The organism is Acinetobacter haemolyticus (assembly GCF_003323815.1).
In the GTDB taxonomy this organism is placed as follows: domain Bacteria; phylum Pseudomonadota; class Gammaproteobacteria; order Pseudomonadales; family Moraxellaceae; genus Acinetobacter; species Acinetobacter haemolyticus.
In genome coordinates this window covers 1,268,771-1,384,113 of record NZ_CP030880.1, presented here as the reverse complement: position 1 = coordinate 1,384,113, position 115,343 = coordinate 1,268,771, and the positions used below count along the sequence as shown (strand labels likewise).

The following is a 115,343-nucleotide window of genomic DNA, read 5'->3' as shown; positions in this document are numbered from 1 at the left end:
TGGCCACATGAGCCACACGATCATCAACCATAAATTCACCTGGTACGAACTCTACAACTTGATTACCGTTATCGATTGCAATCTTAAATTTCTCTTTAACCGTAATAATTGGCATTTAAACTCTCCAAAAAAGAAAGCCTCTTAAAAGAGGCTTTCTGTCAAAAATTAAGCTTTCAATGCTAATACTTTCAGTGCATTACTGTCGGTTAACATACCGCCTGTACGCTTTGTGGTGTAAAAACCAACAAAAGGTTTATTAGTAAATGGATCACGAAGGATACGAGTTCCCATACGATCAACAATGGTATAACCACGTTTGAAATCACCAAACAAAATCGCATTAGCATCCACTTCTGCTTCTGGCATGTCATTGTTTTCTTCAATCTTATAACTTAACAAAGTTGAAGGTTGACCGGCTTGTAAACCTGGTTGCCACAGGTAATTGCCCTCATTATCTTTCAATTTACGGGCTTTAGATTGCGTTAAATTCGTCATCATAAAAACAGCATTTTGACGGAATCCAGCTTTGATTGAATAAATCAAATCAATTAAGTTATCACCATTAAAAGTACCTGGCGTGCCAGAACTCAACTGCTGAATCGTTCCAAATGGGCGATCTTTATCATTGGTATCAGAGAAAGGATTTGCCAATATACCTTTTGGTTTGTTGGTACCATTACCCATCAAGAAAGCCAAACCTTCTTTTTCCGCAAACTCTCTTGCAACTTCACCTTGAATCCATGCTTCAACGTTAAAGAACACATCATCTAAAGATGTCTGAGTTGCTTGAGGATTAGCATAAATCTCACCCATAGTTGCCATAATTTGAGCCAAAGTTGGCGTACCAGTTGCTGGACGTGCATCTGTTTCTCCAACCCAACCACTACCAGCTCCACCTAAATTAACTAACTTCTTATAATCAGGCGTGCTTACGGTAATTTGATTACATACTTTTCGCATTGGACTTTCATCATGTAAAAGCTCCAATAACGTACGGTCTAAATCTTCAGGAACTGCATAACCACCATCCGCATCAACACCCACCTGCACCGCTTTTTGTTGCAATTCGGCAAGACCATCGTCATTACCCTTACGTAAGAATTGTAAAAAGCCTGTTTTATGTGCTTCAACATCCCCACCGCTTGGTGTACCAGGTCGTTTTGCTTGCTTGATTTCTTTTTCAAGCTCGGCTTTTAAGCTATCTAACTCACCCAATTTTTCATTGAGTTTATCCGTCTTTTCTTCTAACTTAGCTTTTTCAGCTTTAATCGCTTCAAGCTCTTTGTCATTTGACTTTTTGAAATCTTCAAATGCACCTTTTAGATCAGCTGCTACTTCTTCAATATCTTTCTTTTCGATACCCATAATTATTTACCTACGAAAATGGATTTTAAGGACTTAAGTGATTGAAGCGCATCTTCTTGATCAACCTCTCGCTGCTCTAATGCGCTGTAGCCTTTGGACATGAATCCTTTAGCTTGTGAACGTGTAAAACCCAATGCCTCTCGCAGGGCTTTTTCCACTGTTGACGGCGGTGGAATCTCGCCTTTTTGAAGTGATGCTTTCACCTCGGTAATCTTTGCTTCAGTATTTGCGGGCATAGTCACAATAGACACTTCCCACAGATCAATTTCTTTAAGTAAAAATGCACCTTTTGCTGAGTCATATTCCCAATCTTTCAGCATGTAACCAATCGACATTCCTTTTACACTGCCTGCCCTCATATGAGCATGTGCACGCTTGGCCAATGGGTCATCATCAATGAGTAAACGACCACGAACAAAAAGCCCGTAATCATCCTCTTTCATTTCTGTGAATGGTCCAATTGGCTCTGCCATTTGGTGTTGCCATAGGACTGAAGGTAAATCCTTTCTTTCAGCCCAACGTTCGAGAGACTTTTGGAATGCACCTCGGACAACGATATCGCTGTAACTATCAATGACATCAAAAACAGATGCATATCCTTCAAACTCACCTGTTTCAGAAACAGATTTAATTTTTAGCGGAACATTTAAATATTTAACTTCCATCTTTACCCTCTTCTGGATCTGTCGTCATATTCATAGGCGTTAGATAAACATCACCACCATCACGAGGGTCCATATCCTCTAACTCTCGTACATCATTCGGACTGAGAAAGCCCCATTGGATACCTTTGCCATAAGATTCATAACGTGATTTCAAATCACCACGTAAAAGTGCTCCAGCATTAAACTTTGCATAATATTTTTTGCGCTCATCTGGCTTGATCAGACCAACTTTGATACGTGACTCAATCCGTGTCATGTAAGGAACAAGTGAATAGTTCACAAACGACATGCCCATATGCTCAATATTATTAAGCGTCATTTTTTCCATCATCGCGGCTAGATGAGGCGGTACACGATAAAGACCGCAAATTTCATTCTTTTGGAAATTACGGGTTTCAAGAAATTGAGAGTCTTCAAAATTTAATGCTGTAGGTTTCCATTTCAACCCTTTTTCAAGGATTAGCGGCCGATAAACATTTGCTAATCCAGTGTGATTTTCAGTGAACTCTGTCTTTAATCGATTAAATGCATCATCTGTTAGTGATTCTTCCGTTTCCAAAACACCAGAAGTAACAGCACCATTTTTAAAAAGATTAGACGCATGAGCTTCTAGGTCTAATCCTAAAGAAAAGCACTTTCTCGCATATGCAACAGGATTCAATCCATTCAAACCATCCAAAGTGAACAGTCGAACATGCCAAATTTCATCCTGAGTCAAAACACGTACACCATCTTTAAATGAAACGTGGTACTCAACTGTCCAATCATCTTTAAGCTTTGGCGTTACTGTTGAGGGATCTATTGGTAATAACTCAACAACCTGACCCAAGGCGTAGACCTTATAAGCGTAAAAATTACCTCGAAGGCATAAACACACCATTAACAGCTCCCAAAATTCTTGAGCTGTCATAAAATCGTTAGGTGCTACATACAAAAGATCATGTAATTTATGCTCTTCTGCAGGGATCTTCTTTTTTCCCTCTCTTCGATAAAGTCTGCATGGCAACATCCCCATACTTTCAGCCAAAACACGAACACATGTAAAAACTGTTGCCAATTGCATTGCTCTTAAAGGCGTGACAGGATCACCCCCTGTTATATACCCAGCCCCAAAAATCCTCATCAAATCATCAGGGCTAGAAATAATTTGGGGAGTAGCCTTGATACCAAGGTACTCCCCAATTTTTGACATTAGACTCATTACAATCTTCTAACCCCGTGTTTTTCTATATGTTGAGATAAATTGGTTTCTTGCTTTTGGCTTGTTAAAGCTAAAACACGACTGATACCCATCAACAGTGCGACGGCACCATCAATCTTTTTGGCACTTTTCTCTTTACGAGGAAAATCATTTTCATTGGCATCTGGTTTACTTATTACGTTACCAATCATCCAGGATAAAATCGGATTTCCATCATGATGAAAGCGGCCAGAAGAAATAGCAGCGACTAGTTCTTTCATCGCTGGTGAAAACGTTTTCACATTCTTTGGGATTTTTACTGCCTCATATCCAGCCTCAGTAATATCTTTTGCTACCTGAAAGCCACCCCACTCATCATATGGAACTTCAGTGAGAGGTACTTTATTTGCATCATTAATCAAATCACTGGCCACAAGTGCAAAATCATTTTCAGAACCGTCATGAACTTCAAGAATTCCCATGTTCATCCACTTCTGATAACGATCAACCACCTGTTTTTCCTCGCCATTCATCACAGTGTCTTCAGGTAGATAAAAACGAGGATCCACACAGTAATAATGTATCTTCCCCTGTTCAATTCTGTAGAACAGATTGATTCGGGCACAAATATCAATCTTGGATGCCAAGTCAATTGGCATTAAACATGGAACAGTTAAAAAATCCTCAAATTTTAAATTTTTATCTGTACACGCTTGCCATTTTTCCATATTGAAATAAGCAGTACGTGAAGACACCCAAACATTTAAATGTTTAGTCTTGAAAGCATTTTGTTTAGAGGCATTCTGTATTGCTCGGCGCTGCTGTGATTCTAGATAATCACCATAAACAGAAACGCCATAATTAGGATTAGCTTTAGCCAATACATTTGGATCAGTCCAATCATCTCCGTCATCAATGGTCCAGATCCAACCAAAAAGCTCATCATCGGGCACTGTGCCTAATAACATTTCCTGCACTCGACTGCGAAGATCGTAACAAGGACCTTCGATATCAAAACCTGCAGTTGTAATGGTAAATATCATAGGTTGACGGCGAGCACCCATACCTGTTTGCATCGTGTCATATAAAGCTGATGTCTGATGCTCATGAAATTCATCAACCACGGCACAGTGTGGTGACTGACCATCAGGAGGATCGCCAGTGATCGGCTCAAATACGGAACCCTCATCTGGTATTTCAAGGCTACCCGCATTAATTAAAATTCCTGCAGCTTCAATAAACTCAGGTGATCGTATGGCCATTAATCTAGCAGGTTTAAAAACCTCCCAAGCTTGCTTCTCTGTCGTCGCACCAGCATAAACTTCTGAACCGAACTCGCCATCATTCGCGAACATGTTGAGCGCAACACCAGCAGCAATCGCGGATTTACCATTCTTACGTGGGACTTCCCAATAACTCTCTCTAAAGCGTCGAAAGCCATCCTTTTTTCGTGTCCATCCAAAGGTGCAAGCTATCCCAAATTTTTGCCAAGGTTCAAGCGAGATTTTCATTCGCTTCATTGCCCACTCACCCTTGGTATGAGGTAGCAATTCGATAAAAGCGATCTTCTTTTCAGCTAATTTTGGCTCAAATTTATATGGAAATTCTTTCTTTTTAGCGTGAATTAAGTCATTTAAATGGCGCTGACAAGCTAATTTTACCCATTTACATGACGGGATTTTTCCAGAAACAACCTGCTTTGCCCATTTGTTTGCTATGTCAACGTTTGGGAAAGCTGTCATTTCTACCTCGTCACATATTCAAGACCTTTGCAAACGGGTTATCTTTTGGTTTGCCATTTCCACCAGTTAAACGGCTACGAGATGACGGATCTAAACCCAACAATGAACCAAAAGTAACCATCTGTTTTGATGCCTCATTCAACACAGTTAATGCTGGATTTTTGATAATGCTACCTTGATCAGTAGTGATAGTGACTCCAAACATAGCAACTTCATTTTGGGCTGAACGCCAGTTGTGGTAAGCAATACAGAAGGCTTCAACATTGTGCATATCAGTAATCCGAAGTAACTTATTTTTTAATAACTCAGGAATGACCGATCGCCACATCATAGCAGCATGTTCCATTGGAGAGATGTACTCAGGAACCTCAATATCTTTAACTTCAGAAAACTCTGGAGCATGAGTATTAAGTGGTCTTTTACCCTTGTTCCCTAATGCCTTTTTTGTCTCTTGAGGTTTTGGCTTTCTACCTCGTCCTGGAACAGTCGCAAGTCCACTCATTTGTCAATACCCTGAATTTTTAATTTCGCGCACGTAAAAATGTGACTTGGGGGGCGGTCATTTCAGACTAAATTTCTGAACTTTTTTGATCTCCCCTCCCATCACGGCGATGTTTTTGCTGTCTTCTCGCGCTGTTTTTTCTTTGTGGCACGACGAGCAAAGCGATTGGAGATTTACGATGTCATCTGTACCGCCATGCTCCTTGGCAACGATATGATCCACGTCTGTCGCTTCAACGATGTAACCATTGAGCGCACAACTCACACAAAGATAATCATCACGGCGCAATACCTGCTCACGTAGCAATCGCCATGCATGTCCATATCCGCGCTCTGTAGTTGATCCTGATCGTTGTGGGCGTTTGTTCCAGTTGCTTCGCTTGCTGGCGTGATCATCACAGTAGCCTTTCTGAGCTCTTGACTTAACAAGATTCGGGCATCCATATTCTCGGCATGGTCTTGACATCATTAGTCATCCAAAGATTGATGTTGATCCTCATCCTTTGACTCATCCGTAATCAAACATATAAGTTCTTGGATGTGATGGGATTGGTTAGTGTTGATCTGCACTAACTGCTTTATCGCTTTGATCAGTTCGTTTTGGTTTACGATCAGTTGGTTGTTTTGCTTTAGGATCTGGTTGTTTTGTTCCAACACTTGAGAGAGCTTCAATTGCTCGCTGGATAGAACTGATTGATTGTTTTGCTCGGTCATGTAGCCATTTCCTCCGTTGTTCACAACCCTGACAATTTACAAATTTCATAGATTGATCCTCGAATATGAAAAAGAAAAAGCCCCGCTATCACATCTGTGTTAGCAGGGCTTTGTGTGCCGTAATCCGTCCGGCAAGTAGTTCTTAAAGAGTTATTGCTGAGAAGCCCTTCTAAAGAGAGTCTTAGTCAAATCAGAAAAGCTTAAATGGTTCTTTCCCGATTCTTTTGCAATAGGCTTCTATTTGTACACGTAAAAATAAATTTTCGTTATTATTAAAGTTCAGAGATAGTTCATCAGCATCTCCTCCCCAGAACTCAACAACTTGATCAAGACGACTCTTTAAATGACATTCGATATGTGGAGTAAGATATTCAATAATTGCATATTCCATATTTTCGATCTTATTACCCATTAATTGATCTTTATTTTCGTTCTGGTATATAGAGAAACTAACAGTATCTAAAAACAAATAATCTGGAGTTTCCCCATTATAACTTTCATAACTTTTGATTGATTTTAATATCTTTTCTCTAATACTCATATTATTTTATTTTCCATAAATATCAAAAAACAGAAAAACCCATCACTTAATGAGCTTTAAATAAATTTAGTGAAGAATTAGCATAACTTCGCTCACTATAGCAGAAATATGCCATGCCCTTTGTACAAGGTCAAGTTTTCATTTTGTACTTATTGATAAATAATAGTTAAACAAATTTATTCTAATGATTGTTATTTATATAATAATTGGTTATCTTTCAACGTACTTAAACATTTAGAACTATTTCTTACATTTAAAAAACTTAGATGGTCTTTATATGGAACACCAAGATAAAACTCTAATATTAGATTCCCTACACATTCTAATTGCAAATAATGTTCTAGGATCAATTGCATATGTAAGTAGATTTAAAGGTTTTGTAGCAGAACTTGATTTTTTACCTTGGATGCGCTCAAGAAGACCGAATATTCCCGTTTTTACAGGTGGATACTTTGTTCCTAATCACTATGTTTCAAACTCTCTAATTTCACCTGTCTATTTTACTATTTGTAACTCTGCACCTAATGATTATATTGAAATCTATAGAAAAATCGCGCTAATTTCATGTCACAGAATGTTCTTCATTCAATGGGATAACTCTGTCCCAGTAAATCAATGGCCTTTAATTGATGTAATGAATACACAGTCTCCAATCCCTGTCCCAGCTATGAATTGCTATGAATATTCCAGCCAAAGTAATTCTTTTACTCAAATTGATATTAGCAACTTCTTTAACACTTTTACTGACAAGACACCCAATCGAAATGCACATAAAATTCCAGCGGAAGCATTTAATGCTGCAATAAACTCCCTACAATCATTTGAATATAGCGATATTCTAAACTTATATGTTCAACGTTTAATCTTCGATGGTTATATCGGCTTCTCAAAAGTGAAAGGTTCACCAAGCGATATTGATTCGATAATTTTCTCAACCCAAAATAATAATTTTGCTTTTATTGAAATTAAAGAGAAAGACTTAAGCAAAAAACCTCCACAAGGTTTCGGCATGGACCTAGGTCGTATAAATGATTTACTTAAATTAGAGCAAACTACAGGTTGGCCAGCTTATTATCTTGTAAGACAAGTGAATAATCAGCAGGAAAGGAGATTTGTTGGTTGGAGAATGATAAGTATGAAGAAGTTCAAGAATAATCTTGCTGATTCCATTATTCAGGGTGGGACTGGAATGGGTTTCACAAATGGGCAATATCCAACACAGATATGCCCTTTTGAGAATTTTACGCCCTTAGAATAGTTTCAATTGTTTTTCTGAGACTATTTTCTCTGCCTTATCCAAACAATTGACCATCTGACCAGCAACAGCTTCAATTACTTTCATACAAACAGAATTACCAAATTGCTTATAAATCTGACCATGTGAAACAGCATCTACAATATAATTTTCAGGAAAACCCTGAAGTCTTGCGCACTCACGAGGGGTTAACTTACGAGGATTCTTATTTAACTCTGCCTGAGAAATAAGGATTTCAGAACCATCTTTATAGTATCGAGCACTTAAAGTGTTGGTATAAGAGCTATCGCCAGTATAAAGAGTATAACCAAACCCATTCCCTTTGATTCCATGACCTTCTTTACGGCGTTGATGTCCTTCCCATAAGCGATCAGAAATTGTATAGACATCTTCGCTTTGTTTTAGTTTCTCAACATCTTCAAGAATGTCGCCTAATCTTGTCTGTGTTTTAGGTGGAACTGGCCAGCAAAAAAGCTCATCAAAATTACATTCTTCACCGAAGTAATTTTTGTCAAAACCTACAAGGAAAATGCGTTCACGATTCTGAGGCACGCCAAAATCAGCAGCACGAAGAACCTTTACATCTACCCAATAGTTAAGCTTTTCTGAAAGTGCTTTTTTAGTTTCATCGGAAAGTGAAACCTCTAAATCTAGTTCTTGATCAAATTCACCTTTCAAAATTTCAAGAATAGTTTTTAGTGTTCTACCCTTATCATGTCCTTGCAATTGTTTTACGTTCTCAAGCAAAAATGCTTTGGGACGCTTCTCTACAAGAATACGTTGGATCTCAAAGAACATGGTTCCTCGTGTATCTTGAAAACCTTGTCTTTTTCCTGCCTGTGAGAATGCCTGACATGGAAAGCCGCCCAACAAAATATCATGATCAGGAATATCAGCAGCTTTGATCTGAGTAATATCACCTGAAGGTAGTTCACCAAAATTTGCAGCATAGGTCTTTTGAGCAAATTTATCCCATTCAGAACTAAATACACATTTACCTTTAAGTTGCTGGAACGGTAGACGAATCCCACCAATACCCGCAAATAGGTCAATAAAAGTAAATTTATGCTTCTGTTCAGGTTGCTCTCTGAACGGCGCTTTGTCAGGCAATGCAATAATCTGTTCCCACTTTGCCTTGGTAGGAACATGTTCTCCACTTTCCCATCCTCTGACGGTTCTTTCGCCATTCTCTTTCATATCAAGAAGCAAAGCGAACTCTTTGAGGGATAACCCCATATTATTTCTTTTTTGTCTGATATAAGATGAATCAAAATCAACGTACTTCACAATAACTTATCCGCTTTTTGACCCGGTTCAATATAACATATGTCAAAAGTAAGTTCCATACAATAGAGGCAAATATGTCAGTTTTTGAACTTGCAAACCTTCATGATGTAGTTCTTGCATGTAGACAGGAATATCAAAACTTACCAAATAAAATTGATATAAAAATTACGAGTGAATTGAAATATTTACTGCAAGAAGAAATATCTAAAATACTTTCAAATGGGGTTTCAGTTGAATTCTCTGATTACTCTATTACTTATAAAAATAGAGACGATCTAATTGCGATTCTACCTTCAAGATGGTTATGGATATCATCTGTATTTCATAAGTATGCTTATGAGTACTTTAAATACTCTGATCTGGTACATGATGTAAGGGAAAAGTTAAATCTTCCAAAAGAATTTTTAAAAGAATTTCCAAAAAACTCTGAGCCAGCATCAAAAACACCAGAAGAACTTCATTTCGAACAAGAAATTTTCCAAGAACTACAATCAAGGGATAGCACCTCTCTTAATTCAAATTTTGAGCTAGTTAAAAAGTTTTTATACGAGAGATCGTGGTGGAATTTTGGTGGTAGTGGTAAGACTCTTGACCGACATGATGCATACGATAGTACTTTACTTGGTGCCTCTCAGGTTATCGCTGCAAGCTCTGATAAGTTAATTACTCTCATTACTGTGTTTTTAAGAAGCACACAGCTCCAAGATTTGTTTCAACAAATAGCGGGGTCATATATTTCCGATACAAGTGAATCTAGTCTGGCAAAGAAAGGTGAAAACATCATCTACTACGGTGCACCAGGTACAGGTAAGAGCCATGACATTGATAAACTTGCAAATGATAATAATTCAGTCCGAACAGTCTTTCATCCAGAAAGCCAATATAGCGATTTTGTAGGATGTCTCAGACCATCTATGGGAAATGGTGGAATTGAATATAGTTTCAAACATGGCCCTTTCATTCAAGCTTTGATTATGGCTCTTAAAGATCCAAGTCATCCTTATTATCTCATCATTGAAGAAATTAACCGTGCTCCTGCTGCAGCAGTTTTCGGGGAATTGTTTCAATTATTAGACAGAGATGAGACTGGTAAAAGCCAGTATTCCATTGATATCAACGACAAGGATTTACTTAAATTACTTAAAGATGAACTTCCAAATAGCTTCAATGAGAATAAGTTATATATTCCAGCGAATCTAAGCATATATGCAACGATGAACAGCAGTGATCAAGCTGTTATGCCATTAGACTCTGCATTTAAACGTCGTTGGAAATTTATATACAAACCTCTGAACTTCTCAAATTCGCCTGTAGGAAATTTTGATATTTATACAGAAGAAGGTAAAAAAAGTGTAAGTTGGCCAGTATTCGCAAAAGCTGTTAATACCATCCTATCTTTAGAGTCTATTCCTGAAGACAGACATTTAGGTCCTTGGTTCGTAAACAAAATTGAAATTGCCAATCCAGAAAATGCGAAAAATGCATTAACAGGTAAAATCATGATGTATCTCTGGGATGATGTTCTGCGTCATAGTGAACGCTCAGTTCTCTTCAATCCAGAAATTAAAACTTTTGGTGATTTAGTTAAAGAATTTAATGATAACAAAATTGTTTTTTCTAATGACTTTTTACTCAGTATAAAAGAAGAACCTAAAAAGACTACAGAGGAATCCAAAGACGGAACCTCAAACACTGACCTAACTGTGGAAGATACTACTGGTGAAAACTAGTGCCTCTAAAAACATATATTTTTTAGATAGGAGTCCAATACATTCATTGCCGACTCCTGTTGCAACATATATACAATCACAAGGGTTACTAAGTTCTATCAATGGACTAAGGACGTCATTTTGTGGGCTTATCACCTACCAAGGGAAGAATTATTTCTTCTTTCCACGTCAATCCAATCTTATCGATATTGAGCATGATCCCATACGTTATTGTTCTGTGTTGATGCTGGCTCTTTTAAAGTTTGCAAAATCGTCTCGAACTCAAATAAGAAATCCTGAAGATGGGGCTGATGAAACAGGTTTCGAAAAATTAGAAATGTACAAATATCTAATTCATGACTTCCAGCAACATGGGATCTTCAAGAATGAAGAGGTTCGTTTACGAAGAAATACAGGAAAAACTGATTGGAACAAAACCATAAACAAATCTGTTTCTTATCCTGATAGTAATGGTCATCCTGTTTATCTGGATGTATTTGGCAAACAGAGAACTTCAACAAATTCTGAAATTACTAAAATCCATGCGAGCATTCTGAAACAGGTCTATTCAAATTACGGTTTTATTTTTACAGGTAACCACAAGGTTCCATATTCACTGAAACAATATGGTGCGACCAACTTATCAATTGATACTCAGATTTCTGTTTTGAAAAATGAAATAAGAAATCACTTTGCTGATCGTCAAACTCTACTTTTGAAAACCCTAATCGAGTACTTGCGAGGACTTAAAGGAAATCATCAAAAGAATCAAATCATCGGCGTGACACGTTTTCACGTTGCTTGGGAACATATGCTTGCCAATTGCTTTGATAATGTCATAGATATTAATAGCAAATTACCTAAACCTGTATTTATTGATAATGTAGGTCAAGTACTGCCAGCAAAGAAATCAGGTATGCGCACTGATATCGTGATCAAGGATACTGCTCTTCAAACATTGACAGTACTGGATGCAAAGTATTACGAGGCGACAACTATTGATAATTCACCAGGCTGGTCAGATCTGGTGAAGCAGTTTTTTTATGAAAAAGCTCTAAGTCAAATGCCTGAGTTCTCCGACTATACATTAAAGAATGGTCTGATTTTCCCTGGAGATAAAAAGGTATTTGAAGAAATAAAAATGTGCGATCAATCAAATGATGCTTTTCTTGACTCACAGTTTGCACCTATTAAATGCGTATATATGAAACCTTTAATTGTGCTTGAAAAGTACATTGCTGGCCAAAAGCATCTATTGGAGATTTAAGAGTTACTCAATTCTTTTTTACTTCATCTCTATAAACCCATACCGACAATGCAACGCAGCCAAGCCACATTTAACATCCATACGTGCATCCATCTGACTGCGTTCATCTGTCACCATCTCAGCCCAAGAGTTGCCATAAAAGTATCGGTCGATAATTGCATCCATCCAATCATCCATAATCTCAGACTGACCAAACATATCTAATATCAAACGTTGTACGGCGCGAGCTTCATTGTCATTGATTTGGCAGCTTATACGACTGTTCTTGATTTTAGGTGGTTCAAAGTCCCCTGTTAGATAATCAACAATAATCTGTTGCTGTTCCTTTTTAGAGAGCTTCTTATACTTTCTCGCTTTGGCTGCACTGTCCATGGCCACAGCAATTGGATTAACAATGCGTCCACACGTACCCATTGCAGATAACATCCAAGCACCGAACTGGTAGAGCCAGCCTTCCAAATCAAATCGAGTCCAATCCACACTTTGCAAAATATGTTGGTTTACTACTGCAGCATTCATTCTCTATACCTCAAAACTTCGCAAATCGTTTAAATACCAACATGGCTGCATCTCGCGCATGTTCATTGGTTCGACCTTTCCAACCTGTCATTCGGATAAAGTCTGTCGCTTGCTTTTTGGTAGCATTGGCTGCAGGGTGAATCATCTTGTAGGTGTAGCCCTGCTCTTTGCACCAATCTTCCCAAATCTGCGCATCACGTTTTACAGATCCAACGCCTTGAGCTTTTTCTCGTCCGCCCGTAAACCATGTACGTTTTCTAGCGTCTTCGATATACAAGCAAACGTTTTGCGCTCCCCAAATACCAATGTACTTTTGCACTTTGGTCATGGCTTGTGTGATGGATAGGCTTTCCACCTGTTCAAGCTCTCCGCCGTTACCACGGTCTGCAGCTACGGCGAAACCTGTATTCACTCCAGTATCTATCCCGATCATGATCTTCATGCTTGCATCACCCCTAGCTCATTTTTGTTGTTCAAGAACATTTGATTCACCAAACCGATGTATCCACACCAACCAAACACGTCGCTCCAGTAAGACCATGTGCCGTTGTGGTTTTGCCAAAATGTTCCATCGTTTTCGATATGTGTTGTGCCCTCAGGAATCATGCTGCCTCCTTCAAGTTGCCGCTAAAGCCGACTTGCTTCAGGTAACCTTCCCATTTTTTGGCTTGGGTTGGGTTTTGTAGTTTTACGGCGATGCGTGCAGCCAGTTTTTCAAATGATTCGCCCGGTTCGCTGTACTTGCTCGAAAATTCAGGATGGTGTGCAAGTTTCTGAGCAAAACTCGCAATTTGTTTGTCGCTGAGCTGCTTTGGGTTTTCGGATGCAGTGGTTTTGCTGTATCCCGTTTTTTCAGTGTTTGAATATTTGCTTCGGTAGGCGTTGAGTAACCAATCGGCAAAGTGAAAATTCATCAGTGCATCGCAGAGGGATTTGTCTTGGTTGTAAATCTCGAATGCACGTTTTTCTCGTTCAGCCCATTTTGCGTTCAGGATGTTTTCCGCTTCGATGCTGTCATCCGCCAATGAAATTTCTTCACGAAGTTTTTTCAAGCAAAGCCAGTCTTTTTTATTTTTAGATTCTATTGGAAGATTCCTTGGGAGATTCTGTGTCCCAATTTCGGTACTGGTCTCGGTACCGTTTTCGGTACTGGTACTTGTTCCGTTTTCGGTACTAGTACCAATATTGGAACAAGTACCTAAATTGGTACTAGTACCGTTTTTACCACTAGTCCCCTTTTTGGTACTGGTTGTTTCATCTTCTCGACCGATCACACCGAGCAGTTGGTAAACTTTTACGCCGTTGCCAACAATGCTGCCTGTAAATTTAATCAATGCTTTTTGTTCTAGGTCGTCTAAAACTTTGATGATGGTTTTGCGGTTCATCTTGGTGTCTTTGACCATTCGCATAATGCTTGGGTAGCATTTGTGGTCTTCTCCTGCACGGTCTGCAAGTGAAAGTAATATGAGGCGTTGTGTGGAACTTTCTACTTCCGCTTTCCAAGCCCAAATCGTTGCATCTAAGCTCATGGGGTTACCTCTTTTTTATCGTCTACGCACTGGTGTATCTGCGTATCGAGTTCTGCCAATATTTCGTGTAGTCGGTGGATTACCCTAGACATGTCTAGTGCTTCCCCGCGTGTGATGCGTCCGTCTGCCATCATTTCTTTAAATAGCGTGTAGACGTTTCCGCCTTTCATCCCAAAGGTCAGGACGAGATCGGTTAATGCGGTGTCTCGGCTTTCAGGTATGTCAGGCAGGTTAATCGCCACTTTGCCGTGTTGGGCATTGAGGCTTTGCAGTATTCGGTAGTCGTTTGTGAGTGCCATCAGTTTTGAGGCTTCGAGTAGCGTCAAGTGATGGGTGTCTGTGTTTGGATTGACTTTGCTATTGAGCACGGCGGGACTTTTGATGCCCATACGTGGAGCAAGTGCCGATGCCCCGCCTTTGTAGTCATGCACAGTGTTGTAAGCAGCATCTAACATGTTCATATCGTGTTCCTTTGAACGTTTTCATTCGATGGGTGCTTTATTACTATTTTTAGTAGAACGGACGAATGCCCAATTGATATCAGGTCTTAAATGCTCTGCTTTAACTTGCTGATTGGTTAATTCTTCAATTGATAAGCAACGTTCTTCAGGAATTCTATCGAAATTCCATTTACTTAAAGCCCACGGCGTAATCCCTATACTGCGGGCTAATGCCGACTTACTCCCTGCTATTTTTATAGCTTTTTCTAAAGCAACCTTTGGTGATGACATCATGCGACCATTAACACTACTTAAAGTAGAAGATAATATACTACCTAAAATAGTATTGGTGCAACTTAAAATACGAGGTAATATTCTACCTGTGGTAGAAAATGGAAAGAAATCCAACGTGCAAACAGCTAAATATCATGATTTTGCATCTAGGCTAAAAAGTCTTATGGATAAAGACGACTCGCCTATAAAGACTGTAAATCAGTTGAAAGATGCAATCGAAGTCACATACGAAATGGCTCGTAGATATACGCTTGGAGTTGCAAAACCACGCGAAGAAAAAATGCAGATATTGGCTGAAAAATTTAATGTAGATATTAGCTACTTAGATCATGGAACAGGATTAGAAACTAACATTTCAAGCCCCTTTCCAGTTGCAGGTCGATTAGTACCCGTAATTTCATGGGTACAAGCTGGTACTTGGACTTCTACTGAGGCTGTACCAGCAGGCACACAGTTTGAGGAATGGCTACCACCGAATCCAAAATGCGGGAAACATGGCTATGGTTTAGAAGTTGTTGGAGAATCAATGCTTCCAGACTTTAGACCACATGACAAAATATATGTAAATCCTGACTTTCAAATAAGTGATTTAAAAACAGGTGATTTGGTTATCGTTGCATGCGATGGGGAGACAGAAGCAACGTTCAAGAAATTGATCGTAGAAAGCAACGGTATGTATTTGGAACCCTTAAACCCGAAATGGCTTGAAAAAATCATGGAGCTTCGTGAAGGATGCAAATTGGTTGGTAAAGTTGTTGGGTTGTATAGAGATGTTTAAATTAATATTTTTAAGAATGTAATATATCGGTCGACAATGAGTCCTATTTTTTTTAGAATATTAAATATAAAATCGGTTTTAGGTAAATAATTATGAATGAAAAACCAACTTTAGTTGATCTTTTCTGTGGTTGTGGGGGGTTCGGATTAGGAGCTGAGTTAGCAGGGTTTCACTCTCTAGCTGCCATTGATATTGACCGCACACTACAATCAGCTTATAAAAATAATTTTCCTAATACAAAAGTTATTAATAGTGATATATCTAAAATTACGAAAAAAGATTGGGAAAAAATCTTAGGGAAAACAGAAATTGATGGTGTTATTGGCGGTCCTCCGTGTCAAGGTTATAGCCGCATGGGTATAGGTGATGTAAACGATCCAAGACGACAACTATTAGAAGTATTCTTTCAACAAATTAATACACTAAAGCCCAAGTTTTTTATAATGGAAAATGTAGAAGGCTTAATGGATAAAAAAAATCGCCCACAGTTGGATAAAGCGATATCAATCATAGATAAGAGATATAAAGTATTAGAACCTATAATTATAGATGCATCAAAGTGTGGGGCACCAACAACTAGAAAACGCGTTATCGTTATTGGCTATGACCCAATTAGAATGTCAGAAATATCACCAGAACAATTCATATTCAATGATTCTATAGTTACAGTCAAAGATGCTATATCTGATATACCGTCACCGATTAATCAGTCAAAAGATGATCAAGATTATGGATTTGCTGAATATCGAGACAATGCAAATTTATCAGAATATGCAAAATTAATGCGTTCCTTTCCGCCAAAGAGTTTAGGTACCAATACTGCAAAGCTTGAACTAAATTTTAGGAGAGTATCTGGTTTATTTGATACCATACATACGGATAAAGTCCGTCAACGTTATCAAGATACTCCTCAAGGTAAAATAGATCCTGTAAGTAAGTCTAAGAAACTTGCATGGGATGGTTTATGCCCTACTCTGAGAGCTGGTACTGGTTCAGATAAAGGTGGACATCAAGCTGTAAGACCTTTACATCCAGAAGAAGGACGAGTCATTACTGTAAGAGAAGCAGCTAGATTACAAGGATTTCCAGACTGGTTTACTTTCCATCCTACGAAATGGCATAGTTTTAGAATGATTGGAAATAGTGTATCTCCAATCGTATCCAAAAAAATATTAAGTATAATTTACGAAGTACTTACTTCACATGAAAAATTAAAAGAGATTGCTTAGTTAAATAGGAAAAATGATGAGTCAAATGAACAATACTTTAAAAATTTCAATGGGAACGTCATCTGATTTTTTAGAGCAGATATTAACAAAAGATGTTTCAACATTAGAAGCTATATATGATTTGATTGATAATTCAATTGATGCTGCAAGAAACCAAATTTTATCAAATAAAAGTGCTTTAAAAGATAGTTATGGTTTACCACAAACCTATGAAGGTTTTTCGGTATCTTTAAATATTACAGATGATACTTTTTCAATTGAAGATAATTGTTTAGGTATGGATGAAAATACTTTAGCCACAAAAGCTTTTGTTATTGCATCAAGCTCTAGCCATGAATATGGTATCGGACAATATGGCATTGGTTTAAAACGCTCATTATTAAAAATTGGCACTCAATATAAATTTATTATTGATAATGGTACAGAGTCATACTTTGCAGAGTTTACCAATAATAATTTTGGTGGTTCTGGTGATGATTTAGTTGCAAGTATTAGCAAATCTAGCGGTAAACCACATACAGTATTTACTGTCTGCAAATTAAAAGACGAAATTATTAAAGACATCAAAAATTACAGATGGATTGATAATGCAATTCATGGATTAGAAGATAGATATTCAATTTACTTTTCAAAAGGCTTTAAAATTTCGCTTAATTATTTTGGAAAAACCTTAGAGTTAGACTCAAAATTACCTAAGCTTAGAATAGATAGTAAAATTCCGTCTATAATTGAAAAAAAAGATTTTGGAGATGTAAAAGTAATAATTGAGTCTGGAATTCATGAAAACTATTATTTTCGTTCAGAAACAAAACACTCATTGAGCGAAAATAAAAAACTAACTAATGACTTTGGTATCTACTTTATTTGTAATGATCGTGTGATCGTAAAAGCAAGTACCGATGCTAAACATGGCTGGAAAACAAAATGGCATTCTGAATATAATGGATTTGTGTGCCTTGTCAGATTTGTTGCTAAAAACCCAAGTGAACTTCCTTGGAATACTGCAAAAAGTGCTATGCGAGAAGACGCTCCACTTTTTTTAGATGTTATAGATAATATTCAACCAATTGCCGATAAATATCGTTCTGAAATAAAAGATAAATATATTAAGAAAAAAACTCCTAAATCAAAAAACGATCCAAACAATCCAAACAATCCAAACAATCCAAACAATCCAAACAATCCAAACGATCCAAACGATCCAAACGATCCAAACGATCCAAATGATCCAAATGATCCAAATGATCCAAATGATCCAAATGATCCAAATGATCCAAATGATCCAAATGATCCAAATGATCCAAATGATCCAAATGATCCAAATGATCCAAATGATCCAAATGATCCAAATGATCCAAATGATCCAAATGATCCAAATGATCCAAATGATCCAAATGATCCAAATGATCCAGAAAAAATAAAGAATGAACGTTTAAAAAAACCGAAGCATGCAAAGGCCATTCTGAAAGATCAAGATATGATCAGAATGATAAATCGGTTAAATATTCCTAAATTTAATAGTTTATATCAGTCTTTAACAGATATAGATCCTGATAAACATCCATTACTCACGGTTGTTGGAATATGGGCATTTTTAGATAGTTTAGCTAGAGTTGATGACAGCTATTCAGGCTCGGACTTTAGCGGTTATTACAATGGTAAACTTCAGAATTATCCTGTTGCAGATAGGGAGCAACTTAAATTAATTAAAAAATTATTTGAATGGTGTTTGCATGAAGGCAATTTTGATAAGCATGATAATGACTATGCAACTCTAAACGGATTAGAAGCTGCCTATAAATTTAATAAGCTTCAACCAGTTATTGCCCACATCATAGAAAACCATATATTACCAAAACAAAATACTGACAAAAACAATAAAAAGTAGATAATATTGACTATTTTTCTACTTTTGGTAGTATTGATCTCGTAATCAATAAAAAAGCCCCTTCACTTTGGACGGCGACGGGGCTTTGCAATTAAGCGAGATAAGTATGAAACAAAAGCCTATACACAGTCAAACGACACCTATTCTTTTGCAACATCCAACGGCGGCTGATCTTCATCCATCAGTTTGGAAAGTCATATACATCAACCTCAAAGAATTTAGCCTCTTTGCCCTACTCGCCTTTTTACTTTGGCTATTCATCCAATTTTGCTATGCAGTGGTTGGAGGTTAATCAAATGAGTAAATCTAAAAATCGTGGAAAAATATATCCAAATGATTCTTTGATTATGAGTCTAGCTGTTTGTGAACTTGGCACTGAAGAAAATCCAGAGCAATTTGCATTTCATTTGGCTGGCATGAAATCACCAATGATTATTTCCAAGAAAACTGGTAAACGTTTTATTTTGCCTTTAGAAGACCTTGTTGCTATGGCAATTGAGGCTGGAATTGAATCGGAGGCAACTCCAAATGGCGACTAATATCAAACGAATTAAACTCACTATTTTTGCTGAACAATATTGGACAGACGAAGAGTCACGACCATGCCGTGCAACACTCATTAGCCATATTCAACGTGGTTGGTTGAGTGGTAAGAAAATAGGTACGCACTGGTATATCGAGTGCACATCATGGGGTGTACCTCTCTACTACAACAGCGAGACACCTAAAATTGCATTGGAGTCTCCACCAATAACAGGCAATCCGATCGCAGATCGAATATTAGCTGAGATATGACATGACACCACGACCACGCGGAACAGGGAGCCTCGACCTCCCACCCCATGTCGAGATTGATAAAAAGTCAAATGGTACGATCTACTATCGTTATATGTTACCCAATGGACAACGTAAATCACTCGGCAAAGATCGTAATGAAGCTATCGTCGCGGCAATGGCTTTAAATGCGGCTTTGGACAGACATCCAGATATCGTCGCAAAAATACTAGAGACTAACCGTAAAATCACAACCAACATTCCAAGCTTTGAAGATGGGTTGAAAGAGTTCCTACAACTACGACTCTCTGAAAAAACTTATGCCAAATCGACATTGACCATTATCAATGCCAACTGCGATAAGTATATCGACACTTGGGGTTCGATCTTTTGCAATGAAATCACTTTAAATATGTTGGCCACTTTTCTAAAAGAACAAACACCGTTCCAAGCAGAAAAGCATCGTTCTTTGCTGATCGACATATTTAAATACTTTGTGGCAAATGGTTGGGCGAATGACAACATCGCTGAGAAAACCTTAAAACCAATTCGACCGAAGAAAACACGGCAAAGACTGAGTAATGAAACGCTTGCTCAAATACGCGCAGTTAGTCCTGATTGGTTGAAATATGCAATCGACTTGGCACTGCATTCCACTCAACGCCGTGGCGATCTAGTGGCATTGTTACGCACTGCAGTGAATGTGAAAGAAAATACATTTACCGTCCTGCAGCACAAGTCATTAAATTATGACAAGCCGATCTATATCGAAGTAGATATGCATCCTGAACTGGCGGAAGCTGTGGTGAAGTGCCTTGAAAATTCGTTTCGTTTGAACTGCCCTTACCTCATCGCAACTCGTCCTGATCGCATCACGGCGCATAACCGAGCTGTGAAGTTACATGCATTTGCTGTGACTGAAGATCACCTCACCAAGCAATTCCAAAAGTATCGGGATTTGTCGGGTGCATGTGACCATTTAGAGCCGAGACAAAGACCATCTTTTCATGATCTACGTGCGTTGGGTATTTTCAATATTACCGAGAAATATGGCAAAGCTTATGCTCAAGCATTAGCTGGTCATGCGACCGAAAAAATGACGGATCACTACCTACAAGGACATGAAGAACCAAAGCCACAACGCGTCAGTTTTAGATGATTTTTTAAATTCTAAATACGGCGATTTATTGTACTTATTCACATTAAAACCGAACGGAGTTCCCCGAAAATACCCCGAAAAGTCCCCTAAAATAAAAAAGCCCACTTTTTGAGTGGGCTTTAATGTACTGTTTTCACAGTGAATTTTGGTAGGTATATCCAGACTCGAACTGGAGACCTCTACGATGTCAACGTAGCGCTCTAACCAACTGAGCTATACACCTAGAATGAAAAGTATGATATGCATTTTTCAGACTGATCACAAGTTTTTTTGAGCCTGTTTGATTGCAATCGCACAGTCTTTAAGCAACTTCTTAAATTGCGCAAGATCTTTAGCATTGCCCTGCTCCAAAAATACGATTTTCTGATACAACACAACCACTTGTTCAAAAGCCTCATGATTTTCAAGATCAGCCGATAAACGTTGTATCCAAACCTGAAATGTCTCAGCGGGCATTTTCTGCATATGCTTGGGAACAGTTTTTTGAAATTTTAAAATCATTCGGTGGTATGGTGCTTGCTGTTGATTTCGTTGCCACAATGAGAAAAATATATAAAGAATTAATATTCCTGCTACGCCACAAATCAACATGACAACGTAACCATAAGTCGTATCTAATCCTATTTTAGATAACCAGTTTTTCTGTTTATCAACATCATAGCCGACAACTTTACTTTGCCATTGATAACCCAGATAATCGCTCCAAATACGGACATTCTTCAAAAATTTAAATTGTTGCATCTGCCAAGCTTTGGTCTGCTGATCTCCCCAGATCCGCTGATCCTGAGTTAAATAATCTTGCATACTGGTGTCGAAGCGTTCTGGTGCGATGATTGCCGTTGGGTCTACCCGTTGCCACCATCCATCCAGATACACCTCACTCCATGCATGTGCATCTAGCTGACGAACTTCCCAACTTTTTCCATCAAGAGCACGTTGTCCACCTTGGTAGCCTGTGACAACTCGCGCAGGAATACCCACATAACGCATCAACATGACGAAACTCGATGCATAATGCTCACAGAAACCTGTTCGACTAGAAAATAAGAATTGGTCGATGCGATTTCCGCTCAATGTACCGGGGGTTAAAGTATAAACAAAGCCATTTTGCCTATACCACGTCAATACTGCTCGAACGTATCGTTCAGGATGACGCTGACTCTGTTCAAACAATTCATTTGCTAATTCTTGCGCCTTTTTATCCAAATCCTCATTAAATCGAGTATTTAACTCAAATTGTTGGGCTGATAAAACACGGCGCTCTGCATTTGTGCGACCTAACCATTGCATTTGTATAGGTTGGTTACGTTTGATCAATTTAATTGGGCGAATACTATCATCGTGATAGAGCTGTAAATATCTTTCTTGCGGAATAGAATATTCCAAACCCATAATCCAGTTACTTTGCTCGTCTGCGGGTAAATATTGATATTCCACACGGCGTGAACTGTTAGGTATCCCTCTTATCTGTTGATTAACATAACTACTGGTCCAAGTTACACCATCATATTCATCCAGAACTAAAGCACGCCAATACAATTCTTGTCGTGTTGGAAACTGCTGCATATCTGCAACAATTCGAAAAGCCAACGCTGTAGACTGCGATAAACGTGCAATATCCCCAGGTGACATACGATCACTGATACCTGTTATCGCTTGGTCATTTTGAATCGGAATCGCCCAAAGTGGCGGAAGTCGAGGAAAGAAAATGAATAACAAAATAAAAAATGGTGTGGCAATGCCAATGAATTTAAAAATTTGTTTAGCATCTTGCTTTAACTGATTTGAACATAATCTATTTTGGTTAAACAAACCCGTTTGAATACGATATAACCCCATCAAACATATGACAAATGTTACGAGGACAATCAAAGCCATCCAAAATGCTTGGCTATGTAACAGCAAGCTTGCAGCTACAAATAAAGCAAAATTAAATACAATCAATAAATCACGTGTTGTTTTCGCTTCCAAACTTTTGGCAAATAAACACGTACTTAATAGAGCAACGCCGGGTTCCACCCCCAGCAAGCTTTTATAATGGAAATAAATTAGACCAAATGAGATGGCAATAAACTCAAGGAGGATAAGTTTAGATATCGGTGTTAAATCCTGCTTGTGATAACGCCACAACATTAATAGCCATACAATTCCCCAAAAACCGCTCAAGGTGACAGGAATAAAAGCCAGCTGTCCAATCAAGATACAAATCAATGCGGTCAAAACAGAAAAATAATTTTGCTTTGTCATCATGTCATTACGCCTGTGCCAACAAGCGTTTTGCTTGGATCAATTGCGTATTCCCCTGACCTCTATCCAAACGTATATGCGGCAAAATCACGGCATAATCATCACCATACTGCTCACACTGTTCGATCAACCCCATCATAAAGCTCAGCTTTTCTTCATGGTTCTGTGTTTGAATATGCTGATAATCAATTTCTAAATACTGTTGTGTTGCTTGTGCCTCAAACATTTTAATAAAAAATCCTTGCCCTCTAGCCACCTGTTTCCATGCAACATTTTGGTAAGAATCCCCATGCTGAAATGCTCTTAGCTCACGAAATTCATCTAAACGATCATGCGCAGCACTCGGCTGATTTTTATGTTCTTTTTGCCATTCATAAGCTTTGGGAGCAATCCAAACTTTTTCCATTAAATTTAAATATGTCCATGCACGCACCAATCCCAAAGGATAAGTCGAATAAATTTTAATTGCATCAAACTGATAAATGCCGCGCTGTTGTGGAAAAAATGCCAACTCAATACTCTGCTGAGTTTGATTTAAATAAAGAATCTGTTGCTGTTGTTGCCATTGGATTTGCAGATATCGATTCGTCTTTGCAGGTTGCTTAAAATTTAGTTTCAGTATTAAAACCTGACCGACTTGCCCCACCTCTGCCGTTATTAGCTCAACATGCAGACCATGTAATTGTTTAAAAGTGAGATAAAAACTAATGCATAAAATTGCACTCATTAAAAAACAAAGACCCAAAATCAGGTTATTTGCATAGTTAATGCCTGCAATAAAGGTAATCAGAATAAGAACGATATATAGAAGACCATGAGTATGAATAAATACCAAAACATCCTTTTGCAAGAAGGTTTTACTTTGTTCCACCTGAAATCGCTTTGATACCCACTGTTGTAGTCTGCGCTTTAATCTGTTCTGCATGTGTTCATTCTCGACTACAACACATTAACCGATTGCAAAATCCTTTCCACTTCTGCTTCTGACACCCCTAAACGATGCGTTACCACAGCAACAAATACAGCCTGCACATCGTCTGTACTCACAAAACTACGCCCCTCTACTAATGCATATGCTTGTGATGCAGCTTTCAAAGCCAGTACGCCACGCGTAGACAGTCCATGCGGTTGTTTTCTTGTTTCAGCAGCAAGATCTAAAATATATGTTAAAACAGCTTCACTAAGATAAACCTGCTGCGCAAGTTCACGTAACTGCAAAATATCGGTTTGATCAAAAACCGCATCTAATTGATGAATCAGCAATTGTCTTGAACTTTGCTGTAATAACAATTTTTCAGCCTGACGAGATGGATAGCCCAAAGATAAACGCATCAGGAAACGATCCAATTGCGATTCAGGCAAAGCATAAGTCCCACTTTGAAACAGTGGATTTTGAGTGGCCAAGACCCAAAAAGGTTGTGGCAATTCGTAATTGATACCATCAACCGTGACTGCGCCCTCTTCCATTGCTTCCAACAGCGCACTTTGCGTTTTGGGACTACAACGATTGATTTCATCACCCAACAATATCTGGGTAAAAACAGGTCCTTTTTTAAACTCAAAAACGTGTTCTTTTTGATTAAAAAGATTAATACCAATCACATCACTGGCTAACATGTCATTGGTAAATTGAATACGTTGAAAATGCAGACCTGCTAGCCGTGCTAAAGCACTCGCCAATGTAGTCTTCCCCAATCCCGGTAAATCTTCAAATAGCACATGACCACCTGCCAATAAGCAAGTCAGTGCCAATTTGGTTTGTTGTGGCTTATCAAGAATCAGTTGATTCACTTCAACTAAAAAACGTTCGATTTTAGTGCCATAGCCCTGAATATCTTGTTTTATTTTTTGATGTTGCTGCATATGATCTTGAGCTGAAACTTTTTCCAGACCCCACATTATTCTATCTCCCCAAAAATAAAACAGTGCATGATTCAACATACACTGTTTTATAATTTTTTCAAAGAAATCAAATAATTTCTAGCAAGGACATTTTTTCATGTTTCCCGAACTTGGGTAACGTGCATCGACACAATGACGATAAAACGTTTTTGCATCCATAGGGGTCAGATCTGGATGATGTGTTTTCATATGCTGCAAATACGTTTCATAGTCAGGCACACCCACCATCAAGCGAAAGCTTTGCTGCAAACGTTGCCACAACACTGCGATCCGAGACCAATTTCGTGGGGATAACAGTAATTGTTTTTGCGACATGATCGTAAATTTAATGATCTTTACGATGATCGAACCGCTTTTACGCGCAATCTTAAACTCCATCATGACCTCCTTTCAGACTATTTGCAGTCATTGGGGTTTCAGTAAATACAGCTGGCGCTTCTTTTGCTGTTGGCGTTGGGCTTGCCAAGGCTCTACGAACTGCACCAATTGATGCAATAATCATAACCACAGCAACAATCATAAAGAAGGCGCATAGTGCAGCATTGATTTGATTCGACAATACAATGGTTTGCATTTCAGCGATCGATTTTGCTGGTGCGAGAACTTCACCACGGGCGATCGCATCTGAAAAACGATTGGCTTGAGCAAGGAAACCAATTTTGGGATTATCGTGAAAAATCTTTTGCCAACCTGCAGTCATTGAGGTGATGACAAGGAAAATCGTTGGAATGATCGTCACCCAAACATATTTTTCCTTTTTCATCTTAAACAAAATCACCGTACCCAGAATCAATGCCATTGAAGCGAGGATTTGGTTACCGATACCAAACAATGGCCATAAGGAGTTAATCCCACCGAGAGGATCAACCACCCCTTGGTAAACGAAATACCCCCATCCTGCAACAGCGACAAAAGTACCGATCAGATTTCCAACAAATGAACTTGAGTTTTTCACTGCTGGTACAACGATACCCACTGTATCTTGAACCATAAAACGACAAGCACGAGTTCCAGCATCTACTGCTGTTAAGATGAATAGAGCTTCAAATAAAATCGCGAAGTGATACCAAAATGCCATCATCGAGCGATTATTGAAAATTTCTGAAATAATGTGCGCCATACCAATTGCAAATGTCGGTGCACCACCCGTACGAGATAAAACAGAATTTTCACCCACTTCTTGGGCCAAAACAGTCAACATTTCAGGCGTGACCACAAAGCCTAGATTGCGTACGGCCTCCGCAGCAGATTCGACACTTGTACCCAATACCGCAGCTGGTGCATTAATCGCAAAATAGATACCTGGATCTAAAACTGTGGCGCAAATCATTGCCATGATGCCGACAAAAGACTCCATCAACATACCACCATAACCAATCATGCGAATATTGACTTCGTTATCAACCAGTTTTGGGGTTGTTCCTGAAGAAACCAAAGCATGGAAACCAGAGATCGCACCACAAGCAATGGTAATAAATAAGAAAGGAAATAAACTTCCTGAAAAGACAGGTCCCGTACCATCAATAAAATGTGTTACCGCAGGCATCTTCAGTTCAGGCATTGCAAATAAGATACCAACGGCCAGACCCGCAATCACACCAATTTTAAGAAAGGTCGAGAGATAATCACGTGGCGCTAGTAACAACCAAACGGGCAACACAGAGGCAATAAAACCATAAATAATCAGTCCCCATGTGAGTTGCGTTCCAGTTAAGGTGAAAAACTCACCCCAATAAGGATGTTTTGCAACATCACCACCAAATACAATGGCAGCCATCATCAGGACAAAGCCGATAATTGAAACCTCTGCAATTTTCCCTGGGCGCAGATAACGCATATAAATGCCCATGAACAGAGCAATTGGAATAGTTGCTGCAATACTAAATACGCCCCATGGACTTTCAGCGAGGGCTTTGACTACAACTAAAGCCAGTACTGCAAGAATAATCACCATCACGCCTAGCGTACCCAGCATCACGATCACACCTGCAAAGGTACCCAATTCCTGTTTTGCCATTTCACCCAATGAGCGACCATCTCGACGTGTTGAGATAAACAAAACAAGGAAATCTTGTACCGCACCAGCAATCACAACACCAACCAAAAGCCATATCGTTCCTGGTAAGTAACCCATTTGAGCGGCTAAAATTGGACCGACTAAAGGACCAGCTCCAGCAATTGCAGCAAAATGGTGTCCAAACAACACATATTTATTGGTTGGGACATAATCCAAACCATCATTTAAGCGATGCGCTGGGGTCAATCGCTTGGGATTTAATTCAAAAACCTTGTTGGCAATAAATAAACTGTAGAACCGATAAGCAATGCTATACACACAGACTGCAGCGAGCACTAGCCAAACTGCATTGACATGTTCACCTCGACTCACTGCAAGTATCCCAAATGAGATCGCACCTACAATGGCAACCAAACTCCATAAGAGCTTAGAGGGAAGTGATGATTTTGTTTGTGTTGTTTCCATTCAGAACCTCTCAAATACATAACTTTTCGTTAGCTGTTACATGGCTTTCCATACCTATATTTTCTCTTCGGAAATATCTTCGTAAGTTTATCGTTTTTAAAAGTTGATTTATCTAATACTTTGGCATAAAAAAGGGATGATTTTTATCATCCCTTTCGATCATCGCATATTTAGAAACAATTATGCACGTTCTAAATAATCACCAGTACGAGTGTCTACGCGAACGCTTTCTTCTTGTTGTACGAATAATGGAACACGTACAACAGCACCTGTTTCAAGTTTCGCAGGCTTACCGCCACCACCTGAAGTATCACCACGTACACCCGGATCAGTTTCAACGATTTTAAGCACAACAAAGTTTGGTGGGCTAACCGTTAAAGGTACACCGTTGAACAACATAATTGTACATTTTTCATTTGAATCATCTTTTAACCATTTCGCAGCATCACCCATCGCTGTTTTATCAGCAGCGATTTGCTCGAAAGTGACAGGATCCATGAAGTTCCACATTTCACCATCGTTGTAAAGGTAATCCATTTCAACTTCTACAATATCAGCAGCTTCTAAAGAATCACCTGATTTAAAAGTTTTTTCTAATACTTTACCAGAGCGAAGGTTACGCAATTTTACGCGGTTAAATGCCTGACCCTTACCTGGTTTTACATATTCATTTTCCATGATTGAACATGGGTTTCCATCAAGCATAACCTTAAGGCCAGCTTTAAAATCATTTGTAGAATAATAGGCCATGAAAGGCGCACTCCAAACTTAAAAATCAAATCTTATGGGCTTGTTTAACGTTCATATTTGGTTGCGACAGAGGAGATTTTTTCGACGATACAAGGCATGGATGGTGAAATTTAGTTATTCTAAATGAACCATACATAACGCAGTAGCGACAAAAAGTCTCCCTGTCCCGTAGGGTTATGGCTAAAACTTCCTCATACTTCGTTATGAAACTTGGCAAGGGAATAGCCATTCCCTGCGTTTCACGCCTCGCATGATTAAATTTTAACCGATAACGCAATTCATATATGAACGTTAAACAAGCCCCAATGCTAGACTAAGCAAACAGCTGCGGCTAACACTATTTTAACGTATGGCATGATAAACTATTTACATCAAGAGCAAAACTGGCAATCACAACTCAGTGACCTAATTACTGATCCTTTAGAGCTGTTAAATCTGCTTAAGTTATCTACCGATCAACTATTATCAGGGGCAATCCTCGCCTCTGAACAGTTTAAATTGCGTGTCCCACGTGCATTCGTCGGAAAAATGAGCATTGGTGATCCACTTGATCCCCTATTACTGCAAGTTCTACCGCATCATCTTGAACTGGAAGAACATCCCGAGTTTGTAACCGACCCTTTAGGCGAAGAAGCAGCCAATCAAATGGCTGGTGTTTTGCATAAATACCAATCTCGGTTTTTACTAACATTAACAGGTGCATGTGCGATTCATTGTCGCTATTGTTTTCGTCGTCATTTCCCCTATCAAGAAAACTTACCGAAAAACGATGATTGGAAAAATATAAAGCACTATATTGAACAAAATCCTCTCATCAATGAGGTAATTTTAAGTGGTGGCGATCCACTGACGCTGAACAATCGAAAAATTTCATTATGGTTAGAACGCCTAGCATCTCTCCCTCAAATTAAGATATTGAGAATTCATTCACGTGTTCCCATTGTTATTCCAAACCGCGTCGATGAAGAGCTGATTTCTATATTAAAAAACAGTAGGCTACGCATTATAGTAGTGGTACACTCAAATCACGCAGCTGAGCTTGATGATTTCACCTGCTCTAAGTTATTACAGTTATCATTACATCACATTACCGTGCTAAATCAGGCGGTTTTGCTCAAAGGTGTGAATGATTCTGCAAAAACTTTGACTGAGTTGAGTAACCGTTTATTTGATGCACGAGTAATGCCTTATTACTTACATGTTTTGGATAAAGTAAAAGGTGCTCAACATTTTGATCTAAGGTCTTCAGAGATAGACCATATATACAGTGATGTATTAGCAAGTTTGCCAGGCTATTTAGTGCCTAAACTTGTGAGGGAAATTGCGGGCGAAAAAAATAAAACACCGCTTTTTGGGGTTCAAACGTTCTGAGATTGATAACACAATGATGAATAATGCTTTTTCGGATATTTTTCAAATTCCAACTGTCTTAAGACGGGACAAACTCAGCTTTTGTGATACCAATACCAAAAGTTTAAATGAGTGGATTTCTAATCTATCGATTATGCAATTGGGTGATACATCAAAAGCCCTATTTGCCGCATTATTAGAACTCAGTGAGTTAGAGTGCTCTGAAACTTTACGTTTTGACTTGGTTCAAGTATTACATCCAACAATTGAAAATGTTCTAGGCAGTTTAGAGAAAAACTTTTTCAATCAAGGTGTGATTAGTTCTGATCGAAATGAACACATAATTGAGCTTGCGATGTTGTTAAGATGCTACTTCGCAGCAGTTTATATCAATATTGTCCGTCGCAGTAATGACCAACTTGATCAGCAAAAATTTTCGATTTTTGCATTGAGTCAAAAGAAGAACTTACAAACTGCGCGTACACTTGCGACCTTCCAAGCATTACAACAGTTGACTCAATTATTGTATCAACAGCATATGCTCTATAGTGAACCTGTTGCAGGACAATGGTTAATCGCTCATCAACTTTACGATGCCGCCGTTACACACAAATACCATCATAGTAATTTGGAGCAAGTTTTAGGCACACCTAATCCCTTGAGTACAATATCTCAGGCTTATGCTCAATTGATTCTGATGGATATTTTCAACACCAATCAAATTCGCCAATCTGAAATACAAGCTTTATTCCAATGTAGCTTTGATTGGGCAAAAATGGTTCAAGTTCTCTCTAAAGAAACTGAGTTAACCAAATATGTGATTGATACCAGTAAAGATCACCCACCCATTTATAATAAGAAACAAAGTTCTGGCTTTTTGCCTAATGTTTTTATCAGCACACATTCTTTATTAGATCATGTTACCGCTACACTGCATAAAAACCCTGAATATGTCTCTAAAAACGAGAAAATTTATTTAACACCTGCTTTAAAATTTCATGTGCAAACTATTTTAGGAACCATTGCCGAACGTCGCCATGAACGTTATGAATACAATGCTCAGCTACACATTTGTTTTGGTTTGCTCACCGCACATTTTTATTTATCAAAAGCAAAAAACTTTGCTGAAACTTTATTCTTAGAGCATAGCTATAATTTACAAAATGAATCACGCTTTATGTCCTCTTGGGATAAGAAAAATACAACTGAAAATCAAGAGTCTGCGATTCAACGCTTAAACCGCGAAAGTAAAACCGTTCATCAAGCCGATATACTCGATATTAGTGTCAACGGTTATCGTATTAAATGGTCAGGTGAAGCCCCTAAAAATTTAAGAACAGGAGAATACATCTTAGTTAAAGAAACATCACATGGGCATTGGCGCGGTGGTGTGATTCGTTGGCTGAAACAATCGACCGAGAAAAGCTTGGAACTCGGTTTAGAGGTTTTAGCACAAGAGATTTTCCCTTGTGCTGTTCGTATTCAAGCAGATCGACATATTAGTAATTATCACCCAGCGCTTTTATTAAAAAATCAAAATTTGGATGAAACCAAAACGACTTTAATATTACCAGGTTCACAAATTTTTCGAGAACACCAAGCTGTTCATTTAAGATTGGGGAAAGAGGAAGTAAAAGTGTATCTATTAAACGCACAATTAATCACCCAAAGTTTTGTTCAATTTGACTTTGAACTACTGAATGACGAAGAACAACCGGTTCTTCGCAAATTTATGGCACAAAGAAATATGGACAAAATTGATCAAGATTTATGGGAAGCATTAAAGTGAGAAATTCTTTACTCTCTAAAAAACTAAAACGGACTGAAACACGCTTATTGATTATTGATGATAACCAATTACGTTATAATCAAATTTTAGCTTTATTTTCGGCTCAAGATCATCAAGTCCAAGCGACTTTATTAGATGATCTAAAAACATTTGAAAAGCAGTTAAATTTACCTTGGGATATTGTGATTTTTGGACGTGCTTACGATTTAAAAATTGAACAAACCCTCTCTCTTATTCAAGCTTCGACTCAACCGAGCCTCCCAGTTTTATTACTTGAACCCGAAGATTTCAAAGCAGATCAATATCAGTCCTATATTCATAAAGGAATTTATGACGTATTAAATCTAGAATCATCTGAAAAGTTTTATATCCATATTGTTCGAGCACTTTCTTACAGTCGCTTGGTTCAAGGTGAACATCGCTTACTCAGCGAACTAGAAGCAGCTCAAACACAAGCGCAATCACTTGTCGCTGAAAGCCATAAAGCTGTAGCCATGCTTCAAGAAGGCATACATATCAGTGTAAATGCTGAATATGCGAATCTTTTTGGTTTTGAAAGTGCAGATGATCTGGTTGGTCTACCCATTCTTGATGTATTACAACCAGAAGACCTAGCCCAGTTTAAATTACGATTTAAAAAGATTTCACAAGGTCAATTTGATCAAGCGCGTTTTGAACTTCGTACTCAAAATCCAACGATTCAAAACAATCCATTACAAGTTGAATTTTTACCTTCAGGCAATGAAGATGAAATACAACTCAATATTGAATGTGGAACTGCTATTCAACCTGCAATCGTTGCCAATACCGCATCGAATAGCACAGAGAAAAGTTCAAACTTATTTAATGCATTACAACAAATTAATCGCCAGATGCTGAATCATCCAGCCAATGACAATGCCTTGGTTTTGTTTAGCTTGAATAGCTTTCCAAATGAGGTGTTTCAAAAAGACTGGCGGGGCGCAAAAGCATATTTTTCTAGCATTCCTAACTTTATTAAAGAGCAGGTCAACGCCCCTGTCTATCAAATAGATACAGGTGTCTATGCGGGCTTATTTCAAGCTGAATCAAAAGCAGTTTTAAACTCATTATTGATCAGTCTGAACAACCTACAAAAACCCCAACTCCTCGCAACTGAACAATCTACATTTCCATTACATCTAAAATTAGGCTATTGCGAACTTAACAAGCAAATTCCTGATGAAGCTCATTTTGAGCAAATTATTTCTAAGGCATTCCTAAAATCACTGCCAGTCATCAATACGCCAAAAATTGATGCCAATATTGGTATAACCACGGAACACATTCCAAAGCAAGTTCAGTTGAGTTTATTACAAGATCTGAAACAAAAACTGGAAGCAGGTGATATCCATTTAAAATATCAGCAAACCTATGATAAACAGGATCAATATACGCATACTTATGAAGTTTCTAGCGGCTTTATACATAATAACCAATGGCAAGAAATCAGTGATCTTTCAGATTTAAAAGATGATCCTGAGTTATCAGTTCAATTGGATCGTTGGATCTTAGTCGAAGCGTGTAAACAACTGCATAACTTCATTACGCAATATCCAAAAGCAAAATTGATTATTAATCTAAATCATCACATTTTGCTGAATGATAAGAAGTTACCTGAACTGGTTGCAAAGCTACTTACGATCATTGGTAGCAAACAGGCTCATCCTATTATCTTACAATTCTCCGAACAAGCACTCCAACAAAATCTATCTCAAGCACAACCTCAAATCGCATTGTTACGTCAACATGGTGCTGAAGTTGCTATTCGTGGTTTTGGTAATTCTCTTTATAGCGACACGATCCTACAGCAAATCGATACGCAATATATTAGTTTTCATCCCAACCTTTCAAAGATGCTTTCTTCTGAGAAAGATATGGCCAACTTACAAGAGAAAGTTCTACATTTCATTGCACAGAAACCAATTGAAATATTCTTGACCGAATTGAACGATATGAATTTATTTGCCAATGCTTGGAATGTTGAAACACGCTTTCTGCAAGGAAATTACTTCCAGAAAAAACTCGATCGTCTAACAGATGTGCAAGATCAATAGAAAATCCTTCTCTACACAACTTGAAATGCTCCTCATCCTTTATTAAATGGGTGAGGAACTCAGTAGGCATAAAAAAACGGGCATAAAGCCCGTTTTTTGTTTTCTTGATATTAACGTTTGATAGAACGTGACATACCAGAAAAACGTTGTTTGAATTTGTCGATACGACCGCCAGTATCCACATTCTTTTGTTTACCAGTGTAGAATGGGTGGCAAGCAGAACATACATCTAGATAAAGTGTATCTTTACCTAAAGCAGATTTAGTTTCGATAACGTTACCACATGAACAAGTAGCAACTAAAGTTTCGTATTTTGGATGAATATCGGCGCGCATGCTCGATGCTCCTAATAGTAAGAAAGGCTTAAGCTGTTATCGCAATTGATCACTCTCAAAATATGAGGAAGGCAAAGTGTTCTAAACTTGCAGACCAACACGACAACAGACCATTTCTTTTGACCCACCGAGACCCTAAAAGTCAGAGCAAAGCCAACAAGTGGCGAGCATTATACGCCAATAAATCAAATTTAGCGAATTATTCTTGTGTTGATTTTGACCAACGATTTGCAATTACACCACATACCATTAACTGGATCTGATGAAAAATCATGATCGGTAAAACAATCATCCCCAATGGTTGCCCAATAAATAAAATCTGCGCCATCGGCACACCGCTCGCCAAGGTTTTCTTTGAACTACAAAAGAAAATCGTAACCTGATCAGCTCGATTAAATCCAAACCATTTCGGGACATAAAAAGCCAGTAGCATCACAATGGTCAATAACACTGAGCAAGCAATGATAAGGTAAAGTAAAGTTATACCACTGACCTGCTGCCACAATCCTGCAACGACAGCACTACTAAATGCGCCATAGACCACCATTAAGATCGACCCTTGATCAAATGCTTTAACTATACTCGGCACTTTGACCATATATGGATAAATATAAGGACGTAATATCTGCCCGAGAATAAATGGGACTAATAATAGCAAGGTAATTTGTATAATTGATTTGGTAGGGTCAAAACCATGTTGACTCTGCCCTAGAATAAAAAAACTAACCAAAATCGGGGTAATAAACATCCCGATAATATTAGAAAAAGATGCACTACACACCGCACCAGCAACATTACCTTTAGCCATTGAAGTAAAGGCGATCGAAGACTGTACTGTTGATGGCAAGAAGCACATAAACAAAAAGCCCCAATACAATTGTTGCCCCAATAATGGTTCTAAAACAGGTTTAGCCATCAAACCAAGTACAGGGAAAATTAAGAAGGTAAAGGCAAAGACCAAGGCATGCATTTTCCAATGTAGCATTCCCTCCATCACAGCTTCGCGTGATAATTTTGCACCATGTAAAAAGAAAAGTATTGCGATAGCGACTATGGTTAGGATATTGAAATAAGATGCTATTTGACCTGAAACGGGTAAAAATGTTGCAAGTACAACCATCGCCACCAAGAGAAGTGTAAAGCGATCCAATGCCAAAATTTTGAACATAACTTATTCCTATTCACCCATTAATTATGATAAAGCCCAATATGATATTGTTGACCATTTGATCGACACATCATACTGGGCTATATAAATAATACTAGCGCTTTTAAATGAGAAATCTTCAGCTTAAGATGAATTCAAATTAGTTATTACGAGCATTTTGATCCTGTTGAATGAGTTCAATTTTATAACCATCAGGGTCTTCAACAAAAGCGATAACCGTTACACCGCCCTTCATTGGTCCAGCTTCACGCACAACTTTACCACCACGCGCCTTGATCTCTTCACATGCTTTGTAAGCATCTTCAACACCAATCGCAATATGACCGTAGCCATTGCCTAAATCATAACTGCTGGTATCCCAGTTATGGGTTAACTCAAGTACGGTATTATTTTCTTCATCACCATAGCCAACAAAAGCAAGGGTAAAACGCCCCTCTTCATAATCACGTTGACGTAGCAATTTCATACCAAGTACCTCAGTGTAGAACTTTAAAGATTGTTCTAAATTACCTACTCGTAACATCGTATGTAACATGCGCATCGTTATTCACCTGTCTGCTGTTGTGTTGTTTGATTTTCATGATCACGTAATAATTTCGCGACCCAAACCACTAAAATTAAAATCGGAATACCAATTAAAGTCGTCATTAAAAAGAAATTCGGATAGCCCATATTGCTCACCATCGTACCCGAATAACCACCTAATAATTTGGGGGTTAAAGTCATTAATGAGCTAAAAATAGCATATTGAACCGCTGTAAAAGAGACACTGGTTAAACTCGATAAAAATGCAATGAATGCAGCACCAGCCAAACCTGCCGCAAGATTATCCACGATGATCGCGAAATATAGCCATAGCGAGCTGTATTGCTTGATCACTTTACCTGATAGCTCTGTATTACCTTGCTCATCTGGACTAATTGGGGCAATTGGCTGAATATCAACATCTAAAGTTGTCGCAACTGGAGTTGCTGACTCAACATAATACTGTCGCGTTGCGACGAAACTTTGTTCGCCAGAATTTTTCAAATTTGCGATTGCAGTGATCGTTTTGCTGGTTGACGATTGTAGTATTTGTCCACTAATCACACCACTAAATAGGCCATGCTGATCAACTTTAGCGATGAACTCTTGACCATCTAACTTCAATACAACAGGTCGTTCAACATCTAACTGATCGGCATCAATACCTGCCAACTGTCCTTTAATCACCAAACTCTGCTTTAATTCATTGATGTTAAGATGATCGTCATGACTAATCGGTAGCAATTGAATTTGAGGCTGTTGTGTTGCGATTAAATATGGCAATTCTAGTTGAATTTTAGACTCAACTTGGTTTTTGAATTGTGCAGCTACTTGCACCGAATCCGCCTGTACGAGTGCCTGTGTAGGCACATGGACTTTCCAATAACCGACTTCATCTGTTTCCGCTTGATAAGAATGTTGCCCAACCTGAATCTGAACCTGATCCAATGGCTTTCCAGATTTTACTAAACCAATAAAAATTAGATTTGTCGAACTTGCAAGTACCGCACCGATAAACATTAATTTCATAATGTTCATCCGTTGTGCAAGCAAGCCGCCTAAAAAGCCACCGAGTAAACTAAATAGTACGCCATATACTTTCACGGCTTCCGCTATTTGCTCTTTACTGAAATTCAGATCCTGATAGAACACATTGGAAATCACACCAGCAATAATATCGGATACGCGGAAGAAGCCGATCAACAGCAATAAAACTAATGCGAGTTTTACACCATAACGCTTAAAGAAATCTAGAATAGGCGCGACCCATGTTTCTTTTGCCATTTCTTGATTTACAACACCCATTTTAACAAGACTAAAGCCAATAAAAATAGCGGTTGCTGTCGCTGTCAAAAACCGCAGTGCTTCTAAACCAAAAAGTGCGGCAGTATCTTTAATCGCGGTTGCTTGAATCAATGCTTGTGTTAAATGACCAGAGTAAATATACGTCACTACAAAAGTTGTGACTGCTAGAAAAAATACCAATACCAAGCGGTAGTAATCAGTCTTCTTATAATCTTTATAGACACGATCAACTTTCGGTTCACGAACAACCAGTGTGGTAATAATCCCGACGACCATAACAGCCGCCATGGTCAAATAAGTATATTTCCATGCTTCGTATATATAATTACCTTTTGCTGTACCCAAATAGGCAGCTAAGAATAAAGCTCCAGCACCCGCGACAATCATCCCAATGCGATAACCTGCATTATAAGTTGACGCTAAAATGGTTTGCATTTCAGTTTCTGCTAGTTCAATACGATAAGCATCAATAACGATATCTTGGGTCGCAGCAGAAAAGCCCAATAAAACTGCACCAGCAGCCATTTGTACTAAATAACTTCGACCCAATGAAGGATCTGAAAATGCCATTATACAAATCGCACAGATAATCAAACACTGAGCAATTAATAACCATGCTCGACGACGCCCAAGCGCTCTGGTTAGAAATGGTACAGGTAGCTCATCGATCAACGGCGCCCATACAAATTTAAAAGAATAACCTAATGCCGCCCAACTAAAAAAAGTGACTGCTGTTTTATCGATTCCAGCCTCACCTAGCCATAAAGATAAGCTTGAAAAAATCAATAAAATTGGTATCCCTGCGGAGAAACCAAGAAATAACATAATCAGAGCGCGGCGGTCTAAAAATGCTTTAAATGCAGATGCCCACCCAGAGGCTTGTGTCGTCATTGCTTATTATTTTCCATGAACATGCGAGAATCTGCCTATTCAATCGTTTCTTGTCCTTGCTTGCAAGTTGCTTTATGCAACCATTGTTTTGTTTTGTCGATAAAAAACACAAGTTCGCTTGATCTTTGAGGTTAAACCCGTATAACGTTAATGACTTACATTTCGTTTTATTTGTTGGATAGCAACAGTGACCCAAAAACTTGATCAAATGACTGCAACAACTTTATCTTTAACACCAACAAACACGATTACAGCAAATATCACTGCAATTCCAAGTGCCTTTGAACAAGCAGATATACAAGCAACACTCACAAAAACAGCACTAAAAGCAAATCAGCTTACACATATTCCCGACTTGGCTAAAATCCCAAGCTCGACTAAACGGATCAAACCGCTCAATAATTTTTTAGGGCAAGATCGCGCTCGGGCGTCAGTAGAGGCAGGTATCTCCTTGCCTTATTCGGGCTATAACATATTCGCAGTAGGAACGGCTGGTCTAGGCAAACGCACGATGATTAAACGTCTATTGCAACAGCATGCCAAAACCATGCAAACACCTGATGATTGGGTATATGTCAATAATTTCAAAAATCCAAGACAACCGATCGCCTTGCGTTTTCCAGCAGGACAAGGTTCAAAATTTCAAAATGCATTACAACAGACATGGCAAATTATCTTAAAACAGCTAGAACGTCGATTTAGTGCAGAAAGCTATCACAATCGCATCGAACGCATACGTCAAGCCACAGGTGAAGTACAACAACAAGCTTTAGCAGAACTAACAAAAGAAGGTGAAGGGCTCGACTTAAAATTAGTTTCTAGAAATGATAAGCATGTCTTTATTCCGATGTTACTTAAAGATGATGAGTATCATGAATTAACCCAACAAGACCTCAGTACGCTGAGTAGTAAAGAAAGATCTGATATTTCTTCCAATATTCGTTATATGGAGAAAAAACTTGAACGCTTAGGTCTTCATCTTGGTGATTTAGAAGATGATGCACGCGACCAAGTCTCCAGTTTAAATCGCGATATTGCCTCTCAGGTCGTAATGCCTCGTATTGAATCTATTCTAAATAGAAATAAAGAGGTCAAAGGTCTCGAATTATATTTAAAGCATTATGCTGAAGACATCATCGAAAATGTTGAATTAATTTTAGAACAAGAAGAGGATGACTTTACCCCTGCTTTGTTTAATCGCGTACCAGCTCGCTATCAAGCCAATGTCATCATTGCAAACAAACCAAATAGCGGCGCACCTGTCATTTTTGAAGACTTTCCAACCCACTACAATCTACTTGGACATGTCGAACAACTCACGCACAACGGAACGATTACGACTGATTTCACCCTAATTCGTCCAGGTTCCTTACATCGTGCGAATGGTGGTTTTTTGATGCTCGAAGCAGAGCAACTACTTGAACAACCATATGCATGGCAAGGCTTAAAGCGCGCATTAAAGTCAGGCCATCTAAAACTATCATCTTTAGAACATATGCTAACGTTGACGGGTAGTATTTCGATTGAACCCGCATCAGTACCATTGGAAATCAAAGTAGTCTTATTAGCTGAACCTGAGATTTATTATGAAATTTTAGAGGTAGAACCAGAGCTAGGCAGCGTCTTTAAAATACGTGCTGATTTCACTGATACATTACAACGTAATGACAGCAATGAACAAGCATATATGCAACTGATTGCTGACTACGTACAAGCAGATAAACTGTTACCATTTGATCGTTCAGCACTTGCTGCATTGCTAACAGACTCAAGTCGTCAAGCCGAGGATCAAAGCTCCTTATCCTTACATGCCTCTACGTTGGGTGATTTAATTCGCGAAGCACATCATCATGCATTTAAAGCAGACGACAAAATTGTTACGCATGATCATGTTAATCAAGCATTACACCATCGCCAATATCGTTTAGGCTATTTACGCGAATTGTATTGGCAAGATTTATCTCGCGGTACACAACTGATCGAAACATCTGGACATCGTCTAGGACAAATCAATGCGCTTTCAGTGATTCATTATGCTGATGTAGAGTTTGGTTTACCTTCTCGTCTAACAGCGTCTGTCTACCAAGGTGGCGGCGATATTCTCGATATCGAGCGAAGTGTAGAACTTGGTGGTTCTTTACATGCCAAGGGTGTGTTATTGATGTCAAGCTTCCTTAAAGCACACTTTGGCCGAGAGCAAATCCTGCACTTCTCTGCTGCTTTAGCCTTTGAGCAAAGCTACGGACAGGTGGATGGTGACAGTGCCACCGTTGCTGAGTTATCTGCATTAATTTCTGCAATCTGCCAAATCCCAATCGACCAATCATGGGCAATTACAGGTTCAATGAATCAATTGGGTCAAGTCCAACCAATTGGAGGCGTCAATGCTAAAATTGAAGGCTTCTATGATGCTTGTAAACTTCAAGGATTAACAGGCAAGCAAGGTGTGATTATTCCACGCCAGAATATGCAACACCTCATGTTACGCCAAGATGTGATTGAAGCTGTAGAAGCTGGACAGTTCCATGTGCATGCGATTGATACAATTGATCAAGCATTAGAAATTCTGATGGCTCGACCAGTAGGAACACTCGATAAAAAAGGTCGATATAGTAAAAATTCCATCTATGCCGCAGTTATGGAGCAACTGGAATATTGGCAAGCAATTGAAGATGGCGAAGCTGTCGAAGATGATGAACCTAAGAAAAAGAAAAAGCGTAAAAAAACCAAGAAAGACCAAACCGAGTCTAAATCTGTGGATGAAACAGTTGAAGTAAAATCACTTAAGTCTCATGCTAAAGTAAAAGCTAGACGCAAATAAGTAAGAAAGCCATGTTTCCAAGGAAACATGGCTTTTAAAATTTAGAGCGACATCTCACTGATGACTAAGCAACTCCTTGTAAGGAACGTCCTCCTGGAAGTTGCGCAAAATATTGCTTCAGTGCATCAATGCAACGATGGACTTTGACTGGGTATTGTTCACGCTTTGAAGTTAATGCTTGTAATGTATACGTCGGTAACTGCCAATCAGGTAGAACTTCAACCAAAGAACCGCTCACTAATTCTTTTTGCACATCCATATACAGAATACGTGCGATCCCTAAGCCTTGCTGGCATAATGATTTAGCGACAAAAACATTATTTGTTCCTAAACGGGTTTGCATTTCCACATTCACATTTTCCCCACTCAAACCATGGCGAAAAGTGAAATGCTGAAAGTTCTGCATTAAAGTGACAGGCAGTAATTCATGGTGAATCAAATCTTCTGGTCGCGTAATCGGAGGCGATTGATTTAAATAGCTTGGGGAGGCAACCAAAATCTGATCTACACGTGCCAATGGAACGACCGTCAATTGTGGATCATCTACTTTAAGACTCATCCGAATCGCAATATCAATTCTTTCTGATATTAAATCAATATAGCGATGATCCGCTTCAAAATGAACCGCTAAACCTTTATGAGCGGACATCCAATGAGACAGCGCGGGAACCACATGCAATGCGCCCAATTCTGGTGTTGTCGCAATACGTAAATCCCCAACAAGATCATCACGCAGCTCATTAATTCTAATTTTTCCACGCTCTGCTGCTGCCAACATTTCCTGACAACTTAAAAAAAATGCTTGTCCTGCCTCTGTTAAGCTCAACTTTCTAGTGGAACGATGAAGTAAGGTAACATCCATTTCTTGCTCTAATGAGCGAATTTGCTGGCTCACTGCGCTTGTTGTTATTCCTAAGTCTCTAGCTGCCCCGCTAAATGAACTTTTTTCTACAACGCAAGCAAAAACCCCCATTGCACGCAATTGATCTAACATACACATCCCTCTCAATTTATTAATATGCTTATTGTTCTAATAAAAGCAAACACATTGAGTATACAGAGAAGTCTATTGATAGACTAGTGATTATTAACAATTTGTTGAAAGTTTGTTAGGGCCTTTTAAAAGGCCCTAACAATAAAATTAGTTTGGTACAACCGTTGTTGGATTGATTGGTTTACCATCTAAACGGACTTGAAACTCTAGCATGACACGTGAAGCTCCAGATGACCCCATTTCGGCAATTTTTTGCCCTGCAGTCACATTATCACCACTCTTGACCAGCATTTTACTGTTATGTGCATAGGCAGTGATGTAACCATCAACATGCTTCACCAAGACCAAATTACCGTATTCTTTTAAACCATCAGCAGCATAAACCACTTGTCCATTTGCAGCAGCAAACACAGGATCACCAACGTTGCCTCCATAGCGCGTACCTTTCACGTTACTCGCCAGATTAAATCCTTGAATCACTGGACCATTTGATGGTTTTACCCAACGCAGACCACTTGCCAATGTTGATGGTGGTGTTACTGGAACAACAGGGCGTTGTTGTGTTGGGGTAACAGGTCTAACTGGTGGTGGCGCAACTTGCTGTTGTGTCGGAATATTAATACTTTGACGCTGAATAGGTGCTGCCTGATTCATTGCTTGTGTTGATGTGGTGCGTTGAGCGGCTGAACCTTTTAAACGTAAGGATTGATTAACATAAATTCGATATGGCGGTGCGATATCATTTAGTGCTGCGATATCGAGATAGTTCATACCATAACGATTTGCAATCCCACTCAAAGTATCACCAGAACGAACTGTGTAATAGTTTGGAGCATTCACATGGCTCGCCCCACCACCACTTACTTGAGGTTTAGATGCACAACCGCTGACAATAGCCGCCGTAACAACAGCCATAGACAATACGATTGTTTTGACCATTTTTTTTGACTGAAAAATCGAGACGTGGTTTAAGTGCATCTTCGCCCTCATCGAAAAATCCTTAATCTATTTTCGCCTTAGAGTACCAAAAAAGTGAGAAAAAACGAGTATTCACGCACGATATTCACAAAGTTATAACATTCACATGACTAACCATTCACGTGATTATGCAAATTATCTAACACCTCATAGTTGGTTGCATCCATTTGAATCGGAGTAATACTGACATAGCCATTTGAAACAGCAAAAAAGTCAGATTGAATATGGCTGCTCGATGCAGGATGTCGCTCCAGTACAGCTTCTCCTGCCAAACCGATCCAAAATACTTGACGTCCACGAGGATCCACATGACTACTAATCGGCTTGGATTGTCCTCGGCGTCCTTGATAAGTTACTTTGGTGCCCTTAATTTGTTCAACATCAGGAATGTTGATATTAAAAATATGACGAGGCGGTAAAATCGGTAAGCCTTGGGCAATAAAATCATGTACCCATTGTGCAGCTCTAGCGTAATCTTGCGGCTGCTCATATGAGCGTACATTTGAACCAGCAAGTGAGACAGCAATTGCAGGATGCTTCATTAAACGGCCTTCAAATGCAGCCCCTACTGTTCCAGAATACAATACATCATCACCCAAATTTGCACCGCTATTGATACCACTCACGACGAGATCAAATTCGAAATCAAATAAACCATTCATGGACAAATAAACACAATCTGCTGGTGTCCCATTTACTGCCCATACGTCTTTGGAAATCTGAACAGGTCGCAAAGGACGGTCGAGTGTTAAGGCACTTGAATAACCACTTCGCTCACTTTCAGGTGCAACTACAACAACACGGCCTAATGGTTTTAATGCATGAGCCAACGCTTGAAGCCCTGGGGCAAAAACACCATCATCATTTGCAATCAAAATATTCACTACGTTCTCATCTCTTCAATTTTGGGCGATTGCTACTTCAAACCTATCGGTAGAATATGTCAATAGCCCTTTTACTACTCAGTTTTCATAATTGAATTATTCCTTCAATTATATATATTTACCACTTCATAGTATTAGAAATTTATGCAGCCATGAGACATTTATCTAAATTTATTCGTATTATTGGGGTTAGCTTCTCACTTTTTACAGCTCAAGCAATTTTTGCAGAAGCAATTTCGGTTCAAGAAGCGGATGCGCTGATTAAAGATGATATCGCGAACGCTCAAGTTTTAATCGAGATGTGCCCAAAAATGATTGGGAAAAATGCTAAATTTGATCAAAACATCAATCAGATCATTGCATCGTATTTAGAAGGATATTCAAATAAATCAGCATCATTGCAAAGCCTTCAAACGGATAATGATTTTAAAATATCATTAAAAGAAGCACGGGCGGCAGCGAAAGAAGTTGATCAAGCTGAACAGAAGTCTGTTTGTGAAGATGTACTTAATTTTGAAGGTTAATTAACCTTGAATGTGGTAGCTTAGTTTAGCAATCTAAAACTAAGCTACCAATTTATATAAATAGAAAATCATATTTAAAATGCTTGATCATTTTTGATTCAGAATATTGAATCCAAGCCTTATTTATTCATCTCTTCAATTACCAAGCATTAGGTTCTCGAACCATGTGAATAATATTGGCTGGACTGCTAATCCATCCTCCTTTAAATCCTTCTGGCAAAGGTTCAATTTCATCACAGCGCACAACGCCAGCATCATTAAGATATTTTGCAGCCTCTGAAAAATTATCAGTAAATAGTTCTAGCCAAAGCTCTGCCTGACTTATTTTAGCTACCGTATCGATCCATAATTTTACTGGACCAAACTCAAAACCAATCTCTGATCCTTTATCCGTAATTGGTTTAAGACCAAGCACATCACGATAAAAAGCAACTGTTGCTTCAAATTGATGTGGTGGAAGCTTCAGTGCAATATCAACACCACCACGAAATTTAGTTGTCATTATACTGCTCCTCATTAAGGTTTTTTTCTTGTTTTTACTAGGATTTGTCAATATCAAACGCCAAGATTGGATTTAAAATCACATTTCCTCCATTGTTCCTACAGCAAGTATACAATTTTATTTTTCGGCTATGCTAAGTTATGCAAACTATGTAAACCCTGATTTGAGTTTAGCTTGTTATGAAGAAAAATGTTTTTAAAACGCTAAGTTTGTCTTTGCTGATTGCTTCAAGTGCATTCGCATCAACTACTTTTGCAGCCAATGTAAAACAAGAGTCAGAAAATATTGATGTCACTTCAACGGTACAAAGTACAACGCAAGAAGAACTTGCAGCAATCTATGTACTTTCTGAAATTTGTCCAAAATTGATTGATGAAGATAAAAAATTTAGCCAAGGTTATGAACGCTTAGTTAAAGAATATTTACCTAAAGAATCTAAAGCTGTGGATGTATTAAATACACGAGCCAAAGCTAAAGATTTCCAAAAATTCCTCGTTGAAGCACGCAAAGATGCAAGTGCCGCAACTCAAGCGCAAAATCGTCAAATTTGCGAAGATGTTCAAAACTATAAATGAAATATTGATAACACCTTATCTGGAATCAGCGCTCCATAAGTCTTAGTTACAATACTGTATGAAAAAGCCGACTTCCCCCATAGAAGTCGGCTTTGCTTTGCCCTAAAATGCTAGGCTCATCTGCACCATATAAGATATTGGAACTACCTAGAATGACTCGAAAAAGCGCTCTTGCTGCATTATTACTTTTGCCAAGCTTTTCATATGCAGCGACTGTCCTATCTGCTCCACCAGAATTAAATAATAAATCCTATGTATTAATGGATTATGAAACTGGACAGATTCTCGCTGCAAAAAATGAAGATGAAAAACTTGCACCCGCATCTATGACAAAGATGATGACGAGCTTCATCATTGAACAAAAATTATTACAAGGCAAATTAACAGAAGACGAACATGTACGCATGAATGAATCAGCATGGTGCCGTGGCAGCAGCGCTGAATCTTGTATGTATGTTCCGTTGAATGGCACTGCGACTGTATTGGAAATGCTACGCGGCATTATCGTTCAATCTGGTAATGATGCATCAAAAGCAATGGCTGAACACATTGCGGGCAATGAAGGTACATTTGCTCACATGATGAACCAAGAAGCCAAACGTCTTGGCATGACCAATACCAACTTCGTGAACTCAACGGGTATGCCTGCGGAAGGTCATTATTCGACTGCTAAAGATATGGCGATCTTGGCTCAGCATATTATTAAAGATAGTTCGAAATATTACCCAATTTATTCTGAAAAAGAATTTACCTTTAATGGGATCAAACAAGGTAACCGTAACGCTTTGCTCTATACAGACCCAAGTGTTGATGGTTTAAAAACAGGTCACACCAGTGAAGCTGGCTTCTGCTTAACAACCTCAAGCAAACGTGGTCCGATGCGTTTGATCTCGGTGATCTTTGGTACACCAAGCATGAACGAACGTGCAAATCAAACACGTGCGTTGTTAGCTTGGGGCTTTGCGAACTTTGAAACTGCAAATGTCCAACCTGCCAACCAAGCAATCGCTAAAGCAAAAGTCTGGTTTGGTAAGGAAGATGAAGTACAGATTGGGCTAGCTGAAAACTTCAATGTGACGATGCCGAAAGGTCAAGCCGATAAAATCAAAACACAACTTGTGGTTCAACCTCAGCTCAATGCGCCTTTAGCACAAGGTCAAGTGATCGGGAAATTGGTTGCAAGTCTTGATGGCAAAGTCATCGCTGAAAAACCTTTGGTTGCACTCAAACCTGTTGAAGAAGCTGGCTTCTTCGCGCGTATGATTGATCGTATCAAGCTATTCTTTAGCAGCTTTTTCTAAGCCCTGACTTTTGAATAGTTAATTTAAGCATTCAGGCTGTTTAGTCTGAATGCTTTTTTACTTTATAATTCCACTATCGTTTATCTTGGTTGATCCCATGACTAAAAACATTCGCTCTTATTTAGACCAAACACCTGATATTGATGCAAGCTGTTATATTGACGATATGTCAGTCGTGATTGGTGATGTCAAATTAGCTGAGAATGTTTCGGTTTGGCCCTTTGCGGTCATTCGTGGCGACGTAAACTCGATTCAGATTGGCAAAAACAGTAATGTACAAGATCATTGTATGTTGCATGTTAGCCATAAAAACCAATCTAAACCAAACGGTTCACCGCTAGTGATTGGTGAAGATGTGACTGTTGGACATCATGTGACTTTACATGGTTGTACCATTGGTAATCGCGTACTAATCGGCATTAATACTGTCATTTTAGATGACGTGATTATTGAAGATGATGTGATGATCGGTGCAGGTAGTCTTGTTCCTCCCCGTAAAGTCTTAAAAAGTGGTTATCTGTATGTGGGTAGTCCAGTACAGCAAGTCCGCCCTCTCACAGATAAAGAAAAAGCATTTTTACCCTATTCAGCGCTGAATTATGTAAAAGTGAAGAATGATTATAAAAATCAAGTAACCGCATAATTAAGAGATAATAATGGTCAAAGTATCTAAAAAACTCTTATATTTGGGTTTTATTTTACCTTCGCTTGTTGTTTCACTCATATTTTTAGTCATCATATTATTTTCTACTATTAGTGAAATATACTCTGGCGAACATGTTATTACTCGGTATATTTTCAGTATCACTGTATTAGAAGCAATATGGTTTATCATCACCAGTGCAATAGGTATGTACTTATTCATACTTCTGTTTTGTGGTATTCAATCCATCATCTATTCTTTTTTGATGAACTATATCATTTTCCCCAAAGTAAAAAGTCATTTTAGAATAGTGTTAATCAGTGGTGTACTCGGTGGGCTATCAACAACTCTACCAGTATTATCCCTTTATTTTTATTCAGCTTTATTCGGAATGGGCGATTATCCAAATCTTTATACTGAAATTTTAATGCTTAGTCCTTTATTTGGCTTTGGGTTCGTAATTGGTCTGTTTTCAGGTTATTTATTATTAAAAGCATACAAGTCACAAGAAAAAGCTTTAACCTAGCCATCTTGCCCCAAATTTTGTAGAATACGTTTTTTAAAATCATGGTGCTTTCTATGACCGCTTGGACACCTCATGTCACAGTCGCCACTGTAGTCGAAAAAGACGGACGTTTTTTGTTTGTCGAAGAACACAGTGAGGGCTATGTACATACTGTGTTTAACCAACCTGCTGGTCATGTTGAATGTGATGAAACCATTATCCAGGCAGCAATTCGTGAGACCTTAGAAGAAACAGGTCATCATGTTGAAGTTGATCACTTACTCGGTATTTATACCTATACGCCACCAATGTTTCCTGATCGTACCTATTACCGTTTTTGCTTTTTGGCACATGTGACTTCAGTTGAAGAAAATGCGCAACTGGATACAGGTATTGTCAGTGCAGTATGGATGAACTTGGATGAGCTACAAGAAACAGCTCGTGCACGTAGCCCATTGGTTTTAAAAGCTGTTCAAGATGCCCTCGCTGGCAAGAAATATCCTTTATCGCTTATTTATGAGCACCCTTTTTCTCCCTCATTAACTTCTCATTTGGATGCTTAATTAGATGCAACAACGTGTCATCGTCGGTATGTCTGGTGGTGTAGACTCCTCTGTTTCTGCCGCGCTTTTACTTCAACAAGGATATCAAGTTGAAGGTCTTTTCATGAAAAACTGGGAAGAAGATGATGGTACGGAATACTGCACAGCACTTGAAGACTTGGCGGATGCGCAAGCCGTAGCAGATAAAATCGGGATCAAACTGCATACAGCAAATTTTGCAATGGAATACTGGGATCGTGTATTCGAGCATTTCTTGGCAGAATATGCCGTTGGTCGCACGCCTAACCCAGATATTCTCTGTAATAAAGAAATCAAATTCCGTGCATTCTTAGATCATGCGATGACATTGGGTGCAGACTTCATTGCAACTGGTCATTACGCGCGTCGTGGTGCTAGCATGCAAAATTCGCGTGGTGAAACTTACGCGCCATTACTACGCGGCGTTGATAATAATAAAGATCAGACCTATTTCTTACACGCAGTGCATGGTCGTGAAATCAACAAGACGCTATTCCCTGTTGGTGAAATTGAAAAACCTCAAGTTCGAAAAATCGCTGAAGAACTAGATCTCGCTACAGCCAAGAAAAAAGATTCAACGGGAATCTGTTTTATTGGTGAGCGTCGTTTTAGTGATTTCTTAAAACAATACCTCCCTGCTCAAGCTGGAAAAATTGTCTTAGACAACGGCAAAGAAGTTGGTGAACATCACGGCTTAATGTACTATACGCTGGGTCAACGTGGTGGGATTGGTATCGGTGGTATGAAAGGTGCACAAGAAGGTGCATGGTTCGTATTACACAAAGATGTTACCAATAACCGACTAGTGATTGGACAAGGCCATGAACATCCATTGATGCAAAGTACTCAGCTTTGGAGTGAGTCGATTGACTGGGTTGCCGGTGAACAGGAAATTCCAACATCAGGTTTCCGATGCACTGCCAAAACGCGTTATCGACAACCTGATCAAGCGTGTACTATTTATCGTGATGATCAAAGCGAAAATGGTATTCGTGTTGAATTTGACGAACCACAAAGAGCCGTTACTCCTGGGCAAAGTGTGGTGTTTTACTCAGGAGAGGTCTGCTTAGGTGGTGGCGTGATTCACCACACCAATGCACCTCAACCCGATTTTATCTAAGGATATTGGAAGCGTAGCATGGCGGAGTTCCCATTTCAGCCCAACCAAGCGTTGAATGTTCAACAAAACCGTGCTTTGGCATTGGCTGCAGTTTTTCAGGCAACCCAGTTGACACATATGACAGCCATGTCTGGTCAACAAAGTATTGGGGAAAGTGGTAACTTCTATTTTGAACTCCTCGTCAAAGCCAGCCTAAATATCCGTCCAACAAATAATAATGCAAAACAGACCTTAGATTTTTTTAACCAGCTTGCAGATATTTCCTTAGGATTAAAAACATTAGAAGGCTGTATTACCCAGCCTTTTAATACTGCACCAAAATCCAGAATCCCTAAACTCAGTAACACCAAACTGCCAATGTCTTATGCGATGGCATTGTTGCAGTTGGAAAAAAAGGTTTATAGCAACCCCGAATACGTTAAAATTATTGAAAAATCTCAACAAAAAATCCTCAAACAGTTGTCTTTTTTCGATAACAATTATTTGCATCCAAGTGTCATTGCCAGTTTGGCACAAACGTATGTTGAAACTGCTGGGCAAATCAATCCACGTATTCTCGTTCGTGGTAATGCTGAAGCATTTAAAGATATTAATCATACCAATCGAATCCGAGCATGTTTGTTTACGGGCATACAATTGGCGCATTTATGGCGACAACTCGGTGGTAGTTCATGGACGATGGTTTTCAGAAAACGTAAGTTGTTGAACGATATTCAAGCTCTCGCTCGTTTGCAGTATCAGGTGGTTTAAACCGATGCTTCAACGAATTTATTTTTATGTTTATTCCAAGATTAAGGAATCTGTATGAATGCTTTAACCGCACTCTCACCACTTGATGGACGTTATGCAAGCAAATGCGATGCACTACGCCCTTTTTTGTCTGAGTTTGGTTTAATCCACGCTCGTGTCACTGTTGAAGTGCGTTGGTTACAAGCACTTGCAAATCGTGCAGAAATTATCGAAGTACCAGCTTTCTCTGCTGAAACCAATGCCGCTTTAGATGCGATTGTCGCTGATTTCTCTGAAGAAGATGCCAATCGTATTAAAGAGATCGAACGTACAACTAATCACGATGTAAAAGCAGTTGAATATTTCCTTAAGGAAAAAATTGCCAACATCGACGAATTAAAAAATGCAGGTGAATTTATTCATTTCGCATGTACTTCTGAAGACATCAACAACTTGTCTCATGCATTGATGCTTAAAAATGGTCGTGAAGTTTTAGTTGCAAGCATGAAGCAAATTCTGAATGCAATCTCTACTTTGGCAACCACACATGCTGAACAACCAATGTTGTCTCGTACACATGGTCAAACTGCTAGCCCAACAACTTTGGGTAAAGAAATGGCAAACGTTGCATATCGTTTAGCGCGCCAAATCAAGCAATTTGAAAATGTTGAATTATTGGGCAAAATCAATGGTGCTGTAGGTAACTACAACGCTCACCTTTCTGCTTATCCAGAAATTGATTGGGCTGCACATGCGCAAGCATTTGTTGAGTCTTTAGGTTTAAGCTTCAACCCATACACCACACAAATTGAGCCACATGATTACATGGCTGAATTGTTTGATGCATTGCGTCGTTATAACACGATCTTGATCGACTTTAACCGTGATGTTTGGGGTTATATTTCGCTTGGTTACTTCAAGCAAAAATTAAAAGATGGTGAAGTTGGTTCATCAACGATGCCTCATAAAGTAAACCCAATTGACTTCGAAAACTCAGAAGGTAACTTAGGTATCGCAAATGCAGTATTGGGTCACTTAGGTGAAAAACTTCCAGTTTCTCGTTGGCAGCGTGACCTAACCGATTCAACTGTTCTTCGTAACATGGGTGTTGGTTTTGCGCAAAGCTTGATTGCTTTTGATGCTTGCTTAAAAGGTATTGGCAAACTTGAACTCAATGCGAACCGTTTAAATGAAGATTTAGACCAAGCACAAGAAGTTCTTGCTGAGCCGATCCAAACGGTTATGCGTCGTTATAACGTTGAAAAACCTTACGAAAAACTAAAAGCGCTTACTCGTGGTCAAGCCATGACACGTGACATGATGGTGAACTTCGTAAATGGTGATGAGCTTCTTCAAGTTCCAGCTGATGAACGTGCTCGTTTAGCAGAGCTTACACCTGCAACATATACAGGTAATGCTGCTGAACAAGCAAAACAAATCAATGATTTGATCAGCAAAATCTAAGCTGACAACTCATTCATAAAAAAGCAAAGCCTCGGCTTTGCTTTTTTATTTTTCTATACTTAGGAAGTTTAAAAACTAAAACCAATATTTAAGTTGATACGATAAAGCCATTTATCACTATTTGGTGAAACAGTAGAAGTAAAGCCCGTTGCATTGGTTGCACCACCGATAATATTGGCGTTTTTCCCCCATGTATAATCCGCCCACACCATGAAAGGTGAGGCAATAAACATCATGCCAGTGGTATTCATTTGTGAGGCTGACCAATCCTCACGTTTTTTATCTAAATAACTATAATCATTGTAGAAACGGATGGCTTTGAGTTTGCCCATGTCTTGTACAGGTAATGTATAAGCGAGGTTTAAACTCGCAATGGTTCCTTCGGAAGCAATGAAATATGCTGGCGTTAAACCATTCGCTCCCATCAGTGTCATATCATTGTTTACACCATCAGGATTTTTTGCATCATATTGATAATGAATCACTGAGCTTTGTAAATTAAAACGCTTGTAATTGTTATCTGTATGCAATCCAACAGCATAGTACTTACCATTTTTATCTGTGATCTTGTTGTGTAGCTGTGCAATAGCACCTGATACACCAAACTCTTGCTTGCCAAATTCAGTTTCTAACTTACGAACAATCCGTGTATTCACTTGGTGACGTTTTTCATTTTGATAGCCTTGTTGTGTCGGGAATGCATTTTCAGCTAAATCATCATAGGTCGCACTTTCGGGAGAATAACGAAGATTGGTTGCGAGCATCTCAGGATAATAGCCTAGCTTCATGTCCCATTCTTTATTCTGAAAATTCCAATTCAAGCCTGGAGCAATGTTATTACCATAACCCAAGAAAAATGGAATGTGATAAGTCCAACCATTTTGTGGATAAGGATAAATTGCAAAGGGTTTATAGACAAAACCAGCTTCTATGCTGTTATGTTCATCCAAATGATAACCCACATAGGCTTTTTCTATCGAACGTTTACCTTGATCTTGAAAGAGGTAACTGGCATTAAAATAGGCATCATCAAACTTACCTTTCAGATCAACTCGGAAAATATCAAAATAGAGTTTTCCAAAACCACCATTTGGCCCCTCCCAGTTTTCGTAACGTTGATTCAAACGCACTACACCACCGAGTTTGACAGCATCCGTCCCATCTTCACTTTTCCATTCCAGTGCTGGACTTTGTGCAAATGCATGAGATGCTGTACCCAAATAACATGCAGCAAGCATCGCGACCATCATTGTCTTTTTCATATCATGTTCCTTCGCTTTGATACCAACCATCCTGTTGGCTCTATTTTTTGTTTTACCTGTAAAACATAGTTTTATTCGATTTGTAGACAAAAATTTTTGCCTACAAATCGTTCTTCAGCAGCGCTATTACCGAGCAATACCGAGATGGATTAATACAATTTCTTTTGTGGAGGACCTGCAAAATTCAGAGGCCCAATTGAATGCATATCCAGTTCAATCACACTTGGACCTTGGAAATCAACTGCTTGCTGAATCACTGTTTTAAACTCTTCTGCACTGCCGACTTTCCAGCTTTTCACGCCCATCGCCTCACCCAATGCTTGGTAATCAGGTGTGTGTAATTCGTTAAAATACTGACGGCCACCGAAGTAATTATTTTGAATACCGCGCATAACCCCATAACCACCATCATTCATGATCATCAGCACCATATTGGTATTTTCTTGCGCCATCGTCGCAATCTCACCAATCCCGAGCATCAAACCACCATCACCGACTAAACCAATCACTTTTTTGTCAGGATTGGCAATTGAGGCACCAATTGCTGTTGCCAGACCAAGACCAATCGCCCCTGCTAAAGAGTGAATATTTTGGTTTGGTGCTTGTACTGGGAATAAACGACTGCCCCACGTACTGCCTGACATGGTGATATCACGAACAAAGATGCCATCTTGTGGTAAAGCTGTACGAAGGTAATCACAGATCAAAGCATATTGATCAAGCTGTGTACGTAAAGCATTGATTGCTGCCTGTTTCGCATCGACAACTGCTGCATCATAATCAGCATCTATTTTAGATACGCCTGCTAAACCTGTGAGAACACGTTGCAACACATCTTTGGCATCACCACAAATGAAATTACGAATTTTGTAATTACGTTGTTGTGCAACAGGATTCGCATCGACCTGAATAATATTTTCAGGGAACTGCACTGAATAGGTTTTGGTTTCGTTACTACGTAAGCGAGAACCAACAACAACCAATAAATCGGCATCTTTTAAAAGTTGTTCAACGCCTGCGGAGTTATGGAATGCACCTAGGCTACGCGGATGATCATCTGCCAATACACCACGCGCATGGGTTGAAGACACTACTGGAATACCGAGATCAGCGATCGCTTTGACTTCATCCACACTATTAAGCGTACCACCGCCGATCCAAAAAATTGGACGTTTGGCTTTTTTGATTTCATCAATGATCAAATCAACTTCAACTTGATCTGCTTGTGGCAATTCAAGTGCTTTGACTGGACCTAGATTCAGGGGTAAATCAATTTCTGCTGCTTGAACATCAATCGGTAGCTCAACACTAACAGGCCCCATTGGGACAGTAGTCGCTACACGAATTGCTTCACGAATCACGCCTACCGCATTGTCAGGGCTAGTAATACGAAAAGCAGCTTTGCTCGATGCACGTAAGAAAGTCAGTTGATCTTTGGTCTCATGAATAAAACTCGCATCTCGATCTAAATATTCACGTTCAACTTGACCTGTTAAATGCAATACTGGACTACCTGCATTCATCGCTTCAATCAATGAACCCACAGCATTCCCTGCACCTGCACCAGTACTGGTCAAGGCGACACCTAAACCTTTAAAGCGTGAATGACCATCTGCCATCGTCACCGCACCTGCTTCACCACGTGCTGCGACGAAACGAATTTTTTCACGACGACCGACTGCATCAGCAATTGGCAAGTTGTGAATTGAAATAACGCCGTAGATACTATCAACTTGGTGCGCCTCTAAAACACGAGCGATTGCTTCGCCTACATTTACACGTTCTGTCATTACTGTATTCCTCAAAAATTTTATTTCATTCCATGAATTTATTAATCGCACCAAGGATTTGGCTGTTCGCTTAATCCCATATAAATGCTTTTTTGTTGCATATACGCCAAGATGCCTAAACGACCTTTTTCACGCCCAATTCCACTTTCTTTGAAACCACCAAAAGGTGCAGAAATTGAGAATTTTTTGTAGGTATTGATCCAGACTGTTCCCACTTCCAAAGCACGTGCAAGTTGCCAAGCTTTACGATAGTTTTCAGTCCAAATCCCTGCGGCCAAACCAAAACAACTGTCATTGGCTTGGGCAATCAGATCCGCTTCATCGTCATATTTCATGACTACCAATACAGGACCAAAGATTTCTTCCTGACAGGTTTGTGCTGAATTATTGAGACCTGTGATAATGGTCGGCAAATAGAAGCTGCCTTTTGCTAAATCACCTTCAGTCAATGCCTGACCACCAACCAAAACTTGACCACCTTCTTTTTTTGCTAACTGAACATAAGCATCGACTGAGGCTAAATGCTTCGGATTGATCAAAGAACCCAAATGCACGCCTGCGGTTTCAGGATGTCCTACGCGCAAGCCTTTGGTAATTTCAACTAGACGCGTTAAGAATTGATCATAAATACTGCGATGCACAAATAAGCGTGATCCAGCAATACATGCCTGTCCTGCTGAACTAAAAATGCCATAAGCCACACCTTTTGCTGCAAGCTCAATATCGGCATCTTGCATGACGATCGTTGGTGATTTTCCGCCAAGTTCTAAAGATGTGGTGATCAACTTGTCAGCGGCGATATGTGCCAAATGACGTCCTGTACTGGTTCCACCTGTAAATGAAATTTTGCGTACTAATGGGTGCTTTACGATTGCATCACCAATCACAGAACCACGTCCTACGAGCACACTCAATAAACCTTTAGGCAAACCAGCGTCTTCAAAGATTTTTGCTAATTCCAATGCGATCAAAGAAGTCGCTTCTGCTGGTTTCAAAATGACTGCATTACCGCCAGCAAGCGCAGGTGCTAGCTTCTGTACTTCGCTGGCAATCGGTGAGTTCCACGGTGTAATCGCTGCCACAACACCCACAGGTTCATGCACACTCATGGTCATAAAGTCTGGCGCACGTTGTGTGGTTAATTCATCATTTAGTGTCTCGCAGGCTGCTGCCACATAACGCGCTGTTGCCGCTGCACTTAGAGTTAAAGCGCGCGTTTCAGCCAATGGTTTACCATTATCACGGGTTTGTAGCTTGGATAGCTCATCCACACGCGCTTCAATAATGTCAGCCACTTTATACAAAATGCGCGCACGTTCATGCGGTAGACTGTTACGCCAGTCCGCCTGACGCCATGCCAAATCAGCCTTTTCAATCGCTTCATTGACATCATCTAAACTCGCCGTTGAAATCTCAGCATTTACAGATTGATCTGCTGGAAACAGACTTTGAATCGTGTCGCCTCGACCTAATCGCCATTCACCAGCGATATAAATTTCCTTTACCATGATCAAATCCTTTAAATCTGAATTGCTTGAACACTATTGCGACAGGCACGAATCACACTGAGTGCAGCCAATGTCGAAGTTTTCGGGTTACTCGCCAAAGGCACACCGACCAACTCAATCGTCATTTCACCGAACACACCTTCCGCCACAATCGTGTGCTTGTTTTTATTGATGTTTGGGTCAACCGTCAGTTCCACCATGGTTTCATCCATTCCCAAACCTGCAAGCGCAATCGTCGCCGCAACATTGGCATTGGCTGGAAACTTCAATGCAGCTTCACGGGCTGTACCACGGAAAAAAACGGTTGCTTCACTCACCTGATCTAAATCAACCAATTGCTCTGCATAACTGCCACGCCAACTTTTTGGACTCTTGCAGCCTTTGTAAGTGACCTTTTCCAAACCACCTTCTTTCGCCGCTGAGATCCCATCAATTCCAGCAATCGCACCTGCCAAAAGATGTAAATGGGCATCATGTTGCTCCGCGGTATTTTTTAACTGGATCAGAAACTCGTTATCCGCCAAAGTTCCAACTGAGATGAGCCCAATCGTCCAACCCTTTTCCAAAACCTTTTGCGCATGCTCTTTCACCGCAGCTTGACCAGCAACTTCAATCACGTAATCAGGTGTACCCTGACATTGATCAATCGAGCTAATCACTTGCACGTCATGAGCAACTTGCGCTTGAACTTTTTCAACACTCCGTGCTGGTACCACAATCCATTTAAGTTGTAAGTCTTGCGGCATATGGGCATACACTTCTGCTGCCATCGCGCCAAAACCAATCATCATCAACTGTTTCATGTGCACACCTTATAAATGTTTATTAAATCCACCAGAGACATCGAGAGTTGAACCTGTGGTATAGGATGCTAAAGGCGATGCGAGAAAGACCAAGGCACGTGCTGGTTCTTCAGGCTTACCTAAACGTTGCATCGGGATACCACGATTTTTAGCAATATTGCCTGTCCATTGTTCCCATGACAGATTTGGGTCTGAACGCGTTTCAAAACGGCGTTTCCACTGTGCCGACTCCACCATACCCAAAAGGATTGAATTCACACGGACACCATATTGAGTAAATTCATGTGCCAGTGAGTGCGTTAAATTTAGTAGCGCAGCACGTGCAGATGAGGTTGCGATCATGTGCGGTTCAGGTTGTAGGGCTAACAATGAGTTCACATTGGTGATTGAGCCACAAACAGACTGTTTTAAATCGTCTAAAAATGCACGAACGGGATGTAATACACTGAAATATTTGAGTTCAATTTCTTTCATCCAATCTTCGTCTTGGGTATTTTCAAAATTCGACACACGACCTTGACCAGCGTTATTGATCAACATATCGACATTGCCTAAGTTTTGCTTCACATCTTGTGCAAATCGTTTTACATCTTCTTTGTCCAAAACGTTGCAGATATTGGTGTAAATATTGGCATGTGGATATTTCTCTAAAATATAAAGTTTCGATGCTACTAAACGCGCTTCATCTCGACCACACCATGCGACCTTTGCACCTTCTGCAACTAAAATTTCCACAGCAGCCAAACCAATGCCTGACGAGCCACCTGTTACAACTGCTACTTTTCCTTCAACTTGGAAGCTCATATCCATATCTCTCGTTTAATTAATTTGCCGATAAAACAATGTCGTTAAACTGATCAGGTTGATCGACATAACTCAGATGACCTGCATCTGTAATGAGATGACATCGGCTCAATTGCATTTCCATCGCCAGCTCCATGATGGCTTGAGCAGGCGTGATTTCATCCTTGTCACCAGCAATCACCACACATGGAACTTTGATATCTATTAAATAATTTCTAATCTCGTCATACGCCAACAAATACGATGCTCGCGTAAAACCGTCTAAAGTGAGCTGCCCCATCACTTCACCAACCAATGCCAGTGCTTGAGGGTCTTGTTTATAAATTAAATGTGGACCACGGCTTGCCGCCATCCCCGCATTGCCCAAACTTTTCAATAGATTTGGGCGTTTCTGATAAACCTGTGCTTTGGTGTCTTCATCCGATCGTTGATAACCCTGCGCTGCATTGGCAATGATTAAGGTTTCAACACGTTCAGGATATAGATGGGCAAAAGCACTTGCCTGTAATGCACCTAATGAATGACCTACAATGATGGCTTTAGAAATCGCCAATGCATCCATGATCGCCAGCACACGCTGAGCATAATCGGTTGCATTTGGCTGTTCCGTATTTAAACCCTCAGATAAGCCATAACCCGGTGCATCCCAAGCAATGACATGAAAGTGATGACTAAGGACATCAAGCTGATTGACCCATGATGCAGAACCAGAGCTGATACCATGTAAAAGAATCAGCGTTTGGCCTTGTCCAGCTTCGCGATAGGCTTGCAGCTGACCATCGATCTCAATGGTTTTCACTGGGTATTGGGCTAATGTGTCAATCAAAGTCATCACTTCATTCCTTTTTACAGTTAATCGCGTTGATTAACGTTTGATTTGAGACAATGGATGCTCAGGTGGATAGTTTGGAATAGTTGGTTTTCCAGCACCCAACATCACACACATCAAGGCATCTTCCTGACCAGGGTTAAACAAGCCACGATAAATACCTGGCGGAATTGAAATCAGATCACGCTCTTTCAATTTGGTTTGAAATTTTTCACCGTTATGCTCAATGAACAGATCAATCTCGCCACGTAACATGAAAAACACTTCTTCAACATCGTGATGGATATGCAAAGGACCTTCACATTGCGCAGGTAAAACCATGGTTGAAAAAGTAAAGTTTTCAGCTGGAACCGTGTTGCCATCATTGACTACACCTGTTGCCCCTGTTCCCATATAACGCATTTGAGCACGACGATATTTCGGGTCATAATCTGCTTGGAATTTCAACGCATCGAAATCATATTTACGTGTTTCAAAACGTGCGATACGTGTGTTTAACCAATCTTCCAAACTAGCGCCTTCAGGCTGTTTCCATGATTCAAATTGTTGAGTAGACATGTTTAACTCCTAAGTTTTTGATGAATAGTTTGATTAATAACGTTTCAATAAAGGAAGCAAGAAGAATGACCCAATAACGGCGACTGCTGCTAAGAAGGTAATTCCTAAATTAAAACTGTTTGTTTGCATCACGATGTAACCGATAAGAACTGGGGCAATTGCACTGGCAAAATTGCCCATTCCATTGAAAATCCCGCCTGCTGTTGCACCGACATCAGCTGTCGTCACTCGTGCAAGTAATGCAAAGACTGCTGCGACACCAAAACCCCATGCCATTGCACTGAAAGACATGGCTGCGATGACCAAAAATGGATTGGTCATAATCACCATGACGTACATGAAAATACCTGCCACCAATAAGCCACCAAAGACTTGAATCGCACGGCGTCCGGTCTTGTCAGACAAGAATGCGCCGATGATTTCACCAATGAGCATCGCAATGAATGGGAAACTTGAATAAATACCAAACTCTTTAAGATTGAAGCCTTTGTCTTGGATTAAATAAGAAGGAACCCAACTGTTTAATCCCCACAAATACGTCATCAAAGCGATATTAAAAATACATACCAACCAGAATGAACGGTTTTGTAATAAGACTTTGGTATTCAGAATATGACCTTTGAAATTGATGCGTTTGCTGGTCGATTCCAATTCAATGGTTTTCTTCAGCTGTAGATCACGCAAACCAATGATGATCGCAACCAAAGCAACAAGTGTTAGCGCAGCCATCACAAAGAATGTGGTATGCCAATCATATTTTGCTAATACAGCAGCTGTAATCGGGAAGCCTAGAAAAGCACCAATCGGCGTGCCTAATAAAAACATCGTTGACGCACGTGCTTGCTGACGATCGGTATAGGTCTGTTTAACAATGGTATATGCGAGTGCAAACAATGGACCTTCAGCCAAACCCAGTAAAACGCGTAAAAACAACATTCCTGCATAACTGGTGGTAAAGCCCATGCACAGCATCAGCACACCCCAAGATGCAACACTCCAAAACAGCATTTTCTTTGGGTCGAAAATATCACCTAGGAAACTGAGAAATACAGATGAAAAACCGTAAGCCAGCAAGAAACTGGTCATCAACCATCCTAGCTTCGCTTTGTTCTCCGCAATCTCCATTGCACCTTGGAAATGTGGATCAGCAAATAAAACCGCAATACTAATCTTGTCAAAAAATGCGAGTACAACACACACCATCAGGACAAAAGCAGGCACCCAATGCTTAAATCCACTTTTTTCTTCATTACTCATACTTCATTCCTTCGATTGAGTCATGAACCAGAATTTAATGTTTATGGTTTTAATTTCATGACATTAAATTCAGGGTCTGCTAATAGTTTTGGGTCTAATACGGTATTGGACTGCATCCAACGTTTTGCCAATTTGACCAATTTTGAGTCATTGATTGCGATCATATTGATTAAACAATTTTGATCATCCAGATACAGATAACTACATTGATCATCCGTACTTCTACGTACCACTGTCTGCTTGGTTCTTTCTGGTTGATAAGTCCCTAATATCTGAATATTGAAGTGATATTGATCCGACCATAACCATGGAATATCGGTATATTCAGTTTCTATACCCAGCATCGATTTAGCGGCTGCAATTGCTTGGTTCTGCGCATTTGCCCATGACTGAATGCAATAACCTAAACTAGGATGGATCGCCACATCACCTGCAGCATAAATATCTTGATCAGAGGTTTGACCAAAACAATTCACTACGATACCGTCTTTGACATCCAAGCCGGCATTGACACCCAGCTCTTTTGCAATATCAGCACCTGCACCAACCACCACACAATCAAATAGTTCACTCGTATTGGGATGATTTACCACTTCAACTTTGTGATGACCTGCTTCAATCAAATGTAAGTTTTTACTATTCAAATGAATTTGCGTACCTTGTTGCTGATGCATCGCTTTCAAAAAATCAGATACATCGGGACTGACACTTCGAGCACAAAGACGATCACCATATTCAAAAATATGAACCTCTTTGCCCTGTTTACGAGCAGTCGCTGCAATTTCTAAACCGATCCAACCACCACCAACAACTGCCAACTTTTGAGCATGTTGTAAAATTTCTGCAAGGCGTTCACAGTCTTGTACATTGCGTAGTGTCACGACATTTGGAATAAACTGCCATGTGTTAACTGGCACACGAGCACGACTTCCCGTTGCAATCAATAACTTGTCATAAGGCAATATTTGGCCACTTTCTAAAACCACTTGCTTCTGCTGACGGTCGACTTGGGCTGCCACAGCAGGCTTATGCCATTGAATATTAAATTCTTGCATCTGCTCTGTTGAAAACAAATTTAAGCTTTCATAACTCGCCTCTTTCGAAAGTACTTGTTTTGAAAGTGGTGGACGTTCGTAAAACACCTGATCCTCATTGGAAACCACATGGATTTCACCTAAGAAACCATTTTGACGCAGCGTACTCACCGCCCAACCTGCGGCTTGTCCCGCCCCAACGATCACGATTCTTTCCATAGCATTTCTCCCTGCTTCATCGCTTTATGCAGGTTTAACCTGACGGCGGGTATGGTCATCTAAACCACCCTCGATCGCCCATTCAGTGAATAGTTCCAAGCGATGCTCTTCAACACGCGGCTGCCATTCTTCAGTCAAATAATCATCATTGGTGTAATACTCAAATGCACCACCCAATGGTGAATTGACATACCAGAAATAAGCCGAAGAAATTGGATGCCGACCAGGACCGATAAAAGTTGACCACTCAGAACGGTTCATATTCAAACCGCCACCAATCACTTCGTGAATATCACGAACTACAAAAGCAACATGGTTTAGACCAGCAGGTTTATTGGGGATCGACAATAAAAACAGGTCATGATGAAAACCCTTGCCACGACAGCGTAAGAATGCACCACGATTACGATAGGCATCAGATAGATAGAAACCTAGCTTTTCAATATAGAATTTCTCAGTTTTTTCTAAATCTGGAGTAAAGAACACCACATGACCAATCGCCACAGGTTGACCTTTCTCGTATACAGGACTAGCAGCATTAATACGATTTACACTGCCATATTGATTGATCCCTTCAGTTCTTAGTGCAGGTAACTCATGCGTGAAACTTTGTTGAAAACGAATCGTCATTCCATTTGGATCTATACATTGCACCAGATCAGTGGTGGCTTGGTATCCATCCACATCAGCCAAACGATCTGCTAAATCTGCTAAATCTTGTTCGGCGTCATCAAGCCCCCACGTCACTTCACGTAAGGTAGAGCCTGATTCAATGGCCTGAGGTAGACGTGTATCATCACAATCAAACAAATAAATCTTGCTACCATTTTGGGTTTGATAAAGATCAGTACCTTCAATATCTGAACTTCTCTGAGTTAATCCAAAGTCTGCCAAAAACTTATTGGAAGCAGCCCTGTCCTCAACACCAAACTTTAAAATCTCAATCCCTGTAATCATGAGATAAACTCCTTAATTAAAGACAAAACCGCCATTCACTGGAATATTTTGACCTGTCACAAATGAAGACAAATCCGACAGTAAATACAGTGCTGTTCCGTTTAAATCCTGTGGTAGTTGCTGACGCTGAATCGCACGACCATTCACATATAAATCATGACGTTCTTGCGGTACATATTCAGTCGCCTCTACCAGTGTTAAACCCGGTGAAAGCGTATTGATACAAATATTGAATTGCCCAAGCTCTCTCGCCATCGAGCGTGTCATGGCAACCAATGCACCTTTACTCGCAACATAAGCCATCAGATTCGGTGCGCCCCACAAAGCCGTATCCGAAGCAACATTAATCACTTTTCCAGCATCCGCCTGTTTGAGATATGGAACACATGCCTTAGTCACCAACCATGTGCCTTTGACATTGATGTTCATGACCCGATCCCAAAGATCAGCGTCATAATCCATTAAACTTTTACCGCCAACATTGGTTGCTAGAGCAGCACAATTGACTAAACCGTCTACTCCACCTAAATATTCAACAGCCTGTTCTACAGCCTGCTGAATTGAAACAGCATCAGACAAATCAATTTTTACAGCCTCAACTTTTAAACCTCGTTGTTGAAGTTCAATCGCTTCTTTCTGAACAAGTTCATCTAAAATATCCGCCATGACAACTTGAGCACCTGCTTCAGCAATTGCTTGTGCAAAGTCACGTCCCAAGCCTCTTGCCGCGCCTGTGACAAGGACTTTTTTGCCTTGTAACAATGCAACATTAGCCATGCGCTTCTTCCTGCATTTCAATACGGTTTGAGGTATTCAAAGCTGCAATTTTCTTTAACTGCTTTTCTGCTTCTTTTTTCATTAAACGGCGTAAACGAGACAAACCGACATCATGTTGATAGAGGAATTCTTGTTGACGTGCATTCGGTGCAAGGTTTTCTAAAATAATGCGATCTTGTTCCAATACGTCCCAATGCAATTTTTCTAAATGATTGCGGTAAAGGAAGCGCCACACATTACGTTGCCAACCACTAACTTTACGGCAACGCCAGAAGAATACACGGGTATTGTTAGCATCAATTGGTGTTGCATAGCCCACGATCCAGAACTCACCACCCGGCCCAAAATCTTTGCGATAAGGAATCGAGAGACGTAACCAGCTTGCACCTGTATTGGCATATTCAACCCAGTCGAAATTGACACCAATTTGACCTTCTTTTTCAAAAACAAAACCATGTTCAGTTGAACGGTGCTTCATTTCTGCGGTGCGATCTCCTTCAGCCATTGAGTGCGAAGTACAATGCAAATAGCTACCATGCATTGGGTCCATGACATTATCAATCGCATATTGATGATTCACTTTCCAATCTGCTTGGCAAAGAAATGCACTCCAGTCTTCACTCGCAAGTTGTTCAGGAAAATCGAGTGCTTTCGGTTCTTCATTTGGGTCGATCCCAAACCAAAGGAAAATTGCACCATGTGCTTCGATCACTGGATAGCTTTTAATACATTTTGTGCCTTTCATTGGACATTCATGTACCGCTGGTACATCTTCAACCACACCGTCATGGCGAACCTCAACACCGTGATACCAACAAGCCACACGATTTCCAAGATTCCAACCTAAAGAAAGACGTGCACCACGATGCGGACAACGATCTTCTAAAGCATGAACTTGACCTTGGTCATCACGCCAAACCACAATATTCTCGCCCAAACGAGTGATACCCACTGGATTTGCGGCGACTTCCCAGCTTGCAAGCACTGGATGCCATTGATCACGTAAACCTAAATCTAAATATTCTTCGACACTCGGCGTAGCTGATACTGCTGCGTTCATAATCGTTCTTCCTTGAATCAATAACCTAAACGTTGCATTTCTTCTGAAAAACTTTCAGAAGTCCAAAGCTCACCAGACTCACAACGGAAACCTTGCTGATTTAAAGTCTGTACGAGATCATTCAGCTCAGTCACACCAGCTGAAAATGCTTTGATTAAATGTTGTACAAAGTCTTGTTCATAAACCGTTGGTTCTTTATAACGAGTTTGCCAAATTAATAATTCTGGCTGCCCTGGAACTTGGATATTGTTAATTCCTGCTTCGGTTGCTGGCACTGCATGGATCCAGTTAGCTAGCTTCTCATTAAATGTTTTCACGCGATTCCTTCCTTCTCATTAAGACCTAGAGTTGAATTTGAACTTCTTGCCCTTCAACACGTACAGGATAAGTGCATAGATCACGACATCCTGGTCCACTCTTTAGCTCACCTGTTTGAATATCAAAAATCGCCTCATGCAAAGGACATTCAACGGTCTGATCTTCAATAAAGCCTTCTGTTAATAATGCGTAGGCATGTGGGCAAACATTCTCGATGGCAAAATATTTTTCGTCGATGAAAAATACGCCAATTTTCTTACCGTCAACTTCTATGGCTTTTGGCTCGTCTTCGGTTACGTCATCTTGCTGACAAACTGAGATCCAACTCATCCTTGCATCCTCATTTGTTTTATATATAAAACATTATTTGATATAACAAACTTTAATTAAGAATACTCCTATGCTTATTTTTTTGTCAAACTATATATATTGTTTAAAATCATATGTTTGATATTTATTACACATTATTTTACGTTTTACTTAAAAAATTTTGTTTTATATATAAAACTATCTTTTAACTCTGCTTTGCAGTTAGAATAGAACCCTAAGAAAATTAAATTTTTATTATTTGCGTTTTTTGTAGGAAAATTAAACTGATGAACCCAACGATAGAAACAGACTCTCAAGAATCTGAACTCACTAAAAATGATGATCGCTATTTAGTACCCGGCTTGGTACGTGGTTTGGCAATTTTGCAAGCCTTTAACCAGCAAACCCAAGAAATGACCATCACCGAGATTGCTGAAATTTTAGAAGTAAACCGCTCTAGCGCTTTCCGTCTGATCTACACCTTAGAATCATGTGGTTTCCTCAGAAAAGCATCGCAAAAAACCTACGCGCTTGATTCAAAAGTAATGGAACTTGGTTTTAATAGCTTGTCGAAACAATCGCTCTTAGATCTAGCCACCCCTTTAATGAAAGAGCTGCGTGATCAAACCAAACTTGCTGTACATTTATCCATTTTAGAAGGTACACACATTGTATTTATCAACAATGTGCAATCCAATGGAACTTTTACCAGCAATATTGGTTTAGGAACACGCTGGCCAGCGCACGCCACAGTGATTGGACAAATGATGCTCGCTGACTTAAGTGAAAGTGAAATTCGTGAGCGATACAAACACTTTAATCAATGGGATACTTTTTCCGAATTAACACCGAAAAATATGAAAGAACTGCTTCAAAGACTAGGCTTTGTAAAAACACAACGATCAATGGTCAGTTGGGGACATTTCAATCATGATATGGCTGCTTGTGCTGCGCCTATTTTTAAACAATCGACTGGAAAAATGACCGCTGTTTTATCTGTCAGTTGTCCATTAGGCACTTATGACGAACATTACTTTAAAAATGAAATCGCAGATCTAGTCATTCAGATGGCAGATAAAATTTCTAAGTTTATTTATTAACGCAATATAGAGTTAAAACAGTTGTGATTTTTCTACAACATCAAAAAAATCTCTCAACCATCGATAAGATAGTTGAGAGATTGAATGGAAAAGCTACTATAAAATCAACTGCCCAATGTTGCTCCACCATCAATGACCAAATCGTGCATTGTAATATGCGTTGATTGTTCACCAATAAAAAACAGAACTGCATTGGCAATATCACTCACTTTCGCAATTTTCTTTAACGGTATCCCCACCTTAAACTGCGAAAGATTACCCAGAATTGTATTCTGTTCACCCTGACTATTTTCCCATAATTGATATTGCATAGCCGTCGCTGTTGAACCTGGGGAAATAATATTAACGCGTACACCATACTGAGCGAGCTCAAGTGCCACTGTTTTGGTGAAATATGTGAGTGCCGATTTTGATGCGCCATATGCGGACATATTCATGCGGGGTACTTTTGTTGAGTTAGAGGAGATGATGACCACATTTCCCATCTTTTTCTTTTTAAAATATGGGCTTAAATGGCGAAAAAAATGAAATGGTGAAAATAGATTGACCTCAAATGTTTCTCTCCATTGTGCAAACGAAATTTCATCATGTTCACCTAAATGTAAAATCCCAGCGACATGAATAAAATAGTCTGGAGGACTCTCTAACAATAAGGTACGACAGAGTTTAGCGATTTGCTGTTCATCACGTATATCACAAACATGTATCATTTCCTTAAAATGCTCAGGGACTTGATCTTTTGCTTTATCTATACCGATCACCTGTATATTTTCAGCATATAAACGCTGCATGACTTCTAGTCCAATTCCTTGGTTTACTCCAACAACCCATGCAATCTTTTTCTCAGTCATATTCACAATCAAATTCTCATTATAAATTTTATACCCAGCGTGTACTGATCAGGACTCATCATCAAACAGCACTATTTGCATTAAAAATATTTAACATCGTTTGCATTTTTGCTTCGGTTTCAAACCATTCTGCTTCAGCATCAGATCCCTTAACAATTCCTGCACCTGCATACACGCGCATTTTATTTTCACTGAGCAAACCACAACGAATAGTAACAACCCACTCTCCGTTACCATCTGCATCCATCCATCCCACCAAACCGGTGTAATAATGCCGATCATAACCTTCATGATCTAAGATAAATTGCTTAGCCACATCTGTGGGCGAACCGCATACTGCGGGTGTCGGATGCAACTCCAATGCAAGATTGAGTGCATTGGGTGCTTGTCTTTTGAGAACACCTTGAAACTCAGATGATAAATGCAACATGGTTGAGGTTTCTAAGATATCGGGAAATTCAGAAACTTTAAGCTCAACACAGTAACTCACTAGATTTTTAAGTATGTTTTCGACCACGATTCGATGCTCATTCTGATCCTTTTCCGAATGATGTAATTCTTGTTTACTGCACAAATCTTTTTCTGAAATATTGGATTTAGGTCTGGATCCTGCCAAAGGGTTACTACTTACAATGCGATCCTGTTTCGATAAAAGTAATTCTGGGCTGGCACCTAAAATATAATGATTATGCTCTACGGGGATCACAAAATTATAGGCATTTGGATTTTGTTTTAATAACGAACTTAACAAATTTTCAGGTTTTTGCTGATGATCAAATTCATACTCAACAGCTTGAGAAAGAACTACTTTTTCAACCTTTTTTGCCTCAAAAGCATTTAAAGCGAGCTGCACTGCTCCTTCAAATTTTTGACGTTGAATTAATAGTGATTTATTTACAACTTCAACTTGATCACGATCTCGCAACGGATGAAAATCCGATGTTTTCTGTGGCTTTTTTTGATAATCAGCGTAAAAATTCAGGCTACTTTTCTTTGTAATATCAAAAGGGATTGCGCCGATCAGAATCGGATTGCGACTACCCTGTTTTTTCATCTCATCAAAACACTTGGCAATTTCATCATTAAACAATGTGATATTTGCAGCAGGTGTATTGATTGTCTTAACAAAGTCTTTCACCGTTAAATGATAATTTTTCGTAGAAAAACATGAAAATTTATGTTGATCATTATGCTCTAAGTTTTGCTCTGCGGATGTTGTAGTTTGCATCATGTTTAAGTTGCCTCTCGCATTGATATTTTCAAGCGGATTTAGTGTTGCTTCTTCTAAATATAGGAAATGTATAAGTGCTCAAACACATTAATACAAATGATTATCATTATCAATAATGTGAAGTGTTTTAAATGCAAGAAATTGTAATTATCTCGTTATCTGTATCGAAAAAATGAACTTTGGTAACTATGGTATTCTTCAGTGAGGAACCGAGATGAATACGAAACCAGATAAAATCATCTACTATCCCATCAAAACGAATTGATTTAAAATCAATTATTTGCTTATATTTAATATAAAAGGCTTTGATCACACTTTCTTTTGCAGAAAATACGAGCAAATATAAATCAGGTTTTTTAAAGCCTGTATTTGCAAGTGCTGCTTGCTCATCTTCACTTAGAAAAACATGGTAAATTTCATCATTCTGTTGAAACAATGTTTGGCACTTTTTCGATTCTATGTCGATTCCAAATGTCTTATCAGCACAATTATGCTTTTGAGCATATGCAATAGCACAACATAAACGCGGATGACTGACATGACTAATACTTCCAATAACAGCGTCAGGCCATATTGGTTCACCTTGGTGACCTTGATGAATAACACAATCCTGCAAATTCAAATCATGTAAGGCATATTTCGCAGCCAGACGTCCCGTAAAAAACTCTAACTGTCGAATTAACCCTGCATTCTTTATATTAAGAGGAAAAAAAATATTAAAATGCTGATAGAGATCATCAAGCTGAACTAGCGTTGTTAATGGCTCAACTTGAATATTATGTATTTCTAATCCGAAGCACGTTATTTTTTCATGTTGAATATTGAAATGATCCAAGGATTGTATGGACTGTGTATTCCAATCTGTTATGTCAGGAATTGCGTGCATATCAAGCAACATTCAACGTCAGTTTTTCTACTGTTTGTGAAATTTTTTTAAGCATTTTTATTCGTGTCTCGGGATCTAAAAAATAAAAATGATCTCCGTCCAACTCAACACTACCTAACCAATTGTCTGTGTGTTGCTGCCATGCATCCATCATTATTTTGTTTGGAATATCAGGATCATCTTTACCATAAAATGCGATGACAGGAACCTTCGTTTTACTCAGTTTTTCACCCAACAATTGGCTACTTAGATAAAAATCATTTCGAATAATTCTGAGGAAAAAAGTCAATGCCTCAGGATTATTTAGGATTTCATCGGGAAAATTATTATATCGCTTCAATTCATTTATAATTTCTTTATCCGTCAACGCATGCTTATAACGCATATGTTGGATATAACTATGTTCTGGACGACTACTGATTACAATCAATTTCAACTGATCAATCACTGGTTTTTCATTCAAATAATTGAGTACTTTCCAGATCAAACCGCCTCCCACACTATGTCCAAATAAAATAAACGCTGTTTCGGGGTAAGCTTGTATTTCATTGGCAATTTGCATCGCCAATAGATTAGGATCATTCATCAAGGGTTCATTTATTTTTAGCCCATGACCCGAATATTCAATAGGAATAATACGAATATTGTCAGATATCTGCTTCTTCCATGGATAATAAATACTCGCACTACTCCCTGCAGGCGGTAAGCAGAACATATTATATTGATCTTTATTCATTTTAATGATCCTACAGCCCCTAAGCACTGCACAAGACTCAGGGGTTGAACATTAATTAAGTCAGGTCGGTTAAAGTTAGGGTTTCGGTTGGATGCCAAATCGTTGCATCACGATGGGTAACGAAAATAACGGTAGAAGACAGACCACGAATTTCGGCAACAATTGCTTGCTCAGTCTTTTCATCTAAAGCAGAGGTCGCTTCATCTAATATTAAAATTGGCGCATCTTTGAGTAATGCGCGGGCAATCGCGACACGTTGACGCTCTCCTCCTGACAATGCTGCACCTTGTTGTCCGACTGATTGATTGATCCCTTCTGAACTACGATCAATAACCGTTCCCAATTCCACCCTTCTCGCCACAGTTTCCACTTCTTCTGGGCTGGCGTCAGGTTTTCCCAGCCTAATATTTTCCGCGAGGCTTCCCGTGAATAGAATCGGCTCTTGCGTGACATAAGCAATGTTTGCGACCAAATCCTCATCATTCATTTGATCTAAAGCTATTCCACCAAATGTAATTTTTCCTTTTTGTGGATCATCGAACCGCATCAACAATTCTAATAATGAACTTTTACCACTCCCACTTGGCCCTGTTACCCATACTCTACTCCCGAATGGAATATCAAAAGTAATATGTTTAAGTGCAGGCGCATAACTGATGCTTTTTATCGAAATATCAAAACCAACAGGAGTTTGAGCTTGCAATGGCTTAGGTAACTCTGGTGGATGTGTGATCTGATTAAAGTTTCGTAAGGACGAAAGCAAATCGTTGATATGCAATCCTGCCACGGCGAGTTCAGCTAAAGGGGCTGACGCACGTCCAATCAATATCAACAGTGCCAGCACTAGCGCAGCATTAAGACTACCTGTCAGTACGAGAAAGATTGCCATCCCAGCAATAGGTAAAACACTTGCAAAGGTTGCAACAAAATTTGCAAATGCTGCAGCACGATTAATACGAAATAAGGTCTCTTCTTGTTCTTGCCAACGATGCTCAATTCGTTGAACCGCACCGACTGGACCTGCTGCTGTTCGCAATAACTCAATATGATCCACCAACTCTAAAGTTGCTTGCGAAGCAGCTAAATCAACACGATTACGTTTTTCATCAGTACGCATCAGTGAACGTTGCGCAAGGAATTGTGCCAATAACGAGAGTAAAACCAAAACCAAAGCAACCAGTGCAGTTCGTAACCCCGCAAGTAATGCGATTCCAACCAATAAGAACAACGGCATAAATGGCGCATGTAAAAATGTTTGCAGTTGATGTGCAGGAACGCTCATAAATCCAGGTATTCCCTGACCTGCCATCGCCGCAACTTGAGTTCGCTGTTCATTGTTAAACCAAGAAAGTTTGGCACGAGCTAAAGATCGACCCAATTCTTCAAATAAATCTCCAGCCAAACGAACACCAGTAAGAAAACCTGCACGAGTAACCATCACTGTCACCAAAATAGCGACAATTGCACTAATTACAACGCCTATAGGAGACCAGTGATACACCATAGCAAATGCAAGTACGGTATAAGCAATTGCTTCAATTGCTGCAACAAAAACCCATCCCATTCCAACAGCAATTAATTTATATCTGGCAGCAGGTGGGAGCTTTGAAAAAATCTGTTCATGATTTAATTTAGCTACAGTATTCATAGAGTTCTCCCTGCATCATTGATTGCATCAAGCACTAACCTACTGTCTACGCCAGCAGCCAAAGCTAAATCATGTGTGACAATGACAATCGTTTTATTTTGTTTTTTGGCGAGATCATTTAATTCAAGCATTAACCTCTCAGTATTGGCATCATCTAGTGCACTTGTTGGTTCATCTAACAAAATAACCGATGCTGATGATAAAAATGCACGAGCAATGCCAACACGCTGTTTTTCACCACCTGAAAGTAAACTTGCATCTGCATCCAGATCTACTTTTAATTGAGCCTTGAACAACGCCTGTTCAAGCTGTTCATCAGTTGCATCAACTGCAGATAAGACCAAGTTTTGTCTGACTGTAGTTGCTAATACATCGCCACCTTGAGGGATAAATAAAATCTTTTGATGTCGCAACGTTTCATGTAATTCAGATAAGTCCGTTTCTGCAACTCGGACAACACCTTTTTCTAATACCGCTAAACCAGCAAGTGCTCTCAGAAGTGTTGTTTTTCCAACACCACTAGGTCCTGTAATAGCCGTGATTGATTGAGGTGGGAATGAGTAACTCATTTGCTCAAACACTGATTGACCATCAATAACAAAGCTTGCCTCTACAATTTCAAGAGGGGCATTGCCTTTAAGCTGTTGAATATGTCCCGATGGGAGCATTGGTTCCTTTAGAAATAGAGCTAACCGAGTAGCCGCTGCTCGTCCAGCAGCCACATAATCCAGTCCATGCCCTAAGCGCAATGAAGGTGTCACGATCGCCAGACTAAAAAAAAGCGTTGCAGCCAATGTCATGCTGTCATATTGATAAGCTACAAGATATGCAATTGCAAAAGTTGCAACGGCCTGTAATAAGGCGATTGCCACAGCAGCAAGTGTTGCCACTTTACTTACCCAGGAAACCATATTCTGAGTAAAATGTTGTGCAGACTGAGTATAGGCGGTTAAGGCACCAGACTGTTGACCATAGATTCGATTATCCCGTATACCACGCGCATAATCATCAGCAGCGGCGATAATATCGAGCATAACTTGCATCCGCGCAGCACCATCTCGTTTCGATACATGGGGTACCACGATCAAATAATACAGGGACGCTATAGCACCGGGTAACAACACCCAAAGTGCCATTGGACCAACCAATAGCAACAGCAAAACAATTGAAGCCACAGGAATCACAACAAAAATTGCAATCTCTGAAGGTAAATGCGCCACCATATGATGTAAGGTCGCAATATCATCTGAAACTAAATGCTTTAATTTTTGATCACCTTGCTTAGCAAGTGTCGTTGCAGGCAAACGAGTAAGATGATGAACCACTTGACGGCGTAAACGAGCTGAAAATCCAGCTTCAGCATCGTGTACTAGCCAAGAAGAAAGTCCTGCGAATACTGCACCAACACCCCAAAACGTAACAGAAAAAATGACCCAATAAGCAGACAAATTACCAATGAGTTGCACCATTCCCCATAGTGCAGTTAGCATTGCTAAACCTGAAAGCACGGCAATTAAAGTTCCGATCAATAGTTTAGGAAATGCAGGTTTTAGTGCGGGGGCTAAAGATGGCTCTGTCATCACCTGAGATAACTTTAAATCACACATATTCAGCTCGCTTTATACTGAATAAAATAACCGCATTCTGAATGAGCTTGTCGTTGCCTCCATCCTTATGCTTTCCTATTTTCATCCTGAATAATAAAGATATTAAAACGTCATTGAATAACTGTTTTTTTAGAAGATTTAATTGCATAAATTATTTCCTAGCGGTGCTATCCGCGTATTATTAGATGATTGGCTCTAGCTCAAAATAAAGATTGATTCGATCAGAACATATTCGTAGAGATGATTAAAAACCAACAGTACGTTTCGATGCACCTTGAAGATCAAAAATGACGTCGTCAATTAAGCGATCAATCTGTCGAGTGTCACGATGGTGTGCTGTGGTAATTAAATGAGCTACATTTCCAGAAGTGGCCAGATAATGCTTCTTCCATACGCGCTCTGAAGGACATGGAAAAACCACAGTGATTGAATTGGGATTTCGCCAAGCTTGGACACCAAAAGCTCGGAAGCGATCAACTGCATACTGAGCCATTTTCAAGCAATGTTGAACTCTTTGCCGTCTCTGTAAAAATGTTTGGCTTCGGATTGCAGCCCACATAAGTAAAACCGTGTGTCCATTACGCGAACCACTAATCGTTTGATCACGAGTGGAGATATAGTCGACATCTACTGCAATACGTCCTACATTTTGACGTTTTGCCACGACAATGCCGCAAGGGATAGGTGAACCAATCATTTTATGACCAGAAACACAAATCGAGTCGACTCCATCAGCAAAAGAAAACGCCTGATGATGATCAACAAAAGGTAAAATCATGCCACTAAGTGCAGCATCAGCATGGATATAATAATCTTGCCGCAAAAATCCAATTTGCTCTAATCGCGTTTGAATCAGCCCAATATCATCGATAGCACCTGTCATGGTTGTTCCAATATTGGCAAAAATAATGGGGTGCTTTTCTTTTGAGGTTTGGATTTTGTTGATCAAATCATCATAATTCATTTCACCATTATCTAATGACTCGATCACACAAGATTTCATTTGCAATAATTTAGCAATTTTCAAAACTGAATAATGCGTATCTTTTGAATAGTACAATGTGGCATCTGGGAATAACTCTCGTGCTAGATAGCACCCAAACATATTGCCCTCAGTCCCCCCATTGGTTACGTATCCCCAGCTTTCCTCAAAGGGAATTTGAAAAATTTCAGCAAAATACGCCATCACATCTTTTTCAAACTCAAAAGAATTCAATGCGTAATTACTATAGTCTTTCCAATCACCACAATTATTAATAGAGAATTTGAAAAAACGGAATAAAGCGGAATAATCAAAATCTGCAGATTCAGGATATCCAATATTAAAATATTGATGCTTCAAACAATAATTCCAAAAGTTTTCGATTCGGTCTTGATCAGCAGGCGATAAAATCATTTTTTGCTCCGTTGCTATGACGATTACAAGTCGTCTAAGGAGTCGCTATCAAAGATGTAAATTTTGTATATAAATTTAGCGACTAGGATTTGCCTCGTACCACATAAATCCAATCATTTATCCCGCAATCCTTTGCCTTGCATCAACCAATGACCACCAATTTGATAAGGTGGGTGTGCGTCCTAATTCTTCAAAACTAATATTGATTCCCTGTGCTTTGAGTTCCGAAGAAAACTGCATAATTCGTAATGAGTCCAATCCATAAAGAATCAGGTTTTCTTCTGGATCTAATTCATCTTCTTCAATAAGCTGCTGAACTTTTTGCTCTAGCCAAGGTCGTGTAATGCCTGTTGTAACATGCCCCACTACAGATTCGGTATCCACAACTTGACCACACCGTGAAGATACATATTTCAAAGCTAAGCGATGTTCTTCTTCTGAAAAATCGGCAACTGCATCTCCGACTAAAAATGGTTGTATATCACTCATGAAAGCTTCAACAGCTGTGATCATGCAACCAATATGTGCATACACGCCACCAATAATGAGCTGATCACGGTTCCAATGTTGCATTCGCTCAAGCAAGTCTGAGCGTTTAAAAGCACTGTAACGCCACTTGGTTAAAACAATGTCTTGTTGATCTGGAGAGAGTTGATCAATAATTTTCTGCTGATCAATTGTAGAAGCTGGCAAACCAGGTCCCCACATTGCATTCAGTAATGCGCGATCTTCAGCTGGTTGCTCATAAGGCTGTGCGGTGTAAACAACTGGAATATTGTGCTGATGTGCCCAATTTTTTAATTGAACCAGATTATCAATCACTGTTTTAATCAACTCACTTTCAGCATCATAAAAATTCAAAAAGTAACGTTGCATGTCATGAATTAATAAAACCGCTCTAGCTGGATCTAATTGCCAATCTGTTTTGTTATTTGGATAACTCTCTGGTTGAGGCATGAGATAGGTCGAAATTTTTGAAATAGCCATATGCTGCTCAATATTGATTTAAGATGTTATAGATGTATTTAAAATAGTGCGAAGTTGTTTTTTATCCACCTTACCTACGGCGGTAAGTGGCAAACTTTCAATGAATTGGATCTGGTCTGGAAGCTTATATTGTGCAATACCCAGTTCCATGAGATGACGTCTAAGCATGACGGCTTTGAGTTCAGGAGCACGAGAAACGATGAATGCACAGCTCTTTTCACCAAATTTCTCATCGCTGATTGCGACCAGTGCTGCATGAACAACATCGGGATGTAAAAGCATCAATTCTTCTACTTCTTCTGATGCAATCTTTTCACCACCGCGATTGATCTGGTCTTTAATCCGCCCTACTACACGCAAATTACCATCAGGAGTACGTTGAACAAGATCACCTGAGTAGTAATATCCGTCTTGATCGAACACCTGCCGATTGTGCTCAGGACTTTGATAATAACCACAAAAAGTATAAGGTCCACGAGTTGCAAGCATGCCAACCTCTCCCTCTGGAACCTCCCTAGACTGATCATCAACGATCTTGATTTCATCATCAGGACTGATTGGACGTCCTTGCGTGGTGAAAACTTGTTCATCTGTATCATCTAATCGGGTGTAATTAACCAAGCCCTCTGCCATTCCGAAGACTTGTTGTAATTGACAGCCCAAAACATTAGGCACTTGACGTGCTAAAGATTCTGGAAAACTTGCACCACCAACCTGAAGCAAAGCCAAAGATTGGATTTGAGCCTGATACTGAGGTGCTTTTTCCAACCACATAATGACAGCACTAGGGACTAAAGATGCCATATTGACTTGATGTTGTTGGATCAGTGCAAAGCAATTTAACGGTTCAGGATTAGGTGCCATCACAACACATCCTCCTGCATGTAAAACACCCAATGCACCTGGTGAACTCAACACAAAATTATGGGGTGCAGGCAGTGCACACAGTAACCGAGTAGCTGAGCTTAAACTACATATCTCAGCACTGGCTCTCACACTATAATCATAGTCATTATGTGTACGTGGAATCAGTTTCGGTGTTCCTGTGCTTCCACCTGATAGTTGAAAAAATGCAACCTCATCCGCAGCCGTAGGCGCAATATCCACAACGCTTGTCGCTGCGGTTTCAATCCATTCAATCAAGCTAAAATCAGTCGGCTGATGATTAAGCATGAGAACGATCTCAGGCGCTAAACAATGCTCATGAAGTGCATCAATAAAATGATTATTACGAAAAACTTCGTGCTGCCGTGAACCAATTAAAAGCTTGGGTTGAATTTGCCTAACAAATGCATTCAGCTCATATTGCCGATGACTATATAATGCATTTAGTGGTACAACACCAACCTTAAGCAATGCAAAAAAGACAATATAAAATTCAGCCACATTAGGAAGCTGTACCAAAGCGGTATCACCTTTACCCAAGCCATTTTCAGCCAATCGCGAAGCCAAATTGCTTGATAGCTGATCTAACTCAGCATAACTAAACTGTCGTTCACCACAAATCACCGCAGGTGAATGTGGATGCAACTTAGCACCTACCGTCAAAATTCGCGTTAAAGGTTGGTCGATCCAGTAACCTTTGTTTCGATAACGCTGCGCCCTCTCCTTGGACCAGTAAACAAATTCAATCATCTGATTTTTCATATCATTCTAAATATTCAAAAACTGGTTTAATGGTTATCAAGCTATTGATTTTGTATACATTTCAATTTTCTTAATTACTAAAATATAGTTTTAATCTATATCGCAGTAAAAGAAATACATTGAGAAAAAACAAACGATCTGTTTTCTGCATGTAATTAAAAATGACTATCAAATGCAACTGGTAATCATTTTCATTTGTTTGTATGATGCTAAAACAAGATTAATTTGTCAACCGAGTTATCGTTCAATGTGTGAATTAACTTCGATGCAAGCTGCCTGCTGGTTTGGGCGGTCTACTAGTACAGATTTAGGTGGGGTTTCAGCCCATCTTTATGCTGAATTTGATGGTCAAATCATCGATCTACAAAAATTAAATTTAGCCATTCAAAGGCTTTATCAAGAACACGACCTGCTACGGTTAAATTTAAGTGTCGATGGCATCCCAAACATTATGTCTGAGACTCCCCATGCGATATTAGAAGTCGAAGATTTTTCGATGCTAAGCGAAAATAAACTTGAGCAAGCGCTGTTGCAAAAACGTGAGCAATGGACACATCAAAAACTAGATTTAAGTAATGGTCAAACCGCAAGGTTTTCTATCAGTGTATTGAAGAATGGGCATTTTCGTTTTCATATTGATACCGATATGATCGCAATTGATCCATCAAGTTTTCGTCGGCTGATGGAGGATCTATCGTTGTTCTATGAAGATCCAGATATATCATACGTTCCCCCCCCGAACTTTTTTGAATGGCATCACCAAACACGTACAGATCCCGATCTTAAAAAATTAAATCAACGAGATCGATTATGGTGGAAACAGCGCTTACCTAATATTACTCCTGCGCCATCACTACCTACCACTCATGAAAAATTAGAAACAGCAAAAAGTTATCGTTTAAGTACATGGTTACAGCCTGAGATCCGCAAAGCGTTACAACAACTGGCACAAAAACAGCACATTACGATCTCTAGTCTAATATTAGGGTTATTTGCATATACGCTTGGAAATGCGACCCAAGATCAAGCGTTTAGATTAAATATTCCAACCTTCTGGCGTGAGCCTATTTTAAAAAATATCGAGCGGAGTATTGGTGATTTTGCTAATTTGGTAATCCTTGATGTTCACATGGAGCAAGCAGATAGTTTAGCAACACTGTGTAAGCAAATAGCAAATCAAATGCTCGATTTACTCGAACACTCGCATTATCCAGGTGTTAACATCCTACGTGATTTATCACGTTATCATGGAGGTGCTGAACTTGCGCCAGTGGTATTTACAGCAGCACTCGATTTAGCAGATGGTGATTTACTTTCTGAACGTGTACATCGGGTTTTTGGTGAAATGAATTGGGTCATTTCACAAGGTCCTCAAGTTGCACTTGATGCTCAAGTTGTCAATCTCAATGGCGGTATTTTAGTCAACTGGGATATCCGTTTGGATCACTTGCCCAAAACATGGATTAGCAGTTTATTTGAATCTTTCAGTGATTTACTTAGAAAGCTTGCAGCTGATCCTGAACAGTTTCATATCCCAATCACCGCATCAGAACAGCCCCCAAAATCACATATAACATCGGTAAAACCACTAAATGCCTTACAACAAGCGTATTTATTAGGTCGTACTCAAACACTTCCGCTAGGAGGTGTCGCTATGCAAGAGTTTCGTCAATATCATGGCAGCATCGATATTGTTTTATTAAGACAACGTTTAATCGAAATGGTACGGCGACATGAAAGCCTACGCACGCATATTGATAAAAATAAATTAACTCAATATCTAAGTGACCAAATTACAGTTAATCTAAAAGAAGTAGATCTACGAGCGTTATCGCTAGAACTCGCTTTTGATCAAATAGAATCTTATAAACATCAATATACACATGATCTCTTCGACTTAAACCAATCACCATGGAATATCACGGTCTTTTTATTAGAAAATCATCTATTAACGATTTTTGTTCGCTTTGATGCATTAATTTTAGATGGCCGATCTATTGCGACACTGATGTTAGAACTATTTGATGGTCAACAATATGATATTGAAACACAAACGCTAGAACATGAAATAGTCCATAACTCGTCTAAACAGCAATCTGATTTAAGATATTGGGAAGAAAAATTTTCCAAATTGACTGATATCCCACAACTTCCGTGGACGACCCCATTACAACAATTGATGACATCGCGTTACCAACGTAAAAAGCTAATCATTGCAAAAGATCAATTTAAAAAATTGTCCAAAATTGGAGCCAAACATTCACTGTTTAAAAACTCAGTCATTATGTCTGTCATTTTACAAGTGTTGTCTCATTGGAGTACTAATCAGGCATTATGCGTTGCTATTCCTACTTTACCTTTATATACGGGGCCATTTGTAAATAGCTCCACATTTATTGCTGTGGAATGGAAATATACAGCGCAATTTGTTCAACAATCCAATCAATTACAAACAGAAATATTAGCGGGTTTACAGCATCTCTCATTTTCTGGTGTTGATCTCGCCCGACTCCTATTTGAAAAAACAGGTAAAGCCCCTGTATTACCTATCGTCATTACCAATGGTTTATCTTGGTCGGTACTGCCAGAGTCACATGCTATTCAACTACAGGACGGGCTTACTCAAACACCCCAAGTTGCAATCGATATCCGTTTTAGCACTGGAAATGATGAGGCTTTGGTCTTCGATATTGATTATGCCGAAGATGCGCTTTCAGCAGAGATGATTGATGACTTTTTACATATGCTTCAATCCGCTATCTACCAAATCATCGACTCAAACATTTTTACATTTGATTTGACTGAGTTAGTTACTGCGCTTCAAAGCAACAGGCAATATTTCAAGAACAATGTCGCTCAATATCAATATAGATCACTTCAGAATAGTACGGTAAAGACAACTAAACAGCGTCATCAACTATTGCAAATCTATTTAGAGGCATTGGGTCAATCTAATAATGACATAACCGATGATTCGATAAATTTCACTCATTTAGGACTTCGTCCACAGCATCTTAAGATCATTTCAAAGCGCATTCGTGAAACTTACGCGATTCAGCTTTCACCTGCTCAACTTATTCATTGTCGAAACATTTCAGATGTAGAAAAACTTCTCGTATCCCATTCACCCGTATTTTGAACATTAAACTTAGTGGAATTATATAAAGTATACTCATGAAAAATATAGATATTGCTGGAATTGGTATTGGACCATTCAATTTAGGATTAGCGGCTCTACTTTCACACCACCCTGAGATAAAAAGTATATTTTTGGAGCGTAAGCCAGAGTTCCGTTGGCATGAAGGATTACTTTTACAAGGTACCACCTTACAGGTTCCTTTTTTTGCTGATCTGGTCACCATGGCTAACCCTTGCCATCCATTAGGTTATATTAATTACTTACATCAACATGATCGTTTACATCAGTTTTATTATTACGACAGTTTTTTAATTCCTCGACGTGAATATGATCATTATTGTCGTTGGGCTTCAAAACAATTACCAGCTTGTCGATTTGGAGAAAACGTCACTGATGTTGAATATGACTCAAAGCTCGATAAATTTATTATAGAAAGTGAATCAGCCTCAGGCGAAAAACAAAAATATATCAGTCAAGATTTAGCGATTGGTATTGGGACTAAGCCTCGAATTCCTCAATGGCTAGAAAAATGTAAACACCCTTTGGTAAAACATTCCGCGGAGTTTGCACAAATTCAGGAACAACTTAAACAGTGCAAGCAAGTCACAATCATAGGTTCTGGCCAAAGTGCGGCAGAATGTGTACTTGCGCTATTTAATGCACTGACTCCAGAACAGGTCGATGCAGGTGCATCTATTCGATGGGTGACACGCTCAGCAGGTTTTCATCCGATGGAGTATTCCAAACTTGGACAAGAGTGTTTTACACCAGCATATATGCAATATTTCCAAAGCCTGCCTAGAGCAAAACGTCGTGACATAGCAGCCAGTCAGGGACTTATCTATAAGGGGATTAGTTTCTCGACTATCGGGGAGATCTATGACGTTCTCTATGAACGTTCCGTTGGCGGGAAAAAATCTGGACTAAGCTTATATTCAAGCTGTGAAGTTGAATCAATCGAACAACTTGAATCAGGTTCTCTTCGTATAACCTGTCTACATACTCAACTGAATCAACAGTGTAGCTTTGAAACTGATGCACTGGTTGCAGCGACAGGCTATGTCCATGATTGGCCTGAATGGTTTGAAAATATGAAAGGTTCTGTTTTAGCTGTTGATGAACAACAAGATTGTATTGTTCAAGAAGACTTCACAGCTTCACGCTGTGATCAGGGACAAGGGAGAATTTTCATTCAAAATGCTGAGATTTTTCAACAAGGTGTTGGCTCACCTGATCTAGGGATCGGTGCAACACGAAATTCAGTGATTATTAATCAGTTGTTAGGACGTAATGCTTATCGAATTCCTAAACAGTCTTCTTTCCAGCACTATGGTTTACCGAGATAAATTGGAACGATGAATAAAAAAACTGCCAAATTAGATATGGCAGTTTTTTTACGTTCTAGTTAGATTCGATTAAAAATCAATTGTGGCAGATAATAAATAAGTACGTGGCGCACCAAGCATTAAACTTGTAAATTGAGGCATTGCCCAATAAGACTTATTGGTGAGGTTATCAATATTCCCGCGGATAGTAATGGGTAATTCAGCAATTTTAGTACTATAACGTGCACCAACTCCAAATATTTCCCGTCCAGGTACTGAAGTTGTATTATCACTGTAAATATATTGTTTAGACGCAGCTGAAGCATTGGCTGTTAAAGTCAAACCTGGGATGTAAGATACATCACCCTCAACACCAAGCTTAGCTTGCAATTTGGGAACACCCGCTACAACATTGCCTAACTCATTTTTAATTCCCGTTTTTGTAATTTTAGGATCAATATAAGTTGCACCTCCCATTACACGAATACTATCAACAGGTGAACCATAAAAGCCCCATTCAATTCCGCGATTACGTTGTTCTCCATCAGCGCCATAAATAGATTTGATTTCTTTATCCGTACTTCTAATTACATAAGAATTTCTGGATTTGATCTGAAATACACTCAACGTATTGGTAAATTTACCGCTGTCAAATTTCACCCCAGTTTCCATCTGTTTAGTTTTAAAAGGAGAAAATATTTGACCCTCGTTTTCGTAGTTTTGCCCCGAAGGTACAGTCCCTCCCGAACTCAATCCTTCAATATAGTTTGCATATAATGAAACATGATCATTTGCTTTCACCAAAATTGCAGCTGCAGGTGTAATAGCACTTTTATCATAACGACCATTAATATTTCGAACCCCTTGACCATTTAGACTTTCGGTAACAATATTTTGATAGCGTAGTCCTAAGGTCAATTGAACCTGATCTTGAAGAATCGACATCGTATCGGCTAAGCCAACACTTGTTAAATTTTCTTTATTACTAAAAATAGGCATTATAGTGGCACGATTCGGTCTCGGCCCCCAATTCGGATTATAGATATTGGTGTTTCGATCTCCCTCAGGAAATCCTTGTCTAATACCAGCTTCATCAACTGTTTCTCGGTAATGTGTTGCATTTAATGCCAGCGAGTGATTTACAGTACCTGTATCAAATTGACCACGTAATCCTACTTCGGCTGATTTACGCTCATATTCAAAACCCAGATGTGCAATATTAAACTTTATATCACCTGCTTCATTTTGTATTTCTGTTTTAGAAGAACCTAAAGTATCGTATTCTGTTTTACTCATACCTGCAGTTGCATAAGCCATCCAACTATCATTCAAGTCATACTCACCACGAACCATCCCACCTTTATCTTTTGTATTATAAACGGTCCATGTAGGATTCAATAAAGTATCGGGGTTTGGCGCTTTAGGTAAATTGACACCTGATAAAATAGTTAAACCACGATTGATACCATCAGCATGGTCACGACTGGTATATAGATCTGCGGAAAGTCGTGCATTGTCACCTTTCCAATCTAAACCAAGCGAAAATAGATGAGTAGTTTTTTCCTGATCTTTAATCGCGCCTTCACCATCTCGATATACACTATTGAATCGCACACCAAACTCTTTGTTTTCACCAAAACGGCGTCCAATATCCAGATGTCCACCAAATTGTGAATCTGACATATAAGTCGTTGTAAAGCGAGTTAGAGGATCGTCCCCTGCACGTTTGGGAACTAAATTGACTGTTCCCCCTAAAGTTGAACCTGGAGGCATACCATTCAGCATCGCCGAAGGCCCTTTCAATACATCAATACGCTCGAACATTTCTGGTGAAGCGCGATATAAAGGAGCAACACCATACAATCCCCCCATAGATGTATCACGACCAGCAGCAACAGAATTTGATCTAAATCCACGGATCGCATAACTTTCTGCAATTACACCATATGCGCCTGTTGAGAAAATAGATGGATCTGTTTTTGCGATTACATCTGTAATATCTTTCGCTTGCTGATCTGAAATATATTTTTCAGTGTATGCAATTGCACTAAATGGGGTTTCCATAGCGGTTTTATCACCTAAAAAACCCAGTGATCTTTTCGATGAAACCTGCCCACCTGCGTAACGATCTTCGTGTTCGGCTTTTACAGTAATGATCGGTAACGATGCGACATTCGACTGAGCATTTTGTTGTTGGTCAATCCCCTTTGTCGAGACATTTGCCACATCAGCATGCGCATTTGATGCGCAGATCATAAAGACTGTGCCCAATGCATAACCAAATCGTAACGCCATCCTTGCAGAGGCAATACCATTTAATGCAAAAGAATGTTTTTTAAATATTTTACGATGTTCAGTTTCTAAATTACGGTTATATATAACATTATTCATTTGAAGGCCTTTAATGTTGTGATTCATTGTTCTATGTACCATCTACTTGAAATACCAAGTAAAATAGTGAAAACCTATGCTTTTAAAATCTTATTCAGCTATTCTTGATGCAGCTTATTGGTAGCCTTTTTTCACGTCATCCATCACTATTTTGAGTGAGGTTGGGCTTGCAGCGGTGGTGTACCACGCATCCGCATCGACAAAAATAACGCGACCATTTTTCCAAGCCTTGGTTTGACGTAATAATGGATTCTCTACAGTTGCAGCATTAATTGTTGAGCGACGTTCCATCACGGCAGTTCGATCGACAATGTAAAGAATGTCTGGATCTGCTTGTTTAATAAATTCGCTCGAAATCGGCTGTCCATGCAAACTTGTATCTTTAGCCTTACTCGCTGGCTTTACCCCGAATGCATTAAAAACAAAGCCATATCTAGACTGAATACCAAAGTTGCTAAAAGCACCATTATTATGTAAAACGACCAGTGCCTTCTCAGGACGGTTGGCAGTCACTGACTGTACTTGCTTCACTTCCGCATCAAGTTCCAATGCTTTCTCACGAGCCAAATCTTCTTTATTGAATATTTGACCTAAAGTCATCAAATGATCTTTAACGAGATTGATATGATTACTCTCACTATCATTAAAATTAATGTCGTAATGAATAGTTGGAGCGATCTTAGATAACTCCTGATAGTGATTAACATGCAATGGTGTCATCAAAATCAAATCTGGTTTAAGTGCATAAATTCGCTCCATATTAGGCTGTACAATTGCACCTAAATCTTGAATTTGCTTATCACTTTTATACTTTTCCAGAAAGTGCGGAACATAATCTTTTGGCATCCCTAGGATCGGGATGTTTAATTGATCCAGAAAATCAGCTTCATTCATATCAAGTACAGCAACACGTTGTGGAAGATAGTCAACGACTGTACTTCCAAGCATATGCTTCACCGTGATCGGTGCTGCTAACTTCTGTACATTTTCGGGAGTATCAGCAGCTTTTTGATCGCATCCTTGTAATGTTATAGCCGCTGTTATGATTAGGGCTAAACCCCAATACTTTCTTTTCCAGTTCATCTTTATTCAAGCTCCAAATGAGTTGAAGTAATTACACATACAGCCACGCTCACTGTATGTAATTTCAAAATCAAGCTCATACAGATCCGTTAATTGCGCCTCTGTAATGACTTGTTCTGTTGGTCCACTAAAATGAAGTTTGCCGTTCTTTAATGCGACAATATGGTCTGAGTAATTGGTGGCAAAATTGATGTCGTGAATCACCAAAATCACCGTCCGGCCTTGTTCATCGCATAAACGTCGCAATGCACGCATAATTTGAACGGCGTGTTTCATATCGAGATTATTTAGGGGTTCATCTAATAAAAGTACGTCTGTCTGCTGGGCAATCGTCATCGCTAAAAAAGCCATTTGCCGTTGACCGCCACTAATTTCATCAATATAAGATTTGCGTAATGGCTCTAAAGAAAGGAATGCAATCGCATCATCAATTATTTGATGATCTTGCTCAGTTAAAGCGCCACGGCTATATGGGAATCGACCAAATGAAATCAATTCCTCTACTGTTAAACGCAGATTAAATCCTGGGGCTTGGCGTAAAGTTGCAATCTTCTTGGCGTATGCCGCTGTACTTATATTGGCAATATTTTGATTATTTAAAAAAATATCACCTTTATCTGATTCAACTAGACGTGCCATCATCATGAGCAAAGTCGATTTTCCCGCACCATTTGGACCAATCAGTGACGTCACTTGCTGTGTAGGGAACTCAACATTTACGTTAGAAAGTACAGGCTTTGCACCATATGATTTATGAATATTCTTGACCTGAATCATGTAACACCTCTGGCACGAACCATCAGCGTAAGGAAATAGATACCACATACGAGATTGACCAGAATACTGACAGTCGTTTTGTAATTGAAAACATGCTCAACTAGAATTTGAGCCGCAATAAAGATGGCTATCGTGACTGCACATCCGAGGGGTAAGGTTAATTTATGCTTATAATTGCCCGCCAATGCATAGGCGATATTTGCAACAAATACGCCCATAAATGCTGTAGGACCAATCAAACTTGTAGATACTGCGACCAGAATCGCGATCATTGCCAAATAAAAGCTGACATAACGATGATGGTCAACTCCAAGTGATTTCGCCTGCTCACGACCTAAAACTAGAACATCCAGCACAGGCAATGTTTTTCTGCCCAGCCATAAAACCACTGATACAGCTAAACAAGAATAAAAGAGTGTTTCTGGTTGGGAGCGATTAAACGTGGCATAGCTAAACCCTTGGAAAACTGAAAACTCCCCTGGACTGATTTTAAGCTGAATAAATTGAGTAATCGTTCCAACGACCATCGTAAGAACTAAACCCAGTAGCAATAGCAAAAAGACATCGTTTCGACCGAATGGCAATAACCACTTATGAATCACCCACGAATAGAGCAGCATTAAAATAAGAGAAATAAAAAAGTTGCCATTTAACCCCAATAGGGTTAATCCGTGCGTCCCGAGAACAAACAGCAGTAAAACCTGCCACAATAAATAAATCGCTTCATAGCCCATAATTGAAGGGGTTAAAATACGATTACCAACTATTGTCTGGAAAACGATCGAGGAAACTGCAACACAAATACCGCCTAGAACAATTGTTGCAAGACGAACAAGCCGTTTAGGAATGACATAATCAAAATCCAATCCCGAATTTAGGAATACAAACACTAGAGCTAGACACAGCACTATCAGAAAAACGATCCATAGCTTCGCCATACGCATTATCGAAGCCCTCTCAAAATAAGGATCAGGAAGATAACGCCTCCTACACCTCCAGCCGTTAGCCCAATAGGAACTTCAAAGGGATAAATAATTGAGCGACCAATAATGTCACAAAGCAATAATAATGAAGCACCACCTAATGCGACGATTGGTAAGGTTTTAGCTAAATTTTCACCGTATTTCAGTGCAACTAAATTTGGAACAACAAGCCCAACAAAAGGAATTGCTCCGACAGTAATGACCGTTGTTGACACAGTAATCGCAACGAGTATTAATCCTGTAGCAGCCATAACGGCATAACTCAATCCTAAACTCGAAGCCATCTCCTCACCCATTCCAATCACGGTAAAGCGATGAGCAAACAAATAAGTCAATAAAACAATAGGAAAAATGATGTAAATGATTTCATAATGACCTTGGACGATTCTTGAGAAATCCCCCATAAGCCACCCTTGCATACTTTGTAAAATATTGGTGCTATAAGCATAGAACTCAGCTAATGCACTCAGCACACTGCCATACATTAGACCGATCACAGGCACCAATACCGTATTTCTAAAACGGATACGGCGAATAATCGCAATATAGATTAAGCTGGCGATAAAACTAAAAATCATCGCAAACAGCATCTTACTGAACGTACTCGTCACTGGAACTAAAGTTAATGACACCAAAATACCCAATTTGGCCGCATCTAAACCACCTGACGTCCCCGGCTCTACAAATTTATTGCGGACAATGTGCTGTAAAATGACACCACACACTGACAATCCAATACCTGTTAGCACAATCGCAATCAAACGAGGTATACGGCTAGCTGTGAGCGTCAGCCAGCTATCTCCAGAAAATGAAAGCAATGCAGACCATTCAATTTGCTCAGCACCGAGCAACAATGAACCGATACATAAAACAATAAAAAGACAGAATAAGCCCAGTTGCATTAGGGGCATGCCCCACTAATACGCGATAAAACTGAAAAGAATCGCAAATCGAGCTGCATACAAAAATGATGATTGAAAATATGTTCAATATTTAATGTGTTTATTGACCTTTCATGATTGAATATTCTCATGAAAATTCCTTAATTTTGTCGTAAGTAAATAGCAAGCTCTCCCAAGAACAATGAATCAAGATCAATATTCATGGGTCTTAAAAATCATTTTCAAGCGGTATTAACTGTCCCAATTTAAAATAATTTCTTTACTAATCAATATTTTATAAAATAACTAGCAAGATATAGATTATTGTTACAGCTATTATTAAAAATGATAATCTTGATGTAAATGAGAATCAATTATAGTATGTTTTAAGTAAAATGTAACCCCTGTTACCACATGTAAAGCATTGAGGTGGTGATCAATTCATTCAAAATCTGGGGATTTTACACGTATGCAAATAAATAACATCATGAATTATATAAACTTTAATCTGATGCCTAAAATTTGCGAAATGAAAAATGATCAAAATAGTTTAATTTATAAAACGGGATTCACTTATGTTGGCACAACTTTCCGAAACTTCATCTCTCATGCCTGTTAGTGACTACGAAGAGCGCATCTGGATGTTGCAATTACAACAACCAGAGCAAGTAGCTCGTCACTTTAATCTATGGAAGCTAAATCAAGAATCTAATCTTCCACTTCTCAGCAAAACAATTCGAGAAATTGTTGAAACTACACCTGATTTGAATGTTCGTTATAAATTTAGCGATGACGGTGATTTATATAAATATCAGTTTGATGATTGGTCAGCTTGCTTGGAACTTAAAAATAGTAAGCTTGAAGAAATATTTGACCAAGTAACACTATTGAAAGCACAAGTTTGGAATGCTGAAATCAATCCACCTTTTTCAACTTATATTTTTGATACTGAACAAGGTTTTTTTCTGCTTTTAATCCTTCACCCCATTCTCGACCAATGCTATCAATCAGCCAATTTCATCGAGGCAATAAAAGATAAATACCAACAATACTCAAGAAACAACGCTTCACTCACCCTAACTGAAATTGAAATACCAAATCATCTTGTTGAAAACACGACAGAAACTCAGGTAGAAACTGATCAAAGCTACGTTTCTCAGGTCATTTTGGAGGAGTTTAGAAATACACTCGCCGAGCCTGAGCTGACCCTAGATGATGACTTTTTTGACTTTGGTGGTCACTCATTATTAGCAACACGAATTATTGGGAATTTACTCAACAAACATGGGATTGAAATTCGATTTAATGATTTCTTTAAATCCCCATCTGCTGTAGGTTTGGCAACCTACGCCGCCATCAAAACCGATAGGATTAAAACCAATACATTAAAAAATCAAGCAAAAGCCCCGCTTACTCTGGCTCAAGATTTTCTTTGGCAAGCATATTCAAGTTTCGATTTCAGTCCAATTTATAACCTACCATTCGCAGTAGAATTTTTGGAAGAAATAGATGAAGGTATCTTATTTCAGGCAATTAAAGATATCGTGGAGAGACATGCAGGCTTGCGTACAACATTCCATACTCATGATGGACAGACCTATCAACAGACTGTCCCAATTTCAGCGTTGGATCAAAAAAAATGGTTTTGGGGGAGTAATGAAAGCAAAAACATCACGCTTGCAAATGAAGCCTCATATAAATTTGATCTTCGCCATGAGCTACCGATCAGAATACGCTTACTTCGGAATGCACAAGGTCGACAAACATTATCATTTTTAGTCCATCACATGGTCATTGATGAGTGGTCTTTAAACACGATTATGTCAGACCTCAGACATGCTTATCTTGCTCGTTCAAATGAAAAAACACCTATGTGGGAAGCACCAGCTCACACAATCCATGATTTTTCGTTGCTTCAACAGAAACAAGGGATCAATCAGAACCACATTGATTACTGGACAGATATGCTAAAGGGTGCAACCAAAGGATTACAACTCGCCACCCCAAATCAAGCGTTTGATATTTCGGAAAAAATACCTCAAGTCAAATGGCTAGAACTCAAGTTTGAATCAGAAATGCATAACAAGCTTGCTAAATTTGCCAGACAGCACAACGCTTCTATTTTTACAGTTCTATATACCGCTATCGCAGATGCTTTGCATAAACAAGGACAACTCAAAGAAATCGTGATTGGTACATCTGCATCTGGACGAACTGATCCTGAATTTTTTGATACCGTGGGTTACTTCACAACAATGGTTGCTCACCGTACTGTATTTAATCCAATAGACTCATTCCAATCATTACTTCAAAATATTAGTACCATGATTAATGATTCAATGGCATATGCGGATATCCCGATTAACCATATACAAAAAGCTTTAGGCATGCATGCCAACGAAGGATTATTATTCGATGTGTTTATCCATATTCATTCAAATAATGCATTAAATGGTGCGTTAAAAGCACCGCATGGGCGGGGTATTCCTTACCGTCAAATCTTGCCTGAACGCGAGGAATCTATGTTCGGCTTACATTTTGAAATCATGGAAAATGTCATTGATGGGCAACATCAACTTAGTATGATTATCACCTATCAAGCGCACCGTTTTCCCACTCCACTTGTTGAAAGTATTTGCGAAAAAATAAATGCAACCTTAGCAGAAATCTAAATTTCGTATAAAACGTATCACCGCAATCGTGTGCTTAAAAGAACGGATTATCCATCCAGCTTTTAAGCACATTGCGATCCTTTTCAATTCAAGGCTACTCAAACGAGCATTCATGCTACTGCAAAATGATCTAAGAATTTATTTGCTGCTGTACTCGATTCACAACATCTTGAACCGTTTTACATGAGATCAAAGTATAGAAATCAATTTGTGTATCAAGCTTTTGAGAAAGCTTCTGTGCAATAACCATCAGTTGTTTCGGCTTAATTCCAATATCCAATATCTCACTTCTATAGAAAATATCCATTTTTTCATCTTTGTTTTCATCGATATATTCACGAAAAATCATCAAAACAGAATTTCCAACATCATCAAATGTAGATTGCGCTTTTGCAGAAGGCGAGTAAATTTGATCTTGAGCCGATGTCTGCAACATTTTTCGATCAACCTTACCGTTTCGGGTTAATGGGATATGATCAACGGCTAAATATTTAGATGGGATATGTGAGTCAGGCAAATAAGCTTTTAAAAAACGCTTTAATTCTAAACCATTTAACTCAGTACTATTATTACGATCTGCTAATGTGTAAATCGCTACCAACTCCTGGGTTTCAGTGGTTGGATGCGTACACCCCACCACAACACAGTGATGAATGTTCGGATTCTTCAATAAAGTATTTTCAACTTCAACAGCCGAAATTCTCACGCCTTTTATCTTTAAATAGCCATCTTGACGCCCAGCAAAAATAATATTTTGATCAGCTCTGAAATAGCCTTGATCACTCATACGAAATGCAATTTGTCTCTCATTATCATTGACTTGAATTTCCATAAAATCTTGATAATCAAGCTTTCCATCACGTAAATATCCATTTGATAAATTCATCCCCACCATATACATCGTGCCCACCTCACCCATTTGGCAAGGCTGCATATTTTCATTTAGGATAAAATATTGATTGTTCTTTAATGCTTTGCCATAAGGAATAACCGTCTGATCCGTATCACTAATTTCATGCCATATACTCCAAATTGTGGTTTCTGTAGGACCACCCAATGAAAATAAGCGCGCATTCGGCAATTGTTGTCTTAACTTGGATATTAGCGAAGGTTTTATATAGTCACCTCCTTGCGCGATTAAACGGAGCGACTGTAGTTGCTCAGTGCGGGCCACACTGACCAACATATCCACAATCGCTGGAACACTACTCCAAACTGAGACTTTATATCGTTCTACTAGCTCGGCCCAAACCAGAGCATTTTTACTCTGTTCAAATGACGGAACAATCAACGTTGCACCAACAGCCATGGTAGCAAATACATCAAACACAGACATGTCATGGTGAAAAGGTGTTATCGCTATAACGACATCGTCAGAACTGATCTTCCATTCTGCGATGGTATGCGAGAGTACATTTGCAGTTGCCAGATTGTTTAATACAACACATTTCGGCATACCAGTACTGCCAGATGTATATAAATAATACGCTGGTGAACGATTGATCTCATAACGCCATTCTGGATCACAGACGATGGTATTGAGTAAAGCCTGATTGATATTTAAATTCGGTATACCTTCTACCAACGAGTCACTGACCGCAATCTCAGCACGACTATTTAAGAGTAAATAACGAAGCCTTGATGATGGTGAATCCATATCAATCGGTAACCAAATCATCCCCGTTAACGCACAAGCTAAAGCGGTATAAATATGTTCAGGGTTTTTTCTCAAACAGATTGCGACCACTGATCCTATTCTTAAATCCTGCTTTTTTAATGCAGAAGCAATCTTAATGACATTCTGCCCTACTTCAGCATAGCTGATCTGCTGACCATTGAATATCAATGCTGTTTTATTCGAGTTTCTACCTGATATATTTTCATAAATTTTTTTCAGGTAATTCTCTAAATCTATATTTTTACTATTAAATTTTAGTAAATCTTGATTTAAATCTTTTTGCATACAGTTCAATCCTCAACATATTTTCTATTTCATACTTTCAAATCGAACATTCAAAAATAAAGTGATAAAAATACTGGAAAATGATCATTTAAGGCATCATTGATTTTGATCCAGATAGCTCAAAATGGATTGTCAAAGTAACCATTAAAAATCTTCTCTCTTATATTTTTTTGTTCGAGGTTTGATAGCTTAGCAAAATAATACAAATGATAATCATTTTCAATTGTTAATTAATGAATCAACCTCAACGCGACTCTGAATATTATTTATTAAAATAAATTATGAATATCAAAGATATAAATTAAAAAGAAAACTCATTTGAAGACTTTTTACAGAGGATATTTCAACTCCACAAACACAATTGATAACAATTATCATTTACAATGATGCAGCACTTCGCTATCTTAGTAAATAAAGACTGTGATTACTTCACCTCACAACACCTATCATGATCGTTTAACTTAGGCTATATCAATGACAAAAATAGCAGAGAAATCGAAACAAAAATCCAGTAATTTACTGAAAGAGAAAGACCATTTGCAAGATATGGAACAACTGGAGATGACCGTTGTTTCAATCCAAGCCCCTTTTCCATCCATTATCCGAATTCAGGGCACGATACATACAACCCAACCAGAACTTTGGAAGTCTCCAAATTTGGCAATTCGTTTACTGGTTGCTCAGCACGCAGACGGTCAACCCATCTCTCGTGTGTATACGATCCGTTCTTTTGATCCAATAAATGCTCAAATTGAAATTGATTTTGTCAAACATGAAGATTTAAGCCCTGCGATGCAGTGGCTTAATTCAGCACAAGTCGGCACAAAAATTGGACTAATTGGACCAAGACCTCATTTTATTCCAAATTTCTCATCTCAAAAGCATGTTGTTATTTTTGCAGATGATACGGCTGTTCCCGCTGTTTATTCGATACTTAAACACTGGCCACATGGCATCAGTGCGGATATCTATATAGAAAGTGCTGAAAAAAATATTGCTTGTGACTTCCCCAATCTCGATCAGATTCAGATCCACTTATTGCATAAAGATCATCACGCTCTAGAAAAAGGCCTCCTGTTAAAAGCAGCATTTCAACTAGAAAACTATGAAAATGTAACGATCTGGGCGGCATGCGAACGCAATGAGGCAAGAGCATTACGTCATTTTTTCGTTGAAGATAAACAGTTTGATAAAAATGACGTACGTATTGCAGGTTATTGGAAAGATGGCGTATCTGGTTCAGAACTAGATCAACTACGCGCTCAACATTATCAAGAACACATTCAACGAGGGAAAACCTTATACGAATATGATGATCTTGATATGTCAATTTAACTCAATACATTATAACAATTTAGAGGCTAAAACCATTTAGCCTCTTGAAACAATAACAGCACGATTAAATACACAACAAAAAAGGCTTAAACCTTTTTGATTTAAGCCTTTCTTTATTTACATTGCATACTTGCAAAGTGGCAGAGGATCAAGGACTCGAACCTTGACGAACGGTTTTGGAGACCGTCATGCTACCATTACACCAATCCTCTATAACGCTGTGATTAACTCATTTCTGACTTAATCTTTAAAAAGTAAGTTCTTACTTTTTAATAATTTGGTGGGGGCGAAGAGACTCGAACTCTTACACCTTGCGGCGCTGGAACCTAAATCCAGTGCGTCTACCAATTTCGCCACGCCCCCGATGGATGTGTATATTAGTGATAAACCTTTCTGCTGACAAGTCCTTTTTTATAAAAAACTATGCATCTCAAGGCTAATGCTTTTTTCATATACAAATGAAAAAATACAGAAATAAAAAAAGGAACTTTAAAAAAGTTCCTTTCATATTTGGCAGAGGATCAAGGACTCGAACCTTGACGAACGGTTTTGGAGACCGTCATGCTACCATTACACCAATCCTCTATAACTTCATGATTAACTCATCTCTGATTTAACCATAAAAAAAGCAAGATACTCTTGCTTTTTAAATTTGGTGGGGGCGAAGAGACTCGAACTCTTACACCTTGCGGCGCTGGAACCTAAATCCAGTGCGTCTACCAATTTCGCCACGCCCCCGATGGCTATGCATATTAGTGAGAAAGCAGCTTTATGACAAGTCTTTCTGAGAAAAAACCCATTTAAATGAACATATAATATTCAAATCAATTATTTATGTTTATTTTTGCAGCAGATTAATATCATTTAACAAGACTTGTGCATCTAGAACAGAACATAAACGTTGCTCAGAATGTTTTTGAGTCAAACCTTTTAATAATGGCAAAAATGGCTCCAATTGCTTGGAAACTTGAAGTTGCAGCTGCTGACAGTGTAATACGGCCCAATCGTGATAGCTATTTGCTCTCAGTTTGGTCTGAGTCAACCATTCATATAGAATAATTCCCAAAGCATATAAATCACTCTGCACTGATTTATTTTTGCCATGAAATAGCTCAGGTGCCATATAGTGTGGTGTTGCGTTCAAATTATGAGTTTCATGATGCAATTGCAGACTTTGCTCGAAATCAATCAATCGACATGTATTTTTATATAATCGGAAATGTTCAACCTTTAAATCACCATGAATCCATCCCATTTGATGTAATTCACCAAGCGCATATAAAGCTTGCTGGATCATTTGTTTAATTGTTTCAAGTGGTTGGTATGGATTCAAATCAGTAAAAAAAGGAACTGAATCCAATACGACTAAACCAATCCCCTCGCCTAAATCACGAAGAACTGAGCTTTGCTGTGCCAAAGAAATAATCCGATGATCAATAAGAAACGAAGCGTTATCGGATGAACACGACTGATAGAAACTTAACTCATGTTGAAAAGCAGCCTGTAAAATCGGGTTGGTATTGGTTAAATGGAATTTAAGCCAATACATCTCCTGACCCATTTGAAAAGTATATAGTCGTCGACCATACGCATAGCTTTGACTTTTAGTACGAAGCTTTAATTCATCAGGTTGGATATTTGAATCAAAGATCCACGTAGTAGAACTCATTTTGCTGCTTTTCTTCCTGCTTTCGCAATGATGCTAAGCAATGTTCAATGGTTTTACCAATGCGTGCATGGGTTTCTATTGAGGCAATTTTAGGCCATGTCGCACGCTCACCTTCTTGTTGTAAAACCTGAAAGAGTTTTGGACGTGGATTTTGTAGCATATAGCTATAATGTCTTAAACCATATTTGGCAATAATATTGACATCACCATAATAGCGCTGCCCTAAAATACCATAACCATGATCAAGCGCGCGACGTATAGGGAAAAAGCTTCCCAAAGAGTTACGTGTTAAATCCATGACATCCATCGCCACCGCTTTACCCTGATGCCTGATAATTCGTTCAGGCCAACTCAACACATCACGACGGAATCGCGCAGAATCACTTTGCATAAATGGAACAATATGTGGATTTACCTGACTCGCAATGGTGTAATTAATATTATACAGCCTTGCCATTTTTTCTTGAGGGAAGTCGCTGCGCATACTGCCATCTACCCACTTGGTATTCGACATATACGGCGTATGTTGTCCATCATAGCGTTTACTGGTCAAATGCACTGGTGGAAATAGGACAGGAACCGCACATGAAGCAAGCACAGCGCTCCAGACTAAAACATGTGGTGCTGTTAAAGCATTTAAAATGCGCGGATTTTGTGCGGTATTATACGGGGCGACAGCAATATTGATATGTAATCCTGAACGCTTATAAGCCTCGGCAAACGTCACATCGCCTAAGTTTTGTACCAAGAATTTTTTTAAGTACATCACATCAGCAATGCCACCATTACCCTTGATCAACTCTATAATTTTTCTAAAACGAAATGCTTTATGAAAAAAATGTTCCCCAGTGAGTAACTCTGGAATCTGGTCTGGTAAAGAGACGCCGAGCATTCCCGTCATGATTGCCCCTGCACTCGATCCAGAAATAACCTTGGGGAGCAAATCACGCTCTAATAGTGCTTTACAAACACCCGTATGGAATAGCCCCAATGTCGCACCACCAGACAGCATCAATGCAGGTTGGCCATAGGCTTTTTGGCATTCTTCAAAAAACTGGATTTTTTCTTTAAGCTGGAACGTTATACATTCACTTGATGATAAATAGCGGAAGCATTCACTTACTTCTTCTACATAGTTTTCGATAATTTTTTTCGTGCCAATATAGGTTTCAGCAAACAACATCGGATGCCCGATATTGGCAAAATCATAAGATAAACCTTCTCGCAACACGTACATTAAATCTAATGTGCGATGCTGTGTTCGATATTTCTTTAACAGGTTGTGTCGCCTAGACAGAATTTCAGCATCGAAATAAGGTGACTCATTGTCATATTTCCATGCCTCGGTCCCCATTTCCTGATCTAATTTTAAAGCAAGCTCTTTCCACTCTTCATAACTACTTGTATGTCTTAAACGCTCTTGCAACACACCTACTCGATAAGTTTGGTATGTATTTCTTTTTCCTAAAAGCAGATTTGACATGGATGATCCCAATTTTTAATCGTATTTTTCGAATCGTGCACCTATACAATGCAAAAAGCTGTCGCAACAATCAAGGGTTAAATCGACGTATTGCAATATTTATGATGATATTTTCTTTTTTTCCGCGAAAGCAATGCTAGTATCCTTAATCATTGATTACTGAGTTTGGTTTGTATTCATTATGGCGATCCTCAATTTACCTGATTCTATTCTCCAATCATTATCGAGTGTTTTAACACAGCTTCAACAAGTTCTCCCTGCACCAAAACAACCCACCGATTTTTCTGCAATTGCCTTTCGATGGGAAAATCAACAATTGGTTGCCGTACAACAACCTAAAAAAATGTATTTAGAAGATCTCAAAGGAATTGAGCGCCAAAAAGATAAAATCATTCAAAATACGCTACAGTTTTTAAATGGTTTTCCTGCAAATGATATTTTGCTGACTGGTTCGCGTGGTACAGGTAAGTCCTCAATTGTTCGTGCCTTACTGACAGAATACTCAGCACAAGGTTTGCGCTTAATTGAAATCGAACGTGATGATTTATCTGATCTGCCTAAGATTCAAAAACTGATTGAACATCGTCCTGAGAAGTTTATCGTCTATTGTGATGATTTAGCATTTAATGCAGAAGATGAAAATTATCGTAGCTTAAAAAGTGTTTTAGATGGCTCACTACAGTCAGGGTCAAGCAATTTTATTATTTATGCCACCAGTAACCGTCGTCACTTATTGCCCGAATTTATGCATGAAAATACCCCGGTGCGTAAAGTTGATGTACCCCAATATACAGAGTTGCATCCACAAGAAGCCATTGAAGAAAAAATCTCGCTTTCTGACCGTTTCGGCATGTGGCTGTCATTCTATCCAATGGATCAGCAACTGTACTTAGAAATTGTTGAGCATTACATTACTAAAGCAGGTTTGGAATATAACGATCTGGTTCGTGGCGAAAGTTTGAAATGGTGTCAGGCACGTGGTCAACGCTCTGGGCGTGCAGCCTATCAGTTCTCAAAGCATTGGATCGGCTCGCAAAACTTAGAAAAATTGTCCAACAAAACCAATCAATAAATGTCCTGAAAAGCTGTAGCGCTGTCCTTATTTCCGCTTAGCAATGGCAGTTGTTTTTCTTAACCTAAGTCTCAGCATAAGATGAGTATAGGAATAAAGATGAAAAAACAACTGCCACCCACTTCCCTGACCAGTAAAACCTTGGGCAAAAGCTTGTTGCTCGCGCAAGGCACCTTGGATCAAGCTAAAAAATACTCAACGCTTCCATTTTCTGAACCTGAAATTATTATTCCAAGAACCAATGAGAAGTTTTATACGTGGACACATTATGGCATCTTCTTTCCACTCCTGCCTGAACCACACCGTTATTTGAATATTATGATTTTGTTGGGAACACCCGGTGCACTGGCTTTTGACCATGATGACATCACTTTAGGTGACCCAAGAAACACGGCAACGTTTTTTTCAAGTACAGCGGCATTAGATAAGCATCTCTTAAAAGCCTATATCATTTCAGATGAAACCAAGATTCTAGAAAATGGCACTCAGATTGAATTGGGTGAAGAAGTTTCGATTACAGGGACTTTACCTCATATTCATCTTCAAGGTGATTATCATGGTCTACATTTTGAATTTGATTTAGATGTCACTGATCAAGTCTCATGGTTTATCAAGACTCCTATTTATGATCATTTTAGCCTGTTGGCTAAATTCAAGGGTCAACTTGAATATCGAGGTGAAACGACTGTAGCAGAAGGTTTATGTACCTATGAATATGCACGTGCAGCTGGTGCACATGGTGTTATTAAAAAACTATTGCCTGAGGCGTATAAGCTACCGCTTGATTTCTTTACCTATCAAATTATCAACCTAAATGAGACAACACAATTGTTGTTAACCAAAGCGGATATTTTAGGAAAGCCTGCTGCTTATTCTCTACATGTTAGACACACTGATCGACCAGCAGAAATCTATACCCATGTTGAATTTAGGGTCATCTCTCATCAAGTTGATGACTATGTTTCACCTAGTGGTAAGAAAATGCGTTTACCCCAGTTATTCTCATGGATGGTAAAAGACACAGCAGATCAAAAAATCTTAGAAATCTATGCTGAAATTGATAGTCCATTTCGTTATGGGCATGGCATTGGCTATGCTAGTGCCTACACTTTCACAGGTGAATATTTGAGTCAACCCGTTCAAGGACGTGGCTATATCGAATATATCGATGTAGAGAATCAGAGTGCATTTCAAGATTAAGTCCATTACAAGCTTTCACAAAACAATAAGTCTTTGAAATTATTCAAAGACTTATCAAACCCTATCCAACGCCCATTTCATATCTAGAAAAGATTACGACCTGTTTAAAAATTCATGCTTGATAAATCAGTGAGTTCAACTTAATATTAGGTAGATCGGTATACCTAATAGATGTTTTTATGAGCACAAAATCTGCAAAACAAAAAATCTTAGAAACAGCCTCTGTATTGTTTTATAACGATGGGATTAACAATACAGGGATCAATAGCATTATTGAAAAAGCTAGCGTCGCCAAAATGTCGCTGTATAACAATTTTAAAACCAAATCCGAACTGGTGACTTACTATATCGAAGCTCGTCATCAGGAATGGTTAGATTTATACGAAAAAAGAAAAGCAACAATCCAATCACCTATCGAAGGCGTTCTCGCTGTTTTTGATGCCTATCAAGATCATGCTGAATTTGCTTACGAAAATGGTTTTCGTGGTTGTGGACTACTCAATGCCGCAGCAGAATTTCCCGCTCATAGTCCAGAACGTTTAGCTGTGAAAAAACATAAAGATGAAGTTGAAAGTATCGTGGCACAGCATCTAAGCCAATTTATTGCCGATGATGAAAAAGTCAAACAGCTTTCTCTTTTACTTTCTTTTCTTTTAGAAGGCTCTATCGTCCTCGCCGGTTTGGAAAGTTCAAGCACAAAAGTCTTTGCTGCTAGACAAATGGCTCAAACCTTATTAGAACAAGAGATTTCAAATTGAAAAGCTCAACATTCAACTTAAGTTCACATTATGGATTTATCGCAGTCCTAGTCGCTTCAATTTTATGGGGAACGACAGGTACGGCTGCATCTTATGCACCCAACTTGAGTCCTTTAGCGATTGGGGCGATTGCAATGGGTGGTGGTGGCCTGTTACAAGCCTTACTGGCACATAGAAATATTCTCGGTCATTTACCCCAGATCCGTAGCTATTTACCCCTACTGTTAGTTGGCGTAATTTCTGTCGCTATTTATCCATTGGCTTTCTATTCGTCGATGCGTATGGCAGGGATTACTATTGGCACAGTCATTTCAATTGGTTCAGCACCTTTATTTACAGCACTCCTGGAAAAGTTCTTTGACAAAAAATCACTATCAAAGCAATGGTTTATCAGCTTCATTTTTGGTGTTATCGGTGTATTTCTTTTGTCGATTGGTGAATCACATTCTCATGGATCAACACAAAATATCTCCACAGATCAGAAAACGATTGGGATTATTCTTGGACTGATTGCAGCACTTACCTATTCTTTATATTCATGGGCTGCCAAGAAAATGATTGATCGTGGTGTCGACTCTAAAGCCTCCATGGGCTTAATATTTGGGTTTGGCGCTTTAATTTTGTTGCCTACATTATTTTTTACTGGGTCTAATCTATTTGATGAACCGATTAACCTCTATGTTGTCGGTTATATGATGCTTATTCCAATGTTTCTCGGTTATCTGTTATTTGGTTATGCTTTAAAAACAATTTCTGCCAGCACCGCAACCACGCTTACTTTATTTGAGCCACTTGTTGCAGCACTGTTTGCAGTATTGCTGGTCGGTGAGCGATTAGCACCGATTGGTTGGATAGGTATGATTTTGATTTTTGTCTGTTTGGCTGTGTTGTCTAAAAATAATTAACTAACCTATGCGAGTTTTTAATATGTGTGAATGCCTAATGGTAAAATCTTTTTTTGCATGCCCAGATGATTTCACTAATCTTTTTAGTTTTAATTTTAAGGCAGTTTATAACTTTCCAGAATACTTCAGAGAAGAACCTCCTACTAATGAAACAATACCAGATTTTAATTATTCTACAACATCCTACCAATGTTCAGAATGTCTGCAATGGTGGTATTTTGAGTGTTCGCCGACGGAACAGCCTTACCCGATCTTAGGTATTAAATTAAATACTAAAAACCATCTTTTATCAGAAAGTGAGGTTAAAGCGGTAAAACAATTTCTAGCTGTTCTTAGTCATGAAGGATTCTCAGCAGAAAAATGTATTCATCATGGATGCTCAAACTTAGCTCTTAAAAGCATTAAAATGTGTGTTAATCATTTTATTTAATATTAAATAGACCTCCTCAATAGGAGTTTTTTTTATAAATACAGCTAAATAGGCTGACCAGAATCAGCTGATTTTTTCTTATTCATCAAAATATAAATCAAACATTGGATGAGACTATTTGACTTTCGATGCAGAAAATAAATTTCCTCTGCATCGTTTTCGCTCTACTATAGAACGTTAATATCAATACTCTTTTGCTAACTTCTCTAAGGTTGTCAGCATTTTTCTTACTACACTTCTTTTATGCTGCAACATATTTTTGATATTCGCTGGATTGAAACCCGTTAATTTCGCAATACCACGACTGGTCATGTATTCACCCGTCTTTTCAAAGTGTTTTTCACTTAGCTCAGTTTTTGCATTAGAAAATCGAACGGCTAACTTATAATCGTTAAACTCAGACCATGCACCCGTCTTATATTCATCCGCATCAAAGTCTTTTTTCTGCTGAGCTGGTTTTTCTCGAAGAATATTACTTAAACGATTAATGACAATTTTCTCTTCACTTTGTTCAATCAATTGATAAAGTTTAGTTTCTTCAAATGGACGCCCTAAAGCGATATCTTTTCTATATTGTTCAATTACTTTTTCTTTTGATGCAACCACCTCCTCACCTTTTTGAGTAAGGCATAGAATCTTAAATAAAGATTCTAATCGGCCACAAGTAAAAATATAAGAAATTTTCAACGTCTGTACTCCGCGATGAGTTTTCACTCATCAAAATAAATAATATATCCAATACTTTAATACGATAGCGTTAACAACAAACTCGCTATGGATATCAATCAAGAATCTGACTTTTAAATATAAGAATAGTTCAGCAAATCCAGAGACCTCTCTGATTTACTCATCGTCTCACAACCTATCAAAAGGATGCGTTTAATTTAGGTTGGTTTTAACTCGGTCATCGGCCAACGTGGCGTCGTCGTTACAGCTAAACCATCTTGCTGTCCAGCTTTTAAACGCTGATAACCTGCAAAAGCAATCATGGCACCATTATCAGTACACAGTGCAGGCTCGGCATAATAGACTTGTGCTTTGATCTTTGCCAGTGAAGTTTCTAATTGTTCACGTAGACGAACATTCGCACTCACACCTCCAGCAATCACCAATCGCTTTAAACCTGTTTGCTTTAACGCTTTTACTGATTTTTTAGTTAGCGTATCAACCACCGCTTCTTGAAACGAAGCTGCAATATCGGCATCACGATTTTCTTCACCAAGTTTTTTAAGTTGGACAGAAACTGCCGTTTTTAAACCACTAAATGAAAAATCTAAACCTTGATGTAAAATTGGGCGAGGAAAATCAAAAGCTTGAGCATCACCATTTAAAGCCAACTTGGCAATATTAGGTCCACCTGGATAAGGGAGCTTCATCATTTTCGCAACTTTATCAAAAGCTTCACCTGCGGCATCATCAATCGATTCACCCAGTAACTCATACTGACCGATGCCATAAGCCGCCATCAATTGTGTATGACCACCTGAAACCAATAAAGCCACAAAAGGAAATTCTGGTGGTGTTTCTGAAAGTAATGGTGCAAGCATATGACCTTCCATATGATGCACCCCAATTGCAGGTTTATTTAAAGCAAAAGCCAATGTTCGACCAAACAATGCACCTGTCATCAATGCGCCCATTAAGCCAGGGCCACGTGTATAAGCAACTGCATCAATTTCATGTTTTTGAACATCGCTTTGTTCAAGCAATTGATTCATTAAAGGAATCATTTTGCGAACATGATCACGTGAAGCCAATTCTGGAACAACACCACCATATTCTGCATGAAGTTTAATCTGACTATAGAGAACCTGTCCTCGCAAGCCGAGTTCGCTATCATAGAGTGCTAACCCAGTTTCATCACACGAAGTTTCTAAGCCCAAAACTATCATTAAACTGCCTTTACAACGATCAAAAATAATATCGAAGCTATTATAGACTTGTGATCTGAGTTGTAAATGAGTAAAATACTGACCTTCACTTGCGATCTAGTGCATTGTGCGTTAGATCTTATCCATAATCTTAGAGGATTTTACATGCCACAAGTTAAGTTGAAAGAAGGCGAACCAGTAGACGTAGCTATCCGTCGTTTCAAGCGTTCATGCGAAAAAGCGGGTGTTTTAGCTGACGTTCGTAAGCGCGAATTCTATGAGAAACCAACTCAAGAACGTAAGCGTAAAAAAGCTGCTGCAGTTAAGCGTTACCAAAAGAAATTGTCTCGCGAATCTGTACGTACTACTCGCCTTTACTAATTAATTTGTGATTGACTGCTGAAAAGACTATGACGACTTTAAAAAACCAAATTACTGACGTATTAAAAAATTCAATGCGTGCCAAAGATATGGCAACAGTAACGGTAATTCGCGGTCTACAAGCAGCAATTAAGCAAATCGAAGTCGATGAGCGCATTGAGCTTGACGATGCTCAGGTTCTTGCGGTCATTGAAAAGCAAATTAAACAACGTAAAGAATCGATCAAAGCCTTTTCTGGCGCTGGTCGAGATGATTTAGCTAGTAAAGAACAAGCCGAAGTTGAGGTTATTTCTCAATTTCTACCAGCAGCTATGACTGAGGAAGAACTTGATTCTATCATTGAGCAAACGATTGCTGCTCAAGAAGCTACTAGCATGAAAGATATGGGTAAGGTGATGAATTCTCTACGTCCGATCATAGCCGGGCGTGCCGATCCTTCACAAGTATCTGCTAAAATTAAAGCAAAATTAAGCTAATCTGCTTAACTCTCATTTATATTCCCTATTTTGTAAAATTGGATTCATTGCAATAATGAACCCAAAGTCTTTCGATTATTTAAATTCACACTGAATATTATATTTTTTCAGCATTTGCATTTCCTTTGACTCAGTGACTTGCTCAATCACATTTTGTTTGGTCATACTGGCATACTCTCTCGGTAATTGTGATCTATTTTTTTCAATTGCTGCATAAGAGTCTTGAACATATTGATTCACAATGTCACAGTATTTGGCCTGTTGTGCAGGCGTAAATTGTGAAAGTTGTGGATCTAAACTACGAAGAAAGTTCCGCATATCTTGCGCATAAGTTGTCGTTATTTTTTCTACTGTACGCACATATTGTTCAACTGAAGCCGCTGAACAAATCCCCATAAAACCAATTGCACAAATAAAAACAATAATTTTCTTCATCAATTTCTAACTTCTTTAACGCTCAAGCCTGCCATATTATCTTACTTCAATAAATTTTGGCTTATGCTCGGTAAAAAATTCTTCTGTCGGTGCAGGAATATGCCCCTCAGTCACAGTGCCTAGACGCAATCGGATCACATTGGGCAAGTCAGTACGATACGAATAAATTGGACTACCACATTGCTGACAAAAAACGCGTGCTTTATTTGGTGTATGGAAATATTCTTTGAGTTGATCTCTCCCCTTCACAAACTCAAACTTGCTTTGATCAAGTGGGCTATTCCAACCTGCAAATGCACCTTGTGCTTGCTGACATTGTTGACAATAACACAAGATACTATTTTCGATCTCTGCATGATATTGATATTGCACAGCCCCACATAGGCATTGTCCTTTAACCATTCGCTCCCCCAATTACACTTTTTCTAATAAGAATTAAATTTTTCTACGGCGGTCATCTTGCATTTGTTTTAAACGTGCATCAATTTTTGCAGACATTGCCATATTACCTTTTGCCAATCGTTGCGCATGAAGCAATGACTTAATCGCATTCTCTTCATAACCAGACCAATACTCAACCTCAGCACGATAACATAAGACATTGACAGCTTGTAATGGTAACTCTTTATCTAAATTTGCAGCACGTTGTAATAGTGCCCAACCTTGAATATCTCTCTGATTTTTATGGATGAAGCGCTGCACCAAACTTTGCGCTTGTGCTACCTGCCCCTGTCGAATCAATACTTCAGCAAACTTATAGGACAAAGCTCTATTTTCAGGCATAGTTTTTTGGATTGAACTAATCGCATCATGTGCTTGTGCTAATTTATTTTGACCCAGATAAATATCAGTTTGGATCAAAGGCACCAATACATGTGACTTTAATCTATTTTTGACCAAATCAAGATTTGCCTGAGCTTGAGTATAATCACCTTGTTCAAGATAAAATTTACTCAGTGCCAGTTGAGCTGCAGTATTTTTTTGATTTGCTAATGCTAATAACTGAATTTCGTTGGCTTGATTAGACGTAACGGTGGTATACCATTTCAGTATTTCAAAATCGAGATCATAAATTTTAGGTTTAACCCGTGGTAATTGATTGGCACGTAAACGAGCTTCACTCATACGTTCGGTGGTTAATGGGTGGGTCAACCAGAAGTCTGGTAAAAAACTCACTCGACTAGTCGCGCGATGCATGGTTTCGAAATAATCTGCCATGCTCTGAGGGTTATAACCTGCGGCATACATAAATTGCATACCAATACGATCCGCCTCACGCTCCTGATTACGACTATAACTAAGCTGCTTATCGATCAATGCAGCTTGCGTTCCCATCATGACAGCAGATCCAACATCACCATCTGCCTGTGATGCAATCGCTGCGCCAACAAGAATCCCAGCGAGAGCAAGTAGTCCCTGCCCCTTAAATGCTTCTTGTGAGCGACTATAATGACGTTGAGTAACATGGGCAATTTCATGCGCCATAACACCCGCAATTTCATCCAAATTTTTTGCTGATGTAATCAAACCTGTGTTCAGGGCAAATAATCCACCTGGCACAGCGAACGCGTTGATTTGAGGATCTTTAATAACGATAAGACCAATTGGTTGCCCAAGTTGAGTTTGACTAAGAATCCCTGAGAAAACCTGTAGAAATTGATCTTCTAACCAAGCATCTTGAATGGTTGGCATTTGTCGATGCACTTGTCGATATACTTTTTCACCGATAAATTTTTCTTTTTGTTGATCAAGCAAACCAACGCCGCTGCCAATATCAGGCACTTCTGTTTGTCCCGCTGTTTGAGATGGCAAGAAAATCTGAGTGTGGCTAATTTGAGTGGTGGCAATTAAGCCACATGCGAGTAGCAGCGATCTCAAGTGGTTTCTCTATGATTCTAATGGAGAAAATTAATATAACATCGAAAATGAGAAGAATTTGCAACAAAGTGTTATAGAAGACAGCTTTCCTGTCTTCTTTTATATCCGAACAATCAAATGTAGATTATTTGCTCGATGTATAACGTTGGTCAACACTAAATTTCTCTGGAAATTTTGCGTGAATATTTTCATAAAATGCCATGATCTCTGTCATATCTTTTTCGTAGTCACCCGAAGGATAGACAATTTTTCCAACTCCTGTTTTTTTCTTGGCGTAGTCCATATAAGCCAGTGCAATTGGCAAACCTGCTGCCACAGCCACATGGTAAAACCCTGTTTTCCATTGTTCTTGTTTAGCACGGGTTCCTTCTGGAGTGACAAGCATCACAAGCTTAGGATGGGTTTTAAACAAATCACTCATGAGCTGAACCATACTTGGTCGCTGTTGATCTTGTTGTTTCACACTGCGATCAATTCCAATCCCTCCCATTGCGCGTACAAATGGGCCAAAAGGAAATTTCATATAACTATCTTTAATCGTTAGACGAACATTCACTCCTAACGCTTTAAGCGCTAAACGCGCATATAACGCATCCCAATTACTGGTATGTGGTGCTGCAATCATGACACATTGATCAATATCCAAATCCCAATGATTGTCAATTTCCCACCCCATTAAGCCTAAACTCTGCTCAGCTAATTTCTCGAACACACGCACCCCAAGACCAAATCACAAAGGGCGCAAGTGTATCAATATTAAGCAGGCTTAAAAGATAGTTGAGTACAATTAATCAGCAATCAAGTTGTAAGCAATTATTCAAATTTTGGATTGACTAAATAGCGGGGTACGTGATCTTCTAAAGCATCAATCAGGTTTTGATAAGCGAGATTCACCATCTTTTGGCGTGTTTCCAAAGTAGCTGAACCGATATGTGGTGCAGTGACTACATTTGCAAGCTCAAATAACGGGGAGTCTTGTAAAGGTTCTTTTGCATAGACATCCAAACCTGCTGCAAAGATTTTATTCTGTTGCAATGCCTGAATAAGTGCATCTTCATCGACAACGGAACCACGTGCAATATTCACGAACACTGCATGTTTTTGCATGAGATCAAATTGTGCTTCACCCATCAGTGCTTTTGACTCATTATTTAGATCCACCGCAACCACGACAAAATCAGATTGTTGTAATAATTGATCTAATTCTCGATATTGCGCATTGACGGCTTGAGCAACTTCGATTTTTTCACGGCGGTTATGATACAAAATATTCATATTGAAACCATAAAAACCGCGACGTGCAATGGCTGCACCAATATGACCTAACCCAATAATACCAAGGGTTTTACCGAAAACATCCACACCAAATTGATCAATCGGTACAGTCCGTTTCCATTGTCCTTGCTTGGTCCAACTATCTAATTGCGGAATTTTACGTGCCGCACTCAGTAGCAAACTAAAAGCTAAATCCGCTGTTGTTTCAGTCAATACATGTGGCGTATTCGCAAGCCAAATTTTTCTTTGATTTAGATACTCAACATCATAGTTGTCATAGCCAACTGAAACAGTCGAAATGATTTTTAGTTTTTGTGCAGGTGCTAAATTACTTTCATTGAGTAAACGTCCTGCACCAATCATGGCATCTGCGTCAACGACTTCAGTACGGATTTGCTCGTTAATATCCCCTAGTTTAGGGTTGAGAACCACAACCTGATAACTTTGTTGTAAGCGCGCTAAAACGTCTTGATCAATTTGACTAAATACAACGACTTTCTTCATTCTGAGCTTTCCATTTCCTACGACTGCATAAGCTGCCATAACCGTCTTTTTAATAAAGGTTGAGCAATCATTTCCTCTAAACTTGCAAGATGCAATATATTGGTATGTTGAATAAAATCGAGCTGGCCAAGGCAAAGAATTTTTTTATTGTTTGCTGTTGCATCTAAAAAGCCTTGAATATAAGACGAAAGTCCACGACTTTCCTGAAAAGCGGCCAGTGGAAATGGCCATTTCAATTCAGCATACTGACCAAGTCGAGCTTTTTGAATATTTTGCCATAGTTGTCGTTGTGCATCATTTAGCTGACTACTTTCCAATAAAATAGCGCAATTTTCTAGAACGTACATCTGCAACTCAAACGCTTGGACTGGCGCAGTAATGACGATTTGCTCTTTTTCTACAACAGGAGCTTGTACAACGGACTTTTCAACAAGATCAACCTGTTGTGAACTCTCTCGGACTGTCGCTGGCTGAGTTTCCACAGATGCCATTGGAGCATCTTGAATAATATGAGCACTGTTCGGTATAGGTTCACTATATTGAGTCGGTTGATCAATGATCTGATCTCGCCACAGACTTGGTGCAGTATTTTTTTGACATACAACGTCTCTAGGAATCCAAACATCTATTCCCATCGCCGCTAATATGTTTCTCTGCTGCCCAATCATCTTATTTACTCATTTTATTCACAGTGATGAATACTGTTATCCACACATAGTCTAGCATAAACCACCTCCCGCTAATGGCTTCGTTTTGCTCAATCATGTCACCGCTGACTTACTTTTTTCAGCTTTGCATGATCACAATAAAAATTAAGCTATATCACGATCACGACATTTTCATTCATCGACTTTTTATCAAGGTTTCATCATTTTGTCGCTTTTACTTTCTATTAATATTGACTATCGAATGCTCAAATAAAAGGTAATGCGATTTATGCTTATTGTTTTTGCTCTCGCTCTAAGCCTACTTATTTTTATCTGTTTTCTCTATACACGACACCCTCTTTTTGGAAAACTCCCCTCTGGAGAACGACTACAACGTATCCAAAACTCTCCCAACTATAGACAAGGTCAATTTCGCAATCTCACCGAAAAACGAGGCATGACAGATTGCTCCCACACCTTCATTGAACTATATAGAACCTTTATTAAAACCATTCCGCATCGTCACCCCAAAGATATTATCCCTTCGGTTAAAACCAACTTACGGACTCTCAATCCTCAACAGGATGTCATCATCTGGTTCGGGCATTCTTCTGTTTTTATGCAGCTCCACGGTAAAACTTTTTTAATTGACCCAGTCATGAGTGGCAAAGTCTCGCCTCTGCCTTGGGGAACTCGTGCTTATCGAGGAACTGATATCTATACCGTCGATGAATTACCTGATATTGATTATTTACTGATTTCACATGATCACTATGATCATTTGGATTATAAAACTATTTTGCAATTAAAGAACAAAGTCAAATATGTGATCACTGGACTCGGTGTTGGTGAACATTTTGAATATTGGGGTTATCCCAAAGACATACTGATTGAAAAAGATTGGGGAGATCGCATTGAGTTTGACGATGGTATCACCATTATCACCGAGACCACTCATCACGACTCAAGACGTGCTTTTGATGGCGGCAAAAACCTATGGATTTCATTTATTATCCAATCACCAAATAAAAAGATTTTTTACACAGGCGATGGCGGTTATAACAAACATTTTGTTGAAATCGGTGAAAAATATGGGCCTTTCGATTGGGCATTGATGGAAAATGGACAATATGATGCCGCTTGGCATGCGGTACATTGTCACCCGAATGAGGTTGCTCAAGCCACTGAGGAATTGAATGCACGTAATATGATTCCTGTACATCATTCCAAGTTTAGTTTAGCCAAACATCCGTGGTATGAACCAATTACTAGAATTACAGAATATTCAAAATCGAGAAAGTATCGACTTGCAACACCGATGATTGGTGAGTTAGTTGAACTCGATAACGATCATCAGCGCTTTAAACAATGGTGGGAAAATATTCGGTGAGCTCACTAACGAGTTTGAGCATTGAATATCAAACCATCATTTTTTATTTATGAGCATGTACTACAACTGAGTTACTGGGAAACTTAGCCTTTTGGATAAGTTTTTCTTGACTTGTGTTTTTTTTGAGCTAATACTTAGCTATATGGCTAAGTATGATTCGCAACTCGATCTTTTATTTAATGCTTTAAGTGACCCAACACGCAGAGCTATCTTGACTCGTCTGTCTCATGGTGACGCGACCACGACATCATTAGCAGAAGAACATGCGATGGCACTGCCTTCTTTTCTGAAACACCTAAGAAAACTAGAAGAAGCTGGACTCATCACAACCCTAAAAAATGGCAGAGTCAGAACATATGCACTGAGCCCAAATGCCTTAAATCCTGTGCAACACTGGTTACATCAACAACAAACCATGTGGGAAACACGCTTAAATCAATTAGAAGACTACGCACTCAATTTACAAAGGAAAAGAAAAAATGAACCTTGACCCTCAAACAGATCTAAAACTAGAGCGAACCATCAATGTACCACGTGAATTACTCTGGGAATGTTGGACTACGCCAGAGCATATTAAACATTTCTTTATTCCCAAGCCTCACTCAATTGTGTCTTGTGAAATTGATTTAAGAGTTGGAGGAAAATTTAATACGCTATTTGATGTCGATGGTAATCAGATCCCGAATCACGGCGTATTTTTAGAAATTATTGAGCATGAAAAATTAGTGTTTACTGATGCTTATACTGAAGATTGGAAACCAAGTGAAAATCCGTTTATGACGGCGATTATTTTGTTTGAAGACCTTGGTAATGGCTCAACCAAATATACAGCGATTGCACGTCACCGCACACCCACAGCTCGACAACAACATGAAGACATGGGCTTTTTTAGTGGCTGGGGAACTGTGGTCGATCAACTCGAAGCCTATGCAAAAAGTTTATAGTTGCTTTATACCATCATTACAAGACAGGCTTCGACCTGTCTTTTTTAATTTGAGCTAAACTCCCCCCTAGATACATCAGCATACTGACTTTAGTAAATCTATAAAAACATCTTTTGCATGATGCCCCTTAGATTTCTTATTCCAAATAAAATAGCTTTGGATAGATGGTATCTGTTCAAAAGAGTACCCTCGTATCCCACCTATTCCTTTGAATTGCTCATAAACACTTTTGGGAACCAGTGATACCCCTGAACCAGCACTAATACATCCTAGAATTGTTGCATAACTTGCCATACTCGTAATTTGCACAGAGACATTATTAAGGCTCAACCAATGTTCTAAAGCGCTGCGATAAGGACACCCCACTGGCCACATATAGATATCTTTATCAGATAAATCCTTTGGATGCTTTAATTCACCCAAGGATGGTGAAGCAATTACAATCAACTCCTCCTTATAAATCTTCAGCCGTTCAATAGATGGATGCTTTTGATCAACTGCTATAATTGCTCCATCCAGTTTAAACTCTGAAACATCCTTGATCAGTTGTGGCCAAGTTCCTGTACTAAACTGAAGTTTAACCAATGGATATTCTTGATGGTATTGAGATAATAATTTCGGCAATCTACTGGTCGCAGATGATTCAATTGCACCAATTTTTAATACGCCAGAAGGCGGTGCGTTCATACTGATTGCACGACTCGCTTCATCGCATAAAAATAAGATTTCATTTGCATATTCAAGAAAAATAACCCCAGATGGACTAATGACTAATCCTCTCCCTTGTCGAATAAACAACTGAGTACCCAATTCTTCTTCAAGCAGTTTAATTCGGGTGGTTATATTCGAAGGGACGCAATGTAATAATTCGGATGCTCTGATAATGCTTCCAGTATCCGCAACCGTTTTGAACATTCTGATTTGGGCTAATTCCATTTTAACTATTCATTTTTATAGAATTTAAAACTCAATATAAGTCATTTGTAATCAGCATTCAATTATCGTAATTTCAACAATAACGACTACTTCTATGTATTAAGCGTTGAAGTTAAAAGTCTATTTATAACACCAATTTTTAAGATTTAAATACAATCTATTGGTTCACTATTATGATTGATGAAACCACCCTCATTATCTTGGGACTTTTTGCCTTTTGTGGTGGTTTAATTGATGCCGCTGTCGGTGGTGGTGGTCTAGTGCAAATACCAGCCTTACTACATGCACTACCACAACATAGTATTGCCACCGTTTTGGGCACAAATAAATTGGCTGTATGGGCTGGAACAGCATCATCTTTCTTTCGATATGTACACAAAGTTAAGTTTGTTTGGAAACTTCTAATCCCCACAATGCTTTCAGCTTTTGTATTTGCATTTATTGGCGCTATGTCAATCGCTCATATCCCAAAGCAGTTTATGACATATAGCGTTTTATTCTTGCTCATCATCATGGCCGTTTATACTTTTCTAAAAAAAGATTTAGGAGCGTATAGCACTAATATCAAATGTGGTCATAAAGAAATTTTTTTAGGCATCGTTTTTGGTGGGGTTATTGGGTTTTATGATGGCATTTTTGGTCCAGGCAGTGGAAGCTTTCTACTTTTCCTTTTTGTCAAAGTATTTGGTTTTGATTTTCTCAGTGCCTCCGCATCCGCGAAGGTAGTGAACCTAGGTACATTTAGTGCAGCACTGCTATTTTTCATACCAACTGGTCATATCCTCTGGGAGATCGGTTTAATCATAGCATTCTGTAATATTCTGGGTTCTTTTGTCGGAGTTTTTTTAGCACTACATTATGGTAGTCAGTTTATTAGAATATTTTTCCTGATTTTGTTAATTTTCCTTATTATCAGAATGGGAATATCTATATTTTAAACCACTAAAATTTATATAAACTCTAAAACAATCTACCCAACCCTTAACACATCCTCCCACTTTGTTAGGTAGCTTGGTGATTTATGGTTTTGGGTCATTCCCCACGCTCGCCCTTGAGGTCCAATCAAGCGTCCAAAAGTCATTACATCTCGCCCAAATCGCTCATTAATTTCATCAACCGCAACCGAAAGATTTTGTCGGGTCAACATTTCTTCTGTGTTATAAAACAAATCAACGGCATGACGATGTTGAGGAATAATATCTAACAAAATCACCTCTGCTTTTTTATAGCGATGCCCCGCCTGATAAATCCGATCTAAGCCCTGTTGTACCGCTTTCATAATCACTAAACGGTCATCACTATAATCGACCAAATACACCACCGTAAAAGGCCGATAATACGCGTCTTTATTGAATCGATTGGTGCGGATACTTATACCCACGGCTTTACACAATAATTTTTGTTTTCGAAGTCGTTCCACCGCGCGCAAAGTAAATTCAGTAAGCGCACCACTGAGACTACTTTTATCTTCAATCGGTTGTCCAAATGAACGACTACTTAGAATCTGCTGACGATCAGAAATGACATCTTCGATTTCTAAACATGCAACGCCCTGAAGCTCTTTAACCGTATTTTCCAATACCACCGAAAAATGCTTACCCATCCTTTTCGGATCAGTTTGTAGCAAATCCATCACAGAGTAGATATTCATTTTTTCCAAACGCTGACGAATTTTTCGTCCCACCCCCCATACCTCTCCTACAGGGGTGTGCATTAATAAATCCTCGATGATGCAAGGATCCTCATCAACGAGATTACAAACTCCGTTAAAACTGGCATGCGTTTTTGCCAAATGATTTGCGAGCTTTGCTTGCGTTTTTGAATAACCAATCCCAATACAACAAGGTAAACCCAACCATTTCTTTACAGTAGACAGAATCTGAAATGCATATTTGCTTAGATCATAATGATGTTGATAAGCTGTAAGTTCTAAAAAGCACTCATCTATTGAATAGACTTCCTGCTCACAAGGATCAACAAAGCTTGCCAAGATATTCATAAATCGCCGAGACATTTCTGCATACAAAGCATAGTTACTTGAAAATACAGCAACATGATGCTGGCGAATGATCTCTTCAATTTGGAAAAATGGTACAGCCATTCGAATACCCAATTGTTTTGCCTCATACGAGCGGGAAACAACACAGCCATCGTTATTCGACAAAACCACCACAGGACGATTCTCTAGCTTTGGGTTAAACACACGCTCACAACTAACATAAGCATTATTTACATCGACCAAAGCAAAAATACGTTGTGGTAATGGCATAAGTTTATCTCATTGGTTTCAAGTTATAGGTCACGACGCCCCAAATCACCAACTCCTGTCCTTCAGTGATATAAATATTTTGATAATCAGGATTTTCTGCTTTTAGCCAAACTTTTGGAGGATTAAAATGATGATCAATCATTAATCGTTTTACAGTAAAGTCATTATCAATCAGAGCAATCACAATATCACCTGACTTGGCAGGAATACTTCGATCCACCACTAAGGGATCATCAATATCAATTCCAGCATCCAACATTGACAGTGAATTGGCTTTCACGATAAATGTTGAGTTTTCATTTCGAATTAAAAACTCATTTAAATCCAAAGCTTGCTCGACATGATCTTGAGCAGGTGAAGGAAAACCTGCTGCAACACGTTCAGTTGCTAGTGGAATATGATAAATTCGATCATTCTTTGCCTGCACGTTTTGGATTTTCATTGTCGAAGTCAAATCATTTCGTGCGCCAGTTTTGACATTATTCAGTAACCATTTTTTGATGAAATCGACCTGAGATTCAGGAACACGAATCACTTTGGTCGGTTCACTGAATTGGGCTTTTCGTCCTGCATTGGCTCTGGCTCCACCATGCTCCGACTCAGTCTTTTTGGACATAACTCCCCCTTACCCAAGTTAAAAATGCTTTCAATTAATTTAACTTGAAAAAGTTACAAATTCAAGTTGACGAAAAATTAATTTTGCATAACAATGAATTTCATAGATCAGATTTTAGCTTGTTCAGTCAAAACAAGGATGTTGAACAAATTAAATTACTGTTTTAAATGAATAACTTAATGCACAACTCTTGTATCAAAGACATTAAGTTATTGATCTAATTCACGAATATATTTGATCTCTAAGTAGTAAGCTTTATGCAAATATTTTTGATGTGGAGACATGAAAAATGAACAATCAACGCGATGCTATTCTTGGTTATGCTGACGAACAACATGCTTTCTTTATTCGTCTCATTGAGAACAATACTGTTCTTGGTAATAGCTATGGAATATTCTGTGAGAACGAAAATAGTGAAGCTGCTGAAAGTATTATGACGACACTATTTTTAAAGAAATCTTTTTGGTTAAATGGTTCTGAGTTTAAAGATATTGTGAAAGGACTTAACCCCATTACTTAGTATATCCGTGTAATACTCCCAAACATGAACTTCAGAATAATCAACAATGATAATGAATCAATTAAGTCAAATTAAATTAAAGCCCACTGATTTTATACAAATCAATGGGCATTTTTATTCGGACTAGAATAGATCATTTCATTATTACACTAGTCTTTTATCATTCACTAAAGCAACTAATTTATAAATTTTCCCATCAAACTCATCTTCAAATAGCAAATCCATATTTGGAAAGATCGCACGACCCTCTATTTCAATATGCTCTACTCGTTTGAAAAATGAAAC

111 protein-coding genes, 5 tRNA genes and 2 pseudogenes (2 of these 118 running past the window's edge) are annotated in these 115,343 nt (G+C 39.0%); 40 read left to right on the top strand and 78 right to left on the bottom strand.

Features of this window, described 5'->3' with window-relative positions; translation table 11 throughout:
* The 9 genes from DS737_RS06270 to DS737_RS06230 all read right to left on the bottom strand — a co-directional run.
* Positions 1-115: the 5' portion of a hypothetical protein gene (locus DS737_RS06270; protein ID WP_113997077.1), read on the bottom strand. The gene continues 92 nt to the left of window position 1, outside the view; only the first 115 of its 207 coding nucleotides appear in the window; the start codon lies at positions 113-115; the stop codon falls past the left edge of the window.
* A gap of 50 nt (positions 116-165) precedes the next feature.
* Positions 166-1,365 carry a phage major capsid protein gene (locus DS737_RS06265; protein WP_113997076.1) on the bottom strand — a complete coding sequence of 400 codons (1,200 nt, stop codon included), beginning with the start codon at positions 1,363-1,365 and terminating at the stop codon, positions 166-168.
* A gap of 2 nt (positions 1,366-1,367) precedes the next feature.
* Positions 1,368-2,030: an HK97 family phage prohead protease gene (locus DS737_RS06260; protein WP_113997075.1), complete on the bottom strand. Its 663-nt coding sequence runs from the start codon at positions 2,028-2,030 to the stop codon at positions 1,368-1,370.
* Positions 2,020-3,231, bottom strand: coding sequence for a phage portal protein (locus DS737_RS06255; RefSeq protein WP_113997074.1), 1,212 nt, complete (start codon positions 3,229-3,231; stop codon positions 2,020-2,022). The genes DS737_RS06260 and DS737_RS06255 overlap by 11 nt, the downstream gene beginning before the upstream one ends.
* Positions 3,231-4,952 (bottom strand): terminase large subunit, encoded by a 1,722-nt coding sequence (locus tag DS737_RS06250; RefSeq protein WP_113997073.1) that lies wholly within the window; start codon positions 4,950-4,952, stop codon positions 3,231-3,233. The genes DS737_RS06255 and DS737_RS06250 overlap by 1 nt, the downstream gene beginning before the upstream one ends.
* Positions 4,953-4,962: 10 nt before the next feature.
* Positions 4,963-5,454 (bottom strand): phage terminase small subunit P27 family, encoded by a 492-nt coding sequence (locus DS737_RS06245; RefSeq protein ID WP_113997072.1) that lies wholly within the window; start codon positions 5,452-5,454, stop codon positions 4,963-4,965.
* 57 nt (positions 5,455-5,511) lie between these two features.
* A complete protein-coding gene (locus DS737_RS06240) occupies positions 5,512-5,919 on the bottom strand; it encodes an HNH endonuclease (RefSeq protein WP_113997968.1) in 408 nt (135 codons plus the stop codon).
* An 87-nt stretch (positions 5,920-6,006) separates the two neighbouring features.
* Positions 6,007-6,216, bottom strand: coding sequence for a hypothetical protein (locus DS737_RS06235; protein ID WP_162784524.1), 210 nt, complete (start codon positions 6,214-6,216; stop codon positions 6,007-6,009).
* Between the two features lie 141 nt (positions 6,217-6,357).
* Positions 6,358-6,708 carry a hypothetical protein gene (locus tag DS737_RS06230; protein WP_113997070.1) on the bottom strand — a complete coding sequence of 117 codons (351 nt, stop codon included), beginning with the start codon at positions 6,706-6,708 and terminating at the stop codon, positions 6,358-6,360.
* Between the two features lie 277 nt (positions 6,709-6,985).
* On the opposite strand from DS737_RS06230, the gene DS737_RS06225 reads away from it, so the two are divergent.
* A complete protein-coding gene (locus tag DS737_RS06225) occupies positions 6,986-7,966 on the top strand; it encodes a hypothetical protein (protein ID WP_113997069.1) in 981 nt (326 codons plus the stop codon).
* On the opposite strand, the gene dcm is transcribed toward DS737_RS06225, so the two are convergent.
* Complete coding sequence (dcm, locus tag DS737_RS06220) at positions 7,958-9,199, bottom strand: DNA cytosine methyltransferase (RefSeq protein WP_113997068.1); 1,242 nt, start codon at positions 9,197-9,199, stop codon at positions 7,958-7,960. The two genes, DS737_RS06225 and dcm, sit on opposite strands and share 9 nt — an antisense overlap.
* A 125-nt stretch (positions 9,200-9,324) precedes the next feature.
* Between dcm and DS737_RS06215 the strand changes: the two genes are divergently transcribed.
* Positions 9,325-10,980, top strand: a complete 1,656-nt coding sequence (locus tag DS737_RS06215; protein WP_113997067.1) for an McrB family protein — start codon at positions 9,325-9,327, stop codon at positions 10,978-10,980.
* The gene (locus DS737_RS06210; RefSeq protein ID WP_113997066.1) at positions 10,970-12,226 is read left to right on the top strand and encodes an LlaJI family restriction endonuclease; all 1,257 of its coding nucleotides are present in this window, start codon (positions 10,970-10,972) and stop codon (positions 12,224-12,226) included. Before DS737_RS06215 ends, DS737_RS06210 begins: the two co-directional genes overlap by 11 nt.
* An 18-nt stretch (positions 12,227-12,244) precedes the next feature.
* Here DS737_RS06210 and DS737_RS06205 read toward each other — a convergent pair whose 3' ends face one another.
* Genes DS737_RS06205 through DS737_RS06185 form a run of 6 tightly spaced genes read right to left on the bottom strand, consistent with a single transcriptional unit; the run spans position 12,245 to position 15,005 of the window.
* A complete protein-coding gene (locus DS737_RS06205) occupies positions 12,245-12,745 on the bottom strand; it encodes a hypothetical protein (protein WP_113997065.1) in 501 nt (166 codons plus the stop codon).
* A gap of 10 nt (positions 12,746-12,755) precedes the next feature.
* The gene (locus DS737_RS06200) at positions 12,756-13,187 is read right to left on the bottom strand and encodes a hypothetical protein (protein ID WP_113997064.1); all 432 of its coding nucleotides are present in this window, start codon (positions 13,185-13,187) and stop codon (positions 12,756-12,758) included.
* On the bottom strand, positions 13,184-13,351 hold the full coding sequence (locus tag DS737_RS16155; protein ID WP_165593510.1) for a hypothetical protein: 168 nt from the start codon (positions 13,349-13,351) through the stop codon (positions 13,184-13,186). Before DS737_RS16155 ends, DS737_RS06200 begins: the two co-directional genes overlap by 4 nt.
* On the bottom strand, positions 13,348-14,274 hold the full coding sequence (locus DS737_RS06195) for a helix-turn-helix domain-containing protein (RefSeq protein WP_113997063.1): 927 nt from the start codon (positions 14,272-14,274) through the stop codon (positions 13,348-13,350). The genes DS737_RS16155 and DS737_RS06195 overlap by 4 nt, the downstream gene beginning before the upstream one ends.
* Entirely contained in the window at positions 14,271-14,735 is a 465-nt protein-coding gene (locus DS737_RS06190) for a phage regulatory CII family protein (protein ID WP_113997062.1), read from the bottom strand. Before DS737_RS06190 ends, DS737_RS06195 begins: the two co-directional genes overlap by 4 nt.
* 21 nt (positions 14,736-14,756) lie before the next feature.
* Positions 14,757-15,005, bottom strand: coding sequence for a transcriptional regulator (locus DS737_RS06185; RefSeq protein WP_113997061.1), 249 nt, complete (start codon positions 15,003-15,005; stop codon positions 14,757-14,759).
* Position 15,006: 1 nt separating this feature from the next.
* On the opposite strand from DS737_RS06185, the gene DS737_RS06180 reads away from it, so the two are divergent.
* The 7 genes from DS737_RS06180 to DS737_RS06150 all read left to right on the top strand — a co-directional run bounded on the left by DS737_RS06180 (position 15,007) and on the right by DS737_RS06150 (position 20,836).
* The gene (locus DS737_RS06180; RefSeq protein WP_113997060.1) at positions 15,007-15,786 is read left to right on the top strand and encodes a LexA family protein; all 780 of its coding nucleotides are present in this window, start codon (positions 15,007-15,009) and stop codon (positions 15,784-15,786) included.
* 92 nt (positions 15,787-15,878) lie between these two features.
* A complete protein-coding gene (locus DS737_RS06175) occupies positions 15,879-17,015 on the top strand; it encodes a DNA cytosine methyltransferase (protein WP_113997059.1) in 1,137 nt (378 codons plus the stop codon).
* 25 nt (positions 17,016-17,040) lie between these two features.
* Positions 17,041-18,903: an ATP-binding protein gene (locus DS737_RS06170; protein WP_162784523.1), complete on the top strand. Its 1,863-nt coding sequence runs from the start codon at positions 17,041-17,043 to the stop codon at positions 18,901-18,903.
* A gap of 106 nt (positions 18,904-19,009) precedes the next feature.
* Positions 19,010-19,195, top strand: a complete 186-nt coding sequence (locus DS737_RS06165) for a hypothetical protein (protein ID WP_113997057.1) — start codon at positions 19,010-19,012, stop codon at positions 19,193-19,195.
* Positions 19,196-19,199: 4 nt separating this feature from the next.
* Positions 19,200-19,442, top strand: coding sequence for a hypothetical protein (locus DS737_RS06160; RefSeq protein ID WP_005053180.1), 243 nt, complete (start codon positions 19,200-19,202; stop codon positions 19,440-19,442).
* The gene (locus DS737_RS06155) at positions 19,432-19,698 is read left to right on the top strand and encodes a hypothetical protein (protein WP_113997056.1); all 267 of its coding nucleotides are present in this window, start codon (positions 19,432-19,434) and stop codon (positions 19,696-19,698) included. The genes DS737_RS06160 and DS737_RS06155 overlap by 11 nt, the downstream gene beginning before the upstream one ends.
* Position 19,699: 1 nt before the next feature.
* A complete protein-coding gene (locus tag DS737_RS06150) occupies positions 19,700-20,836 on the top strand; it encodes a phage integrase Arm DNA-binding domain-containing protein (RefSeq protein ID WP_113997055.1) in 1,137 nt (378 codons plus the stop codon).
* Positions 20,837-20,982: 146 nt separating this feature from the next.
* Here the strand turns inward: DS737_RS06150 and DS737_RS06145 are convergent.
* The 7 genes from DS737_RS06145 to efp form a co-directional block, all read right to left on the bottom strand.
* Positions 20,983-21,059 (bottom strand) — tRNA-Val (locus tag DS737_RS06145).
* Positions 21,060-21,094: 35 nt separating this feature from the next.
* Positions 21,095-23,086 carry a transglutaminase family protein gene (locus tag DS737_RS06140; protein WP_113997054.1) on the bottom strand — a complete coding sequence of 664 codons (1,992 nt, stop codon included), beginning with the start codon at positions 23,084-23,086 and terminating at the stop codon, positions 21,095-21,097.
* A gap of 4 nt (positions 23,087-23,090) precedes the next feature.
* Complete coding sequence (locus tag DS737_RS06135) at positions 23,091-24,008, bottom strand: DUF58 domain-containing protein (protein WP_113997053.1); 918 nt, start codon at positions 24,006-24,008, stop codon at positions 23,091-23,093.
* A gap of 14 nt (positions 24,009-24,022) precedes the next feature.
* The gene (locus tag DS737_RS06130; protein WP_113997052.1) at positions 24,023-24,982 is read right to left on the bottom strand and encodes an AAA family ATPase; all 960 of its coding nucleotides are present in this window, start codon (positions 24,980-24,982) and stop codon (positions 24,023-24,025) included.
* 81 nt (positions 24,983-25,063) lie between these two features.
* Entirely contained in the window at positions 25,064-25,366 is a 303-nt protein-coding gene (locus DS737_RS06125; RefSeq protein WP_008941998.1) for a YbdD/YjiX family protein, read from the bottom strand.
* Positions 25,353-27,467, bottom strand: a complete 2,115-nt coding sequence (locus DS737_RS06120; protein ID WP_004639620.1) for a carbon starvation CstA family protein — start codon at positions 27,465-27,467, stop codon at positions 25,353-25,355. Before DS737_RS06120 ends, DS737_RS06125 begins: the two co-directional genes overlap by 14 nt.
* Before the next feature lie 180 nt (positions 27,468-27,647).
* Positions 27,648-28,217: an elongation factor P gene (gene efp / locus DS737_RS06115; protein ID WP_004639622.1), complete on the bottom strand. Its 570-nt coding sequence runs from the start codon at positions 28,215-28,217 to the stop codon at positions 27,648-27,650.
* Positions 28,218-28,571: 354 nt separating this feature from the next.
* Here efp and epmB point away from each other — a divergent pair, with 354 nt between their 5' ends.
* Genes epmB through DS737_RS06100 form a run of 3 tightly spaced genes read left to right on the top strand, consistent with a single transcriptional unit; the run spans position 28,572 to position 33,431 of the window.
* Entirely contained in the window at positions 28,572-29,588 is a 1,017-nt protein-coding gene (gene epmB, locus DS737_RS06110) for an EF-P beta-lysylation protein EpmB (protein ID WP_113997051.1), read from the top strand.
* 13 nt (positions 29,589-29,601) lie between these two features.
* A complete protein-coding gene (locus DS737_RS06105; RefSeq protein WP_008941999.1) occupies positions 29,602-31,356 on the top strand; it encodes a hypothetical protein in 1,755 nt (584 codons plus the stop codon).
* Positions 31,338-33,431 (top strand): EAL domain-containing protein, encoded by a 2,094-nt coding sequence (locus tag DS737_RS06100; RefSeq protein WP_017395546.1) that lies wholly within the window; start codon positions 31,338-31,340, stop codon positions 33,429-33,431. The genes DS737_RS06105 and DS737_RS06100 overlap by 19 nt, the downstream gene beginning before the upstream one ends.
* A 110-nt stretch (positions 33,432-33,541) precedes the next feature.
* On the opposite strand, the gene rpmE is transcribed toward DS737_RS06100, so the two are convergent.
* The 4 genes and pseudogenes from rpmE to DS737_RS06080 all read right to left on the bottom strand — a co-directional run bounded on the left by rpmE (position 33,542) and on the right by DS737_RS06080 (position 37,672).
* The gene (rpmE, locus tag DS737_RS06095) at positions 33,542-33,766 is read right to left on the bottom strand and encodes a 50S ribosomal protein L31 (protein ID WP_113997050.1); all 225 of its coding nucleotides are present in this window, start codon (positions 33,764-33,766) and stop codon (positions 33,542-33,544) included.
* Between the two features lie 199 nt (positions 33,767-33,965).
* Entirely contained in the window at positions 33,966-34,934 is a 969-nt protein-coding gene (locus DS737_RS06090) for a bile acid:sodium symporter family protein (protein ID WP_113997049.1), read from the bottom strand.
* A 139-nt stretch (positions 34,935-35,073) separates the two neighbouring features.
* Positions 35,074-35,475 (bottom strand): lactoylglutathione lyase, encoded by a 402-nt coding sequence (gene gloA, locus DS737_RS06085; RefSeq protein ID WP_004639634.1) that lies wholly within the window; start codon positions 35,473-35,475, stop codon positions 35,074-35,076.
* A gap of 2 nt (positions 35,476-35,477) precedes the next feature.
* A pseudogene (locus DS737_RS06080) lies at positions 35,478-37,672 on the bottom strand (AmpG family muropeptide MFS transporter).
* A gap of 170 nt (positions 37,673-37,842) precedes the next feature.
* Here DS737_RS06080 and DS737_RS06075 point away from each other — a divergent pair.
* The gene (locus tag DS737_RS06075; protein ID WP_113997047.1) at positions 37,843-40,476 is read left to right on the top strand and encodes a Lon protease family protein; all 2,634 of its coding nucleotides are present in this window, start codon (positions 37,843-37,845) and stop codon (positions 40,474-40,476) included.
* 64 nt (positions 40,477-40,540) lie between these two features.
* Here DS737_RS06075 and DS737_RS06070 read toward each other — a convergent pair whose 3' ends face one another.
* From DS737_RS06070 to surE, 3 genes are all read right to left on the bottom strand, one after another.
* The gene (locus DS737_RS06070) at positions 40,541-41,470 is read right to left on the bottom strand and encodes a LysR family transcriptional regulator (RefSeq protein WP_005084828.1); all 930 of its coding nucleotides are present in this window, start codon (positions 41,468-41,470) and stop codon (positions 40,541-40,543) included.
* 147 nt (positions 41,471-41,617) lie between these two features.
* Entirely contained in the window at positions 41,618-42,448 is an 831-nt protein-coding gene (locus DS737_RS06065; RefSeq protein ID WP_017395543.1) for a peptidoglycan DD-metalloendopeptidase family protein, read from the bottom strand.
* Positions 42,449-42,558: 110 nt separating this feature from the next.
* Positions 42,559-43,332: a 5'/3'-nucleotidase SurE gene (surE, locus tag DS737_RS06060; protein WP_004639644.1), complete on the bottom strand. Its 774-nt coding sequence runs from the start codon at positions 43,330-43,332 to the stop codon at positions 42,559-42,561.
* 152 nt (positions 43,333-43,484) lie between these two features.
* On the opposite strand from surE, the gene DS737_RS06055 reads away from it, so the two are divergent.
* Entirely contained in the window at positions 43,485-43,856 is a 372-nt protein-coding gene (locus DS737_RS06055) for an MCR_0457 family protein (protein ID WP_113997046.1), read from the top strand.
* A gap of 139 nt (positions 43,857-43,995) precedes the next feature.
* Here DS737_RS06055 and DS737_RS06050 read toward each other — a convergent pair whose 3' ends face one another.
* Positions 43,996-44,358, bottom strand: coding sequence for a VOC family protein (locus DS737_RS06050; RefSeq protein ID WP_005089839.1), 363 nt, complete (start codon positions 44,356-44,358; stop codon positions 43,996-43,998).
* A gap of 179 nt (positions 44,359-44,537) precedes the next feature.
* On the opposite strand from DS737_RS06050, the gene DS737_RS06045 reads away from it, so the two are divergent.
* The 8 genes from DS737_RS06045 (at position 44,538) to purB (ending at position 51,276) form a co-directional block, all read left to right on the top strand.
* Complete coding sequence (locus DS737_RS06045) at positions 44,538-44,933, top strand: MCR_0457 family protein (RefSeq protein ID WP_113997045.1); 396 nt, start codon at positions 44,538-44,540, stop codon at positions 44,931-44,933.
* Between the two features lie 152 nt (positions 44,934-45,085).
* Positions 45,086-46,234 carry a D-alanyl-D-alanine carboxypeptidase PBP5/6 gene (dacC, locus tag DS737_RS06040; RefSeq protein WP_005084817.1) on the top strand — a complete coding sequence of 383 codons (1,149 nt, stop codon included), beginning with the start codon at positions 45,086-45,088 and terminating at the stop codon, positions 46,232-46,234.
* A gap of 97 nt (positions 46,235-46,331) precedes the next feature.
* Positions 46,332-46,877: a gamma carbonic anhydrase family protein gene (locus DS737_RS06035; protein WP_017395541.1), complete on the top strand. Its 546-nt coding sequence runs from the start codon at positions 46,332-46,334 to the stop codon at positions 46,875-46,877.
* A 13-nt stretch (positions 46,878-46,890) separates the two neighbouring features.
* Positions 46,891-47,403, top strand: a complete 513-nt coding sequence (locus DS737_RS06030; RefSeq protein ID WP_017395540.1) for a hypothetical protein — start codon at positions 46,891-46,893, stop codon at positions 47,401-47,403.
* 53 nt (positions 47,404-47,456) lie between these two features.
* Complete coding sequence (locus tag DS737_RS06025) at positions 47,457-47,945, top strand: NUDIX hydrolase (RefSeq protein WP_017395539.1); 489 nt, start codon at positions 47,457-47,459, stop codon at positions 47,943-47,945.
* A gap of 4 nt (positions 47,946-47,949) precedes the next feature.
* A complete protein-coding gene (mnmA, locus tag DS737_RS06020; protein ID WP_017395538.1) occupies positions 47,950-49,083 on the top strand; it encodes a tRNA 2-thiouridine(34) synthase MnmA in 1,134 nt (377 codons plus the stop codon).
* An 18-nt stretch (positions 49,084-49,101) separates the two neighbouring features.
* Positions 49,102-49,833 (top strand): high frequency lysogenization protein HflD, encoded by a 732-nt coding sequence (gene hflD / locus DS737_RS06015; protein WP_004639780.1) that lies wholly within the window; start codon positions 49,102-49,104, stop codon positions 49,831-49,833.
* Positions 49,834-49,887: 54 nt separating this feature from the next.
* A complete protein-coding gene (gene purB / locus DS737_RS06010) occupies positions 49,888-51,276 on the top strand; it encodes an adenylosuccinate lyase (RefSeq protein ID WP_005084804.1) in 1,389 nt (462 codons plus the stop codon).
* 68 nt (positions 51,277-51,344) lie between these two features.
* On the opposite strand, the gene DS737_RS06005 is transcribed toward purB, so the two are convergent.
* The 14 genes from DS737_RS06005 to DS737_RS05940 form a co-directional block, all read right to left on the bottom strand.
* The gene (locus DS737_RS06005) at positions 51,345-52,538 is read right to left on the bottom strand and encodes a hypothetical protein (protein ID WP_113997967.1); all 1,194 of its coding nucleotides are present in this window, start codon (positions 52,536-52,538) and stop codon (positions 51,345-51,347) included.
* A 149-nt stretch (positions 52,539-52,687) separates the two neighbouring features.
* On the bottom strand, positions 52,688-54,328 hold the full coding sequence (locus DS737_RS06000; RefSeq protein WP_113997044.1) for a thiamine pyrophosphate-binding protein: 1,641 nt from the start codon (positions 54,326-54,328) through the stop codon (positions 52,688-52,690).
* 41 nt (positions 54,329-54,369) lie between these two features.
* The gene (locus DS737_RS05995) at positions 54,370-55,836 is read right to left on the bottom strand and encodes an aldehyde dehydrogenase (protein WP_113997043.1); all 1,467 of its coding nucleotides are present in this window, start codon (positions 55,834-55,836) and stop codon (positions 54,370-54,372) included.
* Between the two features lie 11 nt (positions 55,837-55,847).
* Positions 55,848-56,639 carry an aspartate dehydrogenase gene (locus DS737_RS05990; RefSeq protein WP_113997042.1) on the bottom strand — a complete coding sequence of 264 codons (792 nt, stop codon included), beginning with the start codon at positions 56,637-56,639 and terminating at the stop codon, positions 55,848-55,850.
* A gap of 9 nt (positions 56,640-56,648) precedes the next feature.
* Entirely contained in the window at positions 56,649-57,443 is a 795-nt protein-coding gene (locus DS737_RS05985) for an SDR family oxidoreductase (protein WP_113997041.1), read from the bottom strand.
* 19 nt (positions 57,444-57,462) lie between these two features.
* Positions 57,463-58,278, bottom strand: a complete 816-nt coding sequence (locus tag DS737_RS05980; RefSeq protein ID WP_171287579.1) for an alpha/beta fold hydrolase — start codon at positions 58,276-58,278, stop codon at positions 57,463-57,465.
* 30 nt (positions 58,279-58,308) lie between these two features.
* Positions 58,309-58,830, bottom strand: a complete 522-nt coding sequence (locus tag DS737_RS05975; RefSeq protein ID WP_004639794.1) for a cupin domain-containing protein — start codon at positions 58,828-58,830, stop codon at positions 58,309-58,311.
* 33 nt (positions 58,831-58,863) lie between these two features.
* Complete coding sequence (locus tag DS737_RS05970) at positions 58,864-60,087, bottom strand: MFS transporter (protein ID WP_113997039.1); 1,224 nt, start codon at positions 60,085-60,087, stop codon at positions 58,864-58,866.
* A 41-nt stretch (positions 60,088-60,128) separates the two neighbouring features.
* Positions 60,129-61,340, bottom strand: coding sequence for an NAD(P)/FAD-dependent oxidoreductase (locus DS737_RS05965; protein WP_005089811.1), 1,212 nt, complete (start codon positions 61,338-61,340; stop codon positions 60,129-60,131).
* A 24-nt stretch (positions 61,341-61,364) separates the two neighbouring features.
* Entirely contained in the window at positions 61,365-62,297 is a 933-nt protein-coding gene (locus DS737_RS05960) for a VOC family protein (RefSeq protein ID WP_005089809.1), read from the bottom strand.
* A gap of 12 nt (positions 62,298-62,309) precedes the next feature.
* On the bottom strand, positions 62,310-63,074 hold the full coding sequence (locus DS737_RS05955) for an SDR family oxidoreductase (RefSeq protein ID WP_113997038.1): 765 nt from the start codon (positions 63,072-63,074) through the stop codon (positions 62,310-62,312).
* A complete protein-coding gene (locus DS737_RS05950) occupies positions 63,067-64,134 on the bottom strand; it encodes an aromatic ring-hydroxylating oxygenase subunit alpha (protein ID WP_005089805.1) in 1,068 nt (355 codons plus the stop codon). The genes DS737_RS05955 and DS737_RS05950 overlap by 8 nt, the downstream gene beginning before the upstream one ends.
* A 17-nt stretch (positions 64,135-64,151) precedes the next feature.
* The gene (locus DS737_RS05945; protein ID WP_004639801.1) at positions 64,152-64,451 is read right to left on the bottom strand and encodes a recombinase-like helix-turn-helix domain-containing protein; all 300 of its coding nucleotides are present in this window, start codon (positions 64,449-64,451) and stop codon (positions 64,152-64,154) included.
* 25 nt (positions 64,452-64,476) lie between these two features.
* A complete protein-coding gene (locus tag DS737_RS05940) occupies positions 64,477-64,782 on the bottom strand; it encodes a non-heme iron oxygenase ferredoxin subunit (protein ID WP_005084771.1) in 306 nt (101 codons plus the stop codon).
* A gap of 266 nt (positions 64,783-65,048) precedes the next feature.
* Between DS737_RS05940 and DS737_RS05935 the strand changes: the two genes are divergently transcribed.
* Positions 65,049-65,861: an IclR family transcriptional regulator gene (locus DS737_RS05935; protein ID WP_113997037.1), complete on the top strand. Its 813-nt coding sequence runs from the start codon at positions 65,049-65,051 to the stop codon at positions 65,859-65,861.
* A gap of 104 nt (positions 65,862-65,965) precedes the next feature.
* Here the strand turns inward: DS737_RS05935 and dhbA are convergent, their stop codons facing one another.
* The 9 genes from dhbA to basE form a co-directional block, all read right to left on the bottom strand.
* The gene (dhbA, locus tag DS737_RS05930) at positions 65,966-66,712 is read right to left on the bottom strand and encodes a 2,3-dihydro-2,3-dihydroxybenzoate dehydrogenase (protein WP_113997036.1); all 747 of its coding nucleotides are present in this window, start codon (positions 66,710-66,712) and stop codon (positions 65,966-65,968) included.
* Positions 66,713-66,773: 61 nt separating this feature from the next.
* A complete protein-coding gene (locus DS737_RS05925; RefSeq protein ID WP_113997035.1) occupies positions 66,774-67,943 on the bottom strand; it encodes an isochorismate synthase in 1,170 nt (389 codons plus the stop codon).
* 127 nt (positions 67,944-68,070) lie between these two features.
* Positions 68,071-68,841: a 4'-phosphopantetheinyl transferase family protein gene (locus DS737_RS05920; RefSeq protein ID WP_113997034.1), complete on the bottom strand. Its 771-nt coding sequence runs from the start codon at positions 68,839-68,841 to the stop codon at positions 68,071-68,073.
* A complete protein-coding gene (locus DS737_RS05915) occupies positions 68,831-69,565 on the bottom strand; it encodes a thioesterase II family protein (RefSeq protein WP_113997033.1) in 735 nt (244 codons plus the stop codon). The genes DS737_RS05920 and DS737_RS05915 overlap by 11 nt, the downstream gene beginning before the upstream one ends.
* 55 nt (positions 69,566-69,620) lie before the next feature.
* Positions 69,621-71,213: an ATP-binding cassette domain-containing protein gene (locus tag DS737_RS05910; protein ID WP_113997032.1), complete on the bottom strand. Its 1,593-nt coding sequence runs from the start codon at positions 71,211-71,213 to the stop codon at positions 69,621-69,623.
* Entirely contained in the window at positions 71,210-72,820 is a 1,611-nt protein-coding gene (locus DS737_RS05905) for an ATP-binding cassette domain-containing protein (protein ID WP_213068183.1), read from the bottom strand. Before DS737_RS05905 ends, DS737_RS05910 begins: the two co-directional genes overlap by 4 nt.
* 244 nt (positions 72,821-73,064) lie before the next feature.
* Positions 73,065-74,216, bottom strand: a complete 1,152-nt coding sequence (locus DS737_RS05900) for a histidine decarboxylase (protein WP_113997031.1) — start codon at positions 74,214-74,216, stop codon at positions 73,065-73,067.
* Between the two features lie 117 nt (positions 74,217-74,333).
* Positions 74,334-75,203 carry an isochorismatase gene (locus tag DS737_RS05895; RefSeq protein WP_113997030.1) on the bottom strand — a complete coding sequence of 290 codons (870 nt, stop codon included), beginning with the start codon at positions 75,201-75,203 and terminating at the stop codon, positions 74,334-74,336.
* An 18-nt stretch (positions 75,204-75,221) separates the two neighbouring features.
* Complete coding sequence (basE, locus tag DS737_RS05890) at positions 75,222-76,850, bottom strand: (2,3-dihydroxybenzoyl)adenylate synthase BasE (RefSeq protein WP_113997029.1); 1,629 nt, start codon at positions 76,848-76,850, stop codon at positions 75,222-75,224.
* A 172-nt stretch (positions 76,851-77,022) separates the two neighbouring features.
* On the opposite strand from basE, the gene DS737_RS05885 reads away from it, so the two are divergent.
* Positions 77,023-79,989: a condensation domain-containing protein gene (locus DS737_RS05885; protein ID WP_171287577.1), complete on the top strand. Its 2,967-nt coding sequence runs from the start codon at positions 77,023-77,025 to the stop codon at positions 79,987-79,989.
* 35 nt (positions 79,990-80,024) lie between these two features.
* Positions 80,025-81,335 (top strand): putative histamine N-monooxygenase, encoded by a 1,311-nt coding sequence (gene basC, locus DS737_RS05880; RefSeq protein ID WP_113997028.1) that lies wholly within the window; start codon positions 80,025-80,027, stop codon positions 81,333-81,335.
* Positions 81,336-81,404: 69 nt separating this feature from the next.
* Here the strand turns inward: basC and DS737_RS05875 are convergent, their stop codons facing one another.
* From DS737_RS05875 to DS737_RS05855, 5 genes are all read right to left on the bottom strand, one after another.
* Positions 81,405-83,732: a TonB-dependent receptor gene (locus DS737_RS05875; RefSeq protein WP_113997027.1), complete on the bottom strand. Its 2,328-nt coding sequence runs from the start codon at positions 83,730-83,732 to the stop codon at positions 81,405-81,407.
* Positions 83,733-83,819: 87 nt separating this feature from the next.
* Positions 83,820-84,788, bottom strand: a complete 969-nt coding sequence (locus tag DS737_RS05870) for a siderophore ABC transporter substrate-binding protein (RefSeq protein ID WP_113997026.1) — start codon at positions 84,786-84,788, stop codon at positions 83,820-83,822.
* 6 nt (positions 84,789-84,794) lie between these two features.
* Positions 84,795-85,565 carry an iron ABC transporter ATP-binding protein gene (locus DS737_RS05865; RefSeq protein ID WP_113997025.1) on the bottom strand — a complete coding sequence of 257 codons (771 nt, stop codon included), beginning with the start codon at positions 85,563-85,565 and terminating at the stop codon, positions 84,795-84,797.
* A complete protein-coding gene (locus DS737_RS05860) occupies positions 85,562-86,509 on the bottom strand; it encodes an iron chelate uptake ABC transporter family permease subunit (protein ID WP_113997024.1) in 948 nt (315 codons plus the stop codon). Before DS737_RS05860 ends, DS737_RS05865 begins: the two co-directional genes overlap by 4 nt.
* On the bottom strand, positions 86,509-87,450 hold the full coding sequence (locus tag DS737_RS05855) for an ABC transporter permease (RefSeq protein WP_213068182.1): 942 nt from the start codon (positions 87,448-87,450) through the stop codon (positions 86,509-86,511). Before DS737_RS05855 ends, DS737_RS05860 begins: the two co-directional genes overlap by 1 nt.
* Positions 87,451-88,004: 554 nt before the next feature.
* Between DS737_RS05855 and DS737_RS05850 the strand changes: the two genes are divergently transcribed.
* The gene (locus DS737_RS05850) at positions 88,005-90,101 is read left to right on the top strand and encodes a condensation domain-containing protein (protein ID WP_228206849.1); all 2,097 of its coding nucleotides are present in this window, start codon (positions 88,005-88,007) and stop codon (positions 90,099-90,101) included.
* A gap of 130 nt (positions 90,102-90,231) precedes the next feature.
* On the opposite strand, the gene DS737_RS05845 is transcribed toward DS737_RS05850, so the two are convergent.
* Positions 90,232-92,064: an AMP-binding protein gene (locus DS737_RS05845; protein WP_113997021.1), complete on the bottom strand. Its 1,833-nt coding sequence runs from the start codon at positions 92,062-92,064 to the stop codon at positions 90,232-90,234.
* 474 nt (positions 92,065-92,538) lie between these two features.
* Here DS737_RS05845 and DS737_RS05840 point away from each other — a divergent pair, with 474 nt between their 5' ends.
* Positions 92,539-93,399, top strand: a complete 861-nt coding sequence (locus DS737_RS05840) for a siderophore-interacting protein (protein ID WP_113997020.1) — start codon at positions 92,539-92,541, stop codon at positions 93,397-93,399.
* A gap of 138 nt (positions 93,400-93,537) precedes the next feature.
* Here DS737_RS05840 and DS737_RS05835 read toward each other — a convergent pair.
* The 6 genes from DS737_RS05835 to DS737_RS05810 all read right to left on the bottom strand — a co-directional run bounded on the left by DS737_RS05835 (position 93,538) and on the right by DS737_RS05810 (position 96,551).
* A tRNA-Trp gene (locus tag DS737_RS05835) sits at positions 93,538-93,611 on the bottom strand.
* A 66-nt stretch (positions 93,612-93,677) separates the two neighbouring features.
* Positions 93,678-93,762, bottom strand: a tRNA-Leu gene (locus DS737_RS05830).
* A 148-nt stretch (positions 93,763-93,910) separates the two neighbouring features.
* Positions 93,911-93,984: transfer RNA gene (locus DS737_RS05825), tRNA-Trp, on the bottom strand.
* 68 nt (positions 93,985-94,052) lie between these two features.
* A tRNA-Leu gene (locus tag DS737_RS05820) sits at positions 94,053-94,137 on the bottom strand.
* 100 nt (positions 94,138-94,237) lie between these two features.
* Positions 94,238-95,068 carry a protein kinase domain-containing protein gene (locus DS737_RS05815; RefSeq protein ID WP_113997019.1) on the bottom strand — a complete coding sequence of 277 codons (831 nt, stop codon included), beginning with the start codon at positions 95,066-95,068 and terminating at the stop codon, positions 94,238-94,240.
* On the bottom strand, positions 95,043-96,551 hold the full coding sequence (locus DS737_RS05810; protein WP_005089765.1) for a DUF3336 domain-containing protein: 1,509 nt from the start codon (positions 96,549-96,551) through the stop codon (positions 95,043-95,045). Before DS737_RS05810 ends, DS737_RS05815 begins: the two co-directional genes overlap by 26 nt.
* Before the next feature lie 181 nt (positions 96,552-96,732).
* Here DS737_RS05810 and DS737_RS05805 point away from each other — a divergent pair, with 181 nt between their 5' ends.
* The 5 genes from DS737_RS05805 to DS737_RS05785 all read left to right on the top strand — a co-directional run bounded on the left by DS737_RS05805 (position 96,733) and on the right by DS737_RS05785 (position 100,916).
* A complete protein-coding gene (locus tag DS737_RS05805) occupies positions 96,733-97,623 on the top strand; it encodes an ATP-binding protein (protein ID WP_005084721.1) in 891 nt (296 codons plus the stop codon).
* Between the two features lie 99 nt (positions 97,624-97,722).
* Positions 97,723-98,823, top strand: coding sequence for a DUF6670 family protein (locus DS737_RS05800; RefSeq protein WP_113997018.1), 1,101 nt, complete (start codon positions 97,723-97,725; stop codon positions 98,821-98,823).
* A 179-nt stretch (positions 98,824-99,002) separates the two neighbouring features.
* On the top strand, positions 99,003-99,581 hold the full coding sequence (locus DS737_RS05795) for a TetR/AcrR family transcriptional regulator (protein WP_113997017.1): 579 nt from the start codon (positions 99,003-99,005) through the stop codon (positions 99,579-99,581).
* Positions 99,578-100,486: a DMT family transporter gene (locus DS737_RS05790; protein WP_113997016.1), complete on the top strand. Its 909-nt coding sequence runs from the start codon at positions 99,578-99,580 to the stop codon at positions 100,484-100,486. The genes DS737_RS05795 and DS737_RS05790 overlap by 4 nt, the downstream gene beginning before the upstream one ends.
* A gap of 22 nt (positions 100,487-100,508) precedes the next feature.
* The gene (locus tag DS737_RS05785; protein ID WP_005084712.1) at positions 100,509-100,916 is read left to right on the top strand and encodes a hypothetical protein; all 408 of its coding nucleotides are present in this window, start codon (positions 100,509-100,511) and stop codon (positions 100,914-100,916) included.
* A gap of 183 nt (positions 100,917-101,099) precedes the next feature.
* On the opposite strand, the gene DS737_RS05780 is transcribed toward DS737_RS05785, so the two are convergent.
* Both DS737_RS05780 and tsaD read right to left on the bottom strand, forming a co-directional pair.
* Entirely contained in the window at positions 101,100-101,603 is a 504-nt protein-coding gene (locus DS737_RS05780) for a hypothetical protein (RefSeq protein WP_113997015.1), read from the bottom strand.
* Between the two features lie 197 nt (positions 101,604-101,800).
* Positions 101,801-102,808 (bottom strand): tRNA (adenosine(37)-N6)-threonylcarbamoyltransferase complex transferase subunit TsaD, encoded by a 1,008-nt coding sequence (gene tsaD, locus DS737_RS05775; RefSeq protein WP_113997014.1) that lies wholly within the window; start codon positions 102,806-102,808, stop codon positions 101,801-101,803.
* Positions 102,809-102,952: 144 nt separating this feature from the next.
* Here tsaD and rpsU point away from each other — a divergent pair, with 144 nt between their 5' ends.
* Both rpsU and DS737_RS05765 read left to right on the top strand, forming a co-directional pair.
* Complete coding sequence (rpsU, locus tag DS737_RS05770) at positions 102,953-103,168, top strand: 30S ribosomal protein S21 (protein ID WP_005084707.1); 216 nt, start codon at positions 102,953-102,955, stop codon at positions 103,166-103,168.
* A 29-nt stretch (positions 103,169-103,197) separates the two neighbouring features.
* On the top strand, positions 103,198-103,644 hold the full coding sequence (locus DS737_RS05765; RefSeq protein ID WP_004639869.1) for a GatB/YqeY domain-containing protein: 447 nt from the start codon (positions 103,198-103,200) through the stop codon (positions 103,642-103,644).
* Positions 103,645-103,719: 75 nt separating this feature from the next.
* On the opposite strand, the gene DS737_RS05760 is transcribed toward DS737_RS05765, so the two are convergent.
* The 6 genes and pseudogenes from DS737_RS05760 to DS737_RS16375 form a co-directional block, all read right to left on the bottom strand.
* Positions 103,720-104,079, bottom strand: coding sequence for a hypothetical protein (locus tag DS737_RS05760; protein ID WP_004639872.1), 360 nt, complete (start codon positions 104,077-104,079; stop codon positions 103,720-103,722).
* Between the two features lie 36 nt (positions 104,080-104,115).
* Entirely contained in the window at positions 104,116-104,481 is a 366-nt protein-coding gene (locus DS737_RS05755) for a GFA family protein (RefSeq protein ID WP_113997013.1), read from the bottom strand.
* Positions 104,482-104,514: 33 nt separating this feature from the next.
* The gene (locus DS737_RS05750) at positions 104,515-105,957 is read right to left on the bottom strand and encodes a M48 family metalloprotease (protein WP_005084702.1); all 1,443 of its coding nucleotides are present in this window, start codon (positions 105,955-105,957) and stop codon (positions 104,515-104,517) included.
* A gap of 124 nt (positions 105,958-106,081) precedes the next feature.
* Positions 106,082-106,669, bottom strand: coding sequence for a 1-acyl-sn-glycerol-3-phosphate acyltransferase (locus DS737_RS05745; RefSeq protein ID WP_113997012.1), 588 nt, complete (start codon positions 106,667-106,669; stop codon positions 106,082-106,084).
* A gap of 101 nt (positions 106,670-106,770) precedes the next feature.
* Positions 106,771-107,736: a 2-hydroxyacid dehydrogenase gene (locus tag DS737_RS05740; protein WP_113997011.1), complete on the bottom strand. Its 966-nt coding sequence runs from the start codon at positions 107,734-107,736 to the stop codon at positions 106,771-106,773.
* Positions 107,737-107,753: 17 nt separating this feature from the next.
* Positions 107,754-108,143 (bottom strand): annotated as a pseudogene (locus DS737_RS16375) (hypothetical protein); the annotation flags it as partial.
* Between the two features lie 529 nt (positions 108,144-108,672).
* On the opposite strand from DS737_RS16375, the gene DS737_RS05730 reads away from it, so the two are divergent.
* The 3 genes from DS737_RS05730 to DS737_RS05720 all read left to right on the top strand — a co-directional run bounded on the left by DS737_RS05730 (position 108,673) and on the right by DS737_RS05720 (position 110,717).
* Positions 108,673-109,773 carry an MBL fold metallo-hydrolase gene (locus DS737_RS05730; RefSeq protein WP_008942021.1) on the top strand — a complete coding sequence of 367 codons (1,101 nt, stop codon included), beginning with the start codon at positions 108,673-108,675 and terminating at the stop codon, positions 109,771-109,773.
* A gap of 142 nt (positions 109,774-109,915) precedes the next feature.
* Positions 109,916-110,263, top strand: coding sequence for an ArsR/SmtB family transcription factor (locus DS737_RS05725; RefSeq protein WP_017394480.1), 348 nt, complete (start codon positions 109,916-109,918; stop codon positions 110,261-110,263).
* Positions 110,253-110,717, top strand: coding sequence for an SRPBCC family protein (locus DS737_RS05720; RefSeq protein ID WP_113997009.1), 465 nt, complete (start codon positions 110,253-110,255; stop codon positions 110,715-110,717). Before DS737_RS05725 ends, DS737_RS05720 begins: the two co-directional genes overlap by 11 nt.
* A 75-nt stretch (positions 110,718-110,792) precedes the next feature.
* Here the strand turns inward: DS737_RS05720 and DS737_RS05715 are convergent, their stop codons facing one another.
* Complete coding sequence (locus tag DS737_RS05715) at positions 110,793-111,653, bottom strand: LysR family transcriptional regulator (protein ID WP_113997008.1); 861 nt, start codon at positions 111,651-111,653, stop codon at positions 110,793-110,795.
* A 173-nt stretch (positions 111,654-111,826) separates the two neighbouring features.
* Between DS737_RS05715 and DS737_RS05710 the strand changes: the two genes are divergently transcribed.
* Positions 111,827-112,591 carry a sulfite exporter TauE/SafE family protein gene (locus tag DS737_RS05710; protein ID WP_113997007.1) on the top strand — a complete coding sequence of 255 codons (765 nt, stop codon included), beginning with the start codon at positions 111,827-111,829 and terminating at the stop codon, positions 112,589-112,591.
* A gap of 32 nt (positions 112,592-112,623) precedes the next feature.
* Here the strand turns inward: DS737_RS05710 and DS737_RS05705 are convergent, their stop codons facing one another.
* Complete coding sequence (locus DS737_RS05705) at positions 112,624-113,922, bottom strand: Y-family DNA polymerase (RefSeq protein ID WP_113997006.1); 1,299 nt, start codon at positions 113,920-113,922, stop codon at positions 112,624-112,626.
* Positions 113,923-113,926: 4 nt separating this feature from the next.
* Positions 113,927-114,538 carry a LexA family protein gene (locus DS737_RS05700; protein ID WP_004639896.1) on the bottom strand — a complete coding sequence of 204 codons (612 nt, stop codon included), beginning with the start codon at positions 114,536-114,538 and terminating at the stop codon, positions 113,927-113,929.
* Positions 114,539-114,827: 289 nt separating this feature from the next.
* On the opposite strand from DS737_RS05700, the gene DS737_RS05695 reads away from it, so the two are divergent.
* The gene (locus DS737_RS05695; protein WP_004639899.1) at positions 114,828-115,058 is read left to right on the top strand and encodes a hypothetical protein; all 231 of its coding nucleotides are present in this window, start codon (positions 114,828-114,830) and stop codon (positions 115,056-115,058) included.
* A 144-nt stretch (positions 115,059-115,202) separates the two neighbouring features.
* Here DS737_RS05695 and DS737_RS05690 read toward each other — a convergent pair whose 3' ends face one another.
* On the bottom strand, positions 115,203-115,343 hold the 3' portion of the coding sequence (locus DS737_RS05690; RefSeq protein WP_026056278.1) for a hypothetical protein. Its footprint extends 87 nt past the window's final position; only the last 141 of its 228 coding nucleotides appear in the window; its start codon lies off the right edge, out of view; its stop codon occupies positions 115,203-115,205.

Excerpts from the sequence above, each read along its gene's own strand:
- DS737_RS05795 (WP_113997017.1), top strand. The coding sequence starts at position 99,003 with ATGAGCACAAAATCTGCAAAACAAAAAATCTTAGAAACAGCCTCTGTA.
- DS737_RS05850 (WP_228206849.1), top strand. The coding sequence starts at position 88,005 with ATGTTGGCACAACTTTCCGAAACTTCATCTCTCATGCCTGTTAGTGAC.
- DS737_RS05720 (WP_113997009.1), top strand. The coding sequence starts at position 110,253 with ATGAACCTTGACCCTCAAACAGATCTAAAACTAGAGCGAACCATCAAT.
- DS737_RS05700 (WP_004639896.1), bottom strand. The coding sequence starts at position 114,538 with ATGTCCAAAAAGACTGAGTCGGAGCATGGTGGAGCCAGAGCCAATGCA.
- DS737_RS05940 (WP_005084771.1), bottom strand. The coding sequence starts at position 64,782 with ATGAGTTGGATCTCAGTTTGTCAGCAAGATGACGTAACCGAAGACGAG.
- DS737_RS05895 (WP_113997030.1), bottom strand. The coding sequence starts at position 75,203 with ATGGCTATTTCAAAAATTTCGACCTATCTCATGCCTCAACCAGAGAGT.
- DS737_RS05855 (WP_213068182.1), bottom strand. The coding sequence starts at position 87,450 with ATGCAACTGGGCTTATTCTGTCTTTTTATTGTTTTATGTATCGGTTCA.
- dhbA (WP_113997036.1), bottom strand. The coding sequence starts at position 66,712 with ATGACTGAGAAAAAGATTGCATGGGTTGTTGGAGTAAACCAAGGAATT.
- DS737_RS06255 (WP_113997074.1), bottom strand. The coding sequence starts at position 3,231 with ATGAGTCTAATGTCAAAAATTGGGGAGTACCTTGGTATCAAGGCTACT.
- DS737_RS05925 (WP_113997035.1), bottom strand. The coding sequence starts at position 67,943 with ATGATGCAAACTACAACATCCGCAGAGCAAAACTTAGAGCATAATGAT.
- DS737_RS06150 (WP_113997055.1), top strand. The coding sequence starts at position 19,700 with ATGACACCACGACCACGCGGAACAGGGAGCCTCGACCTCCCACCCCAT.
- DS737_RS06000 (WP_113997044.1), bottom strand. The coding sequence starts at position 54,328 with ATGACAGAACGTGTAAATGTAGGCGAAGCAATCGCTCGTGTTTTAGAG.
- hflD (WP_004639780.1), top strand. The coding sequence starts at position 49,102 with ATGGCGGAGTTCCCATTTCAGCCCAACCAAGCGTTGAATGTTCAACAA.
- DS737_RS06030 (WP_017395540.1), top strand. The coding sequence starts at position 46,891 with ATGGTCAAAGTATCTAAAAAACTCTTATATTTGGGTTTTATTTTACCT.
- DS737_RS06160 (WP_005053180.1), top strand. The coding sequence starts at position 19,200 with ATGAGTAAATCTAAAAATCGTGGAAAAATATATCCAAATGATTCTTTG.
- DS737_RS05730 (WP_008942021.1), top strand. The coding sequence starts at position 108,673 with ATGCTTATTGTTTTTGCTCTCGCTCTAAGCCTACTTATTTTTATCTGT.
- DS737_RS06165 (WP_113997057.1), top strand. The coding sequence starts at position 19,010 with ATGAAACAAAAGCCTATACACAGTCAAACGACACCTATTCTTTTGCAA.
- DS737_RS06135 (WP_113997053.1), bottom strand. The coding sequence starts at position 24,008 with ATGCAGAACAGATTAAAGCGCAGACTACAACAGTGGGTATCAAAGCGA.
- DS737_RS06225 (WP_113997069.1), top strand. The coding sequence starts at position 6,986 with ATGGAACACCAAGATAAAACTCTAATATTAGATTCCCTACACATTCTA.
- DS737_RS05915 (WP_113997033.1), bottom strand. The coding sequence starts at position 69,565 with ATGAATAAAGATCAATATAATATGTTCTGCTTACCGCCTGCAGGGAGT.
- DS737_RS06245 (WP_113997072.1), bottom strand. The coding sequence starts at position 5,454 with ATGAGTGGACTTGCGACTGTTCCAGGACGAGGTAGAAAGCCAAAACCT.
- dacC (WP_005084817.1), top strand. The coding sequence starts at position 45,086 with ATGACTCGAAAAAGCGCTCTTGCTGCATTATTACTTTTGCCAAGCTTT.
- DS737_RS06100 (WP_017395546.1), top strand. The coding sequence starts at position 31,338 with ATGGGAAGCATTAAAGTGAGAAATTCTTTACTCTCTAAAAAACTAAAA.
- DS737_RS06240 (WP_113997968.1), bottom strand. The coding sequence starts at position 5,919 with ATGTCAAGACCATGCCGAGAATATGGATGCCCGAATCTTGTTAAGTCA.
- DS737_RS05885 (WP_171287577.1), top strand. The coding sequence starts at position 77,023 with ATGCAACTGGTAATCATTTTCATTTGTTTGTATGATGCTAAAACAAGA.
- DS737_RS16155 (WP_165593510.1), bottom strand. The coding sequence starts at position 13,351 with ATGATTCCTGAGGGCACAACACATATCGAAAACGATGGAACATTTTGG.
- DS737_RS06200 (WP_113997064.1), bottom strand. The coding sequence starts at position 13,187 with ATGAAGATCATGATCGGGATAGATACTGGAGTGAATACAGGTTTCGCC.
- DS737_RS05740 (WP_113997011.1), bottom strand. The coding sequence starts at position 107,736 with ATGAAGAAAGTCGTTGTATTTAGTCAAATTGATCAAGACGTTTTAGCG.
- DS737_RS06170 (WP_162784523.1), top strand. The coding sequence starts at position 17,041 with ATGAACAATACTTTAAAAATTTCAATGGGAACGTCATCTGATTTTTTA.
- DS737_RS06005 (WP_113997967.1), bottom strand. The coding sequence starts at position 52,538 with ATGAAAAAGACAATGATGGTCGCGATGCTTGCTGCATGTTATTTGGGT.
- DS737_RS06265 (WP_113997076.1), bottom strand. The coding sequence starts at position 1,365 with ATGGGTATCGAAAAGAAAGATATTGAAGAAGTAGCAGCTGATCTAAAA.
- DS737_RS06105 (WP_008941999.1), top strand. The coding sequence starts at position 29,602 with ATGATGAATAATGCTTTTTCGGATATTTTTCAAATTCCAACTGTCTTA.
- DS737_RS05950 (WP_005089805.1), bottom strand. The coding sequence starts at position 64,134 with ATGAACGCAGCAGTATCAGCTACGCCGAGTGTCGAAGAATATTTAGAT.
- DS737_RS05975 (WP_004639794.1), bottom strand. The coding sequence starts at position 58,830 with ATGTCTACTCAACAATTTGAATCATGGAAACAGCCTGAAGGCGCTAGT.
- DS737_RS06235 (WP_162784524.1), bottom strand. The coding sequence starts at position 6,216 with ATGAAATTTGTAAATTGTCAGGGTTGTGAACAACGGAGGAAATGGCTA.
- DS737_RS05965 (WP_005089811.1), bottom strand. The coding sequence starts at position 61,340 with ATGGAAAGAATCGTGATCGTTGGGGCGGGACAAGCCGCAGGTTGGGCG.
- DS737_RS06155 (WP_113997056.1), top strand. The coding sequence starts at position 19,432 with ATGGCGACTAATATCAAACGAATTAAACTCACTATTTTTGCTGAACAA.
- DS737_RS06175 (WP_113997059.1), top strand. The coding sequence starts at position 15,879 with ATGAATGAAAAACCAACTTTAGTTGATCTTTTCTGTGGTTGTGGGGGG.
- DS737_RS06140 (WP_113997054.1), bottom strand. The coding sequence starts at position 23,086 with ATGATGACAAAGCAAAATTATTTTTCTGTTTTGACCGCATTGATTTGT.
- DS737_RS06055 (WP_113997046.1), top strand. The coding sequence starts at position 43,485 with ATGAGACATTTATCTAAATTTATTCGTATTATTGGGGTTAGCTTCTCA.
- mnmA (WP_017395538.1), top strand. The coding sequence starts at position 47,950 with ATGCAACAACGTGTCATCGTCGGTATGTCTGGTGGTGTAGACTCCTCT.
- DS737_RS06180 (WP_113997060.1), top strand. The coding sequence starts at position 15,007 with ATGCGACCATTAACACTACTTAAAGTAGAAGATAATATACTACCTAAA.
- DS737_RS05870 (WP_113997026.1), bottom strand. The coding sequence starts at position 84,788 with ATGAACTGGAAAAGAAAGTATTGGGGTTTAGCCCTAATCATAACAGCG.
- DS737_RS06120 (WP_004639620.1), bottom strand. The coding sequence starts at position 27,467 with ATGGAAACAACACAAACAAAATCATCACTTCCCTCTAAGCTCTTATGG.
- DS737_RS05905 (WP_213068183.1), bottom strand. The coding sequence starts at position 72,820 with ATGTGTGATTTAAAGTTATCTCAGGTGATGACAGAGCCATCTTTAGCC.
- DS737_RS06250 (WP_113997073.1), bottom strand. The coding sequence starts at position 4,952 with ATGACAGCTTTCCCAAACGTTGACATAGCAAACAAATGGGCAAAGCAG.
- DS737_RS05860 (WP_113997024.1), bottom strand. The coding sequence starts at position 86,509 with ATGCGTATGGCGAAGCTATGGATCGTTTTTCTGATAGTGCTGTGTCTA.
- DS737_RS05705 (WP_113997006.1), bottom strand. The coding sequence starts at position 113,922 with ATGCCATTACCACAACGTATTTTTGCTTTGGTCGATGTAAATAATGCT.
- DS737_RS06025 (WP_017395539.1), top strand. The coding sequence starts at position 47,457 with ATGACCGCTTGGACACCTCATGTCACAGTCGCCACTGTAGTCGAAAAA.
- DS737_RS06130 (WP_113997052.1), bottom strand. The coding sequence starts at position 24,982 with ATGTGGGGTCTGGAAAAAGTTTCAGCTCAAGATCATATGCAGCAACAT.
- DS737_RS05695 (WP_004639899.1), top strand. The coding sequence starts at position 114,828 with ATGAACAATCAACGCGATGCTATTCTTGGTTATGCTGACGAACAACAT.
- DS737_RS05900 (WP_113997031.1), bottom strand. The coding sequence starts at position 74,216 with ATGATTTTATCGCCTGCTGATCAAGACCGAATCGAAAACTTTTGGAAT.
- DS737_RS06195 (WP_113997063.1), bottom strand. The coding sequence starts at position 14,274 with ATGAGCTTAGATGCAACGATTTGGGCTTGGAAAGCGGAAGTAGAAAGT.
- DS737_RS05725 (WP_017394480.1), top strand. The coding sequence starts at position 109,916 with ATGGCTAAGTATGATTCGCAACTCGATCTTTTATTTAATGCTTTAAGT.
- DS737_RS05800 (WP_113997018.1), top strand. The coding sequence starts at position 97,723 with ATGAAAAAACAACTGCCACCCACTTCCCTGACCAGTAAAACCTTGGGC.
- epmB (WP_113997051.1), top strand. The coding sequence starts at position 28,572 with ATGATAAACTATTTACATCAAGAGCAAAACTGGCAATCACAACTCAGT.
- DS737_RS06090 (WP_113997049.1), bottom strand. The coding sequence starts at position 34,934 with ATGTTCAAAATTTTGGCATTGGATCGCTTTACACTTCTCTTGGTGGCG.
- DS737_RS05955 (WP_113997038.1), bottom strand. The coding sequence starts at position 63,074 with ATGGCTAATGTTGCATTGTTACAAGGCAAAAAAGTCCTTGTCACAGGC.
- DS737_RS05865 (WP_113997025.1), bottom strand. The coding sequence starts at position 85,565 with ATGATTCAGGTCAAGAATATTCATAAATCATATGGTGCAAAGCCTGTA.
- DS737_RS06190 (WP_113997062.1), bottom strand. The coding sequence starts at position 14,735 with ATGAACATGTTAGATGCTGCTTACAACACTGTGCATGACTACAAAGGC.
- purB (WP_005084804.1), top strand. The coding sequence starts at position 49,888 with ATGAATGCTTTAACCGCACTCTCACCACTTGATGGACGTTATGCAAGC.
- DS737_RS05990 (WP_113997042.1), bottom strand. The coding sequence starts at position 56,639 with ATGAAACAGTTGATGATGATTGGTTTTGGCGCGATGGCAGCAGAAGTG.
- tsaD (WP_113997014.1), bottom strand. The coding sequence starts at position 102,808 with ATGATAGTTTTGGGCTTAGAAACTTCGTGTGATGAAACTGGGTTAGCA.
- basC (WP_113997028.1), top strand. The coding sequence starts at position 80,025 with ATGAAAAATATAGATATTGCTGGAATTGGTATTGGACCATTCAATTTA.
- DS737_RS05785 (WP_005084712.1), top strand. The coding sequence starts at position 100,509 with ATGTGTGAATGCCTAATGGTAAAATCTTTTTTTGCATGCCCAGATGAT.
- DS737_RS05710 (WP_113997007.1), top strand. The coding sequence starts at position 111,827 with ATGATTGATGAAACCACCCTCATTATCTTGGGACTTTTTGCCTTTTGT.
- DS737_RS05910 (WP_113997032.1), bottom strand. The coding sequence starts at position 71,213 with ATGAATACTGTAGCTAAATTAAATCATGAACAGATTTTTTCAAAGCTC.
- DS737_RS05875 (WP_113997027.1), bottom strand. The coding sequence starts at position 83,732 with ATGAATCACAACATTAAAGGCCTTCAAATGAATAATGTTATATATAAC.
- DS737_RS05960 (WP_005089809.1), bottom strand. The coding sequence starts at position 62,297 with ATGATTACAGGGATTGAGATTTTAAAGTTTGGTGTTGAGGACAGGGCT.
- rpmE (WP_113997050.1), bottom strand. The coding sequence starts at position 33,766 with ATGCGCGCCGATATTCATCCAAAATACGAAACTTTAGTTGCTACTTGT.
- DS737_RS05840 (WP_113997020.1), top strand. The coding sequence starts at position 92,539 with ATGACAAAAATAGCAGAGAAATCGAAACAAAAATCCAGTAATTTACTG.
- DS737_RS05760 (WP_004639872.1), bottom strand. The coding sequence starts at position 104,079 with ATGAAGAAAATTATTGTTTTTATTTGTGCAATTGGTTTTATGGGGATT.
- DS737_RS06070 (WP_005084828.1), bottom strand. The coding sequence starts at position 41,470 with ATGTTAGATCAATTGCGTGCAATGGGGGTTTTTGCTTGCGTTGTAGAA.
- efp (WP_004639622.1), bottom strand. The coding sequence starts at position 28,217 with ATGGCCTATTATTCTACAAATGATTTTAAAGCTGGCCTTAAGGTTATG.
- basE (WP_113997029.1), bottom strand. The coding sequence starts at position 76,850 with ATGAAAAATCAGATGATTGAATTTGTTTACTGGTCCAAGGAGAGGGCG.
- rpsU (WP_005084707.1), top strand. The coding sequence starts at position 102,953 with ATGCCACAAGTTAAGTTGAAAGAAGGCGAACCAGTAGACGTAGCTATC.
- DS737_RS05845 (WP_113997021.1), bottom strand. The coding sequence starts at position 92,064 with ATGCAAAAAGATTTAAATCAAGATTTACTAAAATTTAATAGTAAAAAT.
- DS737_RS06215 (WP_113997067.1), top strand. The coding sequence starts at position 9,325 with ATGTCAGTTTTTGAACTTGCAAACCTTCATGATGTAGTTCTTGCATGT.
- DS737_RS06065 (WP_017395543.1), bottom strand. The coding sequence starts at position 42,448 with ATGCACTTAAACCACGTCTCGATTTTTCAGTCAAAAAAAATGGTCAAA.
- DS737_RS05810 (WP_005089765.1), bottom strand. The coding sequence starts at position 96,551 with ATGTCAAATCTGCTTTTAGGAAAAAGAAATACATACCAAACTTATCGA.
- dcm (WP_113997068.1), bottom strand. The coding sequence starts at position 9,199 with ATGGGGTTATCCCTCAAAGAGTTCGCTTTGCTTCTTGATATGAAAGAG.
- DS737_RS06045 (WP_113997045.1), top strand. The coding sequence starts at position 44,538 with ATGAAGAAAAATGTTTTTAAAACGCTAAGTTTGTCTTTGCTGATTGCT.
- DS737_RS05935 (WP_113997037.1), top strand. The coding sequence starts at position 65,049 with ATGAACCCAACGATAGAAACAGACTCTCAAGAATCTGAACTCACTAAA.
- DS737_RS06050 (WP_005089839.1), bottom strand. The coding sequence starts at position 44,358 with ATGACAACTAAATTTCGTGGTGGTGTTGATATTGCACTGAAGCTTCCA.
- DS737_RS05985 (WP_113997041.1), bottom strand. The coding sequence starts at position 57,443 with ATGAGCTTCCAAGTTGAAGGAAAAGTAGCAGTTGTAACAGGTGGCTCG.
- DS737_RS06230 (WP_113997070.1), bottom strand. The coding sequence starts at position 6,708 with ATGAGTATTAGAGAAAAGATATTAAAATCAATCAAAAGTTATGAAAGT.
- DS737_RS05755 (WP_113997013.1), bottom strand. The coding sequence starts at position 104,481 with ATGGTTAAAGGACAATGCCTATGTGGGGCTGTGCAATATCAATATCAT.
- DS737_RS06125 (WP_008941998.1), bottom strand. The coding sequence starts at position 25,366 with ATGATGGAGTTTAAGATTGCGCGTAAAAGCGGTTCGATCATCGTAAAG.
- DS737_RS06035 (WP_017395541.1), top strand. The coding sequence starts at position 46,332 with ATGACTAAAAACATTCGCTCTTATTTAGACCAAACACCTGATATTGAT.
- DS737_RS06185 (WP_113997061.1), bottom strand. The coding sequence starts at position 15,005 with ATGTCATCACCAAAGGTTGCTTTAGAAAAAGCTATAAAAATAGCAGGG.
- gloA (WP_004639634.1), bottom strand. The coding sequence starts at position 35,475 with ATGCGCATGTTACATACGATGTTACGAGTAGGTAATTTAGAACAATCT.
- DS737_RS05815 (WP_113997019.1), bottom strand. The coding sequence starts at position 95,068 with ATGAGTTCTACTACGTGGATCTTTGATTCAAATATCCAACCTGATGAA.
- DS737_RS05765 (WP_004639869.1), top strand. The coding sequence starts at position 103,198 with ATGACGACTTTAAAAAACCAAATTACTGACGTATTAAAAAATTCAATG.
- DS737_RS06260 (WP_113997075.1), bottom strand. The coding sequence starts at position 2,030 with ATGGAAGTTAAATATTTAAATGTTCCGCTAAAAATTAAATCTGTTTCT.
- DS737_RS05920 (WP_113997034.1), bottom strand. The coding sequence starts at position 68,841 with ATGTTGCTTGATATGCACGCAATTCCTGACATAACAGATTGGAATACA.
- DS737_RS05805 (WP_005084721.1), top strand. The coding sequence starts at position 96,733 with ATGGCGATCCTCAATTTACCTGATTCTATTCTCCAATCATTATCGAGT.
- DS737_RS05715 (WP_113997008.1), bottom strand. The coding sequence starts at position 111,653 with ATGGAATTAGCCCAAATCAGAATGTTCAAAACGGTTGCGGATACTGGA.
- DS737_RS05970 (WP_113997039.1), bottom strand. The coding sequence starts at position 60,087 with ATGAGTAATGAAGAAAAAAGTGGATTTAAGCATTGGGTGCCTGCTTTT.
- DS737_RS06205 (WP_113997065.1), bottom strand. The coding sequence starts at position 12,745 with ATGAATGCTGCAGTAGTAAACCAACATATTTTGCAAAGTGTGGATTGG.
- DS737_RS05995 (WP_113997043.1), bottom strand. The coding sequence starts at position 55,836 with ATGGTAAAGGAAATTTATATCGCTGGTGAATGGCGATTAGGTCGAGGC.